Below are 104,748 nucleotides of genomic sequence, written 5' to 3'. Positions count from 1 at the left end.
TCTGGTGGATCACCCCTGTGGGGCAGGCCACATCGCTATCGGCTGTCAAACACTGGAATTGGCCGTGCCTACAGAGCGTTAAAGTATATCACAGCGACGGCCTGATACGACACGCGCTCTGATTGATCTGTACTAGAGAGGGCGCAATTCTAGGCCGCCCGCGTTCTTGACGGTTGCTTGAGCAACTGCGACTCGATTTCCGGAAGCAGCATGAGAGACCAGGTTTCCATCACATCCTTTGAAGCCAGTAGTCGATCTAATGAGCATAGTTCGACATTGCCTATGGCATCTTCAGAAGCACCAGACGGCAATTCCCGCAGTGTCCAGAGCCCGACAACTCCGATATGGACACGACCAACAGCAGACTCGTTATCGACAAGCAGGCCAATCCAACGTTGTTCCTGAAACTCGGTTATCCCCAACTCTTCTTCCAATTCGCGCGCTGCAGCGTTGGCCAAAGTATTAGGCAAATCAATCTGACTATTTATCGATACGATGTCGTCTAAATCTATATGCCCACCTAGTCCGATTGAAGTTCGGCCATGCAAGCGTCCTTCGCCGCCGGATGCGGTGCGCGTATATTGAACAATCTTGTCTCCATATCTCAAAACTATATAAGGAATAGTCTGTCGAAAATTGGAATCGCCCTCAAGAATGGGCCGAGGCCCAACCCAAAGACCGGCCGTCTGGATGGAATCCACAATTTCCTCAGCGTCACAGAAGTGGAAGCCTGTTTTCTGGCAAAAACTTGGCAATCCGGAACTCGCCGCTGCCATGATCAGTGGCATGCTGGTTTCAAGTCGAGGAGGTTGAGCTTGAGTCATGAGTTACTGTAATCCTAGAGGTTAGATAAAAATGTTGGTTTTCAGCATGTGTTCGATGTGATTTTTGACGCTCGAATTATACCCAAGGCTACGGAAATTTTCGTTCCTCAAAAGGCGCAATTCACAAGAATCTCGGCCATCCAAAACGGCGGTGGCCCGACCCCGTTCAGCGTTAACTACACCCAACTCTACCCACGTAATTTGATTCTTTGCGCAGGTCTGCTCGAATTGCGGAAATAGAGATGCAGAAACGGTCGCTGCTACGGACCAGTCTCCCCAACAAAAATAGATATTCCAAGGACTAACGTTGCATATTTCTGCTGCAGTCTGAACTGCGTTGCTAATTGCGCCAGTGTTGAGTGTGAAAGAAAACCCACACTGAGAAGCAACCATTATATTCTGAACGGCCCCCAGAAACCCGTCCGATGTGTCTGATGCTGCAGTCAGGCAACCCTCTCGACTAAGGATTGCCATCTCCCGAATTTGTGGTCTCGGAAAACGAAGTTGCCGCATTCGCTCCTGAGGCACGTCGTTATCCTCCAGAACCGTGACAAAGGAAGCCATCACTTCTCCCATCGAGCCAATGCCGACAAGTCTGTCACCAGGCTGTGCACGGCCTCGACCGAGAGGAACGGGCTGTTCACAGCTTCCCACACCGAAGACGCGCATCGCCAGCGTGTGACCTTGACGCACGTCTCCGCCTCCATTTCGAAAGCCGAATTCAGCCGACGCCCTGAAGTATCCCTCAAGATAGGACTGAAAATGCGAAACTTCTAAGTCCGGCGGTGCATCAATACAGTTCGTCAGAAAAAGGGGCTGGGCTCCTGCCGAAGCGACGTCACTGATGGTAGCTACAGCTGCGAGCCATCCAGCTGATTCATAGTCAGATTCGTGTCCAGGCAGGCGCATAATCAAGGGAGCGGGGCCAGCATCAGCCGTGACCGCAAGATGAACGCCAGCAGTAGGGATAAAGGTACAATCATCCCCAACAGCAGTTGTTGGGTCATAGCGGCGGGCTAGCGGAAGGATAACATCCTGTATCAGCTTCATTTCGCCAATATCTTGAAGTGTGATGCTTGCCATCAGCTCGTGACCTCGTTTCCATCTAGGTGGTCTGCAAGAGCGAAAATTGTGGCCAGAAGTGCGGGCTGGTTGCGAGCATCATCAAGATGAGCCAACAAACCTAAGGCGATCAAGAATAGCGGCGTCATATATTCTGCGTCCCAATCTTCCACTTTCGCATTAGTTTGATAAGAGCCCCAGAGCTCACGGGCGATGATCGACGCACGCGGACGAATAATCTCAGGCAAGCTCGCAACATTTTGTGTCGGATGAATAAATGTGCCGAATGCTGATATGTCGCTTTGTGACATCTGGGAGGGCAGTGTGATGCTACGTAAATTGATATCCAGCAAGGCATAGTCGAGAGCTACGGGCGCGGATTTACTGGCCCAACCAAAATCAATAATATTCACTGCACCTTGTCTTCCTAGAACTATATTTTTCGGGTGCAAGTCGCCATGAACTGGCCCTACTGCCAAAGTGGTCTTTTTACCCTCAGCAATAAGTCGGTCGGCCACCATGATCGGATTGCTCCAGTCGCGACCAAATGCGCTGACCCGCGCATCATTGCCAAAGACTCTGCGAGCGATGTGGCGCCGCCCATCTTCATCACAGACTTTACGAAGATACCGTTTGAACGCGGAACCAACCTCGACCGTCTGACGTTTCGGACTCGAAAAATGGTTTTTGTGAACCTCGTGCATTGTCTCGATACAATTGTGAACAAGAGAGCCGCATTTATCCCAGTGCGTATCCTGTTCGCTTCCTGAGGCGGATAATTGCTCGCATGCATGATGTAGATTACCCCAGAGATCCGTAAGCTTGACTTCAGTTTCAGTTCCGTTGGGCAGGCTCTGATAGTTTGATCGAAAAGGCGCGATTAGCACTGAGGTACCCTCATCGCATTGAACAAGACGGAAAGGCTTCGCAAATCGAGCTTCAAAATTGTCGTCAAGCTCAGGCCAACTTTTTTTGACCTCCATCTCGGTGCTCAGATCGTCATGAGGACCGAGCTTAATAACGAGCGGTCTTGAAATTGGCAGTCTTTCATCATCCAGATTCGACCTCGTGTCGCTCATATATACAACAAATACTCGGGCGCCGCTTGCACCTTTCGGTGCACCAATTCTGTCGAGCGGCAAAACACACACGGCTACATCTTCCCAAGCAATAGGACCCCCAGCATCCACTTGGCGTTCAGATGCGGCTTTCCAAACAGACGCCAGCTCATGCTCAAAGGCGTCTTTGACGCCTTTGAGCAATGCGTTCTTATCGAGCTCTGACATGAGTTCGGGTGAGTATCCAGGTGACATACTTCGCTCTTCCGTTTCCTACCCTAAAGCCCGCCTACTTGCTCCAATGACGCAGGCTCACCAATTAGCCACCATCCATCGCCTGCTGCAATGATCGCCTTCGTGAGATCTTCAAATCCCAAATTTAGTTCTGGTGGCGAACATTCTCCTGAATCGTCAAAAAGATGGACGCTGCCGGACTTGAAGGTGACAACCCTAAAAACATGCTGCGACCGCACACGAGTTTGCGAATTTGGCATCTTGGCATAGTCGACGCCCGCGCCCACTACGAGCCCTAGACCCAGAGCCCGCTCTAGAGCATCGTCGTACATGCTAAACGGGATTTTTCTGAATGGGAGATGACGGAAAGCGATTGGAGCCCCTATCTCACTCAAGAGGCGGTTTATCGAGACCATCGATTTGTTTGCTGTTATTCCAGCTGGTTCTCCATGACCTACTACCGGTAGCTGCAGGGGGTTCTCGTCGTTTGGCGCTACCTTCACGCCGAGCAATGCGGGCAATGCTGCAGGCGCAGCAAACGATATACCTTCGTTGCGTAGTGCCGCATAAACGAACGCTGGCACGCAACACTGCGGCGGCCAGCGACTGCCAGGCTCCCAAGATGCATCTAAAGACAGCATCACGGTTTCGACCGCACCCGTGTCTGCCATTCTTCGTAAAAAGCGGGGGCGATTAGAGGATCCTGTCCATTGTAGATGCTGGGCGGCGCAAGCCCAATGTCGCCGCTGATGCGGCTCAAGCGAAGGTGCGCTATGGGAAGTCCGGCGAAAAGCCGGAGGGGACTGGGATTGTGGTTTACGAGTTCCAAAGTGAGTGCCGTTGGGGCCGAAGAGCCAAATCCCGGCCCAACAAAGCAGGCACCGGACACCACAGAGAGACCGAACCGCGCCACATGGGACAGGGCGCTCAGTTGACCCGCAATTTCATGCGGCAGGCCAACACGTTCCGCGGTTGAGGCGAGGACAAAATCTCCAGGACACAAAACAAATTCACAAGCCTCGAACGGATCCTCAAGGAATGGATCTGCGGCACCCTTAGAGAAAATATCAATCGGTTTGTCATCGCGTTTCCATTTACGGAAGCGATTGCCCAGGGTCAGAATTACACTTGCTCCCCTGACCAAGTCAGGCTGGTAGGGAGAAATGATCACTCTACCCGTGGCAATGTGCTCTGTAATTTCGCTAGCCGCCAGAAACACGTCACTTAGCCCATGCGCTGAGTGTCTCTAATAGTTTCTCCTCGTTAGAAGGCGCGTGACGCCAATCCCAGTGGGATTGCGTGTCAAATTGTCGGGCTATTTGCTGTCGAAAGTGTTGCGACGGTGGCGTGTTTTGAAGGTCACTTACAGAAGCAAAGTGCACCTCTCGAGCATCGCCGAAAAGAAGATAATGGTCGTCACCACGCAGCTTGGTCAAAGCCTTATTCAGTTCTTCGGTTGAACTAACGCTATCAGGAAAAAACACAGATACAGGCTTAGGTTCGGGTAAAGGCACTATGTGTAAGTGCGCATGGTAGATGCCACAACTTCCACCCGTGTGGGGCGCCGCTCCATGTTCGAAGAACACAGGATATCCAAACGATTCCGTGCGCCTCATAAGCCTCCGTGTAAATAAACAAAATCGCTCTAGTTCATCAGGGCGCAGTGTAGCACAAGAATGCACATGACGTTTTGGTAGTACGAGAAGGCTTCCAGCAAACAATTGCCCGAGCGTAGGCAACGCAACGAATTCTTCCGTTTCATCTAAAATGCGAGACGACGTATTCGGATATTGAGTCCGGAATCGGGCAGTTCTTGCTCCACTGAGTTCCAGACAGAATTCACAATCGCTCATTGGTCGCTCCCATAAATAAAGTGGATTTTGACCCCGTAAATTAATTAGCATCCTTCCGAGACGAGGTATATCCACGAAAAGATTACTCAAACCGCAAGTGAGCAAGCTGAAACAATTGCAAATGCATACCTGCCCCTCCAATGGTTTCCTATGGCGGCAATCAGAGCTACTGCCCCCGCTAGGGCTTGTAAAAAACGACTTTCCGCAGACCGAATGCGGAATACTGCAAAAAATTGTAGTAGCATTGCTAGGACAGCTCAATCGGCTCGTAAGCCGTCATAAGTCGGGGAAATGAACTCTGCAGGCCGATAAAAGAATTAGGCCTTTGCACCTTATAATGTTGCCTCACTCGACTAAAACGGATTGGTCCCCGCAGTGCTTCTCAGGCATCTTTTTCGCCCACCTAAAGTACGTGTAGTTCATTTTTTGGTGATTCCGGTGGATTCCAACGCCCATCCTATTGAAATAGGAGCCAGAACATCTGCCGACAGCATCAAGGCCACTTAACAATGAGTGCAACATTCCCGCGTGAAACTCTCGGCGCTCACGCTGTTTAGAATATTAGGCGGACTCCAGGGCCACCATCTTTGCTTTCTTCCGGATCGAGGAAAATAACGCCGCCGGCTTCCAGGGCCCGGCGCACTGCGTCCACATTGGCCTCCGTACTTGCTGAAGGCCCCCGAGCACCCTCCATCCTACGGACGGTAGGCACAGACAATTTCGCCATCTCGGCCAGTTTCGGCTGCGTCCAATCCAGCAGTGCGCGCGCTGCGCGAATCTGAGCTGAAGTAAGAATTGTCATTTTCTTTTTACGATCATATTTACTTAAAACGATCACACTGCTATGTTGCGTGAACCTAAACGACTCACATGTACCATAAAGGTAAACCAATGTCGCGACGCCCTCTTGGCGCGGCGGATGCTGATTCACGCGCTATTCTTGAACTCTCACGCCGGCAAATTATCGCGGGATCAGTTGCAGTCGCTATTGTAAAAGATCTGCCCGCGCAGACGGATCCAGCTGTTGACGTTTGCAGAGCCTGGCTTGCTCGCGAGGCAGAACACGAAGCTCTGATAAGACGTTGGCAAAAGCTCGAAAACTATCTCATCCACGAGCGAAGCTGGCTCGAACTTTCTGAGCAGGAGTGCGCCGCTATTCCTGAGGTGGCTGAACTGGATGCAATCGACGAGCGTCTGGACGCATTGCATGAGAAGAGGCAGGAGCTACTCACTTCGCTGCCAAAAGTTTATTCAACTACACCCCAAGGTCTCGCTCTGAAGCTTGCCGTCGCCGCGATTATCGTGATGCCGGATGAGAATGAAGAAGCTCACAATCTGCTCACGAGCGCGCTGCATGATCTGCAGACTTTGGCATTGTGATAAGCGCGCCTCTGGCATCCAGCCCAATACGGTAAGATCGATTGACTGTTTTGCTCAAGGATGATTTCCCGGGTGGCGCCATCCCTTGGCCAAATCTAGTTTAAAGTGAAGATCGCTTCTCAGTTTGGCGCAAAATATGCATCCCGCACCGCCATGTCGGGCGCATCAGAACAGACCGCATTGACCACTCTTACCCTAACCGTTCGCGGAAAATCTGCGAATGACCGCCTCCTGTTTGGCCGTGGCTTCCATTCACGCAGGCTGCCCTATCGCGGCGCAATGCATCTCTTCGAACCGGGCCAGGTTTTCGGCTTTGTGCGCTGGCGCGGCGATGGCTTTGGCACGCAAACCTGGCGCGTCGTTGTCGCCGAGGCTGGTCATCCGGGAGAGAAACTGACCCGGATTCCGGGTATCAAACCGGGCGCACATTTACTTCTCCATGCCTTCGGAAAGACCCGCGCCAAGCGGGCCCTGCGCGCGATTGATGTGCTCTCTGACGCGCACGTTGTGCACGACGTTCACCCTGCCTACTGGCGTCATGTGCATGCGCAGATCGCCAGCAATCTTTTGCCCGACCCTTATGATCCGGACGTGTTTGCCTCGCTTGACCTGGCAAGGTCTTCGTCATGAGCTTCGCGCGCTTTTCAATTCTGGACCCGGTGGTAAAGTCAGTGAGGGAAGTAGCGCAAGATAAAAGCATCCGTGTCCTGAGGACACGGGATGGCAATGGGGATCAGGGGTTTTCACGAGTCAGTTCATCGGATGGCGTGAGTCGCGGAATTGGCTGGATGGGAGTCACCATGGGCGATTACGCGCGAGTCGGATTTGGCACCATTTGTACACACAAGGGCCGCCTTCGTGTCCATATCACCAATAGGCACTGCGGTGACGCGTTTTACAGGAATGGCTCCCTATGAGCGGTGGCGATGACGACTTCCGGCCACGCCTCGGGCGGATCGGCAACCGGTCCGGCGGCACCAGGGGCAGCATGCGGGCTTTCCTGAAAGGCGCGCGAGCGAACGGAAAGGCCAGGCGAAGATCATCGTCTGCGTCTCCGCGTGGTTTTACCGGCGGGCGAAGGGCGATCATCCAGGCGAGATTTGTGAAGCTTGGCGGAGGCGGCATGGGGGCACAACGCGCCCATCTCAGTTATCTGCAAAGAGAGGGTGCCGGTAAGGGCCCGGAACGGGCCGAGTTCTACGACGCAGAGCGCGAGGGCGTTGCTGGCCAGGACTGGCTGGAAAACACGAAGGATGACCGCCATCATTTCCGGTTCATCGTTTCAGCCGAAGACGGGCAGAAGCTTGATTATCTAAAACCCTTCATCCGTGACCTCATGGGTCAGATGGAAATCGATCTTGAAACCCGGCTCGACTGGATTGCGGTTGACCATTTCAACACCGAGCATCCCCACACGCATATCGTAATGAGCGGAAAGCGGGACGATGGCCGCGACCTCGTCATTCCAAGGGATTATCTGTCCCACGGCATGCGCGAGCGCGCAGGCGCCATCCTGACCCGCGATCTTGGCCTGCAGACAGCCCAGGAACTGGACGCAAAACTGTCGGCCGGGATCAGCGAGCGACGGGTGACAGGGATCGACCGGGTTCTGGCCCGTCAGGTGGGCGAAACTGGCCGTGTGGATTTGAGCCAGGTTCGCCGACACCGGGAACACTATCAGGCGCGTCTCCGCTTTCTTGCAGGCCATGGGCTCGCAGAACCTGCTGGCGGCACGCTCTGGCAGGTGCATTCTGGGCTGACTGAGAAGCTTGCTGCACTGGAGCGCCGGGACGTGGTCGCGGCGCGCGTTGAACAGGCTGTCAGCGTCGCTGGCCTGGAGCGTGTGGCAGCCCTGCCAGACGAGCGGGAGCGAAGTCCTCGCGCCGTGACGGGAAAGCTTCTGGTGATCGCCCGCAACGACGAGCTCTCAGACCGCTCGCATGCGATCATCGACGGGCTCGATGGCCGGGTGCATCACTACGAACTTGGATCAAGCCACACAGCCGGACTGGAGCCGGGTGACGTTGTCCAGGCCAAACCTCGCGCACGCGGCGCATCCGAGATGGACCGCGTTATCGAAGACGTCGCTAACGCCTATGGCGGGACATATTCAGCGCACTATCACCGCGAGCATGATCCCTCGGTCAGCGAGAAGGATCTGGGGCTCATCCGCAACCGACTGGCTGCCCTGTCCCGGCAATCACTGGTGCTGATGGGCGAACACGAACGCTTTGACGGCTGCGCGGATTTAGTCCGGCGCGTTGAGGAGGTCGCAGTTCGCACCGCCAAACGCTCGCCGACACTGCTGCTCAGAATGGACACGATGAGCCTGGAGGCACAGGTCAGCGCGCAAGGCCTTACGTGGCTTGATCGTCACTTGGCTGGTGAGACCAGCCAGCAGGTGGGCTATTCCGGGCTTGGAGGCGAGGCGCGCGAGTTGGCGAAGCAGCGCCGGGCCGTGCTTGTCGCGCGCGGCATCGCGCTACCGGGCCGCAGCGGGGCACTGGAACCGCAGGCGATTGAGAAGCTCCAGATCCAGTCCATGCATGACTATGGCCGCGCCTATGCCGGAGAAAGTGGCATGGCCTATGTTCCGTATCAGCCCGGCAAGGAGGTTTCGGGTAAAGTGATGCCCGTCAACGATGGGCATGGTTCGGTATTAGCCCGGATCGAATATGCGAGGCAGTTCACGCTTGTCCCTTGGTCGCGTGATCTGGAAGGCATGCGGGCGAGGCAGGTAACCCTCTCCTGGTCATTCTCACGAGGTCTACAGATGACACGCGGGCGCGACCTTGGGCTCAGCCGCTAAGTCCGCCTGAAACCTGCCCCTTCGGGAAGCGACCGCCCGCACTGCTGGCCGAAGCCCTAGCGCCAGCGCGGACAACGCCCGTGCTGTCTGCAACGGCCGGGCGACGTCCGGCGGGAGCGGAGCGACCTGGCTGCGCGCCGCGCGCGGACATGCCTCCAACAGGGAGGTCGTGATCTCGCTGGCAGATCAACCGCTTGCCGCCCGACCGGCATCGGAGTCGCGCCACCAGTGCCGTCCATCTCCCTAAAAAATGACGTGCAGACAAAGCTTACCCAGCAGGGGGAGCCATTCTCTTTATCTTGCTATTCACTCATTCGATCGATTTCATCGACGGTCAGATCAGCCGAGACCCCGAAGGCTTCCAGTGCAGATGCGGCCTTGGCACGCATTTCGTTCCAGACCTCGCTACCACGGATTAGAGCAGCGGCATCCTGTCGTGACTTGCCGGATAATGCTTCAGCAGAATGTGCGTCAATGTAGTCGAACAGGTCTTCGAGCGTAGCGAGCTGCACATTGGTAAGCTGTGCTCGCTCTCCAGGACGCCGAACTAGGTACTTCAACCAGTCGATATTTTCGAGCAGCTCGGTGTCGATAACATACTCATCAGCCCTTCCGCCGATCACGTATCGCTCCTGGAACGGCAACGACGAAAGCTGAGCAAGTCTCCACATAATATTTTCGGCGTTCATGTCTCAATAGCCTGTATTGGGATTCCCATAGATCGGAATGTGACCCTCATTCGCTTTGGGTCCGACGATGTTGCCAAGGTTATCATAGTAGGTGTTTTTCGTCCCCGGCACATGAATTCTTGCCGTCCAACCGGCAGCCGAATTTGATCCCGCAGGCGCCCCTGCACTTGGCCCATGGAGGCGTAACCTCTCAACGCGGTGTCATCAAGGAAACGGATTCTCAAGCTCTTCCGTTGGGAAGCCAAAGTCCAATTATCCGGCACCCGCGATATGATTTCTTCTACTCTCGCGCCAGCGATACCCCGGAAATCGCCCAAATTTTCGATGTGCCCTGGAGGCTGAGAAGCTCCGGCGTCATCGCGACGCCTCGCTCTGTCGCGATGATCACACGGGGTGCACTCTCAGCGGCTCCACGTCCGGACGCTTTCACCCTTCGTGCCTTCATGGCTGAATGGCGGACCATGCCATTTCAGCCATAGCCAACCTCCTTGCGCGCGGTCGATCCTGTCAAGGCTGGCCGCTGGCCACCGCTTCGCGGCGTGCGGCCTTGACAGGACCGACCACGCGCGGGAACACAAACGCTCCCGTACGAGACTGTTGCGACGGTCGATTTCGATCTGATTGATCAGCTTTCGCCTGTCAGGCGATGTGAATTTGAGCAAGCAGCGCGAACGGCGAGCACATCGATGCAAGCACCCGCAAACACTACAGATTCCTACCTGATTCTCCCCAATTTTCTCACTTGACGGATGAAGTTACCTTTCCGCACACTGAGGGCATGTTGGTAGCGTTTTTTCCTCACAGAATGCGAGGCGGATCATGAAACACCGCCTTATCGCCTATGTCGGAGGAGAGCTTCACTCCAAGGTGGTCGCCGCAGGCTCCAAACCCGGCCAGTCCCAGTCGGCCGTCATTGAAATGGCACTGAAGGCGTATTTCTCTCTCGCGCTCGATCATGCCCGCGAGTCCGGCATGATCCGGCGCCAGGACGACATCTTGCGTGCGCTTGCGCGCATCGAGCGTGACCAGCAGGCGCATATGGAAATGACCGATCTCGTCGCCTGGTATGAGCTTCTGTTCTCTCCGCCTATGACCGATGAACAGATCCATGCGGCTATCGCAGCCACCAAGAAGCGACATGCGCAGTTCCGCAAGGCTGTGCAAGATCGGCTGGGGTCCGGGCGCAGACTCCTCGGCGAGGCGCTGGCGGATGCGGTGTTCAGTGAGGATGATTTTGTGTCGATGCAGGATACGCGGCAGTGAGCCCCCGCGACTACAATCCTGGTCCTGTCGACCCTGACCAGCTCTTCACTCCGGAAGAGGCCGCCGCCCTGCTCAACGTGAAGCCTCAGACACTCGCTAAATGGCGGATGGGAGGACGAGGACTTGGACCACATTTCGTGAAAGTCGGCAGAGCGATCAGATATCGCCGCGCAACGCTGGTGTCATTCATTGAAGGCAACACGTTCACGAACACCGCCGAAGCCAGATCAGGCCTGCGCGAACACTAATTTGTGTGGGCAATGTGTGGGCACGTCGAAATTCAAAAAAGTAGAATTGTCGCTAGAGCCTTGTTTCCTTTGGTGCACCCGGAGCGATTCGAACGCCCGACCCCCAGATTCGTAGTCTGGTGCTCTATCCAGCTGAGCTACGGGTGCCCCCATAAGGAAGGCGGACACATACAGGCAGGTTTCGCAGCTTGCAAGCCTGCCTGACACGGGTTTTCACGGAAAACTGCACTCAGGGCTGCGGCGCAGCGATCTGCAGTCCCGTAACGCCGGAAATCCAGTCTGCATAAGCCGCCACACGGGTGTAGATTCCGGGGCTTTCCGGCCGTCCGCAGCCGAGGCCCCAGCTGACAATGCCGACCTGGACCGGGGGGTCTGCATAGTCGCGATAGACAAGCGGGCCGCCACTATCGCCCTGACAGGAATCCGTCGTGCCCGCGCCGGCGCAGATCTGGCTGTCCGGACTGATGGCGACATCCGTATATATGTCAGACAGGCCATAGCGCGCGACGAGGCTGTCGATCTGTTGCCGGCAGGCCTCTGTCTCGACAAAGGGCACGTAGCCTTCCTGCAGGCGCATCTTGGGGGCGCTGAGCTGGCGGCCAGTCTGGCTGAAGGCCTCCTCGCCGGGCCCGTCTTCCTCCGTGCGGCCATATCCGGCAACCACGAGAGGCGGGCCGTCGAGATTATCCTCTCGTGGCACCACCGTCAGGCCGTCCACAAGGGCGACGGGACCTTCCCAGGGACTTTCGAGGCGCAGCAGGGCGATATCATTGCCGGCTTCAGGCTTTTCGGGCTTGTAGGCGGGGTGAACAATGACGGCGCTCAACGGAAATACGGTCCCGGCCCCTCGCCGTCGCAAATCGGCCGCTCCGATGGCAACACTCAAAACGCCAAACCTGACGAGGCTTCCATCGTCGGCGCGCGCATACTGATAGGCCCGCCCGCCTGTCTCGATGCGCGCGTCTTCAACGCAATGGGCGGCGGTAAGGGCCCATTCGGGCGAAATCATCGTGGCGCCACACTCATGGAACAGGGAATGGCCCAGAACGGTCTGCAGCGAGGCCATACCCGGCCAGTCATCGGCGCTGGCATCGCGTCCTGCAATGATCTGCGCAGATGCAGCTGTGGCGATAATGGCGCAAGCGTTCGTCAGCAACGCAACGCGCCTGACTAACCCGCGATATGCCAACCTCTGCATGATGCTTTGACCTCGCTAGAGGCAACCATTTTACGCCGACTGGCAGGGCACAACAAGGGGCGGACAAGGCCCGTCAGAGTGCCGCCGGAGTTGCCGAACGGGCGATCCCGGTCGTGTTGGCGATCCAGTCGGCATAGCCCGAGACGCGCATATAGACGCCCGGGCTGCCCTCGCGGCCGCAACCGAGGCCCCAGCTGACCACACCGACCTGGACCGGCCCGTTGCCGCCATTGCCGCGCTGGACCAGCGGGCCGCCGCTATCGCCCTGGCAGCTGTCGGAATAGCTGGCGCCGGCGCACATCTGGGTCTCCGGCGAGACGCTGACACCGGCATAATCGTCCTGCAGGCCATATTGCTGGATCAGGCCTTCCAGGTCCGTCTTGCATTCCTCCGGCGTAATCTTGGGGAGGTAGGCCTCCTGGAGCACCATCATGGGCGCGCTGAGATGGCGCCCGGTGCGGCTGACGGCTTCCTGGCCGGTGGCCTGTTCGCCCGTCTTGCCATAGCCGGCGACCATCAGCTCCGAATAGGGCGGGTCGAAATCGCTGACGCTGCCGGTCAGCCCGTCGAGCCTGCCGACGGCGCCTTTCCAGACGCCATCAATGCGCACGAGAGCAAGGTCACTGCCCCCTTCGGCATGGCCGCGCTTGTAGCCCGGATGGACGACGACGTCGCGGATCGGGAACACGCTGCCCCTTGCGACCTTGCGCAGGTCCCCTGCCCCGATGGTCAGGATCAGCGGGCCGAAGCGGACGAGGTCTCCCGACGCATCCGGCACGTATTGAATGGCGCGGCGGCCATTCTCGATGCGCGCGGTCTCGACGCAGTGGGCTGCCGTGATGGCCCAGCTGTCGGAAATCATCGTGGCGCCGCACTCGTGATAGATTTCCTTGCCGCTGACCGACTGCATGGAGGCCATGCCCGGCCAGTCAGCTGGATCGGCGTCCCTTCCTTCCACGACACAGGCCGTGGCGAGCGTGAGCGCGCCGAGCGCAAGGCTCAATCTTGTGATGTTTTTCATGTCCGTCCCCTTACCTCCCGGACATGTATACCCCTCTTGCGATGGCCCGCGCCAGCGTGCTCGCGGCGAGTTCGCCGATGCGTGCAACCGTAGCGGGCGCCGGGTCCGGCAGCGCACGCTTGCCGGTGGCCAGCACGAACACCGCGTCACCATCAAAGGGCGCAAAGACAGGCCGGATGGCGCGCGAGAAACCGGACAGGGCCATCTGCGCGACGCGCTTGGCCTGATCGGGCGTCAGGATGGCGTCGGTGGCGATGCAGGCAATGGTCGTGTTCTGGCCGAGGCTGGGGTTCAGCTTGGCCGCGCCCCAGTCTTCGGCATTCATGGAAAAGTCGGATGGCGGGCGAACGCCGCCAAACTCACCATCAATCTCGTAAGGCCACGCCCAGAAGGCGTCCGTGCCGGGCATGTAGACTGAGCCATAGCAATTGACCGCCGCAAGGGCGCCGACTGTGATCTTGTCCCGCGTCACGATGCTGGCTGAGCCCGTGCCGCCCAGATGCGCGCCCGCTGCCGCGCCATAGCCTGCACCTGCCCTGCCAAGCCGGAACGTGTCTGCGGCGGCGTCATAGGCCGTGCGACCGAGTGCAGCATAGGGCGAGATATCGCCCCAGTCCTTGTCGCCGCCATTGGCGAGATCATAGAGGATGGCCGCCGGCACGATGGGCGATTTGGGCACGGTCGGCAGGTCGATCAGGCCGAAGCCCCGCCCCGCCTTCTTGAGGCCGGCCGCAACGCCGTCTGCAGCGGCGAGGCCGAACGCACTGCCGCCCGACAGGCAGATGGCATCGACCGCATCAACCAGCGTGCCACCGGCCAGCAGGTCCGTCTCGCGCGTGCCGGGGCCACCCCCTGCAACACATACGGCAGCAACAGCGGGCTTCTCGGCCAGGATCACGGTCGTGCCCGTGCGCACGCGGGCATCTTCCGCCTGCCCGACGCTGATACCTGCCACATCCGTGATCAGGTTATTCTTTCCGGGCTTTGCCATGATATCTGCCTTTGCCTTTTCATTCCTGTGCCAGTCTCTTAAGGTCAGCCGAACACTGCGCCAAGCAAAGGGTTTTTCATGTATCGTCGCACGCTATCGCCCAGCCGTTTCCTCGGGCTGCCTCTCATTGCCATTGCCAGCCTTGCGCTGAGCGCCTGTACGCAGGCCAAAAGCAATGTCACTTCCTCTGCGGACGCGGCCAAGACCGCGGCGGAAACAGCCGAATCACTGAGCCCGCCAACCGGCGACCTCAGCTGGACCAAGGGCGCGATGGTGGCTGCGGCCAACCCGCTGGCCGTGGAAGCCGGGCTGGAAGTGATGCGCAATGGCGGCAACGCGATCGATGCGGCGATTGCCGTCCATGCCGTGCTTGGCCTCGTCGAGCCGGAAAGCTCGGGCCTCGGTGGCGGCGCTTTCATGGTCTATTATGACCGTTCCAAGGACGAGATCACCGTATTCGATGGTCGCGAAATGGCCCCTGCGGCTGCCACGGCGGACTATTTCGTCAAGGACGGCAAGGTGATGGATTTCATCGAAGCCTGGCAGTCGGGCCATTCGGTGGGTGTTCCGGGACAGGTCGCGCTCTACAAGGCCGCGCATGACGCCGCCGGCACGGGCGACTGGGCGGCCGATTTCGCGCCCGCTATCCGCCTTGCCGAGAATGGTTTTGAAGTTGGTGAAAAGCTTTCGCAGGCGCTGTCATCAGAGCGGCTGCGCGCGGTTATCAATCTCGACGACAACCCGGTGACGGCCGCCTATTTCTATCCGGATGGCAAGCCGCTTCCAGAGGGCTACCTGCTGAAGAACCCGGACTATGCCGCCACGCTGCAACGCATCGCCGCTGAAGGCCCCAGCGCCTTCTACACCGGCGAGATTGCTGAAGGCATCGTCGCCGCCGCTGGTGCCGAGCCCTATGGCAGCGTGATGACCATGAAAGATCTCGCCGATTACACCGTGAAGACACGCCCGGCCGTCTGCGGCACGCTGCCGACCGGCTACAAGATCTGTTCCGCCCCGCCGCCCTCTTCCGGCGGTATCGCGCAGAACGAGATCATGGGTCTCTATGACCTGATGAAGCCCGGCCCGAACGTGAAAGTGTCGGAAGACTATTACCTGAAAATCTTCGTCGACGCCCAGCGCCTCGCCTATGCCGACCGCGACTATTATGTGGCCGATGCAGACCATGTCACCGTGCCGACGGCTGACCTGATCAACCCGGACTATCTGAAAGTACGCGCCAAGGAGGCCTTTGCGCCGGACGCGCATGCCACGCCGGGCGATCCGGGCGTTGCCCTTGGCCGCAGCCCGATGATCGGCATGTGGGGCCAGGACAAGACCGAGCACAAGCCGGGCACGACGCATATCTCCATCATCGACACTGACGGCAATGCCGTCTCCATGACGGCGACTGTTGAAGCCGCCTTCGGCTCGTCGCGCATGACGCATGGCTTCCTGCTCAACAACCAGCTGACCGACTTCTCCCGCGCACCAACAGCTGGCGGCCAGCCTGTGGCCAACGCCCCGGCTGCCGGAAAGCGTCCGCGCAGCTCGATGTCGCCAACGCTCGTGTTCAATCCTGAGGGCGACCTGTTCATGGTCACCGGCTCGCCGGGCGGCAACTCGATCATCGCCTATGTCGCCAAGACGCTCGTCGGCGTGATGGAATGGGGCCTGACGGCGCAGGAAGCCGTCGACCTGCCGAACATCATCGCGCGCGGTGACACGGTTGGCGTCGAAGTCGACCGCGAAGGCGGCCCGGAAGATGCCGAAGCGCTGCGCCAGATGGGCTATGATGTTGATGAGCGCGAAGGCGAGAATTCCGGCCTGCACGTCATCGTCGTGCGCGACAATGGCCTTGAAGGCGCCGCTGATCCGCGCCGTGAAGGCGTTGCGAAGAAGCTGGAATAGGGTCGACAACGGGACACCTTCCCCGCTTCCCCTGCGCATGCAGGGGTCCAGTGCGGCGCGTCACGGATGCGGCAAACTGGGCCCCAGTATTCGCTGGGGAGACGGCTCTGGACGGGCAAAATTGTGACAAACTAGACCATGGCCAAGCTCTATTTCTCCTATGCGGCGATGAATGCCGGGAAGTCGACCATCCTGCTTCAGGCGGCGCACAATTACCGTGAGCGGGGCATGGATGTGCTGCTGCTGACCTCCGAACTCTATGGCGGCACCGAGGACGGGCATATTTCCTCACGCATCGGTATCAGTTCCGAAGCGACGCTCTATTCCGACAAGGTAGACCTCTTTGCGCTGATTCAGGACGTGATGGCCAAAGGGCGGCTGGATGCCATCTTTGTCGACGAGGCGCAGTTCCTCACCAAGGCGCAGGTCTGGCAGCTGGCGCGTGTGACCGACTATTTGCATGTGCCGGTTCTGACCTATGGGCTGCGCACGGACTTCCGGGGCGAACTGTTTGAGGGCTCGGCGGCCTTGCTGGCGATTGCCGACAATCTGCGCGAAATCCGCACGATCTGCGAATGCGGCAGCAAGGCCACGATGGTCGTGCGCATCGGGCCGGACGGCAAGGCGCTGACAGAGGGCGATCAGGTGTCAATCGAAAAGACGACTTATCTCTCCCTCTGCCGTCGCCATTGGGAAGAGCGGATGGGCCGTTTCCCCGTCGGCTGAGAACCGCTTATCCAGGGGCCGCGATGTCACGCAATCGTCGCAAATATGCGGCTGGTTGAGTAGCGCCATCACCGTTATAGCCGGGCACAAACCCGACCCTGATGGAGCCTGACATGTCCCCTGCCCGCCTCGTTCTTGCCTGCGCATCGGCGCTCGCCCTTGCTGCCTGCGCCAGCGTTCCGGCCTTCCCGACCGCTTCCGTCATGCCGCTTGCCGAGACCGGCCTTGTCGGTGCGACGGGCGACAGCGCGGACGATCCAGCCATCTGGGTCAGCCCGACCGATCCGGCGAAATCGCTGATCCTGGGCACCAACAAGCAGGAAGGTCTGGTCGTGTTCGCGCTCGACGGGTCTGAAGTCCAGCGCCTGCCACTCGGCCCGATCAACAATGTCGACGTGCGCCAGGACCTTGGCGGCCCCTTCGACCTCGCCGTGGCCAGCAATGACACGCAGGGCATTTCGGTCTTCTCGATCAAACGCACGACGGGCGAGATCGCCCATATCAACGACATCCAGACGGGCAAGACCGAGCCTTACGGCATCTGCCTAGGCGACGGTAATTCCAACCCGATTGCCGGCGTCACCTACAAGGATGGCACGGTTGAACTCTGGAAGATTGAGGGCGAAGCCGATGGCGTCACCGGCAAGCTGCTGCGCAGTGTGAAGCTGGCGACCCAGCTGGAAGGCTGCGTGTTTGACGAGGTCAATGGCCAGCTGGTGATCGGCGAGGAAGGTCACGGCATCTGGACGCTGGCCTATGAAGAGGCGGACTCCCAGCCGATCGAACTCGACACGATTGCCGCGGGTAATGGTCTCGTGGCCGATGTCGAGGGCGTCTCGATGTGGCGCGGCAAGGATGGCAAGGGCTGGATCGTTGCATCGGCGCAGGAAGCCAATCGCTATGTCGTGTACGAACGCCAGGCACCGCACACGCCGATGGGCGCTTTCATGCTGGTCGAAAACACTGAAGCAGGCGTTGACGGTGTTACCCACACTGACGGGCTCGACATCGTCTCGGCCGCCCTGCCTGGTTATCCGCGCGGCCTTCTGGCGGTGCAGGACGATGCCAACCCGCTGAAGGAACAGGACCAGAATTTCAAAATGGTGAGCTGGGCCGATGTGGAAGCGGCCCTCGGCCTGCCACTGCTCGACGCCGAGTAAGGGTCTACTCAAGCGAGAGCCCCGCCAAACAGCGCCGGATGGCGCAAGGCGGCGCCATAACTGAGATTCCTGGACAGGCCGAGCGAGAGCGCGGCCAGTTCATCCATCACTTGAGTGTCCGAGGCGCTTTCGAACGCCAGCGTCCATTGCGCGATACCGGCGCAGGTTGCTTCTGTCAGCTCGGCGCGCAGACCGCCTGCATCGCTCAGCCGGCGGACCTTTTCGACTGCACGGACCGGGGCGACGGCCCCCAGACGACGCAGCGCATCGGCGGGATTTGCGAGCGGCTCGTCGGCACAGTCCATATCAGGGAAGATGACAGCCAACATGGCCTGTTCGTCCGGCGTCAGCGGAAAGTCCGACGCCATCTGCACCTGCCAGATTTCCAGCGGGGCCTGCCAGCCTATGCAGGCCTTGATGTCGAAGCGACTGCCGCTTCGCAGCTTGATCAGCAGGTCGTCGCGGTGAGCGGCCGGGAAATAGATATCGGTCCGCCGGTTTGCGGGTGCCAGATTATAGCGCGTCTCGATATCCCGGCGCAGCGCGGACGTGAGTTCGGGCCAGCAGCGAAATTCGAAGCGCGTCGTTTCAGACGTCATTGTCAGGTTCCTCGCGGCCAAGGATCCGCCGCTTTCCCAGCAAACGGCTCTCGATGATACGGAAGGGCAAGAGGATGACAATGGCGAACACGGCGCCGATGACAGCGACCGTTAGATACCCTGCCCCGCATGCGAGACCGACTGCGCCAGCAAGCCACATGCCTGCCCCCGTCGTCAGACCTTTTACGGACCCACGCGCCTGAATGATCGTCCCGGCGGCGAGAAAGGCGACGCCTGCCGTGACCGCTTCCACTACGCGTATCGGATCGAACTGGGTGTGACGGTCTTCACCAGCCAGACTTGCCATCATCTCGATGGCGATGATGGCAAACATGGCGGCTGCCAGCGCCGTGAGCATGTGCGTTCGCAAGCCTGCCGGACGATCACGCACTTCCCTGTCGATGCCAATGGCAATGCCGAGCGCGCAGGCGGCTCCGAGTCGCAACGCAATGACACCCCAGGGCAGGCTCGTCTCGAAGGAAGTGATGAATACGTTTTCCATGCCGACAGGATGAACGCGTCAGCGCAGTGCTGGTTTCAGGCTCAGACCATACTCTGTCAGGCTGAACGCTGCATGATGCCAACGGGCGCTGGCGCGCGCAGCTCCGGCCGACCGATCAGGTAACCCTGCGCGAGGTCGCATCCCAGCTGCGCGATGAGATGGAGATTCTCGCGCGTCTCGATACCCTCGGTGCAGCTCTTGATGCCGAGCTCCTTGCAGAGCGCAATCGTGGCCTTGAGGATCGTCCCGCGCACGGTCTTGCCACCTTCCTGGGCAACGAAAGAGCGGTCGATCTTGATTTTGTCGATCGGCAGCTGGTCGATCAGCTTGAGTGAGGAATAGCCCGTGCCGAAATCGTCGAGCGCGACAGACACGCCCATGGCGCGCACCTTTGTAAGGATTTCCGTGCTGAGATCGAGATTGCTGAAATAGATATGCTCGGTGACTTCCAGCTCCAGGCGCCCCGGGTCGACATTGTGGCGTGTGAGCAGGCTGTCGAGCTTGTCGAGGAAATAGTCCGAACAGAGCTGGGTCGGCGAGATGTTCAGCGCGAGGAATGTCTCGCTGTCATCCATGCTTGCAACGGCCTTGTCTGCGAGCGACCAAAACAGCGGGTCAATCAGCCCGAGGCGCTCGGCAGCCTGGATGAACTGGCTGGGCATGGGATCGGACTGGAGACCACTTTGCGGCCAGCGGGCGAGCATTTCATGGCCGACAACGCGGCCGGTGCGAACATCCAGTATGGGCTGGAACGCCGGCTCGAAACGCTTGTTCGCCACAGCTGAGACGAGCGCGAGATCCACCATGTCGGCCTCGCGGCTGCCGATGTCGAGCACCCTGTTGAAGCGGGCAACGCCGCCGCCCTGCCCCTTGATCCGCAGCATGGACTTGTCGGCGGCATGCAGCATGGCCGCCTGCTCGAACGTGTCCATAAGGTGGATGGCATAGCCGATGGAGGCACCGACAAAGACTTGGCCGACAGCGGAATCGATGCCGCGGATTAGTTCTGCCTGTGTGTCCTCTAAAATCTGCTGGATCGCAGCAGACCCACCGGACGCCCGGACCACAAAGGCAAACTCGTCCCCGCCCAGCCGGGCCGCATGCGCCAGCGCCGCATTATTCGACAGGCGGTTTGATATCGCCTTGAGCACTTCATCGCCGACCGCATGGCCGTAACGGTCATTCAGGTGCTTGAACCGGTCGAGGTCGACAAAAGCGCAGGCAAAGGGAATGCCCCGCGCGATATGGGCATCGACCTCGCGGACAAAGGCGCGCCGGTTGAGGATTCCCGTGAGCGGGTCTTCATCGGCCAGAGACTTGATTTTCTCTTCGGCAACTTTGCGTTCGGCAATTTCAAGTGTCAGCTTTGCCAGCATGCTCGTATGGATCTTGTTCATGGCTTCGAACACGTGAAGGCCACTCATGATGCCGTAATAGCGGCCATGCTGATCGACGAGCACGAGGCCGTCGCGGATCGTCCTGTCGTCGGAAATATAGCGCCCGATGACATCCGCAATCCTGTCGCGGATGGAGGGAAAGTCCGCGCTGGACTTCATCAGGTCATGAATCTTCTTCTTTTCGTGCAGCGCATGGCCGAAGGGCGAGGCGAGCATTGTCTGGAAAGACAGGGAGGACACATAGCCGATCGGAACCTGCTGCGCGTCGATCACCGGGCATAGCGTCGCGTCGGGATACTGCCGGAAGAAAGCCGCCACATCATGGAAACCCATCTCCCGTGTCAGGGCAGGCGTTCTCTGGATAGGGGCCGACTCAAAATGCATACGGTATTCCTTGCTTAACGAGCCTTAGGCGGAATATGTATTTATTTCCTGAATCAAAACGCCAAATCTGTAGTAATTCATACAGAATGGCAAAATACAGCCCTGAGGTGTTTACCTTTACGTCCTGCGGCTGCGGACGGGGCTGCGACACAGCGTTGTTGAAACTGGCTGAAAGCGATTGCGGCGGCAATGCCACGGCGTCCTCCGCAATCCTGCCGTAATTGCGAGCAAGGATTCACAGGCAATGGGATACGCAAAGGAGATTTCCCGTGGGCGTGAAGCGCAATGCCATCCTGGGAATACTGACGATCGCCGCCTTTGTCGGCTGCGGCCTGCTGGCCAATGCCGAGGCGCAGGAGACACCTCAGCCAGCCGAAGCCCTGATTGACTATGACGGCTTTGTCGGCCTCAGCAGCGAACTCGCCGCCTATCGGCAGGCCCGCCTTGTGGACCTTAAGACATTCAACGCGATGAAGGCCGAGCCAGGCACGATCCTGCTGGATACGCGCAGCGCCGAGGCTTTCCACATGGGCCATATCGAGGGCGCCGTGAACGTCAATTTTTCCGATTTCACCGACGCGAAACTGGCCGCGGCGCTGGGCGACAAGACCACGCGCATCCTGATCTATTGCAACAACAATTTCAGCGACAATACGGCGCCAGTGATGCTGAAACGGATGGAGCTGGCGCTCAACGTGCCGACTTTCATCAACCTTTATGGCTATGGATATGAGAATATCTACGAGCTGAACGGCGCCCATTCGATCAAGGATGCCGATGTGCATTGGGTGTCCGACTGGCCGGAAATAGCCCTGGCCCCGACTGTTCAGCAAAACTAAACTGCCAATCTGACGCCTTGCTTTTGCAGGCCCGAGGGGTCATTTGCGGGCTGAACCTGTAATGCCGCCCCCTGTAAAGAGGCCTGCCCATGTCTGCTGATGCATCTGCCGCTGCTGCGACGCCTGCACCGAAAGTGAACCCGAATGCCCCGACCGAGGAGACTGTCCTCAGCGTCGAGCATTATACCGACCGGCTGTTCCGTTTCCGCATTACCCGCCCGCAGAGCTTCCGCTTCCGCACCGGGGAATTTGTGATGATCGGCTTGCCCAAGGAAGACGGCAAACCCCTGCTGCGCGCCTATTCCATCGCCTCCCCTGCCTGGGACGAGGAACTGGAATTCTATTCAATCAAGGTGCCCGACGGCCCGTTGACATCGCGCCTGCAATCAATCCAGCCAGGCGACAAGGTGCTGTTGGGCAAGAAGCCGACCGGCACGCTGGTGCTGGACGCGCTGACGCCCGGCAAGCGGCTCTACATGTTCTCCACCGGCACCGGCTTTGCGCCCTTCGCCAGCCTGATCCGCGACCCCGACACATATGAACGCTATGACGAAGTGATCGTGACGCATACGTGCCGCGACAATGGCGAACTGGCCTATTCGACAAACCTTGTGCGCGACATTGCCAATGACCCGCTGGTTGGCGAGATGTCGAACGGCAAGCTGAAGCTCTTCACCAGCTGCACGCGCACGCCGCACCCGACAATGGGGCGGATCACGACGCTGATCGAGACCGACAAATTGTTCGAGGCGCTCGGCGTGCCGAAGCTCGACCCGGCAACCGACCGGGCGATGATTTGCGGCTCGATGGAAATGATCCAGGACGTGAAGGCGCTGATGATCGCCAATGGCCTGACCGAAGGGTCCAATTCCGCGCCGGCCGAATTCGTGATCGAGAAAGCCTTCGCAGGCTGATCCCTGCCCTGCCGAATAGGCAAAGCGCTCTGCAAAAAAACTGACGCCTACGTCATCTATTGACAGCGGAGCCGATGCCCGTGTCCTATCCTCTTCGGAGGATCGGAGGGAGAGGGTATGCCGGTTTCGAGACGAACCATTTTGTTGGCAGGAGGCGCGGTTGCTGCAGGCAGCGCTGCGATTCCCGTCGAAAAGCACATAGCCTGGACCGGGCGTGATTTCACACGCCCCGACTATGAACCTGACTATCCGGAGGCGCCGGACGGCGAGGACAGCTGGATGAATTGGTCGGGCGTTCAGCGGGCGACGCCTGAGGCGATCAGCCTGCCCGCCAGCGAGGATGAGCTGAGCGAACTGATTGCCGGAACGACGTCCCGCATGCGCCCTTATGGGAGCGGCCATTCCTTTGTGGGCCTTGCGCCGAGTGAAGGCGTGATGGTGGATGTGAGCCGTCTGACGGGCCTGAAATCATTTGATGAACAGACAGGCCATGCCGTGTTCGGGGCGGGCACACGCCTGTTCCAGATGGCAACGGAGCTGGCCGAAGTGGGCCGGGCCCTGCCCAACCTGCCGGACATTGATGTGCAGACGCTGGCGGGCAGCTTTTCCACAGCGACGCATGGCACCGGCGAAACACTGACCGCGCTGCATGACCATATTGCCGGTTTCCGGCTGGTGACCGCCACGGGCGACGTGATGGATGTGACCGCGCAAAGCCATCCGGACCTGTTCGCCGCGGGGCGCGTGTCGCTTGGCGGGCTGGGTGTTATCTCGCAATACACGCTGAAGACCGTGCCGAGCTTCAACCTGCACCGGAAGCTGTGGGTGGAGCCGATCGACGAGCTGATCGCGCGGGCCGAAGAGCTGGCCGGGACGCACCGCAATTTCGAATTCTACTATTTCCCGCATACCGGCTATGGCGCGGCGATCAGCCATGACCTGCATGAGGGGCCTGTCACCGGGCGGGGCGATGATATTGACGACGAGACGCTGGACCAGCTGAAGATGCTGCGTAACCAGTTCGGGTGGGCGCCGTGGCTGCGGCGCAAGATTGTCGGCGCGGCGCTGCCCAAGGGCACGATCGAGGATTTCAGCGACAGTTCCTACAAGCTGCTGTCGACGACGCGGCCGACCAAGTTCAACGAGATGGAATACCATCTGCCCCGCGAGAATGGCATCAAGGGCCTGCGCGAAGTGATTGCCCAATTGGAGACGCACAAGGACGTTTTCTTCCCCTTGGAAGTGCGGTTCATTGCGCCGGATGAGGCCTGGCTGAGTCCGTTCAACGCGGGCCCGCGTATTTCGGTAGCGATCCATGCGGCGGTGGATGAGCGCTATGACTATTTCTTCTCGGAGATCGAACCGATCCACCGGGCGAATGGCGGGCGGCCGCACTGGGGCAAGCACCACTCGCTCGGCAAGGCGGAGCTTTCAGGCCTGTACCCGAAATTCGACGACTTCCTGGCGCTGCGGCGCGAGCTGGACCCGGCAGGCAAGTTCCTGAACCCGTATCTGGCCTACCTGTTTGGAGAGCCTTTCAATGATTGAATTTTCGCGCCGCAACGTAATTCTGGGCGGAGCGGCCCTGGTAGGAGTAACAGCCCTGATGATGAAACCCGGTGACAAGAGCGGCCCGCGTGACGCCTATTTCCTCGACGTGCAGAAGGCGCTGATTGCGGCGGGCATCGCGCAACCGACCATGGTAGTGGACAAGGCGCGGCTGAACGCAAACATCGACACGCTGAAAGGCTTCCTGCCAGCGGGCATGAACTATCGCATCGTCGCAAAGTCCCTGCCCTCGCTGGGGCTGATCCAGCACATTCGCGAGCGGACGGGCACGGACCGGTTGATGACTTTCAACCTGCCCATGCTGCTGGAAATTTCGCAGGCCATGCCGGAGGCAAACCAGCTGCTCGGCAAGCCCCTGCCCGTGGTGGCGGCGCGGCATTATTTCGAACAGCTGCCAGCGGACTATTCCGGCGCGGCGGACAATATTCAGTGGCTGGTCGATACGCCGGCGCGGCTGGCGCAATATGCAGAGCTTGCCGATCAGGTGGGCCGCGACCTGGCGATCAATATCGAGCTGGACGTGGGCCTGCACCGGGGCGGCATGGTTGCGGGCAGCGCGCTGAAAGGCATGCTGGAGGCGATCAAAGCCAATCCACGCCTCAGCTTTGCAGGCTTCATGGGATACGATCCGCACATTGCTTCGCTGCCGACGGCCATGGGCTGGCAGGCGCGGGCGATGAAGGGCGTGCGCACGGGCTATGCGGCGGCACTGGCGCAGGCGACCGAAGTGTTCGGCGCGGACGCCATGAAAGGCATCACGCGCAATGCGGCCGGCAGCCCGACCTACCGGACCTATCAGGATACGGAGATTGCCAGCGAAGTGTCGGCCGGCTCGTGCCTCGTCAAGCCGACGCATTTCGACACGACGCTGCTGGAGCCGCACGTGCCGGCGAGCTTCATTGCGACGCCGGTGATCAAGTCCATGCCGGTGACGCATATGCCGGGCCTGGAATTTGCCGATGGCGCGACCAAGGCCTGGAACCCGAACGCGTCGAAGACCGTGTTCATCTATGGCGGCAACTGGCTGGCCGATCCGGTCGACCCGCCGGGCCTTGCCTACAACAAGACATTCGGGCGCTCGTCCAACCAGGAAATGCTGAATGGCGGGCCGGAGCTGCAGATCGCCGCCGACGAATTCGTGTTCCTGCGCCCGCATCAGAGCGAAGCGGTGTTCCTGCAATTCGGGGATATTGCCGTCTATGAGGATGGCGCGATCACAGAGCGCTGGCCGGTGTTTGATTATTCGGCTTGAGGCTGCGGGCCGCAAATCAGGATATTCCAAATCCCGGGGAAATCATGTAGATTTCGCCTTGCGCCGCGACTGTGCGGCGCTAACGGGTGGGACCCATTTCCATGATAAAATCAGGCTTGGCGGGTGCACTGGCACTCGTGGGGTTGTCGGCGTGCACGCCGACCGAATCTGCAGCACCAGCAGCGCCTGCCGCTGAAGCCGCTGCGCCAGTAGAGGTGGCCGAGGTGCCGGTCGTTGAAGACCCGGTAGCGCGCGGGCAATACCTGGTGAGCATTACAGGGTGCCATGATTGTCATACGGCGATGACGCCGACCGGCCCGGACATGGGCCATGCGCTGCAGGGCGGACCGCTGCCTTTCGCCCCGCTGGCCGAGATGCCATGGGCGCCGGTTGCGCCATCGATTGCCGGGCTGCCCGAAGGCTGGACGGATGGCGAGTTCACAGCCTTCATGACTGGTGGCCCGCGGCCGAGCGGCGTGCCGGTGCTGCCACCGATGCCGCGCTATGCAATGTCGGATGCCGATGCGCAGGCCGTGACGGCCTATGTCGCCTCGCTGCCCCGCGCAGCCGAATAGGTAGGCGAGGCGTCGGTGATCGCTGAGCGCTGGCCGGTGTTTGACTATTCGGCTTGAGGACTGATTCAAGCACAATGCCCTTTATCCTCCCCCGCGCGCGGAGGAGGTGCCCCGAAGGGGCGGAGGGGGCATCTGCATAATATATCACACTCCCCCTCCGACTGGCCGCTACGCGTCCAGCCACCTCCCCCGTTTTACGGGGGAGGATAAGGGGGGCTGCGCGTCAGGACGAGTTCAGATTGTCCAGCTGGTAGATGGCTTCGTCGTGGAGTTGTTCGAGGGCGTCGCGTTCGTCCTTCGGGACGCGGCGGGCGCGGGCGGCTGGAGGGAGTGCGCCGAGCCTGTAGCGGCGTGTCGCGGGCTGAGCCCTGGCCCGCCGCAGGAGGTGGCGCCCCATGCGGGCAAGATGAGTGGCCGGATCCACGAAGACCTGATTCAGGGCGACGAGGCGGCGGATGAGCGGCTGGCTCGGCACAAGGTCTTCGGAGAGGACGGGATATTCCCAGGGCTCGGGTGGCGGCAATGGCTGGTCGAGGCGCAGGATGCGCGGACGCGGGCCGCCTTTGAGACGGCGGGGTGGCGGCGTGCTTGCCGACCGGCCTGTGCTTTCGGCAAGCCGGAAAGCAGGCAGTGTAAGGCAGCGGCGTGATTTGGGCGCAGATGTGTGCGCGCTTGCGGGCTGTTTCCGGCGGGCAGCGACGGGGGACCGGGCGACGCCGTAATTCGACAGCCCCTTCTCCAGAACCATCAGCACGAGCAGGCGACGCGTCAGGGCCTCGAAGCGGGCAAGGTCTGCCGCGAGGCGGGCGCGCACGGGGCGCAGCAGGAAGGGCTTGCAAGGCAGCAAGCCAAGGCCGAGCGCGCGCACCATTTGATGCACGAGATAATCGGCCCGGCGCCAGGCAAGCACGACAAGGGACTGGAAAGGATCGAGCGGCGTGAGAGACATGCGCCAAGCCTCTCACGGGTTTCAGCCCGGTCGGAGAGACGGCGTGTTTTCCCGGCGCGATTCACCGTGCGGCGGGCGATGCGGGCAAGGCTTTCCCGTGGAAAGCCCGCGTGATTTCCGGCGCTTATACGCTGCGGTGGGGCTCTGAATGGTCCCATTCAGCGAGCAGCGTGCGCAGGGCCGAGACGAAGGCGAGCGGCTGGTCGAGCATGACATGGTGGCGCGCATGCGGGATCGATATGAACGGCACCTGATGGCCGAGCAGCTTGCGCATATAGGCGCCGACATCATCGGGCATCAGCGCACTTTCCTCGCCGCGAATGATGGCGATGCGGCACTTGGCAGCCTTCAGCATGTCGCCGGGCGCGTCGTTCGGCTCGAAATGGGTCCAGATCGAGGGATCGAACTTCCACGTCCAGCCGCCATCGGCCTTCTTGAGGCTCCAGCGGGCGATATAGTCCATGGCGTAATGGTTGTCGCAGATCTGCGGCGGCGCGAGGCGGAAGCGGCCAAGCGCGCTGGCGAGATCATCATAGACCTTGTTGGGGCGACCGGAGCGCGGCGGACCCTGATGGGGCCGTTCCGGGGGATTCACGGGGCTGTCGACGATGACCATGCCGGTGAAGCGGTCGCCATGTTCGGCGCCGGTGACGAGGGTGACGAAGCCGCCGAAGGAATGGGCGACGATGATGGGCTTTACGTCCGCATCGAAGAGGCCTGCATCCTCGGCGACGGCGACTTCCTCTTCGGCGAAGGTCGCCATGTCGTATTTCTCGCGCCACTCGCTGTCGCCCATGCCGGAGAAGGTGAGCGCGGCGACATTGTAATGCTGGGCGAAATAGGGCGCGATGAAGTCCCACCAGTGCGCATGGGCGCCGTTGCCGTGCACGAGGAGCAGGCCGGGCCGTCCGCGCTGGCCCCAGCGCTGGTAGCGGACCTTGGCGCCTTTGACGTCAACGAAATGGGTCTCGTAGGGCGTTGCGACGGCGTCCTGGAACCAGGCGGGCGATGGCGGCAGGTTGCCGTGATATTCGAGCAGCGGGCCGCCTTCGGAGGGCATTTCCGCCGGCTGGTCGCGGACGATACTGTCGGATCCTGAACTCATGGCCTGCCCCTCTTTTTAGACATACCTGTCATAAATGGGAGGGGGGTGAAGGCAAGCCTGACGCAGGGGATGGGCACAAGAGGGGCTCATCCTGAGCGAAGTCGGAGGACGGGCCCGTACGGCAAGAACAGGAAGCCCACGCTCGTCCTTCGACTTCGCTCAGGATGAGCGTTCCGGGCCGGGCGAGGCTTCGGCGCCTGCGACCCGATCAAGGTTTGCGATCAGGCGCGTCAGCAGGGTTACGAGCAGACCTGCCTCCTCGTCCGTGAAGTCGCGCAGCACGTCATCATTTCCCTGCAGCAGGACGGCAACGGCGTCCGGCAGGCGTGCTTCTGCGCGCTCTGTCAGCGTGATGAGGCTGCTGCGTCCATCGGCCGGGTCAGGCGTGCGCCGGATCAGCCCGTCGCGCTCCATGCGGGCGAGCATCTGGGCCATTGGCGGCTGTTCGACCCGCGCAAAGCGGGCGAGATCGCGTTGCGTGCTGGCACGGCCATCCTGGAGCGCGACCAGCACGGGCAGGTGCCCCACGCCGAAGCCAAGCGGCTTGAGCCGCGCTTCGCTGAGGCGGGCGAAACCGCGCGCCGCCAGACTGATCAGGTGCCCCGGCGTCGAAAGCACATTCATGTCCATCGCAAATCACCCCTTGCACCTATCCAGTCTCAAATATATACGTGCATATGTATTCGATACAATACCCAAACTCTGCAAGGAGCGACGCGATGGAAGATGACATCAAAACCGTTGAACGCATGTATGTCAGCTTCAACGCACGCGACATTGACGGCGTTCTGGCCGTGCTGACCGATGATGTTGCCTGGGCCAACGGGATGGATGGCGGACATGTTCATGGCCGCGAGGCCGTGCGCGAATACTGGACGCGCCAGTGGACCATGGTCAGTCCGCACGTCGAGCCTTTGGGCTTTCAGCGAATGGCGGATGGCGCGATCCTCGCGGAGGTCCGCCAATCCGTCCGTGATCTCGAGGGCAAGCCGCTAGAGGGGCAGACGCACGGGCTGAAGGACAAGACGGTCGGACACGTCTTCCATTTTCGGGACGGCAGGGTGGCCGGGTTCGACATCGCGGAAGCTGTCTAAGGCCCGGCCAATTTGGCGCCGGACCGCTGAGGCCTATTCGTACTTCACAGAGCAGCCATAGGGCTTGGAGCTGGCAACCGTGACGGGCTCGTCGGCGGCCACGCGGGTGAGGGCGGCCCGGACGTAATTGGTGGCCGTGTCGATATCGTCGACGCGGGCGGAGGGTTTGGAATCGATGGCACCTTCATAGGCCAGCGTGCCGTCAGCCTTGATTACAAACATGTGGGGCGTCGTCTTGGCGCCGTAGAGGCGGCCGATGTCGCCGGACGGGTCGAGGATGACGTGAGCCGGGGCGGCGCTGCGGCTGGAGGTCAGGGCATTGGCCTCATTGCCGGAAACATGGCCCTGCTTGCCTGGGGCCGAGGAGATGACCGAGAGCCAGACAACGTCATCGGCGGCAGCTTCGGTCTGCAGCGTCTGCATGTTCGAGGGCGGCGTTGTATAATGCTTCTGGACGAAGGGGCAGCCATCATTGGTCCATTCGAGGACGACCGTCTTGCCGGCGAAATCAGCGAGGGAGACGCTCTGGCCTTCGGAATCAAGACCGATAAAGGCCGGCGCCGGTTCGCCGGGCGCCACGAGCGGGCTGGCATTGGCCGTCGAGGCGATAAGGGCGCCAGCTGTCAGTGCGACAGCGGCGGCCATGCCTGCGGCGAGGGAAAAGTTGCGGCGGCTGAACATGGGCAGTCTCCTTGGTATCTGATGTAAAAATCGACCCCTCCCGCCCCGTATTCAAGTCATGATGGGGCAAGAAGTCCAATCACAAGGTCTTTAGACAGGATTTCAGGCAGGATATCGGGCTCTGAGGCACCGGCAGGATACCAGAGATACATGGGCACGCCTGCGCGTTCGCGGCGCTTCAGTTCCTCGGCGATGACGGGATCCTTGCGGGTGAAGTCTGCCACGAGGAAGGCGACATTGGCGTCGGCGAAAGCCTCCTGCACAGCGGCGGTTTTCAGCGTGCTGAGCTTGTTCAGCTGGCAGGTGGCGCACCATGTGGCGGTGAAGTCGACGAAGACGGGGCGGCCTTGCGCAGTCAGCTCGGAGACGCGCTCAGGGCTCCAGGCTTCGGTTTCGTATTTGGCGGCATAGGCGGCCGAGTTGCCTTCAGCGGCGGCAGGCGCATTGGCGCGCAGGGCCGGGTAGGCAAAGCCGAGGACGAGGATTGCAGCCGCAACCGCGCGGGCGGGAATGCCGCCGCGACGGGCGAGCCAGATGGCGAAGGTGATGGCGGTGGCACCAGCGACGGTCCACGCAACAGCGCTGTGGCCGGAGAGGGCGCCAAGCACGGAGAGGAGCCAGGCTGCGGTGAGGAACATGGGGAAAGCGAAGAATTGTTTCAGCGTTTCCATCCACTTGCCGGGCTTCGGCAGGAGGCGCTTCAGGCCGGGCACAAAGCTGAGCAGCAGGAAGGGTAGCGCGAGGCCAAAGCCCATAGCGAGGAAGACGATGAAGACGGCAGGCGCGGGCTGGCTGAGCACGGCGCCGAGGGCCACGCCGAGGAACGGCCCGACGCAGGGCGCGCCGACGACGGCGGCGAGGATGCCGGTGAAGAAGGCGCCAGCGGCGCCGTTGCGGCTGGCGAGACCGCTGCCAGTGTTCTGGATGGATGTGCCGAGCTCGAAGAGGCCCATCAGCCAGAGGCCAATGGCGAACATGATGAGCGCGAGAATGGCGACGGTCGGCCCGTTCTGAAGCTGGAAGCCAAGCGTGGCCGAGCCTGTAGCGGCGCGCACGGCAACGATCGCACCTGCCAGGGCGGCGAAGGAGACAAGGACGCCGGCCGTGTACCAGATGCCATGGCTGCGCAGCTCGTTGGCGTGGCCGCTGGCGGCGGCAGAGACCATACCCATGGCCTTGATCGAGAGGACCGGCAGCACGCAGGGCATGAGATTGAGGATGAGGCCGCCGATCAGGGCGAAAAAGGCAAGCGTGAGGAGGCTGCTGCCGCCCCCTGCCCCGCCCTTGCCGGAGCGGATCGCGGCGAGACCGGACGTGTTTTCAAAGGCCGGCCCCTGCGCAGCCGAGATTTCATAGCCGAGGCGCGTGCCGTCAGCGTGTTCCACGACGAGGACGCCGTCGAGATTGCCTTCAAGCGGCGCACTGCCTGCGGGGGTCAGCGTCAGCGTTGCGCCTGCCGAGCCGAAACTGACCGGCTGGGCGGCGGGGTGGCTGATCTCGTGACCGAAGGGGAAGAAGCGGATATCGGCGTCGCGCGTGAGGCCGGGCTCGCCGCGCAGGCTGAGCTTCCAGGGCGTGGCCTCAGTATCGACATGGGCCTCGCCGACAAATGCCAGCGGCGCCTGCGCGATCCATTGCGAGATCATGTCGCCGTTTTGGGTGTCAGGTACGGGTTCGCCAACATTCAGCGTCAGTGAGACATCGGCCGTTTCGGGCACGCAGATGTCTTCACAGATAAGATAATCGGCCACGACATCGAGCTGGACCGTGCCGGAAGCATTGGCCGGGATCATCAGCGGGAATGGCAGGATGACCTCATGGCTGTAGCCGTAATCCATGATCTCGCCCTCAACGACAGGCAGGAGATGCGGGACGGGCCAGACAAAATCGCCAATGGCGCCGCCGGGAATGTTGCTGGTTTCCCGATAGATCAGTTCCGGCGGCAGGCCAGCATCGCCCGCATTGCGCCAATAGACGTGCCAATCGGGATCAAGGTCCATCTTGAGGGCGGCATAGATCGTTTCGCCCGGCATGACGCTGGAACGCTCCGCGATCAGCTCGACACGGGCATGGCCGCCATCGACGGGCGCGGCGCTGGCAGAGGCCAAGGCGCCGAGGAAGAAGATGGCCAGAAGACTTGTGAAGATACGGATCATGACAGGGCTTTCATTATGCCAGCTGCCCATATGCCTGCGATTGGCTGGAGAATGAAGACCCTCGCCTTTTCGTGAACACGGCGCGAGCAATGTGCCGCAGATGCAAAAAGGGCGGCGCCTTGCGGCGCCGCCCCTGAATTAAGGTATAAATAGCGATCAGGCAGCAGGCTGGGCCGCCGGCGCGCTACGGATGGCGCGCTGGATGATCTTCTGCCAGTTAAGCAGCGAGACGAGGTGCGCATAGCAGGCACCAAGGGCACCATTGTTGCGCAGCTCAAGGTATTTGTCGTCTTGAAGGGCGCTGAGGCGCTCTTCGGAAATGGCGAAATAGTCAGCCACTTTCTGCTGCGGACCGGATTCATTGCCCTGCGCATCGCGCGGCTGGAAGCCGATGGATTTCTCTTCCATCAGGTCGAGATCCATAATCATCTTGGTGAATTCAGCGGTTGCACGGCGCTGACGCTCGAATTCCTTGCAGAATTCGATGGCATCATTGGTGAACTTGGTCGGCTGGCCATTCTCGAAGAAAGGCACTTCCGGCTGGTTGGACACCATGGGCGCAGCGCGGTCGACGCACAGGATCAGGCGATCTGACTGGTCATCGGACGCAAACACGAACGGATAGCGGCGCACGAAGGCGGGCACATAGTGATCATCCGGCACACGGCCATTGGCATCGACGAACAGGTTCTGGCCCTGACGGACGCCCATGACTGCGACCGGCGTACGGTCAGCGCCGACAAAGATGATCGGATACGAGGCGGCCGCAAGACCAAACTCGGTGACCGTGATCGGCACGGCGTGCGCCTGACGCATGAAACCGAAGGGTTCAGCGACCTGCTTGACGCCAAGGCCACCGTGATCTTCCGGAGACAGCGGCTGGGGCTGCTGGTAGAAGAGGACTTGGCCTGTGAGAGGCGAAGTACCGCCGTTTTGCGGTGTTGCAGGGGGGTTGTTCACGTGTCTGCTCCTGATTTGATGGGCCGAGCGTTAGCGGAAATAGGGGCTGGCCACAACACCCGAACCGGCTTGAAGTACAGTCTAGACAAGGTGAAAACGACGACATGTTCATGCAGAGGCTAACCAGCTTCCAAAAGCGCGTAGCTTCAGCAGCGATCGGCCTTGCCATGGCCCTGCCGCTGGCCACGTGTTCGGCCCCGGTCGATGATTCCGGCACGCCACGCCGAATCGCGCGGCAGGTGGACCAATTGATGACGACGCTGGCGCAGACCGAGCTGGCGCGCGACCCGGAACTGGCGACACGACTGGGCCTGACCGAAAAGACGGTTGGCTATGACTTCAACCGCTATCTGACGGACCGTTCGCAGGCCGCCTATGAGCGCACCCGCGTATCGCGGCTGGAAATGCTCCAGGCACTGGCCGATACGCCGAAGCCCGCACCGGGCAGCGCGCAGGCGCATAATCTGGAAACGCTGATCAAGGCCTATGAGACCGCCGAGAGCCTGTTCGTGGCCGGACATGGGCAGACCGGGCTCGGCATCGCCTATCCTTATGTCGCTGACCAGATGCGCGGCGCTTATATCGACGTGCCGGACCTGATGACGAAATCACACCCCGTGCTGACGGCGCAGGATGCCCGAGACTATATTGCGCGCCTTGCCGCCCTGCCCGATGCGATTGATGACGAACGCCGCCGGCTTTACGCCGATGCCTCGGCAGGCGTAATCCCGCCGGATTTCATCCTGCGGCGGATGGCGGTGCTGGCGACCGAGATGGGCCAAAGCCCGGCCGAAACCCACATTCTCGTGGTGACGCTGGACAGCCTGCTCTCCGGGCCGGAAGACCTGACATCTGAAGAGCGAGAAAAGCTGGCCCTGCAGGCGCGCGAGATGGTGGAGGACAAGATCCTGCCGGCCTATGAGCGCTTTGCCGACGACATGATTGCACTCGCCACCAAGGCGCCGTCGCAACCGGGCGTGTGGCAGCTGCCGGATGGCGACGCTTATTATGATGCCTCGCTGGCGGCCTATACCTATGACGGGGTGAGCGCTGAAGAGCTGCACGCCTTGGGCAAGCGCGAAGTGATCGCGCTGACCGATCAGATCGATGCGGCGCTGACCGAGGCGGGCTTTGTTGAAGGCACAGTCGCCGAGCGGCTGGTCGCGCTGGCAGCCCTGCCGGAACAGGCCTATCCCGACACGGAAGAAGGCCGGATCGCACTGCTGGAACGCATGCGGCTGCTGGAGCAGAAAGCAGAATCGGCACTCGGAGGCGAGATTCCGAAATTGCCTAAGACGCGCGTGGCCATCCGCGCCGTACCGGACTTCTTGCAGAACTCCTCCCCCTCGGCCTTCTATAGTGCGGCGCCGGCCAATGGCACAGCGCCCGGGGTGTTCGAGATCAACCTGAAGGACATGACCGACTGGCCTGACTTTACCCTTGCCACGCTGGTCTATCACGAGACGCTGCCGGGCCATCACCTGGAGAGCGCTGTGGCGGCAGAGCGCGCGAACCTGCCGCTGGCGCGCCAGATGATCTGGAACGTAGCCTATGGCGAAGGCTGGGGCGTCTATGCTGAAACGCTGGCGGACGACATGGGGCTCTATGCGGATGATCCGCTGGGGCGCATCGGCTATTTGCAGAGCATGTTGTTCCGCGCGGCAAGGCTCGTCGCCGATACCGGCATCCACCGGATGCGCTGGACCCGTCAGCAGGCGATCGACTATCTGACCAGCGTAACCGGACAGCCTGAACCGGCCATGGCAGCGGAAGTTGATCGCTATACGGTGTGGCCGGGACAGGCAGCGGCCTATTGGGTGGGACGCCAACGCATCCTGGACCTGCGCGAGCGTGCCGAGCGTGTTCTGGGGCCGAAATTCGACCGCGCGGCCTTCCATGAAGTGATCCTCGCAGGCGGGCCGCGTCCGCTCGACATTCTGGAGAAAGATGTGGAGCAATGGTATGGCGCGCAGGTCGACCGATCCAACTGAGGACTTAGAAATCTCCAAACAATCCTGACTCTGCCCTATTCCCGCCATGACGACTCGGCCACTCTGTACCCGGACGCGAAACGGAGGGACACGGGATATGCGACTGCATGGATTGGTATTGGCAAGTGTGGCAGCGGCAGCGCTGCTGACAGGATGTGCATCGGAGACCGGCGCGCCGGCAGATGAGGTGGTTGCGGCAACGCCGCCGCCACCACCGCCCCCTCCCCCGCCTGCACCACCACCGCCGGCCGCCGCTTCAGCAGAAATGGCCGCCGTTATGGGCCGCTCCATGCCGGCGCCGATGCCGATGCAGGCCCCACCGGAACCGGAATTCCGGGACAAGTATGAGGATGTCGATGCCAATCCGGTGAAGCTGACCAGCGAAGAGCCGGTCTCGACTTTCTCGATTGATGTGGACACAGCGTCTTACGCAAACGTGCGTCGCTTCCTGAAGGGGGGCACGCTGCCGCCGAAGGACGCCGTGCGCATCGAGGAGCTGATCAATTATTTCGACTATACCTATCCGCAGCCTGAGAAAGGCGCGGACCCGTTCTCGACCAGCGTCAACCTGATGCCGTCGCCCTTCAATGCGGGGCGCGAACTGATGCAGATCGGCATCCAGGGCCGCGACATTGACCGCGATGCGCGCCCGCCGATCAATCTGACGCTTCTGATGGACGTGTCGGGCTCGATGTTCTCCGAGGACAAGCTGCCGCTGGCCAAGCAGGCGATCAAGCTGATGCTGGAGGAGATGGCGCCGACGGACACGATTGCGATCGTGGTCTATGCCGGAGCTGCGGGTGAAATCCTGCCGCCGACGCCGGTGAGCGATAAGCGCAAGATCGTGGCGGCGCTGGAAGACCTGCAGGCAGGCGGCTCGACTGCGGGCGGCGAAGGCCTGCGCCTTGCCTATTCGCTCGCCGAACAGGGCCTGAAGAAGGATGCGGTCAACCGCGTGATGCTGCTGACCGATGGCGACTTCAATGTGGGGATTTCAGACCCCGAACAGCTTGAGGATTTTGTCTCCCGCAAACGCGATACGGGAATCTATCTCTCGGTGATCGGCTTCGGGCGCGGCAATTACAATGATGCGATGATGCAGAAGATTGCCCAGACGGGGAATGGCATCGCGGCCTATGTCGACACGCTGTCGGAGGCGCGCAAAGTGCTGGCCGATGACATGGCGGGCAATATTTTCCCGATTGCGGATGATGTGAAGATCCAAGTGGAGTTCAACCCGGCCCGGATCGCGGAATATCGCCTCATCGGCTACGAGACGCGGATGCTGGAGCGCGAGGATTTCAACAATGACAAGGTGGATGCTGGCGACATTGGGGCGGGCACAAGCGTGACGGCGATCTATGAAGTGACACCAGCAGGCTCTGACGGCGCGGCGATTGACCCGCTCCGCTATGGCGACGCGGCCAAGGCTGGCAGCACCAAGGGCGAGTACGCCTTCGTGAAGCTGCGCTACAAGGCGCCGGGCGCAAGCGACTCCACCCTCATCACCCATGCCGTGACCGACAAGGATCGCTCCAAGAGCGTGGACACCGCGCCGGAATGGGCCCGGTTCGCTACGGCCGTAGCCGGATTTGGCGAAATGCTGAAAGGCGGGGACGCCCTTGGCACAGGGTTCGGGTGGGAGGCAATTCGAAACCTGGGGCTGGGTGCCAAGGGCGAAGATGAATTTGGCTATCGCGCCGAGTTCATTGAACTCACCCGACTGGCCGAAACCGCCGATGCCCAGGCCGCACTGACCAGCCCGGGCAAGGGCGAATAGGGATCAGGCCGCGATTTTGCGGGAATGATCGGTAAAGCAGACGGTCGAGAAGCCTTCCTCGATGTCGTTGGCCATCAGGCTGCGCGTCGCGGCGTCGAACTCAAGGGCGAGGAAGACGGCGTTCGCGCCGTAGCGCTCGGCCTCTGCCAGGGCCCAGATGGGCTGCAGGTCGTGCGGCTTGCCCGACAGCTCTACAACACGGATGAGGCGCCATCCGTAGGCGTCCGGCGCGGCGAAGATGACCACGCCCGGGCTGCGGGCCCAAGGGGCATCTGCTGCCACGCGCTGAAATTCCCAGGCCTTACCAGACCGTCCCCGAAAGCTGACTGCGATACCCATGTTCCTGCTCCGTTCTCGTGTTCCTGTTCCTAATATGTTCCAAAAGAACGCGCAAGAATTTTTTAGTTAACAAGAGGTTAACAGATTAGGTGAAATTCGACGGATGTGCTTACTTCACAACAGTGAAGCGGCGCGTATCAAAAACGCGCAGGACCTGTTTGAGCTCTCGGCCCCGGCGCAGGATCTGACCGGCTGAACCATAGACGGCATACTGGCCCTGACGGTTGGCGAGCGCGGGCTCTTTCTCGATGCGCCAGGTCGGGTTTTCGGCGTGGCGCCTGAAGATGGCGAAGATGGCGATGTCTTTTTCCATACCGATGGCATAGTCGCGCGCCTCTCCGGCAATGACGAGGCGGCCATAGACATCGAGGATGGGTTGCATCTCGGCTTTCTGGAAGGCGACCCGCGGCTCCGGCGCCATTTTCCGTGAGAACGTATCGCTCATCTCATCCTTTCAGGCTCGCCCGGCTGGCGATTCCGCTAATCTGCAGTCGCCTAACCGCATTGTAATCGAATTGGGGCAAAAATGCCGTTTTTTGGCCTTGCGTGGAACACCGGCGCTCGTCATCTTCTAAGTGTCGGGCGGAGGTGTATACCAAGCACCCCGGACCCATCAGCCCCCCCAGCCCCCTGGGGCGCTTGATCAACTTTCGCCCGACACCTTCCCCCTTCAAATCAATTCTCCTGTCCGCGCCCGGATGATTTTCCGGCGCTTTTCAGCGCGCTCAGTCTGTCCAGAACGGGGCCGACGACTTTACCTGCGCTGCGGCCGAGACCGGACGCCTGCTGCAGTCGGCGCGACACATAGGCGTCGAGATCGGCAGGTGCGGGATTGTCGAGCCAGTGCATGACGATGCCCGGAATTACGGCGGCGAGCAGGCCGCGCTTGGAATAGCGATTATAGTCGGTGGCTGTGTCGCCTGCAGCGGTCCAGACCATGTCGGCCACCGACCATGTACGCTGGGCAGCAGCGCCTGCGCCCCATGGCAGGAAGCCGCGCGCGGCGGCGCGGCGCACGGCCTCGCGATTCGGTTCCAGCGCCTCCAGCCAGGCCAGCACACCACGTTTAACCTTGTCCGGCACGCGCAGGGCGGACATATCCTGCGAGGCGAGATTCGCTTTTGCTTCGGCTTCGGCAGCGGCGAAAAAGGCTTCCAGCAGGTCGATCACGCCATTTGGCGCCGCAAGGGCCTGTTCACCCTGGCTGAGCCCCGCCTCTTTGGCGGCTCTGGCGGCGGCCGCATCGGTCCAGCCATCAAAGGCGACATGCGGGAGCAAGGCGGTAACCCAGCGGGAACGGTAGGCTTCTGACGGCGTTTGTGTCATATATTACCTTTGCATCACTTAAGGGGCTTGGCCAACTTGCTTCTTGCGTGATATAGGCGCCCCTTCATGGCCGACAAAGCCGTAAAGAATTAGTCGGGGCGACGCCCCCAGCCCAATGGAGAAGACCCATCGTACAGATCGTCGTCCGCGATAACAATGTCGAGCAAGCCCTGCGCGCATTGAAGAAAAAGATGCAGCGTGAAGGCCTCTTCCGCGAAATGAAAGCCCGTCAGGCTTTTGAAAAACCATCCGAGAAAAAAGCCCGTCAGCGCGCAGAGGCCGTTCGTCGCGCCCGCAAACTGGCTCGCAAGCGCGCACAGCGCGAAGGCATCGTGTAGGCGTTCCGCGTCTTACGCATTGAAAAAAGCCCCGTCAGAGCGATCTGGCGGGGCTTTTTCTTTGGCCTGTCATCATCCGGCCAGAATGCGGGTCCATGCTTTTGATTGCAGCGAGGCAGGACAGACAATGAAGAAACTTATCCTTTGGGCGATTGTGCCGATTGTGATCGTGGCCTGCGGCCTCGCCTACTGGCTGGGGCCGGACATGTTTGCCACGCAGACGCTGACCATCGCCAATGAGAGCGAGCGGGCCGTGACGGTGACGATTTATGACCACACCTGGATGGTGACTCCGGGCGAGACAGTGGCGGATCGTTTTGAGGCCAAGGGCGACGCGCATTTCGAAATCGTGGACGCAGGCACGGGCGAGACCCTCGCCACGCCCGGCTACCTCACATCGGGCATGGCGCAATGCCATGTCATCACGATCAGGGAGACCGTCGATTACCTGTCAGGGCTGGATGAGAACTGTTAGCGCGGGCCTCGTCCTTCGACTTCGCTCAGGATGAGCCCCTTCTTCGCGCTTAGCCCTTCTTGCGGCTGAACATGCGTTTGAAGACGCCGCCGAGGTCGCCGATGCCGGCGCCGTGGATGGCGCCTGCGCGGTAGACCTTGGTGGCGAGCCAGAGGATCGTGGCGGCGGTGACGACCATGATCAGCATCTGGGCGATGATTTCCCACATGGGCGGATTGTGCGGCATGCGCAGGATCAACAGGAACGGCGTGAAGACCGGGATCCATGAGGCCACGTCGATGACGGGCGAGCCCGGATCCTGAAACGCGATGAAGATGGCGAACATGGGCAGCATGAGCAGGATCATCATCGGGCTGAGCAGGGTCTGCGCTTCCTGGATTGTGTCGCAGAGCGAGCCGAGGGCCATGAAGATCATGCCGTACATGATGTAGCCGAGGAGGAAGCTGATCAGGCCGGGGATGATGATGGCCGGATTCGCGAAGGCCGCGAGGAAAGGCGAAAGGAGGCTCGCGCCGCCGGGGATCTGGCTGGTGGCGAAGAGCGAGGCGCCGAACGCGAAGAGGCCCCATGACAGCATCATCGTGGACGTGACCGCGAATACGGCGAGCAGCTTGCCTGCGAGGAGTTCCGGAAGCTTCACGGAGGTCAGCAGCGTGTCGAATATCTTGTTCGAGCGCTCTTCGATCGTTCCCATCAGCAGGTACTGGATGATCGAGAAGATCATCAGCCAGAGGAAATAGGCGAGGCCGCCGGCGACATAGACGGGCGCCTTGTCGGCCATGGTGACTTCGGAGCCGGCTGTGGTCTGCTCGGCGACGGTGCGGATGCGATGGGCCGGCACAGTCAGGGCGCTGTCATCGACCGTGTCGAGGAAGTCATCGCCGAGGCCGGCCTCGCTGAAGGCCTGCTGGCGGGCGAGGCGGCGCATGGCGCTTTCAGCCTGCCAGCGGAGGCCACTGACGCTGACATCATCGCTCCAGTATTCGAGGCTGGTGCCATCGGACGACGGAATGAACACGGCAAAGAGCGGCTTGTCGCCCAGGGGCCCTGAGACGAGTTGCTGGCCGAGGAGATAGGGGCGCAGGTCGTCTATGGCCGTTGCCGGAGCAGGCACACGGATGAACTTGCGTGAGGAAGCGGCTGCATTGTCCCGCAACTGGTCGCGCTGGTCGTCGGTCAGGTCCATGCCATCGGCCATGTCGCGGGCCTGATTGCCGATATCGGCTTCATCGCGGGCGAACTCACCGTCGATGGCATCGGCATAGACAGAACCCGTTTCGACGACGGCGTAATAGCGCACGGGCGAAGACTTGGCGGCGAAAACAGCGAACGTGCCGCCAATCAGCATGAAGAGCGGCACCGCAGCGAGGCTGAGCCAGAAACCCCAGGCCTTCACATAACCGAGATAGTCACGCCGGAAGATCAGGTAGACATTGCGCATCAGGCGATTGCCCCTTCCCCGGTGGATTCAAGCAGGGCGGCGGCATCGGCCTCACCCACGAGCGAGACAAACACATCGCGCAGCCGGGCCTCTTCAGGCGCAAAGCCGACAATGGGGGCACCAGCCTCGATGGCGGCGCGCAGGGCGTCCTGTGCCCCTGTGCCGGGTCGCAGGCTGATGCGCCAGGCATCTCCCGGGCCCTTGTCGGGGGCGCGATGGGCCTCGAAACCCTTGGGGGCAAGCGCGGCGGCGAGATCAAAGCCCTCACTGACGGCAATGCGGGCGCCCTGCCCCAGCGCGTTAAAGGCCTGGTCCAGCGTGCCATCAAAAACCTTGCGACCACGCGCCATCATCACGATGCGGTCGCAGAGGCGTTCGGCATGTTCCATCACATGGGTTGAGAACAGGATGGTGGCGCCGCGGTCATGCTCGGCACGGATAAGGTCTTCGAGCACTTGCTGGTTGACCGGGTCGAGACCGGAGAAGGGTTCGTCGAGGATCAGGAAGTCCGGCCGGTGAGCGAGCGTGGAGAGGATCTGGACCTTTTGCGCCATGCCCTTGGACAGCTTGGAAATGCGTGTCGTCTTGAACTCGGAAAGGCCCGACATGTCGAGCAGCTCAATGGCGCGGGCGCGGGCGTCGCGGGCGGTGAGGCCTTTCAGGCGCGCGAAATGCTCGATCGTGGCGCGCGTGGTCATCTTCTTGTAGAGGCCGCGCTCTTCGGGAAGGAAGCCGACGCGCTTCAGCGTGGCAATCTCGGGCGGCTTGCCGAACAGGCTGACCGAGCCGGAATCAGCCTGCATCACGCCGAGCGCCATGCGCAAACTGGTCGACTTGCCGGCGCCATTTGGGCCGAGAAAGCCGATAATCGCGCCCTCGGGCACGTCAAGCGACAGGTCGCTCACAGCTGTGAACGCGCCAAAGCGCTTGGTTACGTTGCTCATGACCAGGGGCGGCAGGCCCATGAAAGCCTCCTCGGCAGCCGGGAGCCCGCAAATGCGCGCAATTCCCCTATCAGACGAAAGAGTTTCACCCGAAACGCCTTGCCAAGCCCTTAAAGCCGACGCAGCATATTGGAATGAAAAGGGATATTTCCCCTGTTGCGCCCGATTGCCTTCGTCTGACACGCGAGGACATGGCCAACACACGGCGCAACGCGCTGCTTGAGCGAAACCGTCTGCTAAGCCGTATCGAAGCGGCGATGGCGCGGATGGAGGGTGGTCAATTTGGCCTCTGCACTCAGTGCGGCGGCTCCATCCCGCGCACCATGCTGGAGGCAGACCCCGCAATGGTGCGGTGCCCTGACTGTCTCAAGATTTGTTAGATTGCAGGCTGCCTAGAGCAGCAGGCCGAACAGACCGATAAAGCCCTGAACGACAAGAGCCAGGATGATGAGCAGCACAAGCGTTGCCATCCAGCGGCCACCAAGGTTCAGGAACAGGCCGGCGGCCAGACCGACAACAGCCATGATACCGAGCGAGATCATCCAGTTCATGCCGATGGCAACAGCAAGCACTGCATAGCCAACGGAGAGCACAGTGATCAGGCCGCCCCAGGTGCTGCCCACGATGAAGCCATGCCAAGTGGCTTCCTGTGCTTCGATGTCCATATCGCCGTGATGATATTCGCTGGTCGCCATGAGGCCTCTCCGTGACTCGTATCTGCACGCCGTATTAGCGAAGGCGCAGCTTGGGTCAAGCGCGGCAAAGCGCGCGGGTGCGTGTTCAGTTCAGCTTGCCCTTGGTACGGGCCTGTTTCGGAGGTTTTGGCGTGAAGGCGCGCGGCAGGGGCGCAGCCGGGACGCCTTCCTCAAGCAGGGCAGCCGATTCCTCCGGCGTGGTGGCGCCCCATATCGGGCGGTCTTCGGTTTCGCCATAATACATGGCGCGGGCCTCGTCGGCGAAACTGTCGCCGACATAGTCGAAATTTTTCTCGACATGATCGCGCGCCTTGGCGGCAAATTCGGCTGCCAGCTTTTCCGCCTCCGACTGCGCCGCCCTCTTCTTGGGCGATTTCACCGACGGCGCCATGATCTGTTTCGTGACCTGAGCCCCGGCACATTCCGGGCAGATCACAAGATGCTTCTTCGCCTGCGCGTCAAAGGCGGCGGATGAGGCAAACCATGCCTCGAATTCGTGTTCGCAATCACCGCAGATGAGAGCGTAACGGATCATGCCTGATCAGGCCGCCAGCATTGCGTCGAGCTTGCCGGCCCGTTCGAGTGCCATCATGTCGTCGCAGCCACCGATATGCTTGTCGCCGATGAAAATCTGCGGGAACGTGCGGGCACCACCGGAGCGCTCAACCATTTCGGCTTTCTTCGCGGCATCCATGCCAGCGTCGATTTCCTTCATGGCGATCTTCTTTTCCTTGAGCAAGGATACGGCGCGGCTGCAATACGGGCAGAAGGCGCGCGTATAGATAGTAACCTTGGGCATTACGGGCAGGCTCCTTAAAGCTGTGAGTTCTTTGGCTTATATGGTGACATCTGTTTCCCGGACAACGCGCGCGAGCACAAGCACATCCACATTGGCTGCGCCTGCCTGTTTCAGGGCACGTGTACAAGCCGAGAGTGTGGCGCCGGTGGTTAACACATCGTCGACAAGCAGCACCCGCCGGCCCGATATCCGCGCTATGGCGGGCTTTCTGACGGTAAATGCCCCGGCCATGTTGCGGCGGCGCTGGCGGGCAGAGAGACCCGCCTGACTGGGTGTACGGCGCGTACGCTTTATCGCATCAACAATAATTGGCGTGCCGGACATGCGGCAAATGGCCTGTCCGAGCCAGGCAGACTGGTTAAAGCCGCGCCGGGCGAGCCGGGCAAAGTGCAAGGGCACAGGCACGATCAGGTCGGCCTCTGCGACGAGATCCCGGCCCGACTGGACCATCCATCCGGCGAGGGTTTGCAGGCCGTCGCGGCGGCCAGAGCGCTTCAGATCAAGCACGGGGCGGCGCGAGGCCGCGTCATAGACCATGGCGGCGCGCGCGCGGTCCCATCGCGGCGGACGGGCGATGCAAGGGGCGCAGATAGCACCGGGGCCGAGATCAAAGTCGAACGGGCTGCCGCATGTTTCGCAGACGGGCCCTGTCAGGAAATGGATCTGGCCGAATTCCTCCGGTGCGAGGGGACCCTTGCCCACGCCGCGCTGGCCGGAAACGAGGGAACGGGGTGGCCAAAGGAAGTCAGCCGCCGCGCGCAGAAAGCCCTTTGCGCGGGCCGGACGCCGGTCCATATCGCTTGGCATGACCCCTCCTGCCGCTCCCAAAGCCCCGCCGCGCCTGTTTGACCGCGACCTGCTGGTGCGCCGCCGTGACCGGGCCGCACCGCATTTCGACGAGTATTCCTTCCTGAAGGACCGCGTGTCGAGTGATCTTGTCGACCGGCTGAACGATACGGCCCGTACGTTTCGGGCAGGACTGGAGCTGGGCGGGCATGACGGCGGCGTCAGCGAGCAGCTGAAGGGCGGCGCAAAAGTGGCTGCGATGACGCTGACAGACCCCTCCCCCGCCATGGTGGCGCGGGCGCGTGAACGCGGTCTCGATGCGGTCGTTGCCGATGAAGAGAAGCTTGGCTTCGATGAAGCGCGTTTCGATCTCGTCGTGTCAGCCCTGTCGCTGCATTGGGTCAACGACCTGCCCGGCGCGCTGATACAGGTGCGCCGCGTGCTGGAGCCGGATGGCCTGTTCCTGGGCGCCCTGTTCGGGGCGGGCACGCTGGCAGAACTGCGCGCGTGCCTGATCGAGGCTGAAACGGAGATCATGGGCGGTCTTGCGCCCCGCCTGTCGCCGCTTCCGGCGCTGGCCGACATGGCCGCGCTGATGCAGCGGGCCGGGTTTGCCCTGCCAGTGGTAGACCGCGAAAGCGTGGTGGTGCGCTATGATTCCGTGTTTGGCTTGCTGGCAGACCTGAAAGGCATGGGCGAGCGGGCGGCTTTTGCCAGCGGGATGGCTCAGCCCCTGCCCCGGCGTGTGCTGATGCGGATGGCCGAGCTTTATGCGCAGAATTTCAGTGACCCGGACGGGCGCGTGCGCGCGACGTTCGAGATTGTCTACCTGTCAGGCTGGGCGCCAGCACCGAGCCAGCCAAAGCCGCTGAAGCCGGGAAGCGCAAAGGCGAGCCTTGCTGACGCTGTGCGCAGACAGGGAGAAAGCAGCCAGGACGACTGACGGCTTTCAGCTCGGGAACTGGTCAGCCGCATTCTGCATGGCGTCGCCGGTGCTGTTGCCCATGAGCGTTGCTCCACCAATAATGGCAATGCAGATCAGCGCCAGTATGAGGCCGTATTCAATTGCCGTGGCGCCCCGCTCATCATGGGTCCAGCGCAGGAGTGTTGTCTTCAGCCCCATTGAACCCTCCGAGTTCACTTCCCCGAAAGCACATCGAACAGAGGGATATCTGCCGCAGGCGCCGGATAGTCGTGCAGGGATGATGGCGCGACCCATGCGACCGACTGGCCTTCCGCAGGGATTACGTCGCCAGCCCAAGCCCGACAGCGGAAGAGTGGCATAAGTAGGTGAAATTTCGGATAATCGTGACTGGCAAATGTGATCGGTATCAGATCGGCCTCGTCAACCATTATAGAGAGCTCTTCCTGCAGCTCCCGCACCAGGGCGCGGGTTGGTGTCTCACCCGGCTCGACCTTGCCACCGGGAAATTCCCAGAGGCCGGCCATGGACTTGCCCTCAGGGCGCTGCGCGAGGAGGATTTCGCCTTTCGCATTGTAGAGCGCGACCGCGACCACCAGCAAAAGCGGACGCGTCATGTCCGGTAGGCGCCGTTAATGTCGACATAGCCGTGCGTGAGGTCGCAGGTCCAGACAGTTGACGCGCCTTCGCCATAGCCAAGGTCAACGCGGATCGTGAACTCGGGCTTTGCGAACACGGCGCTGGCGGCAGCCTCGTCGTAATCCGGAGCGCGGGCGCCGCCCTTGGCGACCTGGACCTCATCGAACCAGATGGCCAGCTTTTCCATGACGATCGGCTCGAGCGACTTGCCGACAGCCATGACGACACGGCCCCAGTTGGCATCGCCGGCTGCCATGGCCGTCTTGATGAGGGGAGAGTTGGCGATCTGACAGGCCACGTTCTTGGCCGAACGCTCTGTGTCGGCGCCTTCGACCTTCACGGTGACGAACTTGCTGGCCCCTTCCCCGTCCTTCACGACCTGCAGGGCAAGATCGAGGCAGGTGGCATGCAGGGCATCGGCAAACGCCCGGAAGCGTTCATCGTCACGCGACTCGATCACCGGCGCGCCGGTGCCGCCTGTGGCGAAGACCATCAGCGTGTCGGAGGTCGACGTGTCGCCATCGACGGTGATGGCGTTGAAGGTCACGTCGGTGATGTCCTTGAGCAGGTCCTGCAAGAGTTCAGGCGCGACGGCAGCATCTGTGAAGACATAGGAGAGCATGGTGGCCATGTTGGGCATGATCATGCCGGAGCCCTTGGCGATGCCCGCGAAGGCCGTGGGCACGCCAGCCAGATCGACCGTGCGGCCCGATGCCTTGGGATAGGTGTCCGTCGTCATGAAGGCGCGGGCGCAGGCCTCCCAGTCGGGCTGGCCGAGCTTGGCGGCGAGATCCGGCACGAAGGCGCCGACAAAGTTCGGATCCTTCAGCGGCTCGCCAATCACGCCGGTCGCGGCGAGGAAGCATGTCTCCCTGGCGACGCCGAGTGTGCCGGTCATCGCCTTCAGGGTCGCTTCATTCTTCTCGACGCCCTTGGGGCCGGTAAAGGCATTGGAATTGCCCGAATTGGCCACCAGCGCGCGGGCCTTGCCGCCGCCGGTCGCCAAAGCCTCGCGGCACCAGCGCACGTCAGCCGAGGCCGTGTTCGAGACCGTATAGACGCCAGCGCAGGTCGTGCCTTCGTCAAACGCGAACAGGAAGACATCATCGCGCTCTATTCCCCGGCGCGCATAAAAGCCGCGCGAGCCCGCTGTGGCGCGCAGGCCCTTGACGGTTGGCAACACCGGAAACGTGGCGGGGGCAAAGGGAGATGGCTTCAGGTTCACAGGTCGCTTCCTTGATCGGCTTCAGGCGCAGCGTCCTCATCAGGCATGAGCCCATTGTCAAGCGAGATCGGGGCGGCCGGCGCGCTATCGACACCCGGGCCGCCTTCCTGAACCGTGGCCTGGGTGCGCAACTCGCGCAGGATCTTGCTGATCTCGTTCAGGGTGAGGAAGGTGACGATCTCGGGCCGCATTTCCTCGCGGGTCTTGGGCGCGCGGGTGCGCCTGTCCTTCACTTTCAGGATGTGCCAGCCGTCGGCGCCCTTGAAAGGCTTCGATATCTCACCCTCGGGCGTGTCGGCGATCATGACCGGGAACGGATCTGGCTGCTCGTTCGGCGAGACATAGCCGAGATCGCCATTCTCCATCCTTGTGGCGGTATCCTTGGAATGGGTCCGCGCCATGCTCTCGAAACTCGCGCCGACCTTTATCTCGTCATAGACGGCCTGGGCCTCCTCTTCTGTATCGAACAGGATATGGGCAATCGAGACTTCGTCGTTGGACTGCTGGAGCGTGACCTGTTCGGCATACATCTTGTCGATACGGTCTTCGGTCACCTCACGGGCGACCAGGTCTTCCACGAGCAGATTGCCGAGAATGCGCTCACGCGCCATCTGAAGGCGCCGCTTGGCTGCCGATTCCTTGTCGATACCGCGCCGCGTGGCTTCCTGCGCCATCAGCTTCTGATCGACCAGCTGGTCGAGCACGGTCTTGTATTCCGTACTCTTGTGATCGAGCGGCTGTCCGGCAGGAACCAGCCCCCGCGCAACCGCCTCAAGCTCGACATCGCTGACATAGATTTTGTCGCCATTGACCGTCGCTGCGGCAGCGCCGTCGACCTGGACCGGAATTTCTGCCTCGTCGCCATTGCCGCAGGCGCACAGTACAAGTAGCGCCGCGCCGCAGGCCAGTCGGCCGAATGCAGCCTTATTCGCCTTGAAAAACAGCACAGTTATCTCCCGTGATCGCTGAGAGGGTCGCATTGACACCCCATTGCGGCGTTCTTAAGTCTGACCCTCACTCTGGTCGAGAGTTCTCGTCCAGTGTAAGCGCTGCGGAAGAACCCGCAAAACGGTCCTGCCATATGATACTGTCAGGACTAAGAGTTTAGTTTGCCCAGATCGATTGGTGCCGCCTGATATGCTTTCCGTAGCCCGCAAGATTTTCGGTTCCGCCAATGACCGCAAGCTGAAACCCATGCGCGCCCGCGTCAACCGGATCAATGCCCTTGAGCCGATGATGGAGGCGCTCTCCGACCAGGCCCTGCGCGCCAAGACCGTGGAATTCCGCAAACGACTGGCCGATGGCGCAACCCTCGACAGCCTTCTGGAAGAAGCCTTTGCCGTTGTCCGCGAGGCCTCGCGCCGCGCGCTTGGCATGCGCCACTTCGATGTGCAGATGATGGGCGGCATGATCCTGCATTCCGGCGCCATTGCCGAGATGCGCACCGGTGAAGGCAAGACGCTGGTGGCAACGCTGGCCGTTTACCTGAACGCGCTTGAAGGCAAGGGCGTCCACGTCATCACCGTGAACGACTATCTCGCCAGGCGCGACGCCGAATGGATGAGCGGCATTTACGGCTTCCTCGGCCTGACGACCGGTATCATCGTGCACGGCGTGACGGATGAAGAGCGCAAGGCCGCCTACGCGTGCGACATCACCTACGGCACGAATAACGAGTTTGGCTTCGACTATCTGCGCGACAACATGAAATACTCGCTGGACCAGATGGCCCAGCGCGGACACCACTTTGCCATCGTCGATGAAGTCGACTCGATCCTGATTGATGAGGCGCGTACGCCGCTGATCATTTCCGGTCCGACGGATGACCGATCGGAACTCTATATTGCGCTCGACAATCTGATGCCGCGTCTTGAGCCGGAAGATTTCGAACTCGACGAGAAGCAGCGCTCTGTCACCTATACCGAGTTCGGTACCGAGAAGATCGAGCGATGGCTGACCGAAGCGGGCCTGCTGGAAGGCTCGATGTGGGAACCGTCGAACATTTCCTTCGTGCACCATGCCAACCAGGCCCTGCGCGCGCATAAGCTCTACCAGAAAGACAAGGACTATCTGGTCAAGGATGACCAGGTCATGCTGGTCGACGAGTTTACCGGCCGCATGATGGAAGGCCGCCGCCTGTCGGAAGGCCTGCACCAGGCCATCGAGGCCAAGGAACGCGTCGACATCAAGCCCGAGAACCAGACGCTCGCCTCAATCACGTTCCAGAACTATTTCCGCCTCTACAAGAAGCTGGCCGGCATGACCGGTACGGCGCTGACCGAGGCCTCCGAATTCCACGACATCTACAAGCTGGAAGTTATCGACCTGCCGACCAATAAGGAAATCCAGCGGATTGACGATGATGACGTCGTCTACCGGACGGCCAAGGCGAAATATGCCGAGATCGTCAAGGAAGTGAAGGAATGCCAGGCCAAGGGCCAGCCCATCCTGCTTGGCACAGCCTCAATCGAGAAATCCGAAATCCTCTCCAGCCTGCTGACCGCAGCGAAGATCCCGCACAAGGTTCTGAACGCGCGCCACCACGAGCAGGAAGCCTTCATCGTCGCCAATGCCGGTGTGCCGGGCGCAATCACGGTTGCCACGAACATGGCTGGCCGCGGTACCGACATTCAGCTCGGCGGCAATTTCGACATGCGTGTCGAGCATGAGAAAGCCGCGAAAGAGCAAGAGCTTGGCCGCGAGCTGACCGAGAGTGAACTCTCCGTACTGACCTCGCAGATCAAGGCTGATATCGAGGTGAAGAAGAAGCGCGCGCTCGACGCGGGCGGGCTCTACGTCCTCGGCACCGAGCGCCACGAAAGCCGCCGCATCGATAACCAGCTGCGCGGCCGAACGGGCCGTCAGGGCGACCCGGGCCGCTCGAAATTCTACATTTCCATCGAAGACGACCTGATGCGGATCTTTGCCGCCGAACGTATGGACGCCGTGATGCGCCGTCTCGGCATCAAGGAAGACGAGGGCATCACCCATCCCTGGATGAACAAGGCGATGGAGACCTCACAGCGCAAGATCGAGGAACGCAACTTCGAGATCCGCAAGAACGTCCTCAAATATGACGACGTCATCAATGACCAGCGCAAGGCCATCTTCGAGCAGCGCATGGAATTCATGCGCGACGACGACGTGTCAGACACGATTGCCGAAATGCGCGACCACGTGATCGATGCGCTCGTGCTGCGCACGATGCCTGAAAAGGCCTATGCCGAGCAGTGGGACATTACTGGCCTCAAGGAAGCGCTGCAGACCGATCTCGCGCTCGACCTGCCCGTGGCTGAATGGGCCGCTGAAGAAGGCGTTGCCAACCAGGAAATCGCCGAACGCATTCGCAAGCACGTATCCGAGGCTTACGAGAACCTTGGGCGTCAGGTCGGCGACGCCCAGATGCACCGGATCGAGAAACAGGTCCTGCTGCAGGTTCTGGACCTGCGCTGGCGGGAACACCTGCAGCAGATCGACCAGCTGCGCTCGGTGATCCACCTGCGTTCCTACGGCCAGCGCGACCCGCTGAACGAATTCAAGGAAGAGGCCTTCAACCTTTTCTACAACCTGCTGAACGAACTGCGCGCGACGGTTACCCGTTCGCTGATGCATATCCGCGTCCAGCCGCCGGAACAGCGCCGCCCTGCCCCACCGCCTCCACCTCCGCCGATGCGCGAGCTGCACCTTGACCCCGATACCGGTGTCAACGAGATGGCGCCCGAGGAACCAGCGGGCAATACAGGCCCCGGCCCGGCGCTTCACCAGGCCGAGGATGACTGGACGAACACGCCGCGCAATTCGGCCTGTCCGTGCGGTTCCGGCAAGAAGTACAAGCATTGCCACGGCGCACTGACGCCGCAGCAGGCCTGATCCGTCAGACCAGTTCGGCGGGCTCCGGTCCCACATAGACTGATTGCGGGCGGATAAGACGCCCAGTGAGACGCTGCTCGCGCGCATGTGCGAGCCATCCAGCTGTGCGGCCTGTGGCAAAGACGGCCGTGAACGCATCTGGCGGAAAGCCCAGCGCTTCGAGCAGGAGCGCGGTATAGAATTCCACATTCACATCGAGGGGCCTGTCTGGTTTGCGCTGGTGCAGGACTTTCAGCGCAGCACGCTCGACGGCTTCGGCCAGTTTAAGGCGCCCCGGTAGCGCGCTGGAGTCGGCGGACATGCGTTTCACCGCAGCTTTCAGCGCGTCCGCACGCGGGTCGCGGACCTTGTAGATGCGGTGGCCGAAGCCCATCAGGCGGTCGCCGCGATCCAGTGCGTCTTCGATCCAGCTTTCGGCATTCTCGGGCTTTCCGATGCCGTCCAGCATGGCGATGATCGGGCCGGGTGCGCCGCCATGGAGCGGGCCTTTGAGGGCTGCGAGGCCTGCGAGAACCGATGATGTCAGGCCTGACCAGGTGGAGGCGACAACGCGGGCCGCGAAGGTGGATGCGTTGAGGCCGTGGTCCGCGACGGTGACGAGGTAGGTGTCGAGGGCAGCTGCCACGTCCGGCGCCGGGATGTCGCCGGTCAGCATGTGGAGCATGTCGGCAGCATGGCCCGCCTTTGCGTTTGGTGCGAGAGGGGCGAGCCCTCGGCGGCGGCGCAGGAAGGCGGGGAGCAGCACGGCAGGGGCGGCAAGGAGGCGCAGGGAGGTTGCAATGTCTTCCCCGTCTTCGAAACGGGCCGTCAGGGCGCGGACGCCGTCCATGGGCGGCAGGGCCAGCAGGGCATCGTCAATGTATTGGGCGAGTGGGTAGACCGCGTCGCGGGCGGCACCGAGGCGAGCGGAAAAGGCTTTCGCATCCGGCAAATCATCCAGCAGGCCTTCCAACAGAAGGTGCGCGACCTCTTCAAAGCCCATCCGGCCCGCAATCTGGTCTAGTGAAAAGCCTTTTATAACAAGGATTCCCTGCGCACCATCTACGGAAGAGAGGCGCGTTTCGGCGGCAATGACGTCATCCAGGCCTTGGCTCATTTTGTGGTTCTCCTTTTGATTTTCAGCGTGGAGATCGGCGTGAAATGCTGTATCGTCAATCTTGATCAATATAATCAATGTATGGAGCAGACATGGCGTGGATCAGTTCGGAGGAGGCGATCCGCCTGCTCGGCGTGCGGCCGCAAACGCTCTATGCCTATGTCAGTCGGGGGCGGTTGGAAGCGCGGCCTGACCCGGACGATTCCCGCCGTTCGCTCTACAGTGCCGAGGATGTGGCGCGGCTGGCGTCGCGCCGCTCCGGGCCGATACGGGCGGCGGATATTGCCGAGGCGTCGATTGCCTGGGGCGAGCCTGTTCTGACGTCGAAACTGACGGTAATCGTTGACGGACGGCTCTGTTATCGGGGCGTGGACGCCATCACGTTGTCGCGCACAGCAACGCTTGAAGAGGCGGCAACGCACTTCTGGGCGGCCCCTTATGCCCCGCGGCGGGACCATCCGGTGGGTATTCCCGGACCATTCAAGGTCCGTTTGTTCACCGCTCTAGGGGCGCGGGCGGGCCATGACGCGCACGCGCGGGGCCGTTCCCGGACCGTTCTGACGGCTGACGCCGCCACCGTGCTGGAAACGCTGGTCGATGCCGCCACAGAGCGGCGAGGCAATGGCGCGATCCATGAGCGGCTCGGCGCAGCCTGGGGCCTCGAGCCCAAGGGCACCGACATGGTGCGCCGGGCGCTGGTCCTGCTGCTGGATCATGAGCTGAATGCCTCGACCTTCTCGGCGCGGGTGGCGGCCTCCACGGGGGCGTCGCTGTCGGCCTGTGCGCTGGCGGGGCTGTCGACCCTATCGGGGCCGCTGCACGGGGGAGCGGTGGCGGGCGTGCTGGCCTTCCTGAGCGAGGCGGAACAGGTGGACGCCGAAGCGGCCGTTCGGGCGCGGCTGGACGAGGGGCGCGCCCTGCCCGGCTTCGGGCATCCGCTCTATCCGGATGGCGACCCACGGGCGGCTGAGTTGCTGTCGCATTTCGACGTGCCGCCGCTGATCAGTGCCGTGCAGGCTGCCGTGATGCGGGAAACCGGCGAGCATCCCAATGTAGACTTTGCCATTGGCGCGATGGCGCAGCACTTCGGCTTTCCGGCGGAGACGGCATTCGGCATCTTTGCCATTGGCCGCTGCATTGGCTGGCTCGGCCATGCGATGGAGCAGATCGAGACCGGATCGCTGATCCGGCCCCGGGCCCGCTATGTGGGCGTAATGCCGACGCCTATTTCGCCATCACATTGACGACGGCGGTTGTCATCGCGGTGACGCCGGTCTCGATGGTTGGCGCCGGGACAGGCGCAAAGAAGGGCGAATGGTTGCCCGGTACTTTCAGCACGTCGAGCGGGGCACCTGTCTCGTCAAACAAGGCCGGATCATAGACGCCGACGCGGAAGTAGACCGAGTTGCTGAAGGCCTTGAGGAATTCGCCATAGTCTTCGCTGCCCGTGGTGGGCGCAGCAAAATAGACCTTGTCGGCTGGCAGCACTTTGCTCATTGCCGTGAGGGTTTTCTCCGAGAGATCCGGATCATTGAAAACGGCCGTGCCGCCGCTGCGCACGCTGATTTCTGCGTCTGGCGCGCCGGCCATGGCCACGATGGCCTCGGCTGTGCGCTTGACGCCTGCCAGCAGCTTCTCGCCAACGGCCGGCTTGTACCAGCGCACCGTGCCGCGCACGCGGGCCGTGTCCGGAATGATATTGCCCGCCGAGCCGGCCTGGATGGCGCCGACGCTGATGACGCCGAATTCCTGTTCCGGCTTTTCACGGCTGACCACGCTTTGCAGGTCGACGACGAATTTCGAGGCCATCATGATCGGGTCGATGGTCGTGCTGGGGCGGGAGCCATGACCGCCGATGCCATTGAACACGATGTCGAACCCGCCGGCAAAGGAGTTCATCTGGCCCTTCACGATCTGCACCGTGTCATAGGCAGACGGACCGACATGGAGGGCAAAGCCGTAATCAGGCACGCCAAACTTACCAAAGATATCGTCCGCCATCATTTTGCTGGCGCCGCCCTCTTCCGCAGGCTGGGCGACGAACATGAGCGTGCCTTTCCAGTCTTTCTTCATGTCGACGAGCGTCTGCGCCGTGGCGAGGAAGATAGCCATGTGGGCATCATGGCCACAGGCGTGCATGACGTATGTGTTCTCGCCGCGCCAATCGGTCTGCACCGTGCTGGCATAATCGAGGCCGGTCTTTTCCTGTAGCGGCAGGGCGTCCATGTCGGCGCGCACCATGACGAGCGGACCCTTGCCATTGCGCAGGATGCCGACAAGTCCTGTCTGGCCGATGCCTTCGGTGACCTCGAAGCCGAGCGTGCGCAACTCGGCAGCGATGATACCGGCCGAGCGCGTCTCCTCCAGGCCGAGTTCCGGGTGCGCATGGAAATCCTTGTAGACGGCCACCCAGTCATCAATGTGCTCGGAGACAAAGCTGGCAACATTGGATTTGAACTTGTCATTGATTGGCGCGGCACTGGCGGGCGCGGCGAGTGGCGCAAGGGCGAGCACACCGCAGAGGCTGGTGCGGGCAAGGCGGGACAGGAAAGTCTGGGACATGGCGGCGGCTCCGGTGAGATGTCGGCGGGATGGCGGAAAGACATTAGCCATCCCCCTGATACGCAGCCTGTTCAACAGGATTCGGACTTGGGCCGTTGCAGACGAGGCGTATGCATCCTTTTGGTGCGAGGCCTGCCCTCAACGCGTCAGGGAACCGAAACATGCCGCCTGCGTATGGTTAATTCCAAAGGCTAAAAGGGGCTGCATCATGCGCAGAGACATTCTTTCCACGATACTGGCAGTGATCTGCATCGTGTTCATCGTATCGCTTGGCATTTTCTATATTCAGGAAGGCTCTTTCGAAGGCGCAGGCCGGAAGATGGATGCCACGCTTCAAACCTTGCCTGAAGATACGGCTCGCGTGGCCAATGACGTGGCCGACAAAACCGATGAGGTGATCGAGGATATCGCGGACGGCCCGGACCAAAGCCCGTCCTGATCCACGCTGCCATGACAGTGATCTGAACAAAGGCCCGGCCTCCCGAGAGAGACCGGGCCTTTTCCGTTCAGGCGTAGGAAAGCACTTCGTATTCGACATTGTCATAGTCGTGGAAATAGAAGCGGCTGCCGGGATTGTACGTCTGGTGGGAGTGCGTGACGAAGCCGGCGTCGAGGATGCGGCGTTCGGCGGCGGCGAGATCATCGACGATGACCCCGACATGGTTGAGACCGCCTTGCGTATTGTAGGTGATCTGGTTGGGCGCATCCGTCTCGCCGGGGGAATAGAGCGCGATATAGGCCGTGTCCGTACCCACATGCGCGGTCTGTCCATTGTTGATGGACGCGCCTTTCCAGCGCAGGTGCCATCCGAAGATGCGCTCCAGCATGCGGGTTGTGCGGTCAATGTCGCTGACGGTGATGTTGACATGTTCGAGGGTTGCGGTGGGCATGGGAGACGTCCTTTCGTGCGGGCTTTCAGGCCCCTTTTTCCGTGATTGGACGTCTTTGATAATTCCTCAACCTTACTTGAGGTCAAGATATTTCTTTGCTATTTCCTCGTGCCATGAAAACAACTGATCTCATTCCGATTGGGCAATTGGCGGCGCGCACAGGCGTGGCGGTGTCGGCGATCCGCTTCTACGAGGACAAGGGCCTGATACGGGCGATGCGAAATGCGGGCGGGCAGCGGCGGTTCCTGCGCTCTGACGTGCGGCGGCTGTCCTTCGTGATGATTGCGCAGCAGCTGGGCTTCACCGTGGCCGAGATTGGCGAACTGCTGTCGGGCCTGCCGCAGGAGCGCACGCCGACCAAGGCGGACTGGTCGAAGATCAGCGCGCAGTTCCGGGAGCGACTGGATGCTCAGATCGAGCGGCTGGAACTGATGCGCGACCGGCTGGACGTGTGCATCGGGTGCGGGTGCCTGTCGCTGTCGAATTGCGCGCTGTACAATCCGGAAGACCGGGCAGCGCGCCTTGGGCCGGGCCCGCGTTACCTGATGGAGCGCAATGGCGCGGCCAAGGCCGCCGAGGCTTAACCTTTACCCTTGCGCTTGTTACAGACGGCATGGGCAAGCTGGAGGTTTGACTCGTCATCCGGGCCGCCGCGCGCGAGGGCGTGGATGTGGTCGAACGTGGGGCGCTGTTTCTTCCAGACCGTGGCGTGACCAACGGCAAAGCGCGTGGACGGCATGGGCTTGCCGCAGAGCGCGCACTTGCCGCCCTGCGCCTGCCAGAGGCGCTGGAACATCTTGGTTGCGGGGGGCGCGAACTCCTGGCTCACAGACTCTCCGGCACGCTCCAGCCGCGCCGGGTGCAGGCGGCCAGCACCGTATTGCGCAGCAGGCAGGCGATGGTCATGGGGCCAACGCCGCCGGGGACGGGCGTGATGTGGCCGGCCACGGGTTCGCAATCGGCAAAGTCTGCATCGCCGACAAGGCGCGTCTTGCCCTCGCCCTTTTCAGACGCGGGAATGCGGTTGATGCCGACATCAATGAGCGTGGCGCCGGGCTTGACCCAGTCGCCCTTGACCATGTTGGGACGACCGACGGCGGGCACGAGGATGTCGGCCGTGCGGCAGACGGCCGGCAGGTCTGCCGTGCGGCTGTGGGCGATGGTGACCGTGCAGTTCTCGGCGAGGAAGAGCAGCGCGGCGGGCTTGCCGACAAGAATGGAGCGGCCGATGACGACGACGTGGCGGCCGGAGAGATCAGCGCCGAGGGCGCTTTTCGCGAGGATGACGCAACCATTCGGCGTGCAGGGGCGCAGGCCGGGCTTGCCGAGCGTGAGGCGGCCGGCGGAGACTTCGGTAAGGCCGTCGACATCCTTGTCGGGGTCGATGCATTCAATGGCGCTGTGCTCGTCGAGGCCCTTGGGCAAAGGCAGCTGGAGCAGGATGCCGTCGATTGTGTCGTCGGCATTGAGGCGGGCGATCAGGTCTTCGACTTCGGCCTGCGTGGCCGTGGCGGGAAGCTGGTGATGGACGGAGACCATCCCGGCTTCTTCGGTGAGGCGGACCTTGGAGCGGACATAGACCTGGCTGGCGGGGTCTTCCCCGACGAGGACAACCGCGAGCGCAGGCTGGCCCGGCAGCGCCTTGACGGCTTTGGCCACTTTGGCGCGCACTTGGGCGGCGACACCTGTTCCATCAATCCGCTGAGCACTCATTCCTGCATCATCCCTGCCAGAACAGCCGCCAGATCCGGCGGCCCGTCTATATCGAGGCCTTTTAGCCGGTTCTTGGCGCCCGTCACCACCCTGACGGCAGACTTTGGCAGGCCGAGATGCTTTGCGAGCAGTTTTTCGACCGCCGCATTGGCCTTGCCGTCTTCCGGAACGGCGCGGACGCGGACTTTGAGGTAGGTGCGGCCCGCCGCGTCGGTCTCGGGGCCTTCGATCCGGTCGGCAGAGGCGTTTGGCTGCACGCGAACGGTGAGCCGGTGCATCGGGCTAGAAAGGCGCGATCGTGTAGCCGTAGCGGACGATCAGGCGCTGCAGGAAGAAGATGATCAGAAGCACGGCCATGGGCGTGAGGTCCAAACCGCCGAGGGGCGGAATGATCCGGCGGATCGGCGCATAGACCGGCTCGGTAATGCGCTCCAGCCCGCCCCAGATGCTGCGCACGGTGGGGTTGCGGATGGAGAGGACGTTGAAAGCCACGAGCCAGGACATGACGGCCTGCACGATAATGATCCATGTGGCGATGTTCAGGAGGAACAGGACAACATCCAGGATCGCGCGCATTGTAATCTCTCCGGAAACAGGGTGGCTTATAAGTGTCACTTAGGGTGTGTTGGTGAGTGAGTGCAAGGTCACCACTGCCGGTTTACCCTGCGACACGGTTGGCCCGGAACGTGAGCCAGACTAGCTCTGAGTGATCCAATGAAGGGGAATCGGGGATGACAGACACAGAAACGCCCCTTCGCCCGTTGACCCGCCTGCAGCAGGGCATGATTGCCCTCGCCATGGTCGCCATGGGCGCCGGGATGACAATCAACTTCGTGGTTGTGGCTCCGCTCGCGCGAAAAGCCGGGCTGGCCCCGATCGAAGTGGCGGGCATCCTGACCTTCTCCTCAGCCCTCTATGCCTTCATGATCCCGGTCTGGGGACGGCTGGCCGACCGGATCGGGCGCAAGCGCGTCATGGTATTCTCGCTGGTCGCGATGGGCCTCTTGAACATGGCCTTCCTGTTTGCACTGAGCGCCGCGCTGGCCGGCGTGGTGACGGGGCTCGCGGCGTTTTTCCTGCTAGCGTTTACGCGGCTCTGGTTTGGCCTGCTGGCGCCCGGCCTGCAGCCAGCCTCGATGGCGGCGATGACGGACGCGACAACCACGCTGACCCGCGCCGGGGGCCTTGGCATGCTGGGGGCATCAATGAGCGTCGGCTCGATCCTTGGCCCGGCGGGCGCGGCCGTGCTTGCGCCCTTCGGAGCACTGGTGCCGCTCTGGGGCACGATCATCCTCAATATCGCCGTCGGCATCATCCTCGCTTTCGTGCTGCCGAGGACGCGCAACACGCCGCGCGAGTCCAAACGCCCGACACCGCTGGCGTTCAATGACAAGCGCGTGCTGCCGCACCTTGTTTTCCTGTTCATCTATTTCATGGCCATCGGCATGATCCAGCAGACGATTGGCTGGTTCATCGAGGACCGCTACCATTTCGTCGATACGGCAGCGCATACTGCCGGCGAGATTGCCGTGCGCTATACCGGGATCATCTTCTCCTGCCTCGCGGTGGCGATGATCATCGTGCAGTTCGGCTATATCGTGCCGCGCCGGCCCGACCCGCGGAAGATCCTGCCCATAGGCCTCGGACTGGTCGCGCTCGGCTATATCTGCGCCGACACGTTCCACCCTTTCTGGGCCATGTGCGTCAGCTTCCTGATCGCCGGTGTGGGCGGCGCGCTGGCTGTGCCATCCGCCAATGCGCTGGGCAGCCTGTCGGTGGAGCGGCATGAGCAGGGTTCGGCGGCGGCGCTGCTGGCTGCAGCCCCGCCGGCCGGGTTTGTGTTCGGACCGCTGATCGGCGCAGGCCTCTATTCCATCGCCGCACCGCTGACGCTTTATGCGTCAGCGGGCGTTATGGCGGTGCTGTGTATCTACGCGTTCCTGGTGACGTCCAAGAAGACGCTCACCCCATGATGAAGGCGTTCAGCTTGTTACCGTCCGGATCGCGGAAATAGGCGGCATAGAAACCGCCCTCACCGCGCGGGCCGGGAGGGCCTTCATCGGTGCCGCCCTGTGTGATCGCGATCTTGTAGAGCCGGTGGACCTGTTCCTTGTCCTTCGCCTCAAGCGCTACCATCGTGCCATTCCCGACCGTCGCCGGCTTGCCGTCAAACGGCAGCGTGGCGGCAATGCCTGCGCCGCCGCCCGGCGTACCCCATGCAATATATGTGTCGGTTTCCATCATGCGGCCCGTGCCCATTTCCTTGGCGATCGCATCATAGAATGCAGCCGCGCGGGCAAGGTCTGACGTGCCGAAAGTTACATATCCAATCATCATCTTTCCCCCAGTTGAGAAAAAGAACATAACATGAACAAATAGAGGCTGACAAGAGCAGTGACTTACGCCGACGCGGTCACGAGCCGGTTAATAGTAATCCTACGCTGCTGGCTGGCCAATTTTGGGATTCTCAACATTTCAAGAGCGCTTGAGATTATCGCGCCACCCACCTTCTGGTTCGTTCGAGATGATATCCATGCATGTCGTCGCACTGAGTATCCTGAAATGTACAAAATTGCCGGCCGTAGGCCATTGGTAGTCCGGTACAGTCGCAAGCCAGGGCGAATGTATGATGCGTCCAAACGGGTAATAGAAACGCGTATCAGCGAGGCGTGGCCAATCCGTCATATCAATTGTCGGAAAGCTGCCGTCGCTGACTTCTCTGTAGGTCACCCAGCCCCATACCGGATCGAAATTCACTCGCAGGCATTTGTCAGATTCGACAATCTCTCGGGCAACGTCTTTATCCCCAAAGACGATCCTCTGTTCCACATCAGTCATATCTGACCACGAAGCACGTGATACCAATCGCGTCGTTTCCGGAATCAGATCCAGTGTCACGGCCTCGCCGTCGAGACTTGCCCGGATATTCCGGAGCGGCTTATCGAATACTCCGAAATCCGTGACGGGTTCTATTCTCATCCCCATCAAGCCCGCCTACATCGCGGAAATGCCGCCATCGACTTTCAGTTCGATGCCGGTGACCAGTTTGGATTCGTCGGAGGCGAGATAGAGCACGGCGTAGGCGATATCGTCCGGCTCACCGACCTTGCCGAGGGGGATCTGGCGGCCGAGCTTGGCGAGGGCTTCTTCTTCGCCGAACATTTCCTTGGTGCGATCGAGGATCGGCGTGTTGATGAAGACCGGGTGGACCGAGTTGCAGCGGATCTGGCCGCCCTTGGCGCAATGCAGCGCGATGGACTTGGAGATGTGGCGCACGGCGGCCTTGGCCGTGTTGTAGGAGACATAGTTCGCGCTGGCGATGATGCCGGCGATGGACGAGATGTTGATGATCGAGCCGAGGCCGTGGGCGCGCATCAGCGGGATCGCATATTTGCAGCCGAGGAAGATGGAGTCGACGTCGACCGTCTGGACCTTTTTGAACGTGTCATAGTTTTCGTCCTCGACCGAGCCGAGCGAGCCGATGCCGGCATTGTTGACGAGAATGTTTATGCCACCCATTGCCTCATGGGCGGCGTTCAGGACTTCCTGCCAGCGGGCTTCATCGGTGACGTCATGCTGGAATGCGAAGGCGGTGCCCTCGCCATGGGCGGCGTTGATTTCGGCGGCGACTTTTTCGGCGCCCGCGCCGTTCACATCGGTCAACGTGACCTTGGCGCCCTCCTTGGCCAGCATCTTGCCGATGGCTTCGCCGAGGCCCTGCGCGCCGCCGGTGATGAATGCCATTTTTCCCTGAACTCTGCCCATACCTGTTTCCTCTCGATTTTTTTGATCGCCTTCTCCCTAGCAGCCGAAAGTGATCGGCGCCAAACGCATTCTTTCGGCAAATGCCCTTGATGCCTGATCCATTCGGAGTGATCCTGAAGGCATGACGCAGGGCAATGATCCTGACCGGGCAGAAGCCCATTTCCACCTGTTCGATACGGCCATTGGACCGTGCGGCCTGGCATGGACTTCTGCGGGCCTGATCCAGGTGCAGCTGCCGGAAGCGAGCGAGGCGGCGACAGAAATGCGGCTGGGGCGCATCACGCGCGCGGCCTGGTCTGACAAGCTGCCGGACAATGTGTCTGACTGCGAGGACCGGATGCATGCCTATTTCAAGGGCGAGCCCGTGGCCTTCACCGACATAGATCTCGACATGAGCCGCGTGAATGCGTTCAGCGCGAAAGTCTATACCGTGCTGCGGGATGTGGGCTGGGGGCAGACGACGAGCTATGGCGCGCTGGCGCGGCAGATTGGCGATCCACATGCGGCGCGGGCGATTGGCGCGGCGATGGGCAAGAACCCGTGGCCGCTGGTGGTGCCGTGCCACAGGGTGCTCGCGGCATCGGGCAAGATTGGCGGCTTCTCGGCCTATGGCGGGCGGGCGACGAAACGCAAGATGCTGCAACTGGAACAGGCCGATGCAGACGGCGCGGCGCCGACCTTGCCGGGCCTCTTCGACTAGGTCTTGGGAGGTCGGCGCTGGGCTTCCCATTTGCGGCGCAGGGTGGTGATGCGTTCCGGGAAGCGGCCGAGCGTTTCGGCCTTGCGCACCCTGTCCGTGCGGAAATGGCGGAAGTCCTGTCGCAGTTCGCACCAGGCACCGATCAGTCGGACATCGTCCCAATAGGCGAGCAGGAAAGGCCACACCACGCGGCGTGTGACATTGCCCGTCTCGTCGGCATAGTCGAGCGCGAGCTTTGTCTGACCACGGATTGACTGGCGCACAAGCGCGACGTCGAAACTGTCCTTCGGGCGCTCCTTGAAGCTGACAGGCGTGAGGCCGGAATCGACAATGACCGGTTGCAATTCGCGCGGCACGGCGACCGTGAGCTTGGCGATGAGGTCGCGCGCGCCCCGGGCGAGGGCCGCGTCGCCACGCGCCGCGACCCATTGCGCACCAAGCACGGCGGCTTCCAGTTCGTCGGCTGTGAGCATGAGCGGCGGCATGTCATACCCATCTTCCAGCACATAGCCGGTGCCGGCCTCGCCGCGGATGGGTACGCGCTGGGCGATCAGTTCGGCCATGTCGCGATAGAGCGTGCGCAGGGAGACTTCCAGCTCTTCCGCCAGCACTTGCCCTGTGACCGGCGCGCGATGGCGGCGCAGGACCTGGATGATCTGGAACAGGCGTTCGGTGCGTCTCATTTTCTTGTCCTACTGCCACGCTGCTGACACCATGCTGTCAGCAGCCTTGCCGTATCAAGCCCCTATCGCAACCTTGAGACGGAGACTGACAATGATCACACTTTACGGATGGGGCCCAATGTTCGATTGCCCCTCGCCCAGCCCCTTTGTGATGAAGACCGACATCCAGCTGCAAATGCTGGGCGTGGAATTTGATCGCGCCATTGCCGACCTCGAGGCCGTGTCCAAGCACAAGGCGCCCTATGTGATGGATGGCGACGTACTGGTTCAGGACAGCAATTTCATCCGGGCGCATTTCGAGAAAAAGCTGCACAAGTCGCTTGATGCGGGATTGACCGACGAGCAGCGCGCGGCTGGCTGGGCGCTGGAGCGGATGGTGGAAGACAATCTCGCGGCAGTGATGCGGACGGAACGCTGGCTGAAGGACGAGAATTTCTACAAGGGACCTATCCACTTCTTTGACGGCATGCCGGAACCGGCTTTGTCGGACATGGTGGCCGGGCTGCGCGAAGGCATGGCGGCAACGCATTATGCGACCGGCATAGGACGCCATACCGAGGCAGAGCGACTGCAGCTTGCCGAATGGGACCTTCAGGCGGTCGCCATTCAGCTCGGCGCCAAGCCCTACCTTTTCGGTGACAAGCCAAAGGCCGCAGATGCCAGCGTGGTGAGCGTGCTGATCAATTGCGCGACCGAGTTCTTTGACACGCCGCTGACCGACCTTGTGCGCGGCCATACGAACCTGGTTGCCTATATGGACCGGATGAAGGCGACCTTTTTCGCCCGGACGGTCTGGCCAGCGACCGAAATGGCCTGAACCCATTTGTAGCGAGGCCGCGCCTCTTCCCTTATAGACCTGTGTGTTCCTTGACGGAGCACACAGGCAAAGGGGGGGCTTTGTGGGACCGGGACCGCTGAAATACCTGAATTTCATGACGCAGACCGACAAGTCGCGCGTCGTCTATCTGGCGCAGGCGCTGGGGGCCGTCATCGTCGGTAGCGTGGTGATGCTGACGCTGGTGGCCATTCTGTTTCCAAACGCACCCTCAGCGCAATCAGATGAACAGGGCGAGCCGCCGCTGTTCGGCCTGCTCGTTATCTGGCCTGTCGTCTCCACGCTGGCGCTCTGGTTCATCCTGTCGATGACGCGGCGGGCGACCCCGACTTATTGGCACGCGGCGGGCTGGTCGGCGCTTTGCTTCACGTTCGTGTTCGCGCTTCTGGCCGGACCCCAGACCGGACTGATCTTTGCCTGGCCTTATTTCATCTATTCGCTGACATTCCTTGCCTGGCAGCTGCGTTCGACCCGCGACGGCCTGTTCATGACTGCATTGCTGCAGGCAGCGGTGATGGCGGTGCCCGCGCTGATCATCAAGCTTTAGGGCCGAAACGGGCGAAATCGATCAAATTTGCAACATCGTGTTCAGCGGGCATATACCGTGCGCGTGTTAGCGATTGGGGATGCTCCGCAAGCTCATCGCCTCGTTGATAGCTGTCTATGCCATCGCCTTCGCGTTCGGCGCGCTGACAGCTGTGCGCTGGCCCTCGATCATGATGATGGTCAGCTGGATCGTGCATGACGATGTGGCCGCAGGGCTGGAAGCCGTCGACTGGCGCGCGCTCGGAATTGCCTATGGCGCGCCCTATTTGCTCGCCGCGCTCTGCTTCTATGCCTCTGCCGCGATGATTGCCGGGCGACGCCCGGGCGGTGTGCTCTGGTATATCATGGGCCTCGCGGCGGGTTTCCCGACCGTCTATCTCGTCCGGTTTTCGGATGGCTGGTGGAACGACCCGACGCCTGCCGAAGGCGCCGTGGCAGGTGCAGGGATTGGCGCGCTGCTGCTGCTGAGCGCTGTCTATGAATTGCGCAAGCGCAAGCCCGTTCGGGTGCCGCTGGCCGAGCCGGCCCCTGCCCCCGCCGCGCAACCCGTGGCCGTTGCCCCGGCACCGGAGCCGCAGGCAGAGCCCGTTCGCAAACGCCCGGCGGCTCCCAAGCCGACCTTCGTTCCCGCCGCCATCGCCCGCCAGCGCGCCAGCTTTGCCGCCCATGGTCGACGCATGCATGCCAAGCAGAACCGGCCGATCACCATCCGCCTGTTCTAGGGTGAACCTGTTTCTGATTGCGAGCCGAGCGGCTTCGCCATAGCTTGTTCCGGGAGCTTGGGAGGGCACTGCAATGAATATTCGAATCCTGGTCGGGGTCGCTCTGGCTTTCCTCTCTGGCTGGCTGCTGTGGCAGGGCCTTTCCGCCGTGATGATGATCACAAGCCGTGGCAGCCCGCTCAGCGATGCCCTGCTGCAGCCGCCAACCAGCCTGGTCCGTATCGTCGCAGCCTGCTTGGTTTTGCTCGGTGCACTTGTCGCTGTTGCCCAGCGCCCCGGCGGTGCCTGGCTTGCCGCAATTGGCACGGTGCTTTTCGCCTTGTTGCCCATCATGATGGCGGCCACAGGCACCGCGTCGCGCCTGTGGGCCGACGAGGCCGTGGTCTCGGTCGTCCTGATTGCTCTCACGGCTGCCCTTTGTGTGATCAAGCGACGAAAAGCCTGACCTAGCGTCAGAGGTCGCATTGATTTCAGAGCCAAAATGCCTAGGTTGCAGGCTCTCGCCCTAGAGGCCCTTTCAGCAAGGCAGAATTCCCATGTCAGAGACCTATGATGTCGTCATTATCGGCGGCGGACCCGGCGGCTACAATTGCGCCATCCGTGCCGGACAGCTTGGTCTGAAGACCGCTTGTATCGAATCGCGCGGCAAACTTGGCGGCACATGCCTCAATGTCGGCTGCATTCCGTCCAAGGCGCTGCTCCATGCGTCGCAGATGTATGCGTCGGCCCAGAACGACTTTGCCGGCATGGGCATCAAGGTCGGCAAGCTTGAACTCGATCTGGCCCAGATGATGAGCCAGAAGGAAGAGGCCGTTGACGGCCTGACCAAGGGTGTCGAGTTCCTGCTGAAGAAAAACAAGGTCGACTATATCAAGGGCTTCGGAAAGATCACCGGCAAGGGCAAGGTCGAAGTCACCGGCCTCGACGGCAAGACCCAGACGCTGGACGCGAAGAATATCGTGATCGCGACGGGATCCGAGCCAACCGGCCTGCCGGGCATCGAAGTCGACGAAGAGCGCGTTGTGACGAATACGGGCGCCCTGTCGCTGACCTCCGTGCCGAAACGCCTGATCCTGATCGGCGCTGGCGTGATCGGCCTTGAGATGGGCTCTGTCTGGGCCCGCCTTGGCTCGGAAGTGACAGTTGTGGAATATCTCGACCGTATCCTGCCGCCAGCTGACGCTGAAGTAGCCAAGGAAGCGCAGAAAGTCTTCAAGAAACAGGGCCTCGATTTCCGCCTCGGCATGAAAGTGACGGGCGTTGAAAAGCTGAAGAGCAAACTGAAACTCACAATGGAACCCGCCAAGGGCGGCGATTCGGAAACGCTGGACGCCGATGTGGTGATCCTCGCGGTCGGCCGCAAAGCCTATACCGAGGGCCTCGGCCTCGAAAACATTGGCGTGACACCGGACAAGCGCGGCGTGATCCAGCCCGTCGACGGCCATTTCAAGGTGGCAGACGGCGTCTGGGCTGTCGGTGACTGCATCCCGGGACCCATGCTGGCGCACAAGGCAGAGGATGACGGCGCGGCTGTCGCCGAGCTGATCGCCGGCAAGGCGGGCCATGTCGACTATAATCTCGTGCCGAGCGTCGTTTACACGAACCCGGAAATCGCCTGGGTCGGCAAGAACGAGGAAGAGCTGAAGGCCGCTGGCGTCGAGTATGTGAAGGGCAAGTTCCCCTTCATGGCCAACTCCCGCGCACGCACGAACCACGAGACCGTCGGCTTCGTGAAAATCCTCGCGGAAAAAGGCACGGACAAGATTCTCGGCGCCCACATGATCGGCGTCGGTGTTGGCGAGATGATTGCGGAAATCTGCGTCGCCATGGAATTCGGTGCGGCTTCGGAAGACGTCGCCCGCACCTCTCACGCCCACCCGACCCTGTCGGAAGCTGTTCGTCAGGCAGCCATGGGCGTCGAAGGCTGGACGATGCAAATGTAGGCAGGCATCCCCCCTGGGGGTGTTTGCGCGCAGGCCAAAAGCAGGAATAGACTAAACCCTGAGTGAGTTCAGGGGGACGTCTCAATGATCCGGTGCATGAAATTGACGGGGGCGGCCCTGTGCCTTGCCCTGCTGGGAATGCCTGCCTTGGCGCAGGGGGCGGACCCGCGCGCGCCCGCACCTGCGGCGCCCAATCCCAATGCGATCCTCGCAGAACTGTCGAACGTGGCGCAGATCACGGCCGCGGCGAAGAAGTGCAACTGGACATATCCGATCAATGTTTTGGCATCGGAATCCATGCTGGCCATGAAGGCAGCAGACCTGAAGGCCATGGTGCCACCGGACGTTCGCGGACAGGTAGACACCGCAGTGGCGCAAGCGACGGCCAGTGTCACCGAGATGGCCTGCAAGCAGGCTGACGGATCGGATCTGCCGCAACAGCACCAGATCACCATGTTTGTGATGGACCAGTACTGGCGCATGATTGCGCATGTCGATGTGCTGGGAAGCCTGCGCTGGGGCGAGGTGTTTCACTATACGCCCGAGGAACGCGCGGCGCTCGACAAGGAGATCGCGCATATCAAGGAATTCAAGGGCTACGGCTATTACGAAGCCGCAAACCCGCTTGAGACACTGGCCGACAAGACCCAGGGGCTGGCCTGCCGGGAGCGGGCGTCAAATGTCGACCGCTGCCGGCCCGTGCCTGCCGAACTGGAAGGTAGTGCGCCAACCGTGAAGGTCATGATCGAAGTGACCGAAGCCTTCGGCAAGGCGGTGGCCGCCGAGAAGATCAAGGAAAAGCAGGCAGCGGCGGCGGCCATCGGCGACGTCACGCAGTTCCGGGTGATCGGTGACGAGACCTGCACACTCGACACGCTGGCCCTGAAATATGGCGACGCGAAAATTCACTCCGTCACGCGGGAAGATACTTTCGGCAGTTCGACGGATACAGTCGCTTTCGTCGAGAAATTCAGGCTCGGAAAACCTGAGCGGGTCGGCTGGATCCTCCTGTACCTCAACACGATGGATTTGACAGGCGATGAGCGCTACTTTGTCCTGGCTCAGGATGGTGGAGAGTGGAGCGAAGAAGATGCGCGGATCGGCGCCGGGGACGTGACCGACCTCTATGCGGCGCAGGTTGCCCTGATTGACAGTCTGCCTGCATCCGAAAAAGCGGCAGCGACAGAAGAAGCCAAGGCGGCGATCACTGAAACCTATTTCACGAATTTCGTGTCGATGGGTCTGATGCAAGCCATAAACGGCAGCGGCGGCCTGCAGCTTACCCCGTGCACCGCTGACTGATTAAAGCAGGCGCTTGCGGCTGGACGATCTATCGACGCCCGCTTACCCTGCCCCGCATGTACATACATGCCGGAGCCGGATGGAGCATCAGGCCGTTCACACGGAACGACCGGATCGCGTGCCTGCGTATCTTTCGTGATTGCCTGCGCGCGTTTCCATGGCGGGGCGAATGGCAGGCCTACCTGCCGGTCCTGCAGAACGCCTTTGCGAATGCCCGCGTGCTGGTGGCGGAAGAGCGCTCGGCAGGTATTATCGGATTCCTGACACTCAATGTCTCGACCGGGTATGTGGACCACCTCTTCGTGCATGACGACTGGCGGCTTTGCGGTGTGGGACGCGGCCTTCTGGATGTGGCGCAGAGCGAGGCGGGAAAACCGCTGACGCTGGACGTGGATGCGCAGAATACAGGTGCGCGCAAAGCCTATGAGCATATGGGCTGGCAGGTCGTCGCCGATGCGCGGCCCTTGCGGCCCGGCCAGCAAGTGAGGCTGATCAGCCCCTGAAACCTATTCGGCGGCTCGCATGAGGGCCTGCATTCGGTCCAGCCAGGCCACCCAGCCTGCACGGCCTTCTTCAGTGAGGAACACGCGCGTCTGGGGCCGCTTGCCGACGAAGCGCTTCTCTATGCGGACATAGCCCGCCTCTTCCAGCTTGCGCAGATGGGTGGAGAGATTGCCGTCGGTGGCGCCGACCTTGTCCTTCAGCTCACCGAAGATGGCAGGACTGACGGAGGTGAGATAGGCCATGATGCCAAGCCTGAGGCGGCCATGGATGACATCGTCGATATCATTGTGGTCGAAGGGGTTTTCGCTGGCCATGGCGGCTTACACAGTCTCCGACGGTTCACCGCGAAGCAGGAGTATGCCGGGCAGGAAAACCGTCAGTCCGGCGACCAGCGCCCCAAGCAGCCAGACCATGTTCGTACCCGTGAGGAAGACGGCGGCGGCAACACTGGCAATGGCGCCCCACCCTGCCAGCGTCAGGACACGGCTGCCGGATATGAGCCCCGAGGTGAGCTGTGACAGGCCATAGGCGCCCAGCACGACCGGAACGGACCAGACGAAGGCATCACTGGCGCCGCCATCAGCAATTGAGCGCAAGATGGCACCGGAGAAAAAGGCAAAAAGCATCATGCCTGCACCCATCCAGACAAGCGACGACACGCGGTTTCCGGTAGAGGCTGCGCCCGGCTTGCTGAGCGGGAAGGTCAGCTGGAGCAGCTTGAAGCCGCCGAAGCCCAGCACGCCATAAGCTGCCCACATCCACGCGAAGGCGATCGGCTGCAGGCCGAACATGCCTTCGGCAATGGCATAATGGCCGAGATAGGCGAGCGTGGTCAGGCCTCCCCACCAGCTGAGGAAACGTCCGCCGAGCAGCGGCGCGTTCTGGCCCGCTTCGGCCATGTCTCGCAGATAGGATAGGTCGTCGGTGAGGGATGAATGGCTCATGAGGAAGGCTCCGATATCAACTTTGAAATACAAAGTAGTTTGCAAATTTTCCAGAGTCAAGCCGGTGTCAGGCTTTACGCGGCCGCGACACTCGCCATGGCGGAAAAAGCCCGTTAAGCGGGGGGATGACCGAGACGCGTTCCGACGATCCTGAAACCCTCTATGCCGCGCCCGCCAAATGGGTGGCCAGCGGCGCCGGGGCCCAAGGCAACCTGTTCCTCACCGGACGCGCAGGAACCGGCAAGACGACGATGCTGCGCAAGTTCCTGGCTGGCGCGGGCGACAAGGCCGTCGTGCTGGCACCAACCGGGGTGGCGGCGATGAATGCCGGCGGGCAGACAATCCATTCCTTCTTCAAGCTGCCACCGCGCCTTGTGGAGCCGGGCGACATCAAGCGCCTGCGCTCGACACGGCTGATCAAGGCGGTGGAAACCGTGATCATTGACGAGATTTCGATGGTGCGGGCGGACATGCTGGACGCCATCGACCGCAGCCTCAAGCTGAACCGGATGTCGAAGCGCCCGTTCGGCGGTGTTCGGATGATCCTGTCGGGCGATCTGCACCAGCTGCCGCCCGTCGTCTCGAACAGCGAAGCACCGATCCTGCAGGACCGTTATGGCGGCAGCTATTTCTTCAATGCGCCGGCGTTCAAGGATGCCGAGTTTGCCCTGCTGGCGCTGAAACATGTGTTCCGGCAGGAAGACCCGCGCTTTCTGGCGCTGCTGGGCGCGCTGCGCACAGGCAAGGTGACGCCGATGGACGAGGCCGTGCTGCGCAGTGTCGTGTCGTCGCGCAGCGCCGTGGATGCGTCCGAAACGCATGTCGTGCTGACACCCAATAATGCCAATGCCAACCGCATCAACCAGGCTCGGCTTGACGGCCTGAAGACCCGCTCGAAAACCTTCTCGGCTGAAGTGCAGGGACAGTTCGAGGAGAAGGCCTTTCCGACCGAAGCCGATCTCGTGCTGAAGGAAGGCGCCCGCGTCATGCTGATCCGCAACGATCCGGAAGGGCGCTGGGTCAACGGCTCGCTGGCGATCGTGGAAGGCTTTTCCGGCAAGGGCGTCATCGTCTCGATTGACGGAAAAGCCTATGAGATCGAGCCGTCAGCCTGGGAAAAATACCGCTACGATCTGGAGCCCGAGACCAAGAAGGTGAAGCGCGAAGTCGTCGGCACGTTCAAGCAGATGCCGCTACGCCTTGCCTATGCCGTGACGATCCACAAGGCGCAGGGCCTGACGCTGGACAAGGTGTTTATCGACTTTGACAGCGGCATGTTTGCCCATGGGCAAGCCTATGTCGCCTTCTCACGCGCGCGGACGCTGGAAGGGCTGGAGATCAGCCGCGAACTGCGCCCGCGTGACCTTGTGCTCGACCGTGACGCGTTCGCCTTCGGAAAGCTCGAGACGATTGAAGATACAGATGCCTATCTGCTGGCGAAGTTTGCCCGCGACGACAGCGCCCTGATCTGAAACGCGCTGCGCCTAGGCGAAGACCTGCGAATAGGACGGCGCGGCATAAGACGCCCGAGCCCGCACCATCGTGTTGCCGATGAGGTCATGCACGCAACGCCGGTCTGCCCGGAACAGGCCGACAGCATAACCGCCACAGAGCGGGATCAGGTTCACGATCAATCGGCCAAGTGTGTTGCGCATGATGACCGCGCCAAGGGCTGGTTTCTGCCCGTTTGGGTCCGTTACGACGGCGCCGAACATGAGCTTGCCAATCGTCGCCTGCATGCCTGAGCTTTCCAGCAGGGTGCCGTAGAGCGCCTGCGCCAGGAAGCAGACGGCGCCAAACTTCAGTATTTCAATATTGGCGCGGGCCTCTTCGGGCGAGCCGACGTCTGCGCTGGCCAGTGCGCTGATGGCGCTGGTGAGAGACGGCATGAACATGATGCCGACCGGAATCAGGATGAGCAACTCGTCGATGATGCGCGCAGCGATGCGGCGGCCGAAAACGGGCTTTCCGGCTGGCTTGCCTTGCGGCTGGCCGGATTGAGGCTCCGCGTAGGATGGCATGGGAATGGAGGCTGAGGCGGCAGGCGCCGCTTGGCCCCGCATGCTCGCTCGGCTTCGAGAAAGGCCCGCGCCTCAGGGCTGAGATCACCTGCGGGATGTGCGGGCGCGCCGAAGACGCCAGCCGACGATGTCACCGCAGGGCGCTTGCCGAAGCTTGGCGCACCTGTTGTGCCTGCTCTCTTTTTACCAAAAGTCGCCATACGGCTGTCCTCCGTTTGCCATCTCCATACACGCAGGAGTTTAGGTTCCGGTGGACTCTAAGGGGGCAATTTTCCGCCCCGTGTTAAGGAAATGACTAGGCGAGTTTGCGGATTTCCTCAGCCAGCTGGCGGTCATTGTCGGTGACGATCTTCTCAAGCACGTGGACGCGCTCTTTCAGCCGGTCGATCTCGGACTGCATGCGCGCCACATCCTTTTCGGACGCCGCATCGGCCTGCTGGTTATGTTTCATCTTGAAATAGTTCTTGAGCACGCCCGCACCGACACAAATCAGTACGATGATGACGACCATCTGAAATGGATCCATTTTAAGCGCCTCCAAGCATTATCGATAGTCGATATATGGGCAAGTCTCGGCCCGATGCAAGGCCTATTATTGCCCGGTCGAACCGAAACCGCCAGTGCCACGACTGGTCTCGTCCAGCGTATCGACCTTGGCCCAGCCCAGTTGGGTGACCGGGGCTAACACCAGTTGGGCGATGCGTTCGCCGCGCGCGATGGTGAACGGCTCGGCGCCGAGATTGATCAGGATGACCTTGATTTCGCCGCGATAATCACTGTCGATCGTGCCGGGTGTGTTGAGGCATGTAAGGCCATGCTTGGCCGCAAGGCCTGACCGCGGACGGACCTGGATCTCGTAGCCTTCGGGAATGGCGACGCTGAGGCCGGTCGGCACCATGGCGCGGGCGCCGGGGGCCAGAACCATCGGCTCAGCCTCTGGCAATGCGGCGCGCACATCCATACCGGCCGAGCCGGCGGTTTCATAGGCGGGCAGGTTCAGCCCCTCGAAATGCGGGAGCGGACAGACGCTGACAGTGACGTTTTTCATGGGGCGCAGCCGTGTTCGAGTCGCGGCGCGGAGTCAAGTAAGGGCGCGCGCGAGATAGACGACTTCCTTCGTGTCATCGGCATAGGAACGCCGTCCGATCTCCTCAAAGCCAAGCCGTGTGTGGAAGCGGAGGGAGCCGGAATTGGGCGGACGCAGGTTCACTTCGCAGGTGATCCATGGCGTTTTTCCAGCATAGGCGCGGAAGGCGTCTTCATAGAGCGCTGCGCCGACGCCCTGCCCCCGGCCTGTTTCAGCAATGGCGATGCGGTCGACATAGATGAAATCGGCGCCCCATTTTTCGAGCCAGCGCAGATTGGCGCTTTCGTATCCCATTTCGCCGGGGGGGATGAGGTTGATGAAGCCGAGCAGTGTGCCGTCTTCACGCGTGGCGACGCGGGCATCATGGAGGCTGAGCCACCTGCCGAGCGTTGCCTCGGTCTCGTCTCCCACACCGGGAACACCGGCCTGATTGATGACGTGGAGGGCTGGCAGGTCGGATGTTTCATAAGGGCGGATAATCATGCCCGGCGGGTGCGCCATGGCGACCGACCTGTCAAGACGGCCCTATTCCGCCGCGAGCTTCAGACCACCATCCCCGCCAAGTTCAGCCGCAATCTTGCGGGAGAGACGGGTGGCAACCTCTTCCTTGCCCATCCGGGGCCAGCGTTCGGACTGGTCATGCGTGATCAGCACGACTTCATTCTCGGCGCCGCCCATGACATCGCCGGACACGTCATTGGCGACGATCCAGTCACAGCCCTTCCGGTCGAGCTTGGCGCGGGCATAGTCTTCCACATCATGCGTCTCGGCGGCAAAGCCGATGACGAGGCGCGGGCGGTTCTTGCGCTTGTTGGACAGCGTCTTGAGGATGTCCGGGTTCTCGGCCAGTTCCATGGCCGGGGCTTCGGCATCGGTCGCCTTGATCTTGAGCTTCTTGGTGGCCGCGCGGGCCGGGCGCCAGTCAGCAACGGCGGCGACGGAGACGAAGACGTCGGCAGGCAGCGCGTCCTCGCAGGCTTTGAGCATCTGGCGGGCCGTTTCGATCTTCACCAGCGTAACGCCGCGTGGCGGCGCGATAGCGACAGGACCGGACACGAGTGTCACATCGGCGCCCTGCGCAGCGAGTGCCGCAGCAATGGCATAGCCCTGACGGCCCGAGGAATGATTGGAGAGATAGCGGACCGGATCAAGCGGCTCGCGTGTCGGACCTGCCGTAACGAGCGCGTGGACACCAGACAACGCCCCCTGCCCCGGACCTTCGAGCTGTGCTTCGATGGCGGCGACAATCGCGCGGACTTCCGGCAGGCGACCGGGACCGAACTCGCCGCAGGCCATGGCACCTTCATCGGGCTCCATGACTGTGACGCCGTCAGCGCGCAGCTGGGCAACGTTCCGAATGGTCGCAGCGTGCTGCCACATGCGCACGTTCATGGCGGGCACCATCAGGACAGGCGTGTCCGTGGCGAGCAGCATGGTGGAGGCGAGGTCATTGGCGAGGCCGGCATTGGCCTTGGCCATCAGGTCTGCCGTAGCGGGGCAGACGACAACGAGATCCGCCGAGCGCGAGAGCTGGATATGGCCCATCTCGGCTTCTTCATCGAGGTCGAACAGTTCGGTATAGGCCTTGTCGCCGGAGAGCGCTGACACGGAAAGCGGCGTGACAAATTCCTGTCCGGCCTTGGTCACGATGCAGCGGCTCGCAATGCCGCGACGGCCAAGTTCGCGGATCAGCTCGAGGCTCTTGTAGGCGGCGATACCACCGCCGATGACGAGGAGAATGCGTTTCTGTTCCATGGCCTTCAGATAGGTTGCTGGCGCTGTCTTACCGCAAAATCCTTGCACAAGCCTCACAAAACCCCGTGAAACCGCAGTGACTGGTAAAGATTCAGCAGGGTTTCAGTCAGGAAACCGGTCCGGGCGAATGCGTGTGACGGAGCCAGGCCGGTAGACAATGACCGTCTTGTAGGGATTCCGAGGGGGTTTCTTGACCCTTATCACGGTCTTCCCGGAGAATTCTGTGTCCATTCTGCGGGTCGGTGACAGGCCGTGTTCGGTGACGGTGCTGCCGCGGAAGATGCGGATGCCGGCTTTTTGCTCGCGCGGTGTAACCCGGATAATCCGGGTCTGGCTCGACACATGCGCGCTAGCCCCGCGTGGCCCGCCTTGCAGTTCACCCAGTGGGGCGGCGCCTGATTGGGGGAAGAACCCCCTCTGATCGAACGGCGCCGACAGGATGAGGCTATCGCGGGCGGCCGCAGTTGGCGCGAGCAGTGCGATGCCTGCAACAGCAAACAGGATGGCCTTCATGACGCGCCCCTTCCGACTCGGACAGGGCAAGCGTAGGCCAATCGTTAATACAGATTAAGGGCTTACACCCGGCACGGGAGTGCCAGGCCGAAAGCAGGCGCCTCAGGCGAGAGCGAGAATGCTGCCATAGGCAATCAGCGCCAGAATGATGACCAGCCCGAACCAGCCCCACCAGGGCGCGAAGGGGGCACGCCGGACCGTTGGCGGACCGTTCGCGGGTTCATCAAGGGACGCTTCGAACCTATCCATGACCTCTGGCAGGCGTTTCAGGCGGTTGGTGATTTCCTTCAAATTGCCGCTGATGAGGCGCGCGGCACCTTCCGGCCCGAAACTGCGCCGCACCCAGCCGCCAACGACAGGCTCGGACGCCGTCCAGATATTGTGGCCGGGATCGATGGCGCGGGCGACGCCCTCGACCTGCACCATGGTTTTCTGGAGCAGGACAAGTTCGGGGCGCATCTCCATGCCGAAGGTCTGGGTGTAATCGAAGAGCTGGAGGATCACGCGGCCCATAGAGACCTCTTCGGCGGGCTTTCCGTGGACCGGCTCGCCGATGGACCGCAGGGCCTGCGCAAAGTCCCCGACCGACTGGGTGGAAGGGACATAGCCTGCCTCAAAGTGGACTTCGGCGATGCGCATGTAATCGCGCTTCAGGAAGCCCCAGAGGATTTCAGCGAGGAAACGGCGTTCGGTCATCCCGATGCGGCCGATGATGCCGAAATCGACCAGAGCCACCTTGCCTTCCGGCGTGATGATGATGTTGCCTTCGTGCATGTCTGCATGGAAGACGCCATGCTCGATCGCATGGGTGAGGAAGCCGCGTGTAATGTCATTGGCAAGCGCGACGCGGTCGATGGCCGGATTGGCCAGCGCGTCCGGGTGGGTGAGCGGAATGCCCTCGACCCAGCCGGTGGTGAGGACGCGGCGGCCTGTCCTGTCCCAGTCGACGGGCGGGACCTGGAAATAGCCGCTCTTCTCACTGAGCGCGCGCATCTCGTCGGCACCGCCAGCCTCAAGGCGAAGATCTGTCTCGCGCATCATGGCGGCGGAAATGGTTTCGGTGAAGGCGACAGGCTTCAGGCGACGGCTTTCAACGGAGACGCCTTCGACCATGCGGGCGGCGCGCTTCATGGCGGAGAGTTCGCGCAGGAGTTGGCCTTCAATGCCGGGGCGCAGGATCTTGACCGCAAGCGGACCGCTCGCCGTTTCCATGCGGTGAACCTGCGCGAGGGACGCCGCTGCGATGGGCTTGCCAAGGTCCGGGAAGAGTCGATTGGCTTCTTCTGCGCCGAACTCCTCAACCAGTGCTGCGCGGGCAAGTTTCACATCAAACGGCGGCAGCTTGTCCTTCAGGCGGCTGAGATCCATCGTTACTTCGGCGCCAAACACATCCGGACGCGTCGCAAGGAACTGGCCGAGCTTGATATAGGCGGGCCCCAGCTTTTCGAGGGCCCGGGCGAGGCGCTCGCCGGGGCGTCCTCGGGCGCCGCCACTGAACACACGCAAGATGCCGCCGGCCATACGCGCAGGCAGCGGCAGGCGCGACTGGTAAGCCCCCGGCAGGATCACGTCATGACGGGCGAGCGCGGTGCCCGCGCGCATCAGGCGCAGATAATCTGACGCTGCGCCCATCAGGCCACTCCATCCGGGCGGGAACCATCCCGCAGACCGGGGCGTTGTGAGAGCAATATTAACAAAACAAGGGGCCTGACATGTCTGGTTCAAATGCGAACAATAACGGTTTTCTGTACTTCCTCGTGGGCGCACTGCTGGTCGGCGTGATCGGCTTCGGCGTCTACTATTTCACGCAGGACCATAGCGCCAAGGCCGACCTCGAAATCTCGGTTGGCGAAGACGGCATCAAGGTCGACGGCAACTAGCCGGCCCCGCATCAGACCGCCCAGCCAAAGTGCAGGGCGGCGATGCCACCGGAAAAGTTAGTCACGGAAACGCGGGAGAATCCCGCGTTTTCCATTTCTGCGCGGAAGGTTTCCTGGTCCGGGAACTGACGGATGGATTCCACAAGGTATTGGTAGCTCTCCCGGTCACCGGCAACGAGGCTGCCGAGGCGCGGGATGACATTATAGCTGTACGTGTCATAGGCCGCCTGCAGGGCAGGCGCTGTCATGTGGCTGAATTCCAGCACGCCGAGACGGCCACCCGGTTTCAGCACGCGGCGAAACTCCTTGAGCCCCTCAACGCGGTCAGCAAAATTGCGAATGCCGAATGACACGGTCACAGCATCGAAGCTGCGATCAGGATAGGGCAGGTTCTGCCCATCGGCGCAGACCCAATCAAGCCGGCCATTCCATTTTGCATTGTCGGCCCGCGCCTTGCCGGCTTCCAGCATGGCATCATTGATATCACAGACGATGGCGGTTGCTTTCGCATCAATACCGCGCCGCTTGCCGGCCTTGTCGGCCAGATCAAGGAAGGCCCGCGCCAGTTCGCCTGTGCCGCCAGCGACATCGAGATGGCGTTCGCCCGGCTGCGGGTTCAGCTTGTTCATGGCGTCATGCTTCCACAGGCGGTGCACGCCTGCGGACATGAGATCGTTCATCAGGTCATACCGTGAGGCGACCGAGCGGAATACGCCCTTCACCCGGGCGACCTTCTCGGACTCCGTCACCTCCTCAAAACCGAAGGAGACCTTGCGCTCTGTTTCTGCGTCTGACATGCGCGCCACCATAGTTACCTGAACCGCCATAAGCTATATGCGATAAGAATGCCTGAATTACCCGAAGTCGAGACAGTTCGCCGCGGACTCGCCCCTGTCATGGAGGGCGCAATCATCCAGTCATTGCTGCAGAACCGGGCCGATCTGCGTTTCCCCTTCCCCGAGCGGTTTGCCGAACGTGTGAGCGGCGCGCGGATTGAGCGCATGGGGCGGCGGGCAAAGTTCCTGACGCTGGACCTGTCGACGGGCGAAGTTCTGGTTATGCATCTCGGCATGACGGGGCGGTTCACGGTTGGCGGAAATGCAACGGGGGACTTCCACCACGCGACCGGCAATGACGCGCGCCACGACCATGTCGTGTTCCAGATGCAGGACGGCCAGACGGTGACCTATAACGATCCGCGCCGGTTCGGCTTCATGGAGCTGTGGCCAGCGGCGAGTTTCGACACCTATCCACGCCTGATGGCGATGGGGCCGGAGCCATTATCGAACGGCTTTTCCGCCGCCTATCTGGACACGGCCCTGAAAGGCAAGGCAACGCCGATCAAGGCAGCGCTGCTCGACCAATCAGTCATTGCCGGGCTCGGCAATATCTATGTGTGCGAAGCGCTCTACCGCGCGGGCATTTCACCCAAGCGCAAGGCCGCCAGCATTCCCGGCCAACGCGCAGCGCGGCTGGCGCCTGCGATCAATCAGGTGATTGCCGAGGCGATTGATGCGGGTGGATCTTCGATTTCCGACTTTGCCAATGCGAGCGGGGAGCTTGGCTATTTCCAGCACCGGTTCGATGTCTATGACCGCGAATACAAGCCCTGCAAGGCGTGCGGGGCGCCGATCCGGCGGATCGTCCAGTCCGGGCGGTCGACCTTCTATTGCGGCACCTGCCAGCGCTAGCGGCCGGGCTTCAGCCCAAGACGCCAGAGCGGCGCGCCAAGGCCGCCGGATACCATCGCTGCCAGAATCTGGGGGGCTGGCCAGATGCGGCTGACGGACGCGGCGAACCCGTCGCGCACCACCGGAAGGATGCGGGAGTCCGACTGGTAGACCGGTGTGAACAGGAAACTCATCAGCTGGAACAGGCGCACATGCAGGGCGCGCATCTTCGCATAGTCGGCCAGGGCATCGCGGACATCCTGCTTGCGACCAAGGGCGCGGCCGAGTGCAAAGGCATCCAGCAGGGCCATATTGGCCCCCTGCCCGAGCTGCGGGCTGGCCGCATGCCAGCTGTCGCCAACATGGACCATGCGGCCCGCGACGGCAGGCCAGTGCGTGCGGTGGCGATAGCGGGCGAAAGTCAGGTCGTCATGGGACCGAAGGGTCGCGAGGAGGGATTCCGTCTCGGGCCAGAGCGAGAGGGCCGTGTCGCGCCAATGGGTGAGCGGTGCAGCGCGCCAAGCGTCATGCTGGTCGCCGCGAATGGACCAGAAATAGGTGGCCGTATCGGGCGCACCGGGCGTGGCCCGACCGGACGGCATGACCCCGGCCATACGGCTGGCCGCTTCGTAGCGCTGTTCAAGGGCATCGGCATGGAAACCCGTCGCAGGCCAGGGCAATGTGGCCCAGAGCGCGCCATAGGGTAGTTCACCGCTCGGCGTTGTGGAGAGTACCGAGCGTACACCCAGGGCATCGACGATCAGATCGAACGGACCGTGCGTGGCGCCGCTGGCATCGACGAGTACGGCATCTTTCGGATTGGCCGCCGTAATGCGGGTGGACGTCTCGATCCGCGCGCCTGCAGTCATTGCTGCACCATGGACCAGATTGAACAGGGCCGGGCGCTGAATGGAAACGCCCATGAGGGCCTTGCGCAGAGCGCCATAGCGGACGTCCAGTACGGTCCGCCCTGAAGGCCGGGACATGCCGTAGAGCCGCCGGATGGGTGCGCCGAGTGTCTCGGCCTCTGCGCGCAGGCCCAGCTCATCCAGAATGGTGAGGCCGGTCTCCTGAAGGATCAGGCCCGAGCCAATGGGCCCCACGGTCTCGAACTGGTCGAAGACAGTGACGCGGTGGCCCTCACGGGCAAGGAATGCTGCCGCCGCGAGGCCGCCAATGCCCGCGCCCGCAATGCCGATATTGAGTGAAGCCGCCAATTCCTGTCCCCCAACCGGCCTGCGTGCACCCTAGGCGAGGCGCATGACAGGCCGCAAGAGGACCGCTCGCTGGCTAGAAGACGGCCTTCACTTCAGGCTCTTCCATCATTTCCTTGCGGACGAGTGGAATGGGCGGGCCACCATAGGACAGGAACTCGTCGTGGAAGGCCTGCCAGCCGGCACGCGGATCATCAGCGAAGTGTTTCGCCGTCCAGTCCTGGCGCAGCTTGCGGATCATGAGCTTGCCCATCGTGTAGTTGAGATAGGCCGGGTCATAGGTGCCGCGAGCAGCCTGCTGGGTGGCATTGCCCGGATCCTGGTAGCACTCGTTGCGGAAGAGATTGTAGCTCTCCTCAACGGTCATGCCTTCGGCATGGAGCCCGATGGCAGAGAGATAGCGGCAGTCGCGCAGGAGGGCATTGGACAGCTGGCCGACATGGGTTTCCGGGTCGCCGTCATGCAGGCCCGCATCATACATCATCTCTTCGGAATAGTGGGCCCAGCCCTCGGCGAAGGCATAGCCGACGAAGAGCTTGCCGAGCACGGATTCCGACCGGTTCGAATGCAGGAAGTTCAGGAAGTGGCCTGGCCAGACTTCGTGTACGCTGGTGAAGAGCAGGTCTTCCTTGCCGGGCACGTAGGCGTTGCGGGTTTCCTCGTCCCATGCCGGGTCTGGCGGGGAGATGTAATAGACCGAAGGCAGGCCGGTTTCGTAGGGTCCCGGAATGTCGATGTAGGCCGAGTTCTGCCGGTTATAGGGCGGGGATTCCTCGACAAGGGCCTGCTCGGTGCCAGGGATGGTGACGATATTGTTCGCCTCAATGAAGGCGCGCAGTTCTGGCAGCTGTTCGCGGGCTTCCTCGACCGGGCCAACCTCGGGCTTGTTCGATCCCATCTTGGCCATGCAGTCGCCAAGCGAGAGGCCGGGCGCGTAGGCCGTGCAGGCCTCTTTCAGGGCGTCCTGGTTGCGCTTCAGGTCAGCCTCGCCGATGGCTTTCAGCTCAGCCAGCGGCACGTCGACCGCTTCTGTGAGGCGAACCATGTCGGAGAATTTCTCTGCGCCGAGGGCGTAGCCGTCCTTGGTGGCGGGCACCGAACCGATATGGTCGGACAGGGCTTGCATGGCAACTGACGCGGCCGCTGTCGCCTCATCGAACTCGGCTTGCAGGGCCTCGTCCTTCACATCCGCGAAGGCGGCCTTGGCGTCGCCCGAATAGTATTCAGCGAAACCGCCAAAGCCGGCCTGACCGTATTTGAGATAGGTTTCGGGCAGTGGCAGCTTAAGGTTTGCCTCGATCTGCTTGGCGGCGGCGGGGACTGCTTTCGCGTATTTGATGAAGGCCTTCATGCGCGTTTCGGCGTCTGCGTAGGGCCGGGCGATGTAGACGTTCGGGTCCAGCGCGCCGACATAGAAGCTTGGATTTTTGTGGGGCCAGTCGGCTTCGGTCAGCCAGAACAGTTCGCCCTGCAGGACGTGGATCAGGTAGCTGCGTTCATACTTGTCATTATCCGACAGCGCCGCATCGTCGAGGGCTTCAGCCGCTTCGATCGCCTGCTTGCGCTGGTCGACGGCGAACTGCAGGCCTGAGGGCGACCAGTCAGGCAACTGGCCGTCGAATTCGTGACGGCCCTGATAGATCGCGAAACCGGGATTGACGGGAAAATAAGACTCGAGGAAATCGGAGAGGTAGGCACCCCAGGCGGTGCTGGTGTCGATGGCCATCGGATCTGCCGCAACGGGCGTCGGCGTTGGCGTTGGGACTTCAGCCGCCGGTTCGGGCGCTTCGACATAGAGGTCAGGTTCCTGGCCCGCCATCTTGTTCGTGCAGCCTGTGGCGGCAAGTGCCACCAGCGAGACAGCCATCATCAATCCGTGAATTTTCATGGGACTTCCCTCTCCTGAAGCGCGCGTGGACGCACGTGTCTTTTTGTTACACTGACACATTCCCGGCGGAGGCCGCCAGTCACATTTATCAGGATTCTGCAGTTGGCAATCGCGGGCTAGACCATTCCGCCATCGGTTGGCAGGCCGAACAGGATGCGGCCCGTCAGTTCCCATGTTGAGGGCGCCGTGACGATATGCTGCGTGATGGCGTGGCTATCTCTGAAGCGGCGCTGCAGGTCAGAGGATTCGAACAGCGCGGCCCCGCCGCCGAGGTCGTAAAGCGTGCGGCAAATGTCTGCACCGGTGCGCGTCATGTGGGTGCAGGCCATGCGCAGGGCGGCGCGGCGCTCCATGGGGATGGCGCCCTCCCCTGTCGCTACGGCCCATGTCTGGTCGATCTCGTCGAAGAGATAGGCGCGGGCGGCACACCAGGCCGCTTCGCATTTCGCAAACTCGGCCTGCATTGTCTGACGCTCGGCGAGCGTCTTGGCGGAACCTTGGGATTTCTTGGTGGTCGCCAATGCGGCGAAGGCATCCAACGCGCCGCGTGCATTGCCGAGCGCAACAGCCGACACGCCGAGCGACAGGAGCCCGAAGGCCGGGAATTTGAACAGGCCGCCTGTCTCGTGCGGCTGATCCACCATCAGCGACACGGACTGCGCCTTGGGCACCGCGATGTCCTTCACCTCGAAATCGCCGGAGCCCGTGCCCTTGAGGCCCATGACATGCCATGTGTCGAGCAGCGTCGCCTCGCTGGCCGGGAAGACCATCATGCGGGCATCCGGCGCGCCGCTGGGCAGGCGCTTCATCTCGCCATTCTCCCAGACCGTGCAGCCGCCGCAGAGCCATGTGCAATTGGCCGAGCCCGAGCCCCACTGCCAGCGCCCGGAGACGCGGTAATGATCGCCTTCGTCCACCGCCTTGCCCATGGGGGCAAACACGCCCCCCGTAATGATGTTCGGATCGGAATAGATTTCGCTCGCGGTGGCCGGTTCCATATAGGCGGCGTTCAGCGCTGTCGTGGCGCCGATCATGGCGCACCAGCCCGCGCTGGCATTGGCCGTGGCAACAGCCTCGACCGCTTCAACGATTTCCCTTGGCGTAAGCTCAAGGCCGCCAAAGCTTTTGGGCGTGACCATGCGGAACAGGCCCGCCTTGGCCATCTTCGCGGCGAGATCAGCCGGGAGACGGCGGACCTCTTCCATTTCCGCCGCGCGGGCGGAGAGTTCAGGCGCCAGTGCGCGGGCATTGGCGAGCGTGTCAGTCGGTATGAATGTATCAGGCATTCTCGAAGACTAGACCTGAATGCGAAACGATCAAGGCTTCAGTGCGTCATGGTATTTTGCCGGGGCGGCATGGCGCCATGACATGGCCAGCGCGGAGCGAAGGGTTGCCTCGTCGCAGGCGGCAAGCCGGATGGAAGTCGCGCCCTTGTCGCCCCATTTGTTCGCCACCTTGAAGAAGATGTCTGCTTCGGCCTCGACCAGCATGGCCTGCTCCTCAGGCGTCAGGAAAACGTTCGAGAATTCATGGTGGGGCGGCAGCGTGCAGAAAATCTTGCCCTTGGGCACATCCACCCGAAAGCTCGCCCAGTCAAAATGCGGTTTCTCGATTGCATACGGAAAGGAAAGCGCTACGCCGCACAACTGGTCAGACGTGATCATCCGGTCCCTCCCAGACATAGCGAACGTCGGGTTCCCGTTCCTCATTCGCCGATCCGTCGGTGAACGCCACAGCTTCGAACCCATGTCCTTCATAGAATTGGCGCGCCGCGTCATTGCATTGGAACGTCCATAATTCCAGACGAGGAACCGTGAGCATGGCCATGTGAAGCAGCGCAGTGCCAACGCCCTGCCGCCAGAAAGGCAAGGCAACATAGAGGTGGTCGAGTTCCCATTCTTTGCGCGCAGAGAATCCGGCAATACCGGCAGGGCTCGATGCAAGCCAGACATCCGAACCAGGGATCACATCGTCGCGAAAATATTCAAACACTTCGTCTTGTGTATGCACGACCGCAAGCAAGGGCATTGCGGCCGCCCTTGCCTGCATATGGATTTCGGCCAAGACTCGCGCATCGTCTGCGTTCGCCTGGCGCATGGACATATCCCGGATCATGCGGGGCCCTTCATAATGACAAGGCGCCGAGAATGGCGGCCATGAGCAGGGCAAACATCAATATGACAATGTAGAGGCTGTCGAGCGTGACGGTTCGCAAAACCGAACTGAACGCGCCCCGTCCGTACACCACCCTGTTCAGGCGGTAGAGGTAAAAATTGGAATAGACGATCAGAGCGAGGCTGACCCAGCCGAGACCGATGAATGGCACCAGGACAAGGCCGATGGACATGGCGAAGAACAGCGCGGAATGGAAATGTAGCGAGACGATCAGATGGTCGAAGAACAGGAATTGTCGTCGCCAGAAATAGACCAGGGCGAGCAGGCAGGCATAGACCGGAAGCAGCACGAACATCATTCGCGGGATCCAGCGCTGGGTCTCCTCGGCCAATCGTCCCGGCTCGTCCATGATTTCGGCAAACCGGGCCGCATCCTTGTCGCCGTTCGCCCCCGCCTCTCGCACGGCATCCAGCGCCTCACGCGGCATGAACCCGGCCCATTCCTCATCAGGCGGCGGCGCAACGTCACCTTCAGCATTCGGCACCGTGGGCGTTACCAGCCCGGGTATGCCGCCGCGCCAGACCTGTTCAGCCTGGTCGAGACCGCGGATCGCAGACTGATATTCCTCGTCGGTCATATCCCCATCATTATGGGACGCTTCGATTTCCGCCCGGGCATCCGCGAAATCCTGGGTGCCCTTGGGCATGAATGCGACGCCCTTCCCCATGACCAACGGCATGAGAATGAAAAAGATCAGTGACGCGAGCACATAGAGCCGGAAGGGCGGGAGGAAGCGGGCGCGCTGACCGTCAAGATAGTGACGAGTCATGCGGCCGGGATGCGCCATCAGGTCAGGTACAGTGCGTGCAAACCGGCTGTCGATGGAAAAGAGGGTTTCGACACTCTCGCCGAGTAGCGACCAGAACGGTCGGCGCAGGCTGTGCGCGCCCTGCCCGCACTCCGGGCAATAATTGGCCTTGAGCGGTTCGCCGCAATTCAGGCAGCGCGTGTCATTCGCCTCGCGCCGGCCCTCGGCAAGGCCTGCGACAGCATCGGCGCCGACGTGCTCAAGCGCCGAGTCGACAGCATCTCCCAGCGGATCACTCATTTGATTCCTCCACCCCTAGCGGAATACCAACGGCTTTTTCGCCATGAAACGGCGTGTCGCCGCGTCATATCGCAAGGTCTGGCCAACCGGCGCAAGCCCGTATGTTTGCGCGCGCAGGAACTCCATCAGGCCTTTGCGCCTGCCGGCATCCTTGAGAGCGTCCGGTGTCAGCGTCTCGCCAATTACCACAGGCAGGGCCGTTCCCATGCGGCGTTTCACTTCGCGGAAAACGAGGGCGAGGCGCAGCTCGAGCGAAAAGTGGCTGGCGAGTTGGAAGAGGCGCGAGTTCTGGCCCTCGAAATAGACCGGCGTCACATGGGCGCCTGAATGCGAGATCAGCTTCGCCGTGAAGGGTTTCCATTCGTCGTCGACAGCGGTGCGGTCGAACGGACGCGGCGTGGTGGCAACGCCGCCGCCCGGAAAGACGATGACGCAACCGCCCGCCTTCACATGATCCAGCGCTTCCTTGCGCATGGCCACATTTGCGGCGAGCGCTTCCTTCGTGCCGGAAAAGTCGACAGGCAGTATATAGGGGCGCGCTTCCGGCACGCCGTCGAGGGCGGAATTGGTGAGCACCTTGAAATCCATGCGGCGCAGGCTGACCAGCCAGCAGATGACGAGGCCATCAAGCACGCCGAAGGGATGGTTCGCCACGATGACCAGCGGGCCCGTGCGCGGGATCTCGGCAAGCCGGGAGGCCGAGAACTGCACATCAAGATCGAGCAGGCGCATGGCCGCCTCGAAGAAGGGCACGTCATGGGCGAGATGATCGCGGTAGTGCTCGTAGAGCTGCTTGATCTTCGGCTGGCCGGACAGGTGCTCGACCGTGCGGATGAGACGCCGCTTAAGCGGATCGTCGAAATAGGACGCGTAGGAAAGCTCGGGCGACTCCAGCGTCTCGGTTGTCATTTAAAGTCTCAACATCCGCGCAAGATTGTTCTTCTGGATGTCCGACGAGCCGCCGACAATGGGCATGCCGAGCAGGTCGCGGACATTGCGTTCGATGTCGTAGGCATCCGACAGGCCATAGGCGCCGATGACCTGCTGGCAGGCGAGGCCAATCTCAACGCCCGTGTCAGCGACATAGAGCTTGGCCATGGCCGTTTCGACGCTGCACGGCATATGCTCGCTGGCGAGCCAGGCGGCGTGGTAGAGCATGTGGCGGCAGGCGGCTAGCTTGGTGCGCGCGGTAACGAGCTTATGCGCGATGGCCTGGTGTTTGGAGATCGGCTTGCCGAACTGGGTGCGCTCCTGCGCATAGGCCCAGGCCTCTTCCAGCGCGGCGCGGGCAATGCCATAGGCGACGGCGGTGATCTCGATCTTCTCGACATCAAGGGCGCGGCCGGCAAGCGCCTCCCAACCCTTGTTCCATTTCTCGGGGCCACCGACGATGGCGCTGGCCGGCAGGCGGACGTCATCGAGGAAGACATCCATCGAGTCCGTATAGCGCAGGTTGGCATGTTCCAGCGGCTGCATCGAGACGCCGGGTGCATCGGTCGGCACAAGGACGAAGGTGAGGTTGCCGTGGCGGTCTTCCGGCCCGCCGGAGCGGCAGAGGCAGTAGATATAGTCTGACCAGTCCGCGCCCGTACACCAGCGCTTGGCGCCATTGATGACGATCTCATCTCCGTCGCGGGTGACGCGGGTTTCGACGCTGGGCAGGTCGCCGCCGACATTGGGCTCTGAGAGGCCGTAGCAGAGGAACATTTCGCCGCGCGCCAGCTTGGGCAGCAGGTCTTCCTTCTGTTCCTTCGAGCCGTTTTCGGAAATGTTGAGGCCGCCATAGAAGGCCGCATGGATGAAGGGGCCCGCCATGCTGGGCCCGCCCTGGCAGAGTTCCTCAATCACGGCGGCGGCGGCGTAGATGTCCTCGCCCTGCCCGCCATATTCTTCCGGGATGGTCAGGCCGATCAGGCCCATCTCGGCGAGTTCCTTGAACAGGTCCCGGTCCCATGTATGCGCCTTGTCCCATTCGCGGCGTTTCTCGCGCGGCATCTTGTCGGCCACCCAGCGCGACAGCTGGCGGCGCAGTTCCGTGACATGGGCGGGTTCGGGGGCAAAACTGGTCATATTAAGAGGTATGCTCGCTGATTATCTGCGCGAAACGTAGCAGGTAGCCGTCCGGATCGGCTACCACAAACTGCCTGACTAAGACGGTATCGTCGCGGCGCGTATAGGACTTTTCCTCAAGCGCATTGACGATTGTCGCACCTGCATCGCAGAAAACCGCATAGAGCCGTCCGGCATCCGGAACAGAGATCTGGAGGTTGATGCCCCGGCCATAGGGATGATCCAGCGCGGCGGTCAGCCACGTGCGCCCGACAGGCTCCTCAAGCATCAGCTCTGCTGTTCCCAGCCCAATATAGGCAAAGGCCTCGTCGCGCCGTTCATAACGGATTTCGAAGCCTGCGAGGTCACAATAGAAGGCAAGGCTGCGCGCCAGCTCCGACACATAAAGCTCGGGAACGAGCGCAGCGGGCATCTCCTAGTCGCCCTCCCCTATCCGCGCCGCGTCAAACGGTGTGGTCTGGTAAACCTGGTTGATCCAGTTGCCGAAAAGGAGGTGCGCGTGGCTGCGCCAGCGGTTCAGCGGCTGCGCGGTCGTGTCGTCCTTCGGGAAATAGCCATAGGGCGGCTTGATGGCCTTTCCGGCGGCCACATCGCGCTCGTACTCTTCCTTCAGCGAAGTCGAATCATATTCGATATGGTTGAAGCAATAGAGGTTGCGCTGGGCAGGCTCCGACAGGAGGCAAGGGCCGGTCACGTCGGATTCCATCAGGATCTGCAGGCCCGGCGCCTTGGCAATGTCATCGGCGCGCACTTCGGTCCAGCGACTGACCGGGATCTGGAAGTCGTCTGAAAAGCCAGAGAGGAAAGGCGATGTGGGCACCAGGTTTCGGTGGCGATACACGCCGAATGCCTTCTCCGCCAGCGTGTGCTTGGGCACGCCGTGCAGGTGCCAGGCGGCCGCCATGGCGCCCCAGCAGATGAAGAAGCTGGAATGGACGTTTGTGCGCGTCCAGTCGAGAATCTCGGTGAGTTCCTGCCAGTAGCCGACGTCTTCGTATTCCAGCGTCTCGACCGGGGCGCCCGTAATGATGAAACCATCGAACTTGCGGTCGCGAACGTCTTCCCAGTTCTGGTAGAAGCTGATCAGGTGCTCCTCAGGCGTATTCTTTGGCGTATGGCCGCCCACCATGATCAGCGTCAGCTCAACCTGCAGCGGCGAGGCGCCGATCAGGCGCGCGATCTGCGCCTCGGTGCGGATCTTGTTGGGCATCAGGTTGAGCAAGCCGATCTGTAGCGGGCGGATATCCTGACGGATGGCATCCGTCTCGCTCATCACGGAAACACCTTCGCGCACGAGCACATCGCGGGCGGGCAGCGTATCGGGGATCCTGATTGGCATAGCCATGACTCCAATTCTTCAGCATCGCGAGAAAGGGAGGCGGATTGCAGGCGTCTGCTGGCAGTTCCGCGCGGCCTTTTAGCGACTTGTTTAACGTGGCTGCAAGCCGACCGGCCAAATCACCACGAAAAGGCAGATAGCGCCGAGACGCCCCGGCGTCAAATTCCCGTTGCGGTGTGCCGCATTTAAACTGCTCGACTCGGATAAAATGTTCTGCTTATGTTCTTTTACAGGAGCCCGTATGCGCCAGCCGACAGAGATCGAGTCCCTCTACATCGACTTCGACGCGTTCTTTGCCAACGCGGAGAAGCAATTGCGCCCGGAATTACGGGACCGGCCGGTCGGGGTCATCCCGCTCCAATCGGACCATACGAGCCTTATCGCCCGTTGCTATCTCGCCAAGCAGGCCGGCATCAAGCGGGGCACGTCCGTGCGCGAGGCGCGGGCGCTCTGCCCGGATATCGCCCTGCCCGTGGCGCGGCACGATGTGTATGTAAAGCTGCATCACCAGATCCTGGCAGAGATCGACCGGCACACGCCCGTGCACCGGGTCTGGTCGGTCGATGAAATGGAATGCGCGCTTAGCGGCTCTGAGCGCCAGCGCTGCGAAGCCCTCGCCGCAGACATCCGCGAAGGCCTGCGCCAGAATATCGGGCCCTGGCTGACGCCCTCCATTGGGCTGGCGCCGAACCAGTTCCTCGCCAAGGTCGCCGCAGAAATGGACAAGCCGAACGGGTTCGTCATTCTGCGTCCGGAAGACCTGCCGGGGCGACTGTTCGATCTTGAACTGCAGGACCTGCCCGGCATTTCCAGTGGCATGTATGCGCGCCTTGGCCGCGCCGGCGTCTACACGGTCGAGCAGCTCTGGAACCTTTCGCCCAAGCAGGCGCGCCAGATATGGAACAGTGTCGAAGGTGAGCGCATGTGGGCTCAGCTGCATGGCTATGCCGTGTCACGCCCCGAAACCGTGCGACGCATGTTCGGGCATGGACGTGTCCTGTCGAATGACTGGCGCCAGCCTGACAAGGCGCGCGAATGCCTGCGCCTGTTGACGGCCAAGGCGGCGCGGCGCCTGCGCCGGGAGAATTATACGGCCAGCATGCTCGCCGTTTCCATGTCGTGCACCGACGGGCGGCGCTGGAGCGGTGAGCGCAGCTTTTTCCCGGCGCGCGACGATCACACATTCCTGCACGAGGCGAGCCTGCTCTATGACACAGGCCTTGCCGCCCTGCGCACCAGCCGGCTGAAGAAGGTCTCCGTCATCCTGCACGGGCTGAACCAGACCGGCGAAGCCAGCGCAGACCTGTTCGACCATGAGGACAGCCGTTCGGAACGCCACCGCTGGGAGCGTGTGACCGACGCGATGGATGCGTTGAACGCCCGTCATGGCACCTGCGTTGTCTCGCTAGGGACCCATAACGAACCGCCAGGAGGCTATGCCGGGGCCAAGATCGCCTTTGGGCGTGTGCCGGAGCTCAACGAATTCGATATGGTTGCTGACCGTTCCGGAACGGCCTGACCGCAAGGCTCAGCGTGATCGCATCGGGTGAAGCCTGTGCACAAGGCGCGGCAACATGCGGCCTGAGATGGACGGAGACTCCGCCTCCCCATCCCGCTCGGCGCCCATGCGCATGTAGAATTTCATCGCGTCAGGATCGCAGTCAATCACGAGGTCGCGTGCTCCCGAATCCTGCGCAACGCGGCAGGCCCAAACATACATCATCTGGCCAGTGCCTTCGCCGAGGCGCGTGGGCTCGACAAAGAGTTTCTCGAGCCAGGCCGTGTCACCGTCCAGCGCGACCTGGGCGACACCGGCAATGCCGCGAATATCGTCGGCCACGATAACGATGCTTGATTCCACATCTTCTTCAGCGATGGTCAATTCCGCTCGGAACTCCTCCAGCATGTCATCCGGATAACCCCAAACCGCCTTTGACCGCATGCAGAGGTCTGTCAAAGTGGCGTACTCGTAGTGGCTGGGTGAGCGAAGACGCATTCTATTCACCCGTCAGCTTGGGTGCACGTTTTTCCTTGAAGGCCGCGACAGCTTCGCGGCGATCCCCCAGATAATTCGACACGCTCTCCCAGCCGATACTGGCATCCATGAGCTGGGCCGCCAGCGCACGCAGCGGAATGTTGGCGGTCGTCTTGGTCCAGCGCACGGCCCATTTCGGATTGGCCTGCAGCTTGGCGACAAGTTCTTGCACCTTAGCGTCAAGCTCCGCTGCGGGAACGGCATAATTGATGAGACCGATGCGCTCGGCCTCTTTCGCGCTCAGCAGGTCGCCCGTCATCAGCAATTCCTTGGCCTTGGCAAAACCGATCAGCTGCGGCCAGATCAGTGCGCCACCATCGCCAGCCACAAGGCCAACCTTCACGTGCGGGTCACCGATCTTGGCCGTCTCATCCGCAATGATGATGTCGCAGAGCAGCGCGATGGTCGCCCCGAGACCGGCGGCTGCTCCGTTCATGCGGCAGATGATCGGCTTTTCCATATTCAGCAGCGTCGTGACGATCTGCTTGGCGTCCCAACCGATGGCGCGGAAGCGTTCGGGATGGTTTATCTGCTCCTCGAACCAGTCGAAATCACCACCTGCGCAAAAGGCCCGGCCCTTGGCGGTCAGGATGATGATGTCGCTCTCGCTGTCGCGTTGCAGGCAATTGAATACGAGCGCGAGTTCAGTGTGCATCTGCTCGTCCACGCCATTGACCGGATGGTCCGATGTGATCGCGGCGGTGAGAACGCGGCCCTCGCGGGAGAAGGTGAAACGCTGCCATTTATCCTGCGTGATATCGTAACTGGTGCTCATGCTTCTTCTCCCACTTTCACAACGCGTCGTCCAAAATTTTCGCCGCGGAACAGGCCGCAGAAGGCTTCGGGCATGGCGGCGATGCCATTAAAGCGTTCTTCGTTGCTCTTCAGTTTTCCCGTCGCCAGCAGGCCCGCCATGGTCTGCAGGGCTTCGGGAAAGTCGCGGGCGAAATCGAACACGACGAGGCCCTGCATGTTCACACGGTGCGTGATGAAGGGCTTTGTGTTGACGATGCCGGGCGTCTCTTCCGGCGTCAGGTTATAGTCGGCCACCTGTCCTGAAATGCAGATTCGCCCGTTGAGCGCCATCAGCGGCAGGACGCGGTTGACCATCTCATTACCGACATTGTCGAACAGGATATCGACGCCCTTGGGAAAGTGTTCGGCGATGGCCGCTGTCAGGTCTGTCGCTGTCTTGTAATTGATGGCCGCATCGAAGCCTGCCTCGCTCGTCAGGAATTCGCACTTGGAATCCGCGCCTGCGATACCGACCACTTTCGATGCACCCCAGGCCTTTGCGAGCTGCCCCGCCGTGGCGCCGACTGGCCCGCCTGCGGAGGTGACCAGCACGGCGTCGCCTTCCTTGAACTTTGCGACCGTCTTCATCCCGAACCAAGCCGTCAGGCCTGGCACGCCAAGGACACCGATCCAGGCGCTGAGCGGCACAGGCGCTTCAGGCACCTTGCCGACAAAGCCCCTGCCCGACTGGATCGAATGCGTCTTCCAGCCCCCGGCGCAGAATACTTTCGTGCCAACCGGATAGGCCTCGTTCTGGCTGGCATCCACGACGCCGACGCTAAAGCCGTCAATCGGCTTGCCGAGCGGAAGGGCCATCGCATAGGAATCGCCGCCCGAAAGGCGCGAACGCGTGCCGGGATCGACCGAACACCAGACATGCGCCACCCGGAACTGCCCCTCTTTCGGCTCCGGAAGCGCCGCAGTCTCCAGCCCAAAGTCTTCCGGCACGGGCGGTCCGTCGCAATAGCGCTTCAGCACGATCTGCTGCATCTCGGCCATCAATGATATCTCCCAGAGCTTTCGAGACAGCATAGGGGGCAAGTGGTTCGTGTCACGCCATGACTTCGGGGCACGCTCATACTATGACCTGCAGATCATAGATGTGAGGAGTTATCGATGCCGAAGGATGTCCTGTTCCTGTTACCGCCGGGATTTGAGGATAAGGGGCGCCGCGAGTTCTGCCCGGAATGCGCCGAGATATGGGGCGTGCTCAGCTATTTCCCCGCCATCCGCGATGCGCTCGACATTGTGCATGTGGGGCTTGAGCATCCACGCTCAGAGATCGTCGCCCTGATTGGTGAGGGCAATCACAACGCGCCGACGCTCGTGCTGCATCCCGACACGCAGGTGCATCCGGACCTTGATGTGCAGGAGGCCAATGGCCTGCGCTACCTGCCGAGCGCCCGCAGCATCGCGCGCCATTTTGCCCATCGCTACGGCACGCCGGTTCCACGCGGCAGCTAAGCGACTTGCGCTGCCCTTGGGGCAGGCCCGCACCAAACAGGAAAACAAAGGCAGGAGACGTTCATGACAAGCAAGCCCGTAAAGACCCGCATCACCGAAATGCTGGGCATCGAAAAGCCGATCATTCAGGCCGCCATGGGCTGGATCGCCCGCTCGCATCTCTCCTCAGCCGTCTCCAATGCCGGCGGCATGGGCATTATCGAAACCTCGTCCGGCGAACTGGACGCTGTGCGTGAGGAAATCCTCAAGATGCGCGACCTGACCGACAAGCCTTTCGGCGTGAATGTGGCGCAGGCCTTTGTGCGCGACCCAAACATTGTCGACTTCATCATCAATCAGGGCATCAAGTTCGTCACGACATCGGCGGGTGACCCGATGAAATACACCAGCATGCTCAAAGAGGCAGGCCTGACCGTGTTCCACGTCGTGCCGAGCCTGCAAGGCGCGCTGCGCGCCATCGAGGCAGGCGTTGACGGCCTGATCGTCGAGGGCGGCGAAGGTGGCGGCTTCAAGAACCCGAAAGACGTCGCCTCCATGGTTCTGATCCCGCTCGTCTGCGAAAAGGTGAACGTGCCGGTTGTTGCAGCGGGCGGCATTACGGATGGCCGCACGATGGCAGCGGCCTTTGCGCTCGGCGCTGAAGGCGTGCTGATGGGCACGCGCATTCTCTCGTCTGCCGAAAGCCCTGTGCACCAGAACTGGAAGGACGCGATCGTGAACGCGGAGGCGACCGACACAGTCTTCCTCAACCGTTCTGGCCCGGGCCCTGCCCTGCGGGCGCTGCGCACCGAGCGCACGACACGGCTCGAAACCGAAGGCAGCCCGAACATATTCGGTGAGTTTGCCGATACGCAGGCCGTGTACTTCGGCGGCGACCTTGAAGCGGGCATTGCGCTGACGGGACAGGTGGCGGGCCGTATCCATGACGTGAAGCCAGTGGCGCAGATATTCGAGGAAACGATTGCCGAATATCACGCGACACTTTCACGCTTGGCAGTCTAAGCCGCTTAGGCAAGCTGGTTTTTGCCGGGGTTTGAAGATAAACCGGACATAACCAGTCTGAGGACACTTGATGACCCCAAAGCATATTGTGCTCGGCGCAGCCGCCGCGCTAACCCTGACTCTCCCTGCCTGCGAAAAGACATCCAGCGATGAGAGCGAGGCCGTTGCACCAGCCGCACCCGCAGCCTCAGCGCTGCCGGAAATAGCGGTCACGGAAGCCGAGTTGCGTGACAATCCTTTCCGCCGCGAATGGACCGCCGATTTCGGCGTGCCGCCATTTAACGACATCCGCGACACGCATTACTTGCCGGCTGTGAAGAAGGGCATTCTGGAACAGCGCGCCGAAATTGCCACGATCGTCGATAATCCTGATGCGCCCACATTCGAGAACACAATCGTGGCACTCGACCAGACCGGTGCATCGCTCGACAAGGTGATGAAGACATTCGGCAACATCACCAATACGGATACGAACGACACGCTCAGCGCGCTTGAATCGGAAATCTACCCGATGCTGACGCGGGAATCCGATGCGATCAGCTTTAACCCTGCCCTCTTCGAACGGGTGCAGGCTGTCTACGCGAAGCGCGACCGGCTCGGGCTGGACGAACAGGACGCCCGCCTGCTGGAACTGACCCATCGCAGTTTCGTGCGCCAGGGCGCCGCGCTTAGCCCGGACGCGAAGGCAGAGGTGGCCGCGATCAATGCGGAACTCTCCAGTCTGACAACCGAATTCGGCAAGAACCTGCTGCTGGCAACAAAGTCGTTCAAGATTGAGGTGACTGACGAAGCATCGCTTGCCGGCCTGTCGGACGATTTCAAGAATGCCATCAAGGTGGACGGCGAGGACAAATGGATCCTGACGGTCGACCGTTCCGTCTACGAGACCTTCATGACCGAGGGCGAAAACCGTGACCTGCGCAAGCAGATGTTCGACGGCTACCGCCTGCGCGCCTCATCCGGCGAACATGACAATGGACCCATCCTGATACGGATTGCGCAGCTGCGCGCCAAACGGGCCGAGCTGATGGGATACACATCCCACGCAGCCTATCAGTTGGCGCCACGTATGGCCAAGACACCCGAGCAGGCCGAAGCCTTCCTTGTGCGCGTACTAGAACCCGCCCTTGTCCGTGCGAAAGAAGAGCGCGCTGACATGCAGGCGCTGATCAGCGATGACTTCCAGCTGGAAGGCCAGGACTGGTGGTTCTACGCCGATAAAGTGCGCCAGGCGCGATATGCCTTCGATGGCAATGCGCTGAAGCCCTATTTCGAAATCGGCGCTGTGCGGCAGGGCGTCTTTGATGTCGCCAGCCATCTTTTCAATATCAGCTTCACACTCGTCCCGACAGACACATGGAACCCGCACGTCCAGGCGTGGGACGTGAAGGACAGTGCGACCGGCGAGCATCTTGGCCTGTTCATGGCCGACATGTATTCGCGCAGCTCCAAACGCGGCGGCGCGTGGATGAGTTCATTCCGCAATGCCTCGAACGTGGATGAGAACATCCGACCCATCGTGGTCAACAACCTGAACATCACGCCTCCGGCCAAGGGCGAGCCGACCTTGCTCTCCTATGATGAGGTTGAGACCGTATTCCACGAGTTCGGTCACGGCTTGCACAGCATGCTGACCCAGGTAAAATATTCGACCTTTTCCGGTGTCGATGGGCCCAAGGACTATACCGAATTTCCGTCCCAGCTGCTGGAGCACTGGGCAGACGACCCGGAAGTGCTGGCCAAATATGCGAAGCACTACAAGACAGGCGAGGTCATTCCGCTCGAACTGGTCGACAAGATGAACGCCGCTGCGACCTTCAACCAGGGCTTCAAGACAACCGAGTATATCGCCGCTTCCCTGCTCGACCTGCGCTGGCACTCGCTGTCTTCCGAGGAAGCCGCAAAGATCACCGACGCGCGCGCCTTCGAGAAACAGGTTCTGGAAGACTATGGAATCCCGCCGGAAATCGAGCCGCGCTATCGCTCGCAATATTTCAGCCATATATTCGCAGGCGGATATTCGGCCGGGTATTATGGTTATCTCTGGGCAGAAATTCTCGATGCCGACGGGTTCGCCGCCTTCAAGGAGACAGGCGATATCTACAATCCGGAGCTGGCGGCCAAACTGAAGAAATGGATTTACGAGGCCGGCGGCATGCGTGAGGCCGATGACCTCTACCGCAATTTCCGCGGCTCGGACCCGACGATTGAGCCCCTCCTCAAAAATCGCGGTTTTATCGAAAACAAGCCGAGTGAAGGCTGAAGCGTCCTGCCCTCAAAAACAAAAAAAGCCCGCTGATGTGAACCAGCGGGCTTTTTAATTTTGTGCGTCGGAAATCAGATCGAGGTTTCGACTGATTCCTTGCAGATGATGGCTTTGACATCCTCAACCGTGTTGGCTTCACGCAGCGCATCACGCACCGCTGGCTGACGGAAAACCCGGCTGACTTGCGCAAGCGCCCGCAAGTGGTCGGCGCCCGCCGACAAAGGCGCCAGCAGCATGAAGATCAGGTCGCAGGGCCGGTCGTCGATGGCTTCAAAGTCGACGCCTGTCGCCAGACGCATGAAACCGCCGATCGGCGCGTCGATGCCCTCGACACGCGCATGCGGAATGGCAACGCCTTCTCCCACACCCGTCGAGCCGAGACGTTCCCGCTCCATGACGGAATCCTCGATTTCGCGTGCGGAAATCCCCGTCACACGCCCAAGCTCTTCAGACAGGGCATGCAAGGCCTGTTTCCGGCTGGTCGCCTCGAAACAAGGAAGAATGATCCCGCCTTTGAGCAGGGAGCTGAGATCGGTTGCCATAAACGCTGCTTCCGTATGCGGGCTTCAGTTCCTGGGAGTATTGGCCGGGTCAACCCAGCCGATGTGCCCATCCGGGCGGCGGTAGACCATATTCAGGCCATCATGGCCAGCATTCCTGAACATGAGCGCAGGCACCTCTTGCAGTTCGAGCTGCATCACGGCTTCGGAAACGCTCATTTTGCGAATGCTTATGGAGGTTTCCGCCACGGTCAGCGGCACATCCGAGATATCCTCGATTTCGTCGTCGAAATCATCGGTATCGGCTCCGTTTCCATTGAGCTTGAACACGGCGCCCGTTGCCATTTCAGCCGGAAGGGGCGCGGACGGGTTGGCGTGGTGGTCTTTCAGGCGGCGCTTGTAGCGGCGCACGCGCTTTTCCATTTTGCCGAGGCTGTCTTCCAGGGCAGCGTAGGGATCGCCTGCCTTTCCGGTCGATTGCAGCACGATGCCGGAGGGAAGGTGAACGTTGCAATCCACCTCGACGAGATGGCCTTGCTGCGAGACGTAAACGCTCGCCTCTCCCGTGCGATTGAAATACTTACTGACTGCCGCCTCCAGGCCGTCTTCGATGCGGCTCCTGAGAGCCTCCCCGAGATCCATATGCTTGCCAGTAATCTGTATCTGCATGGGCGGTCTCCTTTGCTATTCGAGACCTGGAAGTATGGCGCAGATTTGAGTCCGACGCGAATCGATTTGGCGAAAACCCTTGCTTATCCAAGGTTAATCTTTCTCCAGCCCGTCTAAACGCCCTCAGACGTGCTCGTTTTCTTGCCATATCCGTGCTTCTTCAGGAGGCCGCGAAACTGGTGATATGTGAGGCCGAGTGCCTCAGCCGCCCTGCCCTGATGGCCTTGTGCGCCTGCCATCGCTTCATCAATCAGGCGAAGCTCTACCTGGGCTACCTCGGCATTGAAATCAACCGGTCCATGCCGCGCGCTGAGCGCCGGTTCAGCTTGGGAGGCGGCACGGACGGGTTCCGCCTTAGAGACCGCGCCCGGGCGCCAGGGAGATGCGAAAGGGTCCAAAGCCGCCGGATCGAACCGCACAGGCTCGTCAGGCGCCTCCAGCATGGAGCGATGAGCCAGTCGCTGGGCGAAATTGCGCAATTCACGCACATTGCCGGGCCAGTCATGGCTTTCGATGGCAGCGACGGCTGAGGGCGCGAACCCGGGGAAGTCCTGCGCCATCTCAATCGCCATGCGCCGGGCGAAGAAATCCGCCAACAGGCTCGCATCGCCCGGCCGGGCACGCAGCGGAGGCAGCGTGATGACATCAAACGCGAGCCGATCCAGCAGGTCGGCGCGGAATTCGTTGCGTTCGGCCATGGCGGGCAGATCGGCATTCGTGGCCGCCACGATGCGCACATTGGTGCTGAGCACGCGTGAGCCGCCGAGGCGCTGGAATTCCCCATATTCCACGATGCGCAGCAGTTTTTCCTGCACTTGCTGGCTGGCCGTCGCGATTTCGTCGAGGAAGATCGTGCCACCGTCGGCGAGTTCGAACCGGCCCTTGCGCTGCTCGGTGGCGCCGGTGAAGGCGCCGCGCTCGTGGCCGAACAGTTCGGAATCCAGCAATTGCTCAGACAGCGCCGCGCAATTGACCTTGATGAACGGGCCTTCCCAGCGCTTTGACAGGAAGTGAAGCCGCTCGCCGATCAGCTCCTTGCCGGTGCCGCGTTCGCCGATCACGAGGATCGGGCGCTCAAGCGGCGCGACACGCGAGACATGCTCCTGCGCGCTGAGCCAGGCCGGAGCCTCACCAATAAGCTGGGTGGTTTCGCCAATCATGAGGCTTATTTAGCCATTATGTTATGTAAATACGACTAATTTTTTAGTGTATTTAGCCAAACAAACATTAACGAGATCAAGCCTGAATCTTTTTTTCTTATATATTTCAATGCTCTAGGAAATTAATTTTCACTTGGCACGGTCCTTGAAATGAGATTGGCACTCAGAGCGACGGGGCGTCGCATTCAACAAGAAGGACCAAGCCCAAGATGGACGACCGCAATTACCGAACAGAAGCTCGCAGCGACGCTGGCCGATTTGGCCGCTGGCTGTCGACCCGCCCCGCCGAAAGCTGGATGTTTTTCGGCGTCGGCGTCTTCCTCGGCGGCCTCTTCTTCTAATCCCCCCAGTCAAATACGAAAGGATACCCACATGGGTCTGTTCTCCCGCCTCGGTGACATCATCAACTCCAACATCAACGCGATGCTGGACGGTGCTGAAAACCCCGAAAAAATCGCCCGCCTGATCATCCAGGAAATGGAAGACACGCTGGTCGAAGTCCGCACGGCTGCCGCCCGCGCCATGGCCGACAAGAAGGAAATGGAACGCGAAATCGTCCACTTCACGTCGGCCCGCGACGAATGGGCCGCCAAGGCCGAACTTGCCATCGACAAGGGTCGCGAAGACCTCGCCCGCGGTGCGCTGATTGCCAAACAAAAGGCCGAAGGCGAAATCGTTCGCCGCAAGGCCGCCATGGACGCCGCCGAAGAAGCCTTTGAAAAGCGCCAGGAAGATCTCGGCAAGCTGCAAGCCAAGCTGGACGAAGCCAAGGCCAAGCATCGCTCGCTGATGATGCGCCGCGAAGCCGCGGAACAGCGCATCCGCGTTCGCAGCCAGGTCTATGACGGCCGGGTCGACGATGCGCTGGCCCGCTACAACACGATCGAGCGCAAGGTCGACGAAATGGAAGCCTATGCCGACACGATCAAGGGCCGCGAGCCAAGCCTCGAAGCCGAATTCGCAGCCCTTGAGCAGAACGAGAGCGTCGAGAAGGAACTTGAAGCCCTGAAAGCCAAGCGTTCCAAGTCGTCGTCCAAGTCCTCGAAATCGGAGGCCTGATCCATGGTATTCTCACTCGTATGCCTGTTCGGCTTTCTCGCGGTCGTCTGCACGCCCGGCCTGGTCGCCCAGTATCGCGAAGAGCGGCGGGAGGGCTAAGCCATGGATGAAGGCCTCATAGCTCTCGTTGCCATCCTCAGCATCTTCGTCTTCCTGCCCGGAATGGTGCTCCACTATGTTTCCCAGTGGCGCCGGCAGAAGACACTGCAGCCTGATGACGAGCGGATGCTGGAAGACCTCTGGCGCTCGGCCAAGGCGATGGAACGCCGGCTCGAGACGCTGGAAGCCCTTCTGGCCCACGATGATGACGACACAAGGGAGCGCGGCCGCCCCGTGCGCCGCCCCCGCTCAACCCTCGACGACTAAAGGAACACGCCCATGACCCGCCCCTATTCCGACCCCGACTCCGCCTCGGAGTACCGGTCTCCCAACCCGAAGCGCTTCTATCGCTCGCGCAATGACAAGGTGATTGCCGGTGTCTGCGGCGGCCTCGCCGAACGGTTCGGCTGGGAACCCATCCTGATCCGCGTCCTCTTCGTGCTTGCGACGCTCTTCATGTTCGGCCCGCTCTCGATTATCATCTATATGACGATCTGGATCATCACGCCGCGCACCCCGCTTGGCCGCATGATCACGCCCGAGGAAGATGCCTTCTGGCGGGGCGTGTCAGACCGCCCGCGGGCGACGTTCGGTCACCTGAAGTATACGTTCATGGACCTCGACGAGCGCCTGCAATCCATCGAGCGCAAGGTGACCTCCGACGAATGGCGCCTGCGCAAGGAATTCCGCGACCTGGAACGCGGCAACTAGAAACCACCCCAACCTGACTTGATGACTTAACCTTCAAACCCGACAAAGGACCGGAACAATGAGCAAGGGGACACTGCTTTACAATAATTGGCTGCTCGGAGGCGTAGCCGTACTGATCGTCCTGGCCATCGCGGCCGTGGCCAGCCTGCATGGCGGCGTAGCGGTCGAGGTGGGCGGACTGGAGATGACGCTGGCGCCGCACGAGAATGGCGGGTTACTCCACCTCTCCTTCGTGCGCGCCGCCTAGGCGTCTCCCCGCTTCAGGTCGCGCAGGATGAGGCGCACCGGGCTGACCGCCGCAAGCGCGTCAGCCGGCGCCGGGGCCGGACCCCCAAGGATCATGGCGGCCAGGATGCCGCCGGCCCACGGCCCCCAGGTAAACCCACGCGCGCCGAAGCCGTTCACGATAAAAATACCCGGTAAAACAGGGGCGTCCGCATTCACCGGGCGCCCTTTTTTCAGGCCGTCAAACAGGTCGAGCGTCGCCGCATGGTCAGGCACCGGGCCGAACAGCGGCAGGCGATCAATCGTGGTGGCCCGCAAGGCCGCGCGGGAGACCGGTGTGTGATCGCGGGCATCGCGGATCCACCAGGGCGAGAGGGTTTCGAGGCCCTTTGCATTCTCGGCGCGGGCCGCGTCGGAAATCGTAATGATACCAGCAGGTGAAGGCTCGAACGTGGCGCCCCAGAGGCGGTCCGGACCGTCGGCGAGGGCATAGGTGCCGCTGGTGACGGCGTCGGGTGGGGCGGTGGCCGCATCGCCCACCCATTCGACCTGGCCGAGGCGGGCGGTGAGCTTCAGCCATGGCAGCTGTTCTGCTGTATCCATTGCGTTTGCGAGGATGATCGCATCGAAGGCCTCGCCGTTCACGGTGCGGGCGGGCATGTCGAGCCTGGCCGCCTCGCCAAGGCGCATTGTGGCGCCGGCGAGCAAGGCGGGGATGAGCCGGGCGGGGTGCAGGATCATGGCGCGCTTGTGCAGCAGGCCACCATTCTGAATGGATTCAAGGTCTTCCAGCGGCAAGGGCGGGTCGGCGAGCAGCTTGGCGAAGCGTGTACGATCCGTCTCGTCCTTTGGAATCTGGCGCACATCGGTTTCGGTGACGCCGGGCAGGGTTTCATAGGCGCTGCGGGCGGCGAGATAGGCGTCGATGAGCAATCTTGCCTGCACCGTGTCGCCCGCATCCAGGCGTGGCATCAACAGGGCCAGCTTGTTGCCGCTGGCGCCACTGGCGACTTCGGGCGCCTTGTCGAACACGGTGACCTCAGCCCCTGCATCCATCAGCGCGCGGGCGGCAGAAGCGCCCGCTATGCCGCCACCGATGACGGCAATACGGGTATTTGCCTGACCATTCCCGGACCATTCGCGGACCGTTCCCGGGACAATGCGGGGGTCTGGCGGGGATTCCATGGGTGTTTCGATTGTCGCTTCGAGGCGTTCGCGCTTGCGGCCATGGCCCGGCTGGCGCGTGACCTCAAATCCGGCACCTGCCAGCCCCCGGCGAACGGCGCCCGCGACGGTGAACGTGCCGAGGCGTGCACCTGGCGCGGAATGGAGGGAGAGTTCGGGATAGATCCACTCGCCCCACATGTCTTCATTCTTGGCCGGGCTGAAGCCATCAAGGAACCATGCGTCGGCGCGGAAGCGGGCGGCGGGGAGGGCCTCGCGAATGTCACCCAGATGGAGCGTGAGGCTGATGCCGGCCTCCGGCCAGACCATGCGGCGCACGCCCTGGACGGGTCCCGGCCATTTGGAAATCAGGAGGGCGGCCAGCTCTTCCAGTTCCGGGTAGGTGGCGAGGGCGCGGGCGGCGTCTTCGGCGTGGAGCGGGAAGGCTTCGAAACTGACAAAGTGGAGGCGGGCCGTGGGCGAGGGCCGGTGCATTTCCCATAGCTGCCAGAGGGCAAGGAAATTGAGGCCGGTGCCGAAACCGGTTTCGGCGATGGTGTAGACGTCCCTGTCTGCCCAAGCCTCCGGCAGGCCGCAGCCTTGGAGGAAAACGGCGCGCGTTTCCGCCAGGCCGTCACCGGCGGTGAAGTAGACATCATCATGCGCGCGGGCGACGGGGGTGCCGTCGTCGCGCCAGTCAATCTCTGGAGGTGTGAGCAGGCGGGCCATTCAGGCTGAACTAGCGGATGCGCGGGGAGTTGCACAGCCACTGCCTCACCCGCGCCCGTCCTTCGACTTCGCTCAGGATGAGCGCTCTCGCTAGCGAAACCTGCGGGAATTCCCGATCAGGTCGCCGAGGGCCATGAGCGATGCGCGGCCAACCTGTGTGACAGTGGGCTTGCGGCGGTGAACGTGGCCGACAAAGTCACCGCAATTGGAACCGGCAAGGCGATAGGATGCGCCAAGCGCGCGGCGGGCGCGGGCCTCGACATGGAGCGGATCGGCGCCGGTGGACTGGCCATGATGCCTGATGCGGCGACCTGCCGAAAAGTCTTCCAGCGACTGTTCGGTGACGCCGTCATGCTTGCGCGAATTAGAGATAACCGTGCCGCGCGCGGTGACCACGCCATAATGCGTCAGCACCCCGCCAAAGGGGATGGAAACGACGTCGCCGGGCTGGAAATGCCCCAATGATTTCAGGTCTTTGCTCATGGTGAAAGCCTAGCCTAATTTCATCGATCTGGCCAGAACACTGCAGCTCTCCGAGATTTAATCCAACGATTTGCCAAGTCACGCGTTGATTGAATGACCGCAATAAAGCGGCCGCAAGAAAGGACACCATTATGGATAAGGAACACATCAAGGGCGCTGCCAAAAAAGCCGAAGGTTCGGTGAAGGAAGCGACAGGCAAGGCCATGGGCGACAAGTCGCTCGAAATGAAAGGCAAAGCCGACAAGGTTGAAGGTGAAGCCCGCAAGACGGCTGGCGACGTGAAAGATGCCTTCAAGAAAAAGTAAGCCCGCACGGCGGGTTTTGAAACACCTTCCCAGGGCCGCCCTTATTGGGCGGCTTTTTCTTGCGACATGATACGCCGGAACCCCTATATTCAGGCCATTCAAAGAATGGAGCTTGCATGACCGACATTACAATCACACTCGAAGATGGCCCCACGGGCGGGCGTTATGTGGCCGTTGTGGACGGTCATGAAGCCGAGATGACCTTTTCCAAGGCCGGCACAAGCCGCATCATCATTGACCATACTGCCGTGCCGCAGGCCCTTGCCGGCAAGGGCGTTGGCCTCGCGCTGGTCAAGCGCGGCGTGGAAGACGCGCGCAAGAATGGCGTAAAGATCATTCCGCTTTGCCCCTATGCCAAGGCGCAGATCGGCAAGCACCCGGAATGGCAGGACGTGCTGGCATGAGCGGCGAGACCATCACGCATGATGCCACCGCACGCCGCTACAGCCTGGTGATCGACGGGACCGAGGCCTACCTGACCTATGAGCGACCGGCGAAGGACCGCATTCACATCACGCACACGATCGTGCCGGACAAGATTGGCGGGCGCGGCCTTGGCAAGCGCCTTGTGACGCGCGCGATGGAAGACGCGATTGCGGCGGGCGACAAGGTCTCTTCCTCCTGCTGGTATGCGACCGCGCTGATCGAGAAGAAGCCGGACTGGACCGCGCAGCTGGCATGAGCGAACCGTTCTGGAAAACCAAGACACTCCACGAGATGAACCCGCAGGAGTGGGAATCGCTGTGCGACGGCTGTGGCAAATGCTGCCTCTTGAAACTGGAAGACGAGGACACGGGCGAGATTGCCTATACGAAGCTGCACTGCAAGCTGCTGGATGGCACGACCTGCCAGTGTACGAATTATGTGAATCGCAAATCCATTGTTGAAGACTGCGTGAAGCTGACCCCCGCGGGCATCGAGGAAATCAACTGGATGCCGAAGACCTGCGCCTACCGGCTGGTCATGGACGGCAAGGACTTACCTGACTGGCACTACCTCGTCTGCGGCGACCCGGAGCGCGTGCACACGACAGGCAATTCCGTGCGTGGAAAGACGGTATCCGAAGACACCGTGTTCGAGGAAGACATGGAAGACTGGATCGTGGAGTGGGACGAGGAAGAGTGAGGGCCTGTATTGGGCGCAATAGAAGACATTCGACCATTGCGGCCCCAACGGTCGATATTGGCCCCTTTCGGACATTGTCCAAGTGAGCCAACTATGGCAAGAAACTTTGAACAGGAGGCAGGCATGTCTGGAGTTTCGAGGACACTCGCGTTCTTGGTGGCGTGCCTCATTCTGACAAGCTGCGCGCCTCAGCGACCGTCAGGTGTTCCCAAAGAAGCTGAGGCTGCTTGGTCTCTCAAGGGGGATTGGACTTGGACCTGGAAACGAGCGCTGAGCTCAGGATGTGTGGCATGGATGGCAAAGGGTAGCTGGGCGTCTGTCCAGCTAGTTGTCGATTCCAATTGCGAGGACAAGCGCGGCGACGGCTACCTTGATGGACGTGGCATTTCGTATTTTTCTTTCCAAGACTACCTTGTTTTCAGGGCGTACTGGCCTTGGACGCCCCAGGATTGGTCGGACCTGATAGTGTTTGATGATGAGGGCATGATCAGTAACATACTCGAGTGCCCGCACGTTCTTTCAAAAGAGCACATCATTGAGCTTCGATTGATCGCGGCACAGGCTTTGGCCAAAGCAACGACCGATGCGGAAAAACGATTGTTGGCCCGGATCGACCAGCGTTTGGCTGCGACAGATGGGGGGGCTCTATCGAGTGGGCAGGCAGGCTGCAGAAGTTCCCGCGATAAATCGAGCGATAGTCAAGACCTCTGGACTTTGCGCTAGCTGAAAGTCACGAGCGTGCATTCTCGGCGACATTCCTCCGACAGGCCGGGCCTCCCTCGAGCGACAGCAATGGAACACCAATGCCGTTTGAGGTAGATTGGCCCGCCAACGTGGCGGAACTGGTAGACGCCGCGCTACAGCGCGCCCGGTAGCGGGTGCAGGTTCAACCCCTGTCGTTGGCAATGACAGCTCTTGGCGATTTTCCGCCTTTCGAGACTCGGCTTGCCAGTGTCTGCATCGGGATGAAGCGGTCAAATCGCGTCCTTCACTGGATCGCCAGTTTTTGGCAGAAGCCGTCGCGGGCCGCCCGCCCGCGAAACCCATCCTTAATGCGCCGCTGCCACTCTGGCGGGATGGACACGTTGCCGGCCTTTCTTTCGCATCTGGAGCATGAGCGTC

120 protein-coding genes, 2 tRNA genes, 1 pseudogene and 1 riboswitch are annotated in these 104,748 nt (G+C 61.5%); of the genes and pseudogenes, 51 read left to right on the top strand and 72 right to left on the bottom strand.

Annotated features, from left to right (window positions below):
* Positions 1-149: 149 nt before the first annotated feature.
* The 5 genes from HOC_RS10785 to HOC_RS21230 are packed head-to-tail and all read right to left on the bottom strand — an operon-like array spanning position 150 to position 4,397.
* Complete coding sequence (locus HOC_RS10785; protein WP_035538357.1) at positions 150-788, bottom strand: hypothetical protein; 639 nt, start codon at positions 786-788, stop codon at positions 150-152.
* A 57-nt stretch (positions 789-845) separates the two neighbouring features.
* Positions 846-1,907, bottom strand: coding sequence for a thiamine-phosphate kinase (locus tag HOC_RS10780; RefSeq protein ID WP_035538355.1), 1,062 nt, complete (start codon positions 1,905-1,907; stop codon positions 846-848).
* Entirely contained in the window at positions 1,907-3,172 is a 1,266-nt protein-coding gene (locus HOC_RS10775) for a phosphotransferase family protein (protein WP_035538354.1), read from the bottom strand. The genes HOC_RS10780 and HOC_RS10775 overlap by 1 nt, the downstream gene beginning before the upstream one ends.
* A gap of 50 nt (positions 3,173-3,222) precedes the next feature.
* Entirely contained in the window at positions 3,223-3,849 is a 627-nt protein-coding gene (locus HOC_RS22175) for a hypothetical protein (protein ID WP_156950462.1), read from the bottom strand.
* Positions 3,819-4,397, bottom strand: coding sequence for a dCTP deaminase (locus HOC_RS21230; protein WP_051624771.1), 579 nt, complete (start codon positions 4,395-4,397; stop codon positions 3,819-3,821). Before HOC_RS21230 ends, HOC_RS22175 begins: the two co-directional genes overlap by 31 nt.
* Before the next feature lie 1,504 nt (positions 4,398-5,901).
* Here HOC_RS21230 and HOC_RS10755 point away from each other — a divergent pair.
* The 3 genes from HOC_RS10755 to HOC_RS10745 all read left to right on the top strand — a co-directional run bounded on the left by HOC_RS10755 (position 5,902) and on the right by HOC_RS10745 (position 9,220).
* Positions 5,902-6,411, top strand: a complete 510-nt coding sequence (locus HOC_RS10755) for a hypothetical protein (protein WP_156950461.1) — start codon at positions 5,902-5,904, stop codon at positions 6,409-6,411.
* Between the two features lie 180 nt (positions 6,412-6,591).
* Positions 6,592-7,041, top strand: coding sequence for a DUF2840 domain-containing protein (locus HOC_RS21225; protein WP_162174829.1), 450 nt, complete (start codon positions 6,592-6,594; stop codon positions 7,039-7,041).
* A gap of 283 nt (positions 7,042-7,324) precedes the next feature.
* The gene (locus HOC_RS10745; RefSeq protein ID WP_084146260.1) at positions 7,325-9,220 is read left to right on the top strand and encodes a DUF3363 domain-containing protein; all 1,896 of its coding nucleotides are present in this window, start codon (positions 7,325-7,327) and stop codon (positions 9,218-9,220) included.
* A 302-nt stretch (positions 9,221-9,522) separates the two neighbouring features.
* On the opposite strand, the gene HOC_RS10740 is transcribed toward HOC_RS10745, so the two are convergent.
* Positions 9,523-9,909: a hypothetical protein gene (locus tag HOC_RS10740; RefSeq protein WP_035538347.1), complete on the bottom strand. Its 387-nt coding sequence runs from the start codon at positions 9,907-9,909 to the stop codon at positions 9,523-9,525.
* A gap of 3 nt (positions 9,910-9,912) precedes the next feature.
* Positions 9,913-10,089, bottom strand: a pseudogene (locus HOC_RS22950) (hypothetical protein); the annotation flags it as partial.
* Between the two features lie 639 nt (positions 10,090-10,728).
* Here HOC_RS22950 and HOC_RS10735 point away from each other — a divergent pair.
* Both HOC_RS10735 and HOC_RS10730 read left to right on the top strand, forming a co-directional pair.
* Positions 10,729-11,172: a hypothetical protein gene (locus tag HOC_RS10735; RefSeq protein WP_035538345.1), complete on the top strand. Its 444-nt coding sequence runs from the start codon at positions 10,729-10,731 to the stop codon at positions 11,170-11,172.
* Positions 11,169-11,420 (top strand): helix-turn-helix domain-containing protein, encoded by a 252-nt coding sequence (locus HOC_RS10730; protein ID WP_035538343.1) that lies wholly within the window; start codon positions 11,169-11,171, stop codon positions 11,418-11,420. The genes HOC_RS10735 and HOC_RS10730 overlap by 4 nt, the downstream gene beginning before the upstream one ends.
* Positions 11,421-11,490: 70 nt before the next feature.
* Here the strand turns inward: HOC_RS10730 and HOC_RS10725 are convergent.
* The 4 genes from HOC_RS10725 to HOC_RS10710 form a co-directional block, all read right to left on the bottom strand.
* Positions 11,491-11,567: transfer RNA gene (locus HOC_RS10725), tRNA-Arg, on the bottom strand.
* 82 nt (positions 11,568-11,649) lie between these two features.
* Positions 11,650-12,576 (bottom strand): S1 family serine peptidase, encoded by a 927-nt coding sequence (locus HOC_RS21220; RefSeq protein WP_051624768.1) that lies wholly within the window; start codon positions 12,574-12,576, stop codon positions 11,650-11,652.
* A 115-nt stretch (positions 12,577-12,691) separates the two neighbouring features.
* A complete protein-coding gene (locus tag HOC_RS10715; protein WP_035538341.1) occupies positions 12,692-13,639 on the bottom strand; it encodes a serine protease in 948 nt (315 codons plus the stop codon).
* 10 nt (positions 13,640-13,649) lie between these two features.
* Entirely contained in the window at positions 13,650-14,630 is a 981-nt protein-coding gene (locus tag HOC_RS10710) for a P1 family peptidase (RefSeq protein ID WP_035538339.1), read from the bottom strand.
* A 78-nt stretch (positions 14,631-14,708) separates the two neighbouring features.
* On the opposite strand from HOC_RS10710, the gene ggt reads away from it, so the two are divergent.
* From ggt to HOC_RS10695, 3 genes are all read left to right on the top strand, one after another.
* Complete coding sequence (gene ggt, locus HOC_RS10705; protein WP_051624766.1) at positions 14,709-16,538, top strand: gamma-glutamyltransferase; 1,830 nt, start codon at positions 14,709-14,711, stop codon at positions 16,536-16,538.
* A 138-nt stretch (positions 16,539-16,676) separates the two neighbouring features.
* The gene (locus HOC_RS10700) at positions 16,677-17,264 is read left to right on the top strand and encodes a thymidine kinase (RefSeq protein WP_035538338.1); all 588 of its coding nucleotides are present in this window, start codon (positions 16,677-16,679) and stop codon (positions 17,262-17,264) included.
* Positions 17,265-17,377: 113 nt separating this feature from the next.
* A complete protein-coding gene (locus tag HOC_RS10695) occupies positions 17,378-18,424 on the top strand; it encodes a phytase (RefSeq protein ID WP_035538336.1) in 1,047 nt (348 codons plus the stop codon).
* A gap of 8 nt (positions 18,425-18,432) precedes the next feature.
* Here HOC_RS10695 and HOC_RS10690 read toward each other — a convergent pair whose 3' ends face one another.
* Genes HOC_RS10690 through HOC_RS10680 form a run of 3 tightly spaced genes read right to left on the bottom strand, consistent with a single transcriptional unit; the run spans position 18,433 to position 21,306 of the window.
* Positions 18,433-19,023, bottom strand: coding sequence for a hypothetical protein (locus HOC_RS10690; RefSeq protein WP_035538334.1), 591 nt, complete (start codon positions 19,021-19,023; stop codon positions 18,433-18,435).
* Positions 19,013-19,525 (bottom strand): MgtC/SapB family protein, encoded by a 513-nt coding sequence (locus HOC_RS10685; RefSeq protein ID WP_035538332.1) that lies wholly within the window; start codon positions 19,523-19,525, stop codon positions 19,013-19,015. The genes HOC_RS10690 and HOC_RS10685 overlap by 11 nt, the downstream gene beginning before the upstream one ends.
* A gap of 56 nt (positions 19,526-19,581) precedes the next feature.
* The gene (locus tag HOC_RS10680) at positions 19,582-21,306 is read right to left on the bottom strand and encodes an EAL domain-containing protein (protein ID WP_084146257.1); all 1,725 of its coding nucleotides are present in this window, start codon (positions 21,304-21,306) and stop codon (positions 19,582-19,584) included.
* A gap of 269 nt (positions 21,307-21,575) precedes the next feature.
* Here HOC_RS10680 and HOC_RS21215 point away from each other — a divergent pair, with 269 nt between their 5' ends.
* The 5 genes from HOC_RS21215 to HOC_RS22165 all read left to right on the top strand — a co-directional run bounded on the left by HOC_RS21215 (position 21,576) and on the right by HOC_RS22165 (position 26,455).
* Entirely contained in the window at positions 21,576-22,145 is a 570-nt protein-coding gene (locus tag HOC_RS21215) for a rhodanese-like domain-containing protein (RefSeq protein WP_051624764.1), read from the top strand.
* 89 nt (positions 22,146-22,234) lie between these two features.
* Positions 22,235-23,059 carry a ferredoxin--NADP reductase gene (locus tag HOC_RS10670; protein ID WP_051624762.1) on the top strand — a complete coding sequence of 275 codons (825 nt, stop codon included), beginning with the start codon at positions 22,235-22,237 and terminating at the stop codon, positions 23,057-23,059.
* Between the two features lie 117 nt (positions 23,060-23,176).
* Positions 23,177-24,607 carry a D-arabinono-1,4-lactone oxidase gene (locus HOC_RS10665; RefSeq protein WP_035538328.1) on the top strand — a complete coding sequence of 477 codons (1,431 nt, stop codon included), beginning with the start codon at positions 23,177-23,179 and terminating at the stop codon, positions 24,605-24,607.
* 58 nt (positions 24,608-24,665) lie between these two features.
* Positions 24,666-25,880 (top strand): alanine racemase, encoded by a 1,215-nt coding sequence (locus HOC_RS10660; RefSeq protein ID WP_162174828.1) that lies wholly within the window; start codon positions 24,666-24,668, stop codon positions 25,878-25,880.
* A 101-nt stretch (positions 25,881-25,981) separates the two neighbouring features.
* Positions 25,982-26,455: a c-type cytochrome gene (locus HOC_RS22165; protein ID WP_156950459.1), complete on the top strand. Its 474-nt coding sequence runs from the start codon at positions 25,982-25,984 to the stop codon at positions 26,453-26,455.
* 223 nt (positions 26,456-26,678) lie between these two features.
* Here the strand turns inward: HOC_RS22165 and HOC_RS10650 are convergent, their stop codons facing one another.
* The 3 genes from HOC_RS10650 to HOC_RS10640 all read right to left on the bottom strand — a co-directional run bounded on the left by HOC_RS10650 (position 26,679) and on the right by HOC_RS10640 (position 29,139).
* Entirely contained in the window at positions 26,679-27,404 is a 726-nt protein-coding gene (locus HOC_RS10650) for a hypothetical protein (RefSeq protein WP_035538323.1), read from the bottom strand.
* Between the two features lie 124 nt (positions 27,405-27,528).
* Positions 27,529-28,509 carry an alpha/beta fold hydrolase gene (locus tag HOC_RS10645; protein WP_084146256.1) on the bottom strand — a complete coding sequence of 327 codons (981 nt, stop codon included), beginning with the start codon at positions 28,507-28,509 and terminating at the stop codon, positions 27,529-27,531.
* A gap of 159 nt (positions 28,510-28,668) precedes the next feature.
* Positions 28,669-29,139 carry a MarR family winged helix-turn-helix transcriptional regulator gene (locus HOC_RS10640; protein WP_035538322.1) on the bottom strand — a complete coding sequence of 157 codons (471 nt, stop codon included), beginning with the start codon at positions 29,137-29,139 and terminating at the stop codon, positions 28,669-28,671.
* A gap of 89 nt (positions 29,140-29,228) precedes the next feature.
* Between HOC_RS10640 and HOC_RS10635 the strand changes: the two genes are divergently transcribed.
* Positions 29,229-29,603, top strand: coding sequence for a nuclear transport factor 2 family protein (locus tag HOC_RS10635; protein ID WP_035538319.1), 375 nt, complete (start codon positions 29,229-29,231; stop codon positions 29,601-29,603).
* Positions 29,604-29,636: 33 nt separating this feature from the next.
* Here the strand turns inward: HOC_RS10635 and HOC_RS10630 are convergent, their stop codons facing one another.
* The 3 genes from HOC_RS10630 to HOC_RS10620 form a co-directional block, all read right to left on the bottom strand.
* Positions 29,637-30,284, bottom strand: a complete 648-nt coding sequence (locus HOC_RS10630) for a redoxin family protein (RefSeq protein ID WP_035538317.1) — start codon at positions 30,282-30,284, stop codon at positions 29,637-29,639.
* A 56-nt stretch (positions 30,285-30,340) separates the two neighbouring features.
* Positions 30,341-32,440, bottom strand: a complete 2,100-nt coding sequence (locus HOC_RS10625) for a protein-disulfide reductase DsbD family protein (RefSeq protein WP_035538390.1) — start codon at positions 32,438-32,440, stop codon at positions 30,341-30,343.
* Positions 32,441-32,596: 156 nt separating this feature from the next.
* Positions 32,597-33,400, bottom strand: coding sequence for a SapC family protein (locus HOC_RS10620; protein ID WP_035538315.1), 804 nt, complete (start codon positions 33,398-33,400; stop codon positions 32,597-32,599).
* 104 nt (positions 33,401-33,504) lie between these two features.
* On the opposite strand from HOC_RS10620, the gene HOC_RS10615 reads away from it, so the two are divergent.
* Both HOC_RS10615 and HOC_RS10610 read left to right on the top strand, forming a co-directional pair.
* Positions 33,505-35,391 carry a DUF885 domain-containing protein gene (locus tag HOC_RS10615; protein WP_051624757.1) on the top strand — a complete coding sequence of 629 codons (1,887 nt, stop codon included), beginning with the start codon at positions 33,505-33,507 and terminating at the stop codon, positions 35,389-35,391.
* A 97-nt stretch (positions 35,392-35,488) separates the two neighbouring features.
* Entirely contained in the window at positions 35,489-37,171 is a 1,683-nt protein-coding gene (locus tag HOC_RS10610; RefSeq protein ID WP_051624755.1) for a vWA domain-containing protein, read from the top strand.
* A 3-nt stretch (positions 37,172-37,174) separates the two neighbouring features.
* On the opposite strand, the gene HOC_RS10605 is transcribed toward HOC_RS10610, so the two are convergent.
* The 3 genes from HOC_RS10605 to HOC_RS10590 all read right to left on the bottom strand — a co-directional run bounded on the left by HOC_RS10605 (position 37,175) and on the right by HOC_RS10590 (position 38,836).
* Positions 37,175-37,510, bottom strand: a complete 336-nt coding sequence (locus tag HOC_RS10605) for a hypothetical protein (protein ID WP_034739882.1) — start codon at positions 37,508-37,510, stop codon at positions 37,175-37,177.
* A 109-nt stretch (positions 37,511-37,619) separates the two neighbouring features.
* On the bottom strand, positions 37,620-37,955 hold the full coding sequence (locus HOC_RS10600) for a DUF2794 domain-containing protein (RefSeq protein ID WP_051624753.1): 336 nt from the start codon (positions 37,953-37,955) through the stop codon (positions 37,620-37,622).
* A gap of 230 nt (positions 37,956-38,185) precedes the next feature.
* A complete protein-coding gene (locus tag HOC_RS10590; protein WP_035538313.1) occupies positions 38,186-38,836 on the bottom strand; it encodes a COQ9 family protein in 651 nt (216 codons plus the stop codon).
* A 128-nt stretch (positions 38,837-38,964) separates the two neighbouring features.
* On the opposite strand from HOC_RS10590, the gene rpsU reads away from it, so the two are divergent.
* Together rpsU and HOC_RS10580 are read left to right on the top strand one after the other, a co-directional pair.
* Positions 38,965-39,174, top strand: coding sequence for a 30S ribosomal protein S21 (gene rpsU, locus HOC_RS21780; protein ID WP_034739875.1), 210 nt, complete (start codon positions 38,965-38,967; stop codon positions 39,172-39,174).
* A 127-nt stretch (positions 39,175-39,301) separates the two neighbouring features.
* The gene (locus tag HOC_RS10580; protein WP_035538311.1) at positions 39,302-39,649 is read left to right on the top strand and encodes a hypothetical protein; all 348 of its coding nucleotides are present in this window, start codon (positions 39,302-39,304) and stop codon (positions 39,647-39,649) included.
* Between the two features lie 49 nt (positions 39,650-39,698).
* Here HOC_RS10580 and HOC_RS10575 read toward each other — a convergent pair whose 3' ends face one another.
* Together HOC_RS10575 and HOC_RS10570 are read right to left on the bottom strand one after the other, a co-directional pair.
* Complete coding sequence (locus tag HOC_RS10575) at positions 39,699-41,090, bottom strand: ABC transporter permease (RefSeq protein WP_035538309.1); 1,392 nt, start codon at positions 41,088-41,090, stop codon at positions 39,699-39,701.
* Entirely contained in the window at positions 41,090-42,055 is a 966-nt protein-coding gene (locus tag HOC_RS10570) for an ABC transporter ATP-binding protein (protein WP_035538308.1), read from the bottom strand. Before HOC_RS10570 ends, HOC_RS10575 begins: the two co-directional genes overlap by 1 nt.
* A 113-nt stretch (positions 42,056-42,168) precedes the next feature.
* Between HOC_RS10570 and HOC_RS22160 the strand changes: the two genes are divergently transcribed.
* Positions 42,169-42,414, top strand: a complete 246-nt coding sequence (locus HOC_RS22160) for a TraR/DksA family transcriptional regulator (protein WP_156950458.1) — start codon at positions 42,169-42,171, stop codon at positions 42,412-42,414.
* Positions 42,415-42,426: 12 nt separating this feature from the next.
* Here the strand turns inward: HOC_RS22160 and HOC_RS10565 are convergent, their stop codons facing one another.
* The 4 genes from HOC_RS10565 to HOC_RS10550 form a co-directional block, all read right to left on the bottom strand.
* A complete protein-coding gene (locus tag HOC_RS10565; RefSeq protein WP_035538307.1) occupies positions 42,427-42,729 on the bottom strand; it encodes an aa3-type cytochrome c oxidase subunit IV in 303 nt (100 codons plus the stop codon).
* An 85-nt stretch (positions 42,730-42,814) separates the two neighbouring features.
* On the bottom strand, positions 42,815-43,264 hold the full coding sequence (locus tag HOC_RS10560; RefSeq protein WP_035538306.1) for a DUF1178 family protein: 450 nt from the start codon (positions 43,262-43,264) through the stop codon (positions 42,815-42,817).
* A 6-nt stretch (positions 43,265-43,270) separates the two neighbouring features.
* Positions 43,271-43,528, bottom strand: coding sequence for a glutaredoxin 3 (grxC, locus tag HOC_RS10555; protein ID WP_035538305.1), 258 nt, complete (start codon positions 43,526-43,528; stop codon positions 43,271-43,273).
* Between the two features lie 36 nt (positions 43,529-43,564).
* On the bottom strand, positions 43,565-44,335 hold the full coding sequence (locus HOC_RS10550) for a ComF family protein (protein WP_035538304.1): 771 nt from the start codon (positions 44,333-44,335) through the stop codon (positions 43,565-43,567).
* Between HOC_RS10550 and HOC_RS10545 the strand changes: the two genes are divergently transcribed.
* Complete coding sequence (locus HOC_RS10545; RefSeq protein WP_035538303.1) at positions 44,334-45,257, top strand: methyltransferase domain-containing protein; 924 nt, start codon at positions 44,334-44,336, stop codon at positions 45,255-45,257. The genes HOC_RS10550 and HOC_RS10545 overlap by 2 nt on opposite strands.
* 6 nt (positions 45,258-45,263) lie before the next feature.
* Here the strand turns inward: HOC_RS10545 and HOC_RS21775 are convergent, their stop codons facing one another.
* From HOC_RS21775 to HOC_RS10530, 4 genes are read right to left on the bottom strand one after another with little or no spacing between them, the layout of a single operon-like run.
* The gene (locus tag HOC_RS21775) at positions 45,264-45,437 is read right to left on the bottom strand and encodes a Flp family type IVb pilin (protein ID WP_084146255.1); all 174 of its coding nucleotides are present in this window, start codon (positions 45,435-45,437) and stop codon (positions 45,264-45,266) included.
* 14 nt (positions 45,438-45,451) lie between these two features.
* Positions 45,452-45,853, bottom strand: a complete 402-nt coding sequence (gene mutT, locus HOC_RS10540) for an 8-oxo-dGTP diphosphatase MutT (RefSeq protein ID WP_035538302.1) — start codon at positions 45,851-45,853, stop codon at positions 45,452-45,454.
* On the bottom strand, positions 45,850-47,100 hold the full coding sequence (gene argJ, locus HOC_RS10535) for a bifunctional glutamate N-acetyltransferase/amino-acid acetyltransferase ArgJ (protein ID WP_035538301.1): 1,251 nt from the start codon (positions 47,098-47,100) through the stop codon (positions 45,850-45,852). Before argJ ends, mutT begins: the two co-directional genes overlap by 4 nt.
* Positions 47,097-48,047: a peptidylprolyl isomerase gene (locus tag HOC_RS10530; protein WP_051624751.1), complete on the bottom strand. Its 951-nt coding sequence runs from the start codon at positions 48,045-48,047 to the stop codon at positions 47,097-47,099. The genes argJ and HOC_RS10530 overlap by 4 nt, the downstream gene beginning before the upstream one ends.
* A 190-nt stretch (positions 48,048-48,237) precedes the next feature.
* Between HOC_RS10530 and secA the strand changes: the two genes are divergently transcribed.
* Entirely contained in the window at positions 48,238-50,970 is a 2,733-nt protein-coding gene (gene secA, locus HOC_RS10525; protein ID WP_035538383.1) for a preprotein translocase subunit SecA, read from the top strand.
* Between the two features lie 4 nt (positions 50,971-50,974).
* Here the strand turns inward: secA and HOC_RS10520 are convergent, their stop codons facing one another.
* A complete protein-coding gene (locus HOC_RS10520) occupies positions 50,975-52,066 on the bottom strand; it encodes a citrate synthase/methylcitrate synthase (RefSeq protein ID WP_035538382.1) in 1,092 nt (363 codons plus the stop codon).
* 92 nt (positions 52,067-52,158) lie between these two features.
* On the opposite strand from HOC_RS10520, the gene HOC_RS10515 reads away from it, so the two are divergent.
* The gene (locus HOC_RS10515; protein WP_035538381.1) at positions 52,159-53,310 is read left to right on the top strand and encodes a citrate synthase family protein; all 1,152 of its coding nucleotides are present in this window, start codon (positions 52,159-52,161) and stop codon (positions 53,308-53,310) included.
* On the opposite strand, the gene HOC_RS10510 is transcribed toward HOC_RS10515, so the two are convergent.
* On the bottom strand, positions 53,291-54,628 hold the full coding sequence (locus HOC_RS10510; protein WP_051624749.1) for an amidohydrolase: 1,338 nt from the start codon (positions 54,626-54,628) through the stop codon (positions 53,291-53,293). The two genes, HOC_RS10515 and HOC_RS10510, sit on opposite strands and share 20 nt — an antisense overlap.
* A 208-nt stretch (positions 54,629-54,836) precedes the next feature.
* Here HOC_RS10510 and HOC_RS10505 point away from each other — a divergent pair, with 208 nt between their 5' ends.
* On the top strand, positions 54,837-55,067 hold the full coding sequence (locus HOC_RS10505) for a hypothetical protein (RefSeq protein ID WP_035538299.1): 231 nt from the start codon (positions 54,837-54,839) through the stop codon (positions 55,065-55,067).
* A gap of 67 nt (positions 55,068-55,134) precedes the next feature.
* On the opposite strand, the gene HOC_RS10500 is transcribed toward HOC_RS10505, so the two are convergent.
* Positions 55,135-55,518 carry a VOC family protein gene (locus HOC_RS10500; RefSeq protein ID WP_035538296.1) on the bottom strand — a complete coding sequence of 128 codons (384 nt, stop codon included), beginning with the start codon at positions 55,516-55,518 and terminating at the stop codon, positions 55,135-55,137.
* 113 nt (positions 55,519-55,631) lie between these two features.
* On the opposite strand from HOC_RS10500, the gene soxR reads away from it, so the two are divergent.
* Positions 55,632-56,102 (top strand): redox-sensitive transcriptional activator SoxR, encoded by a 471-nt coding sequence (gene soxR, locus HOC_RS10495; RefSeq protein ID WP_035538293.1) that lies wholly within the window; start codon positions 55,632-55,634, stop codon positions 56,100-56,102.
* Here soxR and HOC_RS10490 read toward each other — a convergent pair.
* The 4 genes from HOC_RS10490 to HOC_RS10475 are packed head-to-tail and all read right to left on the bottom strand — an operon-like array spanning position 56,099 to position 57,807.
* Positions 56,099-56,347, bottom strand: coding sequence for an HNH endonuclease (locus HOC_RS10490; RefSeq protein WP_035538291.1), 249 nt, complete (start codon positions 56,345-56,347; stop codon positions 56,099-56,101). The genes soxR and HOC_RS10490 overlap by 4 nt on opposite strands.
* Complete coding sequence (folD, locus tag HOC_RS10485; RefSeq protein ID WP_035538289.1) at positions 56,344-57,231, bottom strand: bifunctional methylenetetrahydrofolate dehydrogenase/methenyltetrahydrofolate cyclohydrolase FolD; 888 nt, start codon at positions 57,229-57,231, stop codon at positions 56,344-56,346. The genes HOC_RS10490 and folD overlap by 4 nt, the downstream gene beginning before the upstream one ends.
* Positions 57,228-57,509 (bottom strand): DUF167 family protein, encoded by a 282-nt coding sequence (locus HOC_RS10480; protein ID WP_035538287.1) that lies wholly within the window; start codon positions 57,507-57,509, stop codon positions 57,228-57,230. The genes folD and HOC_RS10480 overlap by 4 nt, the downstream gene beginning before the upstream one ends.
* Positions 57,510-57,513: 4 nt before the next feature.
* Positions 57,514-57,807 (bottom strand): YggT family protein, encoded by a 294-nt coding sequence (locus HOC_RS10475; protein WP_035538284.1) that lies wholly within the window; start codon positions 57,805-57,807, stop codon positions 57,514-57,516.
* 155 nt (positions 57,808-57,962) lie between these two features.
* Between HOC_RS10475 and HOC_RS10470 the strand changes: the two genes are divergently transcribed.
* The gene (locus HOC_RS10470; RefSeq protein ID WP_241766973.1) at positions 57,963-59,204 is read left to right on the top strand and encodes an MFS transporter; all 1,242 of its coding nucleotides are present in this window, start codon (positions 57,963-57,965) and stop codon (positions 59,202-59,204) included.
* On the opposite strand, the gene HOC_RS10465 is transcribed toward HOC_RS10470, so the two are convergent.
* The 3 genes from HOC_RS10465 to HOC_RS10455 form a co-directional block, all read right to left on the bottom strand.
* Positions 59,194-59,565 carry a VOC family protein gene (locus tag HOC_RS10465; protein ID WP_035538376.1) on the bottom strand — a complete coding sequence of 124 codons (372 nt, stop codon included), beginning with the start codon at positions 59,563-59,565 and terminating at the stop codon, positions 59,194-59,196. The two genes, HOC_RS10470 and HOC_RS10465, sit on opposite strands and share 11 nt — an antisense overlap.
* 141 nt (positions 59,566-59,706) lie before the next feature.
* Positions 59,707-60,216 (bottom strand): hypothetical protein, encoded by a 510-nt coding sequence (locus HOC_RS10460; protein WP_156950457.1) that lies wholly within the window; start codon positions 60,214-60,216, stop codon positions 59,707-59,709.
* 9 nt (positions 60,217-60,225) lie between these two features.
* A complete protein-coding gene (locus HOC_RS10455; RefSeq protein WP_035538281.1) occupies positions 60,226-60,996 on the bottom strand; it encodes an SDR family oxidoreductase in 771 nt (256 codons plus the stop codon).
* A gap of 121 nt (positions 60,997-61,117) precedes the next feature.
* Here HOC_RS10455 and HOC_RS10450 point away from each other — a divergent pair, with 121 nt between their 5' ends.
* Positions 61,118-61,696, top strand: coding sequence for a methylated-DNA--[protein]-cysteine S-methyltransferase (locus tag HOC_RS10450; protein ID WP_051624747.1), 579 nt, complete (start codon positions 61,118-61,120; stop codon positions 61,694-61,696).
* Here the strand turns inward: HOC_RS10450 and HOC_RS10445 are convergent.
* Entirely contained in the window at positions 61,693-62,379 is a 687-nt protein-coding gene (locus tag HOC_RS10445; protein ID WP_035538278.1) for a helix-turn-helix transcriptional regulator, read from the bottom strand. The genes HOC_RS10450 and HOC_RS10445 overlap by 4 nt on opposite strands.
* A gap of 91 nt (positions 62,380-62,470) precedes the next feature.
* Between HOC_RS10445 and HOC_RS10440 the strand changes: the two genes are divergently transcribed.
* From HOC_RS10440 to HOC_RS21210, 7 genes are all read left to right on the top strand, one after another.
* Complete coding sequence (locus HOC_RS10440) at positions 62,471-63,196, top strand: glutathione S-transferase family protein (RefSeq protein ID WP_051624746.1); 726 nt, start codon at positions 62,471-62,473, stop codon at positions 63,194-63,196.
* An 82-nt stretch (positions 63,197-63,278) separates the two neighbouring features.
* Positions 63,279-63,761, top strand: a complete 483-nt coding sequence (locus tag HOC_RS10435; RefSeq protein WP_035538275.1) for a hypothetical protein — start codon at positions 63,279-63,281, stop codon at positions 63,759-63,761.
* Between the two features lie 79 nt (positions 63,762-63,840).
* Positions 63,841-64,482 carry a hypothetical protein gene (locus HOC_RS10430; RefSeq protein ID WP_035538274.1) on the top strand — a complete coding sequence of 214 codons (642 nt, stop codon included), beginning with the start codon at positions 63,841-63,843 and terminating at the stop codon, positions 64,480-64,482.
* 73 nt (positions 64,483-64,555) lie between these two features.
* Complete coding sequence (locus HOC_RS10425; RefSeq protein ID WP_035538270.1) at positions 64,556-64,927, top strand: hypothetical protein; 372 nt, start codon at positions 64,556-64,558, stop codon at positions 64,925-64,927.
* Between the two features lie 91 nt (positions 64,928-65,018).
* Positions 65,019-66,425: a dihydrolipoyl dehydrogenase gene (gene lpdA, locus HOC_RS10420; RefSeq protein WP_035538267.1), complete on the top strand. Its 1,407-nt coding sequence runs from the start codon at positions 65,019-65,021 to the stop codon at positions 66,423-66,425.
* Between the two features lie 96 nt (positions 66,426-66,521).
* Complete coding sequence (locus tag HOC_RS10415) at positions 66,522-67,727, top strand: hypothetical protein (RefSeq protein ID WP_156950456.1); 1,206 nt, start codon at positions 66,522-66,524, stop codon at positions 67,725-67,727.
* A 56-nt stretch (positions 67,728-67,783) separates the two neighbouring features.
* Positions 67,784-68,230 (top strand): GNAT family N-acetyltransferase, encoded by a 447-nt coding sequence (locus HOC_RS21210; protein WP_051624744.1) that lies wholly within the window; start codon positions 67,784-67,786, stop codon positions 68,228-68,230.
* Between the two features lie 3 nt (positions 68,231-68,233).
* Here the strand turns inward: HOC_RS21210 and HOC_RS10405 are convergent, their stop codons facing one another.
* Together HOC_RS10405 and HOC_RS10400 are read right to left on the bottom strand one after the other, a co-directional pair.
* A complete protein-coding gene (locus tag HOC_RS10405; protein ID WP_035538263.1) occupies positions 68,234-68,545 on the bottom strand; it encodes a winged helix-turn-helix domain-containing protein in 312 nt (103 codons plus the stop codon).
* 6 nt (positions 68,546-68,551) lie between these two features.
* Entirely contained in the window at positions 68,552-69,175 is a 624-nt protein-coding gene (locus HOC_RS10400) for a hypothetical protein (RefSeq protein WP_156950455.1), read from the bottom strand.
* A 125-nt stretch (positions 69,176-69,300) separates the two neighbouring features.
* Between HOC_RS10400 and HOC_RS10395 the strand changes: the two genes are divergently transcribed.
* Positions 69,301-70,647 carry an ATP-dependent DNA helicase gene (locus HOC_RS10395; RefSeq protein ID WP_035538260.1) on the top strand — a complete coding sequence of 449 codons (1,347 nt, stop codon included), beginning with the start codon at positions 69,301-69,303 and terminating at the stop codon, positions 70,645-70,647.
* 12 nt (positions 70,648-70,659) lie between these two features.
* On the opposite strand, the gene HOC_RS10390 is transcribed toward HOC_RS10395, so the two are convergent.
* The 7 genes from HOC_RS10390 to HOC_RS10360 form a co-directional block, all read right to left on the bottom strand.
* On the bottom strand, positions 70,660-71,196 hold the full coding sequence (locus HOC_RS10390) for an RDD family protein (protein WP_162174826.1): 537 nt from the start codon (positions 71,194-71,196) through the stop codon (positions 70,660-70,662).
* Positions 71,197-71,491: 295 nt separating this feature from the next.
* Positions 71,492-71,722 (bottom strand): hypothetical protein, encoded by a 231-nt coding sequence (locus HOC_RS10385; protein WP_035538257.1) that lies wholly within the window; start codon positions 71,720-71,722, stop codon positions 71,492-71,494.
* Between the two features lie 66 nt (positions 71,723-71,788).
* Positions 71,789-72,244, bottom strand: a complete 456-nt coding sequence (dut, locus tag HOC_RS10380; protein ID WP_035538255.1) for a dUTP diphosphatase — start codon at positions 72,242-72,244, stop codon at positions 71,789-71,791.
* A gap of 33 nt (positions 72,245-72,277) precedes the next feature.
* Positions 72,278-72,784, bottom strand: coding sequence for a GNAT family N-acetyltransferase (locus HOC_RS10375; protein WP_035538253.1), 507 nt, complete (start codon positions 72,782-72,784; stop codon positions 72,278-72,280).
* A 24-nt stretch (positions 72,785-72,808) separates the two neighbouring features.
* Positions 72,809-74,038, bottom strand: a complete 1,230-nt coding sequence (coaBC, locus tag HOC_RS10370) for a bifunctional phosphopantothenoylcysteine decarboxylase/phosphopantothenate--cysteine ligase CoaBC (protein ID WP_035538250.1) — start codon at positions 74,036-74,038, stop codon at positions 72,809-72,811.
* Between the two features lie 102 nt (positions 74,039-74,140).
* Entirely contained in the window at positions 74,141-74,551 is a 411-nt protein-coding gene (locus HOC_RS10365; RefSeq protein WP_035538248.1) for a hypothetical protein, read from the bottom strand.
* Between the two features lie 102 nt (positions 74,552-74,653).
* Positions 74,654-76,183: an AarF/UbiB family protein gene (locus HOC_RS10360; RefSeq protein ID WP_035538245.1), complete on the bottom strand. Its 1,530-nt coding sequence runs from the start codon at positions 76,181-76,183 to the stop codon at positions 74,654-74,656.
* An 80-nt stretch (positions 76,184-76,263) separates the two neighbouring features.
* Here HOC_RS10360 and HOC_RS22535 point away from each other — a divergent pair, with 80 nt between their 5' ends.
* Positions 76,264-76,431, top strand: coding sequence for a hypothetical protein (locus HOC_RS22535; protein WP_199285883.1), 168 nt, complete (start codon positions 76,264-76,266; stop codon positions 76,429-76,431).
* Positions 76,432-76,442: 11 nt separating this feature from the next.
* On the opposite strand, the gene ubiE is transcribed toward HOC_RS22535, so the two are convergent.
* Complete coding sequence (ubiE, locus tag HOC_RS10355) at positions 76,443-77,228, bottom strand: bifunctional demethylmenaquinone methyltransferase/2-methoxy-6-polyprenyl-1,4-benzoquinol methylase UbiE (RefSeq protein WP_035538366.1); 786 nt, start codon at positions 77,226-77,228, stop codon at positions 76,443-76,445.
* Between the two features lie 48 nt (positions 77,229-77,276).
* Here ubiE and mutM point away from each other — a divergent pair, with 48 nt between their 5' ends.
* Positions 77,277-78,122, top strand: a complete 846-nt coding sequence (gene mutM, locus HOC_RS10350) for a bifunctional DNA-formamidopyrimidine glycosylase/DNA-(apurinic or apyrimidinic site) lyase (protein ID WP_035538243.1) — start codon at positions 77,277-77,279, stop codon at positions 78,120-78,122.
* On the opposite strand, the gene HOC_RS10345 is transcribed toward mutM, so the two are convergent.
* The 10 genes from HOC_RS10345 to HOC_RS10300 all read right to left on the bottom strand — a co-directional run bounded on the left by HOC_RS10345 (position 78,119) and on the right by HOC_RS10300 (position 87,835).
* Positions 78,119-79,318, bottom strand: coding sequence for an FAD-dependent oxidoreductase (locus tag HOC_RS10345; protein WP_035538240.1), 1,200 nt, complete (start codon positions 79,316-79,318; stop codon positions 78,119-78,121). The genes mutM and HOC_RS10345 overlap by 4 nt on opposite strands.
* A gap of 73 nt (positions 79,319-79,391) precedes the next feature.
* The gene (locus HOC_RS10340) at positions 79,392-81,134 is read right to left on the bottom strand and encodes a DUF885 domain-containing protein (RefSeq protein ID WP_084146261.1); all 1,743 of its coding nucleotides are present in this window, start codon (positions 81,132-81,134) and stop codon (positions 79,392-79,394) included.
* A gap of 185 nt (positions 81,135-81,319) precedes the next feature.
* Positions 81,320-82,489 carry an acyl-CoA dehydrogenase family protein gene (locus HOC_RS10335; protein ID WP_035538234.1) on the bottom strand — a complete coding sequence of 390 codons (1,170 nt, stop codon included), beginning with the start codon at positions 82,487-82,489 and terminating at the stop codon, positions 81,320-81,322.
* Between the two features lie 30 nt (positions 82,490-82,519).
* A complete protein-coding gene (locus HOC_RS10330) occupies positions 82,520-82,867 on the bottom strand; it encodes an MmcQ/YjbR family DNA-binding protein (protein WP_051624742.1) in 348 nt (115 codons plus the stop codon).
* Positions 82,854-83,300 (bottom strand): GNAT family N-acetyltransferase, encoded by a 447-nt coding sequence (locus HOC_RS10325; RefSeq protein ID WP_206741559.1) that lies wholly within the window; start codon positions 83,298-83,300, stop codon positions 82,854-82,856. Before HOC_RS10325 ends, HOC_RS10330 begins: the two co-directional genes overlap by 14 nt.
* A gap of 28 nt (positions 83,301-83,328) precedes the next feature.
* Positions 83,329-84,426 (bottom strand): DUF3667 domain-containing protein, encoded by a 1,098-nt coding sequence (locus HOC_RS10320; protein ID WP_035538228.1) that lies wholly within the window; start codon positions 84,424-84,426, stop codon positions 83,329-83,331.
* Between the two features lie 15 nt (positions 84,427-84,441).
* Entirely contained in the window at positions 84,442-85,335 is an 894-nt protein-coding gene (locus tag HOC_RS10315) for a lysophospholipid acyltransferase family protein (protein WP_051624740.1), read from the bottom strand.
* Positions 85,336-86,496 (bottom strand): acyl-CoA dehydrogenase family protein, encoded by a 1,161-nt coding sequence (locus HOC_RS10310; RefSeq protein WP_035538226.1) that lies wholly within the window; start codon positions 86,494-86,496, stop codon positions 85,336-85,338.
* A gap of 1 nt (position 86,497) precedes the next feature.
* Complete coding sequence (locus tag HOC_RS10305; protein WP_035538224.1) at positions 86,498-86,908, bottom strand: bleomycin resistance protein; 411 nt, start codon at positions 86,906-86,908, stop codon at positions 86,498-86,500.
* Between the two features lie 3 nt (positions 86,909-86,911).
* Complete coding sequence (locus tag HOC_RS10300; protein ID WP_035538361.1) at positions 86,912-87,835, bottom strand: homoserine O-succinyltransferase; 924 nt, start codon at positions 87,833-87,835, stop codon at positions 86,912-86,914.
* A 58-nt stretch (positions 87,836-87,893) separates the two neighbouring features.
* A riboswitch (SAM riboswitch) is annotated at positions 87,894-87,971 on the bottom strand.
* A gap of 105 nt (positions 87,972-88,076) precedes the next feature.
* On the opposite strand from HOC_RS10300, the gene HOC_RS10295 reads away from it, so the two are divergent.
* Positions 88,077-89,354 carry a Y-family DNA polymerase gene (locus HOC_RS10295; RefSeq protein WP_035538222.1) on the top strand — a complete coding sequence of 426 codons (1,278 nt, stop codon included), beginning with the start codon at positions 88,077-88,079 and terminating at the stop codon, positions 89,352-89,354.
* 9 nt (positions 89,355-89,363) lie between these two features.
* Here HOC_RS10295 and HOC_RS10290 read toward each other — a convergent pair whose 3' ends face one another.
* From HOC_RS10290 to HOC_RS10280, 3 genes are read right to left on the bottom strand one after another with little or no spacing between them, the layout of a single operon-like run.
* Positions 89,364-89,831, bottom strand: coding sequence for a GNAT family N-acetyltransferase (locus HOC_RS10290; RefSeq protein WP_084146252.1), 468 nt, complete (start codon positions 89,829-89,831; stop codon positions 89,364-89,366).
* Position 89,832: 1 nt separating this feature from the next.
* Complete coding sequence (locus HOC_RS10285; RefSeq protein WP_035538217.1) at positions 89,833-90,645, bottom strand: enoyl-CoA hydratase/isomerase family protein; 813 nt, start codon at positions 90,643-90,645, stop codon at positions 89,833-89,835.
* Positions 90,642-91,664, bottom strand: a complete 1,023-nt coding sequence (locus tag HOC_RS10280) for an NADP-dependent oxidoreductase (protein WP_206741558.1) — start codon at positions 91,662-91,664, stop codon at positions 90,642-90,644. The genes HOC_RS10285 and HOC_RS10280 overlap by 4 nt, the downstream gene beginning before the upstream one ends.
* Positions 91,665-91,781: 117 nt before the next feature.
* On the opposite strand from HOC_RS10280, the gene HOC_RS10275 reads away from it, so the two are divergent.
* The 3 genes from HOC_RS10275 to HOC_RS10265 all read left to right on the top strand — a co-directional run bounded on the left by HOC_RS10275 (position 91,782) and on the right by HOC_RS10265 (position 95,394).
* Positions 91,782-92,129, top strand: a complete 348-nt coding sequence (locus tag HOC_RS10275) for a DUF3088 family protein (protein WP_035538216.1) — start codon at positions 91,782-91,784, stop codon at positions 92,127-92,129.
* A gap of 63 nt (positions 92,130-92,192) precedes the next feature.
* Positions 92,193-93,131 (top strand): NAD(P)H-dependent flavin oxidoreductase, encoded by a 939-nt coding sequence (locus tag HOC_RS10270; RefSeq protein ID WP_035538214.1) that lies wholly within the window; start codon positions 92,193-92,195, stop codon positions 93,129-93,131.
* 70 nt (positions 93,132-93,201) lie between these two features.
* Entirely contained in the window at positions 93,202-95,394 is a 2,193-nt protein-coding gene (locus tag HOC_RS10265; RefSeq protein ID WP_035538212.1) for a M3 family metallopeptidase, read from the top strand.
* Positions 95,395-95,468: 74 nt separating this feature from the next.
* Here the strand turns inward: HOC_RS10265 and HOC_RS10260 are convergent, their stop codons facing one another.
* The 3 genes from HOC_RS10260 to pspF all read right to left on the bottom strand — a co-directional run bounded on the left by HOC_RS10260 (position 95,469) and on the right by pspF (position 97,726).
* The gene (locus HOC_RS10260) at positions 95,469-95,939 is read right to left on the bottom strand and encodes a PTS sugar transporter subunit IIA (protein ID WP_035538210.1); all 471 of its coding nucleotides are present in this window, start codon (positions 95,937-95,939) and stop codon (positions 95,469-95,471) included.
* Positions 95,940-95,963: 24 nt separating this feature from the next.
* Complete coding sequence (gene hpf / locus HOC_RS10255) at positions 95,964-96,566, bottom strand: ribosome hibernation-promoting factor, HPF/YfiA family (RefSeq protein ID WP_035538209.1); 603 nt, start codon at positions 96,564-96,566, stop codon at positions 95,964-95,966.
* Positions 96,567-96,679: 113 nt separating this feature from the next.
* A complete protein-coding gene (pspF, locus tag HOC_RS10250) occupies positions 96,680-97,726 on the bottom strand; it encodes a phage shock protein operon transcriptional activator (protein ID WP_035538207.1) in 1,047 nt (348 codons plus the stop codon).
* Positions 97,727-97,935: 209 nt separating this feature from the next.
* Between pspF and HOC_RS22825 the strand changes: the two genes are divergently transcribed.
* The 5 genes from HOC_RS22825 (at position 97,936) to HOC_RS10230 (ending at position 99,842) form a co-directional block, all read left to right on the top strand.
* Complete coding sequence (locus HOC_RS22825; RefSeq protein ID WP_277813047.1) at positions 97,936-98,067, top strand: hypothetical protein; 132 nt, start codon at positions 97,936-97,938, stop codon at positions 98,065-98,067.
* A gap of 31 nt (positions 98,068-98,098) precedes the next feature.
* Positions 98,099-98,785 carry a phage shock protein PspA gene (gene pspA, locus HOC_RS10245; RefSeq protein ID WP_035538203.1) on the top strand — a complete coding sequence of 229 codons (687 nt, stop codon included), beginning with the start codon at positions 98,099-98,101 and terminating at the stop codon, positions 98,783-98,785.
* 102 nt (positions 98,786-98,887) lie between these two features.
* Entirely contained in the window at positions 98,888-99,151 is a 264-nt protein-coding gene (gene pspB / locus HOC_RS10240) for an envelope stress response membrane protein PspB (RefSeq protein WP_035538197.1), read from the top strand.
* Positions 99,152-99,163: 12 nt separating this feature from the next.
* Positions 99,164-99,595, top strand: a complete 432-nt coding sequence (pspC, locus tag HOC_RS10235) for an envelope stress response membrane protein PspC (protein WP_035538195.1) — start codon at positions 99,164-99,166, stop codon at positions 99,593-99,595.
* Positions 99,596-99,653: 58 nt separating this feature from the next.
* Complete coding sequence (locus HOC_RS10230; RefSeq protein ID WP_035538188.1) at positions 99,654-99,842, top strand: hypothetical protein; 189 nt, start codon at positions 99,654-99,656, stop codon at positions 99,840-99,842.
* Here the strand turns inward: HOC_RS10230 and mnmC are convergent.
* Both mnmC and HOC_RS10220 read right to left on the bottom strand, forming a co-directional pair.
* On the bottom strand, positions 99,839-101,713 hold the full coding sequence (gene mnmC, locus HOC_RS10225) for a bifunctional tRNA (5-methylaminomethyl-2-thiouridine)(34)-methyltransferase MnmC2/FAD-dependent 5-carboxymethylaminomethyl-2-thiouridine(34) oxidoreductase MnmC1 (protein WP_035538185.1): 1,875 nt from the start codon (positions 101,711-101,713) through the stop codon (positions 99,839-99,841). The two genes, HOC_RS10230 and mnmC, sit on opposite strands and share 4 nt — an antisense overlap.
* Positions 101,714-101,803: 90 nt before the next feature.
* Complete coding sequence (locus tag HOC_RS10220; RefSeq protein WP_035538177.1) at positions 101,804-102,196, bottom strand: hypothetical protein; 393 nt, start codon at positions 102,194-102,196, stop codon at positions 101,804-101,806.
* A 131-nt stretch (positions 102,197-102,327) separates the two neighbouring features.
* On the opposite strand from HOC_RS10220, the gene HOC_RS21770 reads away from it, so the two are divergent.
* The 6 genes from HOC_RS21770 to HOC_RS10195 all read left to right on the top strand — a co-directional run bounded on the left by HOC_RS21770 (position 102,328) and on the right by HOC_RS10195 (position 104,531).
* Positions 102,328-102,501: a CsbD family protein gene (locus HOC_RS21770; protein WP_084146251.1), complete on the top strand. Its 174-nt coding sequence runs from the start codon at positions 102,328-102,330 to the stop codon at positions 102,499-102,501.
* A 116-nt stretch (positions 102,502-102,617) separates the two neighbouring features.
* A complete protein-coding gene (locus tag HOC_RS10215; protein WP_035538176.1) occupies positions 102,618-102,905 on the top strand; it encodes a GNAT family N-acetyltransferase in 288 nt (95 codons plus the stop codon).
* The gene (locus HOC_RS10210; protein ID WP_035538175.1) at positions 102,902-103,183 is read left to right on the top strand and encodes a GNAT family N-acetyltransferase; all 282 of its coding nucleotides are present in this window, start codon (positions 102,902-102,904) and stop codon (positions 103,181-103,183) included. The genes HOC_RS10215 and HOC_RS10210 overlap by 4 nt, the downstream gene beginning before the upstream one ends.
* Positions 103,180-103,626: a YcgN family cysteine cluster protein gene (locus HOC_RS10205; protein WP_035538173.1), complete on the top strand. Its 447-nt coding sequence runs from the start codon at positions 103,180-103,182 to the stop codon at positions 103,624-103,626. The genes HOC_RS10210 and HOC_RS10205 overlap by 4 nt, the downstream gene beginning before the upstream one ends.
* A 294-nt stretch (positions 103,627-103,920) precedes the next feature.
* Positions 103,921-104,349: a hypothetical protein gene (locus tag HOC_RS10200; protein WP_035538167.1), complete on the top strand. Its 429-nt coding sequence runs from the start codon at positions 103,921-103,923 to the stop codon at positions 104,347-104,349.
* A gap of 104 nt (positions 104,350-104,453) precedes the next feature.
* Positions 104,454-104,531: transfer RNA gene (locus HOC_RS10195), tRNA-OTHER, on the top strand.
* The last annotated feature ends 217 nt before the right edge of the window (positions 104,532-104,748 follow it).

Origin of the sequence: Hyphomonas oceanitis SCH89, assembly GCF_000685295.1 — a bacterium.
Lineage (GTDB): Bacteria > Pseudomonadota > Alphaproteobacteria > Caulobacterales > Hyphomonadaceae > Hyphomonas > Hyphomonas oceanitis.
This window is presented reverse-complemented; position numbering and strand designations above follow the sequence as displayed.

Excerpts from the sequence above, each read along its gene's own strand:
- pspC (WP_035538195.1), top strand. The coding sequence starts at position 99,164 with ATGACCCGCCCCTATTCCGACCCCGACTCCGCCTCGGAGTACCGGTCT.
- HOC_RS10670 (WP_051624762.1), top strand. The coding sequence starts at position 22,235 with ATGTCTGCTGATGCATCTGCCGCTGCTGCGACGCCTGCACCGAAAGTG.
- HOC_RS10445 (WP_035538278.1), bottom strand. The coding sequence starts at position 62,379 with ATGAGACGCACCGAACGCCTGTTCCAGATCATCCAGGTCCTGCGCCGC.
- HOC_RS10415 (WP_156950456.1), top strand. The coding sequence starts at position 66,522 with ATGAAATTGACGGGGGCGGCCCTGTGCCTTGCCCTGCTGGGAATGCCT.
- HOC_RS10630 (WP_035538317.1), bottom strand. The coding sequence starts at position 30,284 with ATGTTCAGCCGCCGCAACTTTTCCCTCGCCGCAGGCATGGCCGCCGCT.
- HOC_RS10575 (WP_035538309.1), bottom strand. The coding sequence starts at position 41,090 with ATGCGCAATGTCTACCTGATCTTCCGGCGTGACTATCTCGGTTATGTG.
- HOC_RS10200 (WP_035538167.1), top strand. The coding sequence starts at position 103,921 with ATGGCAAAGGGTAGCTGGGCGTCTGTCCAGCTAGTTGTCGATTCCAAT.
- HOC_RS10205 (WP_035538173.1), top strand. The coding sequence starts at position 103,180 with ATGAGCGAACCGTTCTGGAAAACCAAGACACTCCACGAGATGAACCCG.
- HOC_RS10455 (WP_035538281.1), bottom strand. The coding sequence starts at position 60,996 with ATGGGCAGAGTTCAGGGAAAAATGGCATTCATCACCGGCGGCGCGCAG.
- ggt (WP_051624766.1), top strand. The coding sequence starts at position 14,709 with ATGTATCGTCGCACGCTATCGCCCAGCCGTTTCCTCGGGCTGCCTCTC.
- HOC_RS10515 (WP_035538381.1), top strand. The coding sequence starts at position 52,159 with ATGGCGTGGATCAGTTCGGAGGAGGCGATCCGCCTGCTCGGCGTGCGG.
- HOC_RS10425 (WP_035538270.1), top strand. The coding sequence starts at position 64,556 with ATGAATATTCGAATCCTGGTCGGGGTCGCTCTGGCTTTCCTCTCTGGC.
- HOC_RS10215 (WP_035538176.1), top strand. The coding sequence starts at position 102,618 with ATGACCGACATTACAATCACACTCGAAGATGGCCCCACGGGCGGGCGT.
- HOC_RS10300 (WP_035538361.1), bottom strand. The coding sequence starts at position 87,835 with ATGCCAATCAGGATCCCCGATACGCTGCCCGCCCGCGATGTGCTCGTG.
- HOC_RS10755 (WP_156950461.1), top strand. The coding sequence starts at position 5,902 with ATGTACCATAAAGGTAAACCAATGTCGCGACGCCCTCTTGGCGCGGCG.
- HOC_RS10305 (WP_035538224.1), bottom strand. The coding sequence starts at position 86,908 with ATGCCCGCTGCGCTCGTTCCCGAGCTTTATGTGTCGGAGCTGGCGCGC.
- HOC_RS10210 (WP_035538175.1), top strand. The coding sequence starts at position 102,902 with ATGAGCGGCGAGACCATCACGCATGATGCCACCGCACGCCGCTACAGC.
- HOC_RS10785 (WP_035538357.1), bottom strand. The coding sequence starts at position 788 with ATGCCACTGATCATGGCAGCGGCGAGTTCCGGATTGCCAAGTTTTTGC.
- HOC_RS10440 (WP_051624746.1), top strand. The coding sequence starts at position 62,471 with ATGATCACACTTTACGGATGGGGCCCAATGTTCGATTGCCCCTCGCCC.
- HOC_RS10610 (WP_051624755.1), top strand. The coding sequence starts at position 35,489 with ATGCGACTGCATGGATTGGTATTGGCAAGTGTGGCAGCGGCAGCGCTG.
- HOC_RS10395 (WP_035538260.1), top strand. The coding sequence starts at position 69,301 with ATGACCGAGACGCGTTCCGACGATCCTGAAACCCTCTATGCCGCGCCC.
- HOC_RS10375 (WP_035538253.1), bottom strand. The coding sequence starts at position 72,784 with ATGGCGCACCCGCCGGGCATGATTATCCGCCCTTATGAAACATCCGAC.
- soxR (WP_035538293.1), top strand. The coding sequence starts at position 55,632 with ATGAAAACAACTGATCTCATTCCGATTGGGCAATTGGCGGCGCGCACA.
- HOC_RS10680 (WP_084146257.1), bottom strand. The coding sequence starts at position 21,306 with ATGCATTTTGAGTCGGCCCCTATCCAGAGAACGCCTGCCCTGACACGG.
- HOC_RS10735 (WP_035538345.1), top strand. The coding sequence starts at position 10,729 with ATGAAACACCGCCTTATCGCCTATGTCGGAGGAGAGCTTCACTCCAAG.
- HOC_RS10340 (WP_084146261.1), bottom strand. The coding sequence starts at position 81,134 with ATGGCGGGCCAGGAACCTGACCTCTATGTCGAAGCGCCCGAACCGGCG.
- HOC_RS10480 (WP_035538287.1), bottom strand. The coding sequence starts at position 57,509 with ATGCACCGGCTCACCGTTCGCGTGCAGCCAAACGCCTCTGCCGACCGG.
- HOC_RS10510 (WP_051624749.1), bottom strand. The coding sequence starts at position 54,628 with ATGTCCCAGACTTTCCTGTCCCGCCTTGCCCGCACCAGCCTCTGCGGT.
- HOC_RS10460 (WP_156950457.1), bottom strand. The coding sequence starts at position 60,216 with ATGGGGATGAGAATAGAACCCGTCACGGATTTCGGAGTATTCGATAAG.
- HOC_RS22165 (WP_156950459.1), top strand. The coding sequence starts at position 25,982 with ATGATAAAATCAGGCTTGGCGGGTGCACTGGCACTCGTGGGGTTGTCG.
- pspA (WP_035538203.1), top strand. The coding sequence starts at position 98,099 with ATGGGTCTGTTCTCCCGCCTCGGTGACATCATCAACTCCAACATCAAC.
- HOC_RS10500 (WP_035538296.1), bottom strand. The coding sequence starts at position 55,518 with ATGCCCACCGCAACCCTCGAACATGTCAACATCACCGTCAGCGACATT.
- HOC_RS10220 (WP_035538177.1), bottom strand. The coding sequence starts at position 102,196 with ATGAGCAAAGACCTGAAATCATTGGGGCATTTCCAGCCCGGCGACGTC.
- HOC_RS10360 (WP_035538245.1), bottom strand. The coding sequence starts at position 76,183 with ATGGGCGCAGCGTCAGATTATCTGCGCCTGATGCGCGCGGGCACCGCG.
- HOC_RS10505 (WP_035538299.1), top strand. The coding sequence starts at position 54,837 with ATGCGCAGAGACATTCTTTCCACGATACTGGCAGTGATCTGCATCGTG.
- pspF (WP_035538207.1), bottom strand. The coding sequence starts at position 97,726 with ATGATTGGCGAAACCACCCAGCTTATTGGTGAGGCTCCGGCCTGGCTC.
- grxC (WP_035538305.1), bottom strand. The coding sequence starts at position 43,528 with ATGCCCAAGGTTACTATCTATACGCGCGCCTTCTGCCCGTATTGCAGC.
- HOC_RS10330 (WP_051624742.1), bottom strand. The coding sequence starts at position 82,867 with ATGATCACGTCTGACCAGTTGTGCGGCGTAGCGCTTTCCTTTCCGTAT.
- HOC_RS10230 (WP_035538188.1), top strand. The coding sequence starts at position 99,654 with ATGAGCAAGGGGACACTGCTTTACAATAATTGGCTGCTCGGAGGCGTA.
- folD (WP_035538289.1), bottom strand. The coding sequence starts at position 57,231 with ATGAGTGCTCAGCGGATTGATGGAACAGGTGTCGCCGCCCAAGTGCGC.
- HOC_RS10390 (WP_162174826.1), bottom strand. The coding sequence starts at position 71,196 with ATGCCATCCTACGCGGAGCCTCAATCCGGCCAGCCGCAAGGCAAGCCA.
- HOC_RS10635 (WP_035538319.1), top strand. The coding sequence starts at position 29,229 with ATGGAAGATGACATCAAAACCGTTGAACGCATGTATGTCAGCTTCAAC.
- HOC_RS10745 (WP_084146260.1), top strand. The coding sequence starts at position 7,325 with ATGAGCGGTGGCGATGACGACTTCCGGCCACGCCTCGGGCGGATCGGC.
- HOC_RS10660 (WP_162174828.1), top strand. The coding sequence starts at position 24,666 with ATGATGAAACCCGGTGACAAGAGCGGCCCGCGTGACGCCTATTTCCTC.
- HOC_RS10335 (WP_035538234.1), bottom strand. The coding sequence starts at position 82,489 with ATGCCTGATACATTCATACCGACTGACACGCTCGCCAATGCCCGCGCA.
- HOC_RS10615 (WP_051624757.1), top strand. The coding sequence starts at position 33,505 with ATGTTCATGCAGAGGCTAACCAGCTTCCAAAAGCGCGTAGCTTCAGCA.
- HOC_RS10280 (WP_206741558.1), bottom strand. The coding sequence starts at position 91,664 with ATGGCCGAGATGCAGCAGATCGTGCTGAAGCGCTATTGCGACGGACCG.
- HOC_RS10265 (WP_035538212.1), top strand. The coding sequence starts at position 93,202 with ATGACCCCAAAGCATATTGTGCTCGGCGCAGCCGCCGCGCTAACCCTG.
- HOC_RS10550 (WP_035538304.1), bottom strand. The coding sequence starts at position 44,335 with ATGCCAAGCGATATGGACCGGCGTCCGGCCCGCGCAAAGGGCTTTCTG.
- lpdA (WP_035538267.1), top strand. The coding sequence starts at position 65,019 with ATGTCAGAGACCTATGATGTCGTCATTATCGGCGGCGGACCCGGCGGC.
- HOC_RS10385 (WP_035538257.1), bottom strand. The coding sequence starts at position 71,722 with ATGGATCCATTTCAGATGGTCGTCATCATCGTACTGATTTGTGTCGGT.
- HOC_RS10650 (WP_035538323.1), bottom strand. The coding sequence starts at position 27,404 with ATGTCTCTCACGCCGCTCGATCCTTTCCAGTCCCTTGTCGTGCTTGCC.
- HOC_RS10260 (WP_035538210.1), bottom strand. The coding sequence starts at position 95,939 with ATGGCAACCGATCTCAGCTCCCTGCTCAAAGGCGGGATCATTCTTCCT.
- HOC_RS21210 (WP_051624744.1), top strand. The coding sequence starts at position 67,784 with ATGTACATACATGCCGGAGCCGGATGGAGCATCAGGCCGTTCACACGG.
- HOC_RS10290 (WP_084146252.1), bottom strand. The coding sequence starts at position 89,831 with ATGCGTCTTCGCTCACCCAGCCACTACGAGTACGCCACTTTGACAGAC.
- HOC_RS10285 (WP_035538217.1), bottom strand. The coding sequence starts at position 90,645 with ATGAGCACCAGTTACGATATCACGCAGGATAAATGGCAGCGTTTCACC.
- mnmC (WP_035538185.1), bottom strand. The coding sequence starts at position 101,713 with ATGGCCCGCCTGCTCACACCTCCAGAGATTGACTGGCGCGACGACGGC.
- HOC_RS10645 (WP_084146256.1), bottom strand. The coding sequence starts at position 28,509 with ATGAGTTCAGGATCCGACAGTATCGTCCGCGACCAGCCGGCGGAAATG.
- HOC_RS10565 (WP_035538307.1), bottom strand. The coding sequence starts at position 42,729 with ATGGCGACCAGCGAATATCATCACGGCGATATGGACATCGAAGCACAG.
- HOC_RS10700 (WP_035538338.1), top strand. The coding sequence starts at position 16,677 with ATGGCCAAGCTCTATTTCTCCTATGCGGCGATGAATGCCGGGAAGTCG.
- HOC_RS10295 (WP_035538222.1), top strand. The coding sequence starts at position 88,077 with ATGCGCCAGCCGACAGAGATCGAGTCCCTCTACATCGACTTCGACGCG.
- HOC_RS10640 (WP_035538322.1), bottom strand. The coding sequence starts at position 29,139 with ATGGACATGAATGTGCTTTCGACGCCGGGGCACCTGATCAGTCTGGCG.
- hpf (WP_035538209.1), bottom strand. The coding sequence starts at position 96,566 with ATGCAGATACAGATTACTGGCAAGCATATGGATCTCGGGGAGGCTCTC.
- HOC_RS10400 (WP_156950455.1), bottom strand. The coding sequence starts at position 69,175 with ATGAGCCATTCATCCCTCACCGACGACCTATCCTATCTGCGAGACATG.
- HOC_RS10685 (WP_035538332.1), bottom strand. The coding sequence starts at position 19,525 with ATGGAAAACGTATTCATCACTTCCTTCGAGACGAGCCTGCCCTGGGGT.
- HOC_RS10580 (WP_035538311.1), top strand. The coding sequence starts at position 39,302 with ATGAAGAAACTTATCCTTTGGGCGATTGTGCCGATTGTGATCGTGGCC.
- HOC_RS10475 (WP_035538284.1), bottom strand. The coding sequence starts at position 57,807 with ATGCGCGCGATCCTGGATGTTGTCCTGTTCCTCCTGAACATCGCCACA.
- HOC_RS10470 (WP_241766973.1), top strand. The coding sequence starts at position 57,963 with ATGACAGACACAGAAACGCCCCTTCGCCCGTTGACCCGCCTGCAGCAG.
- HOC_RS10740 (WP_035538347.1), bottom strand. The coding sequence starts at position 9,909 with ATGAACGCCGAAAATATTATGTGGAGACTTGCTCAGCTTTCGTCGTTG.
- HOC_RS10465 (WP_035538376.1), bottom strand. The coding sequence starts at position 59,565 with ATGATTGGATATGTAACTTTCGGCACGTCAGACCTTGCCCGCGCGGCT.
- HOC_RS10325 (WP_206741559.1), bottom strand. The coding sequence starts at position 83,300 with ATGCGCCAGGCGAACGCAGACGATGCGCGAGTCTTGGCCGAAATCCAT.
- HOC_RS10600 (WP_051624753.1), bottom strand. The coding sequence starts at position 37,955 with ATGAGCGATACGTTCTCACGGAAAATGGCGCCGGAGCCGCGGGTCGCC.
- mutM (WP_035538243.1), top strand. The coding sequence starts at position 77,277 with ATGCCTGAATTACCCGAAGTCGAGACAGTTCGCCGCGGACTCGCCCCT.
- HOC_RS10570 (WP_035538308.1), bottom strand. The coding sequence starts at position 42,055 with ATGGGCCTGCCGCCCCTGGTCATGAGCAACGTAACCAAGCGCTTTGGC.
- HOC_RS10520 (WP_035538382.1), bottom strand. The coding sequence starts at position 52,066 with ATGAGCCAAGGCCTGGATGACGTCATTGCCGCCGAAACGCGCCTCTCT.
- HOC_RS22825 (WP_277813047.1), top strand. The coding sequence starts at position 97,936 with ATGGACGACCGCAATTACCGAACAGAAGCTCGCAGCGACGCTGGCCGA.
- HOC_RS21775 (WP_084146255.1), bottom strand. The coding sequence starts at position 45,437 with ATGGGGCTGAAGACAACACTCCTGCGCTGGACCCATGATGAGCGGGGC.
- HOC_RS10560 (WP_035538306.1), bottom strand. The coding sequence starts at position 43,264 with ATGATCCGTTACGCTCTCATCTGCGGTGATTGCGAACACGAATTCGAG.
- HOC_RS21770 (WP_084146251.1), top strand. The coding sequence starts at position 102,328 with ATGGATAAGGAACACATCAAGGGCGCTGCCAAAAAAGCCGAAGGTTCG.
- HOC_RS10275 (WP_035538216.1), top strand. The coding sequence starts at position 91,782 with ATGCCGAAGGATGTCCTGTTCCTGTTACCGCCGGGATTTGAGGATAAG.
- HOC_RS10780 (WP_035538355.1), bottom strand. The coding sequence starts at position 1,907 with ATGGCAAGCATCACACTTCAAGATATTGGCGAAATGAAGCTGATACAG.
- HOC_RS10665 (WP_035538328.1), top strand. The coding sequence starts at position 23,177 with ATGCCGGTTTCGAGACGAACCATTTTGTTGGCAGGAGGCGCGGTTGCT.
- coaBC (WP_035538250.1), bottom strand. The coding sequence starts at position 74,038 with ATGGAACAGAAACGCATTCTCCTCGTCATCGGCGGTGGTATCGCCGCC.
- HOC_RS22535 (WP_199285883.1), top strand. The coding sequence starts at position 76,264 with ATGTCTGGTTCAAATGCGAACAATAACGGTTTTCTGTACTTCCTCGTG.
- HOC_RS10320 (WP_035538228.1), bottom strand. The coding sequence starts at position 84,426 with ATGAGTGATCCGCTGGGAGATGCTGTCGACTCGGCGCTTGAGCACGTC.
- dut (WP_035538255.1), bottom strand. The coding sequence starts at position 72,244 with ATGAAAAACGTCACTGTCAGCGTCTGTCCGCTCCCGCATTTCGAGGGG.
- HOC_RS10270 (WP_035538214.1), top strand. The coding sequence starts at position 92,193 with ATGACAAGCAAGCCCGTAAAGACCCGCATCACCGAAATGCTGGGCATC.
- HOC_RS22175 (WP_156950462.1), bottom strand. The coding sequence starts at position 3,849 with ATGGCAGACACGGGTGCGGTCGAAACCGTGATGCTGTCTTTAGATGCA.
- pspB (WP_035538197.1), top strand. The coding sequence starts at position 98,888 with ATGGATGAAGGCCTCATAGCTCTCGTTGCCATCCTCAGCATCTTCGTC.
- HOC_RS10715 (WP_035538341.1), bottom strand. The coding sequence starts at position 13,639 with ATGAAAAACATCACAAGATTGAGCCTTGCGCTCGGCGCGCTCACGCTC.
- secA (WP_035538383.1), top strand. The coding sequence starts at position 48,238 with ATGCTTTCCGTAGCCCGCAAGATTTTCGGTTCCGCCAATGACCGCAAG.
- HOC_RS22160 (WP_156950458.1), top strand. The coding sequence starts at position 42,169 with ATGAAAAGGGATATTTCCCCTGTTGCGCCCGATTGCCTTCGTCTGACA.
- HOC_RS10605 (WP_034739882.1), bottom strand. The coding sequence starts at position 37,510 with ATGGGTATCGCAGTCAGCTTTCGGGGACGGTCTGGTAAGGCCTGGGAA.
- HOC_RS10405 (WP_035538263.1), bottom strand. The coding sequence starts at position 68,545 with ATGGCCAGCGAAAACCCCTTCGACCACAATGATATCGACGATGTCATC.
- ubiE (WP_035538366.1), bottom strand. The coding sequence starts at position 77,228 with ATGTCAGACGCAGAAACAGAGCGCAAGGTCTCCTTCGGTTTTGAGGAG.
- HOC_RS10710 (WP_035538339.1), bottom strand. The coding sequence starts at position 14,630 with ATGGCAAAGCCCGGAAAGAATAACCTGATCACGGATGTGGCAGGTATC.
- HOC_RS10315 (WP_051624740.1), bottom strand. The coding sequence starts at position 85,335 with ATGACAACCGAGACGCTGGAGTCGCCCGAGCTTTCCTACGCGTCCTAT.
- HOC_RS10430 (WP_035538274.1), top strand. The coding sequence starts at position 63,841 with ATGCTCCGCAAGCTCATCGCCTCGTTGATAGCTGTCTATGCCATCGCC.
- HOC_RS10365 (WP_035538248.1), bottom strand. The coding sequence starts at position 74,551 with ATGAAGGCCATCCTGTTTGCTGTTGCAGGCATCGCACTGCTCGCGCCA.
- HOC_RS10625 (WP_035538390.1), bottom strand. The coding sequence starts at position 32,440 with ATGATCCGTATCTTCACAAGTCTTCTGGCCATCTTCTTCCTCGGCGCC.
- mutT (WP_035538302.1), bottom strand. The coding sequence starts at position 45,853 with ATGACGCGTCCGCTTTTGCTGGTGGTCGCGGTCGCGCTCTACAATGCG.
- HOC_RS10690 (WP_035538334.1), bottom strand. The coding sequence starts at position 19,023 with ATGACGTCTGAAACGACGCGCTTCGAATTTCGCTGCTGGCCCGAACTC.
- HOC_RS10775 (WP_035538354.1), bottom strand. The coding sequence starts at position 3,172 with ATGTCAGAGCTCGATAAGAACGCATTGCTCAAAGGCGTCAAAGACGCC.
- HOC_RS10590 (WP_035538313.1), bottom strand. The coding sequence starts at position 38,836 with ATGACACAAACGCCGTCAGAAGCCTACCGTTCCCGCTGGGTTACCGCC.
- HOC_RS10695 (WP_035538336.1), top strand. The coding sequence starts at position 17,378 with ATGTCCCCTGCCCGCCTCGTTCTTGCCTGCGCATCGGCGCTCGCCCTT.
- HOC_RS10310 (WP_035538226.1), bottom strand. The coding sequence starts at position 86,496 with ATGACCAGTTTTGCCCCCGAACCCGCCCATGTCACGGAACTGCGCCGC.
- HOC_RS10450 (WP_051624747.1), top strand. The coding sequence starts at position 61,118 with ATGACGCAGGGCAATGATCCTGACCGGGCAGAAGCCCATTTCCACCTG.
- HOC_RS10545 (WP_035538303.1), top strand. The coding sequence starts at position 44,334 with ATGACCCCTCCTGCCGCTCCCAAAGCCCCGCCGCGCCTGTTTGACCGC.